The 114,798-nt window shown below is 61.6% G+C and carries 100 protein-coding genes, 2 tRNA genes, 3 rRNA genes and 4 pseudogenes (2 of these 109 running past the window's edge); 64 read left to right on the top strand and 45 right to left on the bottom strand.

What is annotated here, in order from left to right:
• The 3 genes from hemB to PSH81_RS09640 all read right to left on the bottom strand — a co-directional run.
• Positions 1–416, bottom strand: the 5' end (the start) of a protein-coding gene (gene hemB / locus PSH81_RS09650) for a porphobilinogen synthase (protein ID WP_192300349.1). Its footprint begins 559 nt before the window's first position; 416 of the gene's 975 nt are visible here — the first part of the coding sequence; the start codon lies at positions 414–416; its stop codon lies off the left edge, out of view.
• Between the two features lie 115 nt (positions 417–531).
• Entirely contained in the window at positions 532–1,374 is an 843-nt protein-coding gene (locus PSH81_RS09645; RefSeq protein WP_305392388.1) for a PhzF family phenazine biosynthesis protein, read from the bottom strand.
• A 3-nt stretch (positions 1,375–1,377) separates the two neighbouring features.
• Positions 1,378–2,076 carry a glutathione S-transferase N-terminal domain-containing protein gene (locus tag PSH81_RS09640; protein ID WP_226456075.1) on the bottom strand — a complete coding sequence of 233 codons (699 nt, stop codon included), beginning with the start codon at positions 2,074–2,076 and terminating at the stop codon, positions 1,378–1,380.
• Positions 2,077–2,327: 251 nt separating this feature from the next.
• On the opposite strand from PSH81_RS09640, the gene PSH81_RS09635 reads away from it, so the two are divergent.
• On the top strand, positions 2,328–3,029 hold the full coding sequence (locus PSH81_RS09635; protein ID WP_192300346.1) for a histidine phosphatase family protein: 702 nt from the start codon (positions 2,328–2,330) through the stop codon (positions 3,027–3,029).
• Between the two features lie 131 nt (positions 3,030–3,160).
• Here PSH81_RS09635 and PSH81_RS09630 read toward each other — a convergent pair whose 3' ends face one another.
• Together PSH81_RS09630 and PSH81_RS09625 are read right to left on the bottom strand one after the other, a co-directional pair.
• Positions 3,161–3,910 (bottom strand): TerC family protein, encoded by a 750-nt coding sequence (locus tag PSH81_RS09630; protein ID WP_192300342.1) that lies wholly within the window; start codon positions 3,908–3,910, stop codon positions 3,161–3,163.
• 28 nt (positions 3,911–3,938) lie between these two features.
• The gene (locus PSH81_RS09625) at positions 3,939–4,184 is read right to left on the bottom strand and encodes a hypothetical protein (protein WP_192300341.1); all 246 of its coding nucleotides are present in this window, start codon (positions 4,182–4,184) and stop codon (positions 3,939–3,941) included.
• A 134-nt stretch (positions 4,185–4,318) separates the two neighbouring features.
• Here PSH81_RS09625 and nhaR point away from each other — a divergent pair, with 134 nt between their 5' ends.
• Positions 4,319–5,221: a transcriptional activator NhaR gene (nhaR, locus tag PSH81_RS09620; protein WP_192300340.1), complete on the top strand. Its 903-nt coding sequence runs from the start codon at positions 4,319–4,321 to the stop codon at positions 5,219–5,221.
• A 55-nt stretch (positions 5,222–5,276) separates the two neighbouring features.
• On the opposite strand, the gene PSH81_RS09615 is transcribed toward nhaR, so the two are convergent.
• On the bottom strand, positions 5,277–6,431 hold the full coding sequence (locus PSH81_RS09615; RefSeq protein ID WP_226456076.1) for an MFS transporter: 1,155 nt from the start codon (positions 6,429–6,431) through the stop codon (positions 5,277–5,279).
• Between the two features lie 241 nt (positions 6,432–6,672).
• On the opposite strand from PSH81_RS09615, the gene sstT reads away from it, so the two are divergent.
• Positions 6,673–7,893 (top strand): serine/threonine transporter SstT, encoded by a 1,221-nt coding sequence (sstT, locus tag PSH81_RS09610; RefSeq protein ID WP_305392387.1) that lies wholly within the window; start codon positions 6,673–6,675, stop codon positions 7,891–7,893.
• A gap of 63 nt (positions 7,894–7,956) precedes the next feature.
• On the opposite strand, the gene PSH81_RS09605 is transcribed toward sstT, so the two are convergent.
• Positions 7,957–8,466: a DUF1993 family protein gene (locus tag PSH81_RS09605; RefSeq protein WP_226456078.1), complete on the bottom strand. Its 510-nt coding sequence runs from the start codon at positions 8,464–8,466 to the stop codon at positions 7,957–7,959.
• 116 nt (positions 8,467–8,582) lie between these two features.
• Between PSH81_RS09605 and PSH81_RS09600 the strand changes: the two genes are divergently transcribed.
• Positions 8,583–9,230, top strand: a complete 648-nt coding sequence (locus PSH81_RS09600; RefSeq protein WP_192300336.1) for a YceH family protein — start codon at positions 8,583–8,585, stop codon at positions 9,228–9,230.
• Positions 9,231–9,365: 135 nt separating this feature from the next.
• On the opposite strand, the gene PSH81_RS09595 is transcribed toward PSH81_RS09600, so the two are convergent.
• On the bottom strand, positions 9,366–10,184 hold the full coding sequence (locus tag PSH81_RS09595) for a shikimate 5-dehydrogenase (protein WP_305392386.1): 819 nt from the start codon (positions 10,182–10,184) through the stop codon (positions 9,366–9,368).
• A gap of 156 nt (positions 10,185–10,340) precedes the next feature.
• Between PSH81_RS09595 and PSH81_RS09590 the strand changes: the two genes are divergently transcribed.
• From PSH81_RS09590 to PSH81_RS09580, 3 genes are all read left to right on the top strand, one after another.
• On the top strand, positions 10,341–10,700 hold the full coding sequence (locus tag PSH81_RS09590; protein WP_122490077.1) for a hypothetical protein: 360 nt from the start codon (positions 10,341–10,343) through the stop codon (positions 10,698–10,700).
• Between the two features lie 229 nt (positions 10,701–10,929).
• The gene (locus PSH81_RS09585) at positions 10,930–11,124 is read left to right on the top strand and encodes a hypothetical protein (RefSeq protein WP_192300334.1); all 195 of its coding nucleotides are present in this window, start codon (positions 10,930–10,932) and stop codon (positions 11,122–11,124) included.
• Between the two features lie 91 nt (positions 11,125–11,215).
• Entirely contained in the window at positions 11,216–11,398 is a 183-nt protein-coding gene (locus tag PSH81_RS09580) for a hypothetical protein (RefSeq protein WP_305392385.1), read from the top strand.
• Positions 11,399–11,401: 3 nt separating this feature from the next.
• Here PSH81_RS09580 and PSH81_RS09575 read toward each other — a convergent pair whose 3' ends face one another.
• Complete coding sequence (locus PSH81_RS09575; RefSeq protein ID WP_226456081.1) at positions 11,402–12,469, bottom strand: AI-2E family transporter; 1,068 nt, start codon at positions 12,467–12,469, stop codon at positions 11,402–11,404.
• A gap of 163 nt (positions 12,470–12,632) precedes the next feature.
• Here PSH81_RS09575 and yegQ point away from each other — a divergent pair, with 163 nt between their 5' ends.
• The gene (gene yegQ, locus PSH81_RS09570; protein WP_305392384.1) at positions 12,633–13,946 is read left to right on the top strand and encodes a tRNA 5-hydroxyuridine modification protein YegQ; all 1,314 of its coding nucleotides are present in this window, start codon (positions 12,633–12,635) and stop codon (positions 13,944–13,946) included.
• A 28-nt stretch (positions 13,947–13,974) separates the two neighbouring features.
• On the opposite strand, the pseudogene PSH81_RS27495 reads toward yegQ, so the two are convergent.
• From PSH81_RS27495 to PSH81_RS09560, 3 genes and pseudogenes are all read right to left on the bottom strand, one after another.
• Positions 13,975–14,565, bottom strand: a pseudogene (locus tag PSH81_RS27495) (methyl-accepting chemotaxis protein); the annotation flags it as partial.
• Between the two features lie 315 nt (positions 14,566–14,880).
• Positions 14,881–15,654 (bottom strand): annotated as a pseudogene (locus PSH81_RS27490) (cache domain-containing protein); the annotation flags it as partial.
• 200 nt (positions 15,655–15,854) lie between these two features.
• Positions 15,855–17,174, bottom strand: coding sequence for a Na+/H+ antiporter family protein (locus PSH81_RS09560; RefSeq protein WP_305392759.1), 1,320 nt, complete (start codon positions 17,172–17,174; stop codon positions 15,855–15,857).
• Between the two features lie 338 nt (positions 17,175–17,512).
• Between PSH81_RS09560 and PSH81_RS27485 the strand changes: the two are divergent.
• Together PSH81_RS27485 and PSH81_RS27480 are read left to right on the top strand one after the other, a co-directional pair.
• A pseudogene (locus PSH81_RS27485) lies at positions 17,513–18,754 on the top strand (chemotaxis protein); the annotation flags it as partial.
• 396 nt (positions 18,755–19,150) lie between these two features.
• Positions 19,151–19,660 (top strand): annotated as a pseudogene (locus PSH81_RS27480) (methyl-accepting chemotaxis protein); the annotation flags it as partial.
• 159 nt (positions 19,661–19,819) lie between these two features.
• Here PSH81_RS27480 and PSH81_RS09550 read toward each other — a convergent pair.
• Genes PSH81_RS09550 through PSH81_RS09535 form a run of 4 tightly spaced genes read right to left on the bottom strand, consistent with a single transcriptional unit; the run spans position 19,820 to position 22,414 of the window.
• Positions 19,820–21,139 (bottom strand): sensor histidine kinase, encoded by a 1,320-nt coding sequence (locus PSH81_RS09550; RefSeq protein ID WP_305392382.1) that lies wholly within the window; start codon positions 21,137–21,139, stop codon positions 19,820–19,822.
• Positions 21,136–21,804, bottom strand: a complete 669-nt coding sequence (locus PSH81_RS09545; protein WP_305392381.1) for a response regulator transcription factor — start codon at positions 21,802–21,804, stop codon at positions 21,136–21,138. The genes PSH81_RS09550 and PSH81_RS09545 overlap by 4 nt, the downstream gene beginning before the upstream one ends.
• Entirely contained in the window at positions 21,804–22,115 is a 312-nt protein-coding gene (locus PSH81_RS09540; protein WP_192300326.1) for a PepSY domain-containing protein, read from the bottom strand. Before PSH81_RS09540 ends, PSH81_RS09545 begins: the two co-directional genes overlap by 1 nt.
• Positions 22,115–22,414, bottom strand: a complete 300-nt coding sequence (locus PSH81_RS09535; protein ID WP_226456086.1) for a PepSY domain-containing protein — start codon at positions 22,412–22,414, stop codon at positions 22,115–22,117. The genes PSH81_RS09540 and PSH81_RS09535 overlap by 1 nt, the downstream gene beginning before the upstream one ends.
• Before the next feature lie 159 nt (positions 22,415–22,573).
• Between PSH81_RS09535 and PSH81_RS09530 the strand changes: the two genes are divergently transcribed.
• From PSH81_RS09530 to codA, 3 genes are all read left to right on the top strand, one after another.
• Positions 22,574–23,653: a patatin-like phospholipase family protein gene (locus PSH81_RS09530; protein WP_305392380.1), complete on the top strand. Its 1,080-nt coding sequence runs from the start codon at positions 22,574–22,576 to the stop codon at positions 23,651–23,653.
• A 76-nt stretch (positions 23,654–23,729) separates the two neighbouring features.
• Positions 23,730–24,086 carry a 6-carboxytetrahydropterin synthase QueD gene (gene queD, locus PSH81_RS09525; RefSeq protein ID WP_003173033.1) on the top strand — a complete coding sequence of 119 codons (357 nt, stop codon included), beginning with the start codon at positions 23,730–23,732 and terminating at the stop codon, positions 24,084–24,086.
• Positions 24,087–24,178: 92 nt separating this feature from the next.
• Positions 24,179–25,420 (top strand): cytosine deaminase, encoded by a 1,242-nt coding sequence (gene codA, locus PSH81_RS09520; RefSeq protein ID WP_305392379.1) that lies wholly within the window; start codon positions 24,179–24,181, stop codon positions 25,418–25,420.
• Here the strand turns inward: codA and PSH81_RS09515 are convergent.
• On the bottom strand, positions 25,413–26,387 hold the full coding sequence (locus PSH81_RS09515) for a diaminopimelate epimerase (RefSeq protein ID WP_305392378.1): 975 nt from the start codon (positions 26,385–26,387) through the stop codon (positions 25,413–25,415). The genes codA and PSH81_RS09515 overlap by 8 nt on opposite strands.
• A 142-nt stretch (positions 26,388–26,529) precedes the next feature.
• Between PSH81_RS09515 and PSH81_RS09510 the strand changes: the two genes are divergently transcribed.
• Entirely contained in the window at positions 26,530–27,681 is a 1,152-nt protein-coding gene (locus tag PSH81_RS09510; protein ID WP_226456152.1) for an MFS transporter, read from the top strand.
• Between the two features lie 48 nt (positions 27,682–27,729).
• Here PSH81_RS09510 and PSH81_RS09505 read toward each other — a convergent pair whose 3' ends face one another.
• From PSH81_RS09505 to bglX, 6 genes are all read right to left on the bottom strand, one after another.
• Positions 27,730–28,653, bottom strand: coding sequence for a hypothetical protein (locus tag PSH81_RS09505; protein ID WP_305392377.1), 924 nt, complete (start codon positions 28,651–28,653; stop codon positions 27,730–27,732).
• Between the two features lie 561 nt (positions 28,654–29,214).
• Positions 29,215–30,048 (bottom strand): hypothetical protein, encoded by an 834-nt coding sequence (locus PSH81_RS09500; RefSeq protein WP_305392376.1) that lies wholly within the window; start codon positions 30,046–30,048, stop codon positions 29,215–29,217.
• 239 nt (positions 30,049–30,287) lie between these two features.
• Positions 30,288–32,684 (bottom strand): TonB-dependent receptor, encoded by a 2,397-nt coding sequence (locus tag PSH81_RS09495; RefSeq protein WP_305392375.1) that lies wholly within the window; start codon positions 32,682–32,684, stop codon positions 30,288–30,290.
• Positions 32,685–32,781: 97 nt separating this feature from the next.
• A complete protein-coding gene (locus tag PSH81_RS09490; RefSeq protein WP_305392374.1) occupies positions 32,782–33,732 on the bottom strand; it encodes a FecR family protein in 951 nt (316 codons plus the stop codon).
• Between the two features lie 14 nt (positions 33,733–33,746).
• Entirely contained in the window at positions 33,747–34,247 is a 501-nt protein-coding gene (locus tag PSH81_RS09485) for a sigma-70 family RNA polymerase sigma factor (RefSeq protein ID WP_226456157.1), read from the bottom strand.
• A 73-nt stretch (positions 34,248–34,320) separates the two neighbouring features.
• Positions 34,321–36,576 carry a beta-glucosidase BglX gene (gene bglX, locus PSH81_RS09480; RefSeq protein WP_305392758.1) on the bottom strand — a complete coding sequence of 752 codons (2,256 nt, stop codon included), beginning with the start codon at positions 36,574–36,576 and terminating at the stop codon, positions 34,321–34,323.
• 184 nt (positions 36,577–36,760) lie between these two features.
• On the opposite strand from bglX, the gene PSH81_RS09475 reads away from it, so the two are divergent.
• From PSH81_RS09475 to PSH81_RS09460, 4 genes are read left to right on the top strand one after another with little or no spacing between them, the layout of a single operon-like run.
• Positions 36,761–37,561, top strand: coding sequence for a glucose 1-dehydrogenase (locus PSH81_RS09475; protein WP_226456159.1), 801 nt, complete (start codon positions 36,761–36,763; stop codon positions 37,559–37,561).
• A complete protein-coding gene (locus PSH81_RS09470; RefSeq protein ID WP_226456160.1) occupies positions 37,554–39,380 on the top strand; it encodes a glycoside hydrolase family 15 protein in 1,827 nt (608 codons plus the stop codon). Before PSH81_RS09475 ends, PSH81_RS09470 begins: the two co-directional genes overlap by 8 nt.
• 41 nt (positions 39,381–39,421) lie before the next feature.
• Complete coding sequence (locus tag PSH81_RS09465) at positions 39,422–39,901, top strand: isochorismatase family protein (RefSeq protein ID WP_226456161.1); 480 nt, start codon at positions 39,422–39,424, stop codon at positions 39,899–39,901.
• On the top strand, positions 39,898–40,458 hold the full coding sequence (locus tag PSH81_RS09460) for a GNAT family N-acetyltransferase (protein WP_305392373.1): 561 nt from the start codon (positions 39,898–39,900) through the stop codon (positions 40,456–40,458). Before PSH81_RS09465 ends, PSH81_RS09460 begins: the two co-directional genes overlap by 4 nt.
• Positions 40,459–40,659: 201 nt before the next feature.
• On the opposite strand, the gene PSH81_RS09455 is transcribed toward PSH81_RS09460, so the two are convergent.
• Entirely contained in the window at positions 40,660–41,667 is a 1,008-nt protein-coding gene (locus tag PSH81_RS09455; RefSeq protein WP_226456163.1) for a GlxA family transcriptional regulator, read from the bottom strand.
• 90 nt (positions 41,668–41,757) lie between these two features.
• On the opposite strand from PSH81_RS09455, the gene inhA reads away from it, so the two are divergent.
• The gene (gene inhA / locus PSH81_RS09450; protein ID WP_192300311.1) at positions 41,758–42,438 is read left to right on the top strand and encodes an isonitrile hydratase; all 681 of its coding nucleotides are present in this window, start codon (positions 41,758–41,760) and stop codon (positions 42,436–42,438) included.
• Positions 42,439–42,587: 149 nt separating this feature from the next.
• Here inhA and PSH81_RS09445 read toward each other — a convergent pair whose 3' ends face one another.
• A complete protein-coding gene (locus tag PSH81_RS09445) occupies positions 42,588–43,217 on the bottom strand; it encodes a LysE family translocator (RefSeq protein WP_305392372.1) in 630 nt (209 codons plus the stop codon).
• A gap of 160 nt (positions 43,218–43,377) precedes the next feature.
• Between PSH81_RS09445 and PSH81_RS09440 the strand changes: the two genes are divergently transcribed.
• From PSH81_RS09440 to PSH81_RS09370, 15 genes are all read left to right on the top strand, one after another.
• A complete protein-coding gene (locus PSH81_RS09440) occupies positions 43,378–43,893 on the top strand; it encodes a sigma-70 family RNA polymerase sigma factor (protein ID WP_192300309.1) in 516 nt (171 codons plus the stop codon).
• Entirely contained in the window at positions 43,880–44,830 is a 951-nt protein-coding gene (locus tag PSH81_RS09435; protein WP_305392371.1) for a FecR domain-containing protein, read from the top strand. The genes PSH81_RS09440 and PSH81_RS09435 overlap by 14 nt, the downstream gene beginning before the upstream one ends.
• A 107-nt stretch (positions 44,831–44,937) precedes the next feature.
• A complete protein-coding gene (locus tag PSH81_RS09430) occupies positions 44,938–47,424 on the top strand; it encodes a TonB-dependent receptor (RefSeq protein ID WP_226456166.1) in 2,487 nt (828 codons plus the stop codon).
• A 430-nt stretch (positions 47,425–47,854) separates the two neighbouring features.
• The gene (locus PSH81_RS09425) at positions 47,855–49,294 is read left to right on the top strand and encodes an undecaprenyl-phosphate glucose phosphotransferase (protein WP_305392370.1); all 1,440 of its coding nucleotides are present in this window, start codon (positions 47,855–47,857) and stop codon (positions 49,292–49,294) included.
• A complete protein-coding gene (locus PSH81_RS09420) occupies positions 49,294–50,754 on the top strand; it encodes a mannose-1-phosphate guanylyltransferase/mannose-6-phosphate isomerase (protein ID WP_192300305.1) in 1,461 nt (486 codons plus the stop codon). The genes PSH81_RS09425 and PSH81_RS09420 overlap by 1 nt, the downstream gene beginning before the upstream one ends.
• A gap of 1 nt (position 50,755) precedes the next feature.
• Entirely contained in the window at positions 50,756–51,667 is a 912-nt protein-coding gene (locus PSH81_RS09415; protein ID WP_305392369.1) for a glycosyltransferase family 2 protein, read from the top strand.
• A gap of 29 nt (positions 51,668–51,696) precedes the next feature.
• Positions 51,697–52,473 carry a polysaccharide biosynthesis/export family protein gene (locus PSH81_RS09410; protein WP_192300422.1) on the top strand — a complete coding sequence of 259 codons (777 nt, stop codon included), beginning with the start codon at positions 51,697–51,699 and terminating at the stop codon, positions 52,471–52,473.
• 14 nt (positions 52,474–52,487) lie between these two features.
• Positions 52,488–54,479, top strand: coding sequence for an exopolysaccharide transport family protein (locus PSH81_RS09405; protein ID WP_226456168.1), 1,992 nt, complete (start codon positions 52,488–52,490; stop codon positions 54,477–54,479).
• Entirely contained in the window at positions 54,479–55,669 is a 1,191-nt protein-coding gene (locus PSH81_RS09400; protein WP_226456169.1) for a glycosyltransferase, read from the top strand. Before PSH81_RS09405 ends, PSH81_RS09400 begins: the two co-directional genes overlap by 1 nt.
• A complete protein-coding gene (locus tag PSH81_RS09395) occupies positions 55,659–56,987 on the top strand; it encodes a cellulase family glycosylhydrolase (RefSeq protein WP_305392368.1) in 1,329 nt (442 codons plus the stop codon). Before PSH81_RS09400 ends, PSH81_RS09395 begins: the two co-directional genes overlap by 11 nt.
• A 6-nt stretch (positions 56,988–56,993) precedes the next feature.
• Positions 56,994–58,211 (top strand): glycosyltransferase family 4 protein, encoded by a 1,218-nt coding sequence (locus PSH81_RS09390; protein WP_305392367.1) that lies wholly within the window; start codon positions 56,994–56,996, stop codon positions 58,209–58,211.
• Positions 58,202–59,305 (top strand): glycosyltransferase family 1 protein, encoded by a 1,104-nt coding sequence (locus tag PSH81_RS09385; protein WP_305392366.1) that lies wholly within the window; start codon positions 58,202–58,204, stop codon positions 59,303–59,305. The genes PSH81_RS09390 and PSH81_RS09385 overlap by 10 nt, the downstream gene beginning before the upstream one ends.
• Positions 59,302–60,735, top strand: a complete 1,434-nt coding sequence (locus tag PSH81_RS09380; RefSeq protein WP_192300298.1) for an O-antigen ligase — start codon at positions 59,302–59,304, stop codon at positions 60,733–60,735. The genes PSH81_RS09385 and PSH81_RS09380 overlap by 4 nt, the downstream gene beginning before the upstream one ends.
• Positions 60,735–62,144: a lipid II flippase MurJ gene (locus PSH81_RS09375; RefSeq protein ID WP_305392365.1), complete on the top strand. Its 1,410-nt coding sequence runs from the start codon at positions 60,735–60,737 to the stop codon at positions 62,142–62,144. The genes PSH81_RS09380 and PSH81_RS09375 overlap by 1 nt, the downstream gene beginning before the upstream one ends.
• 43 nt (positions 62,145–62,187) lie before the next feature.
• Entirely contained in the window at positions 62,188–63,222 is a 1,035-nt protein-coding gene (locus PSH81_RS09370; RefSeq protein WP_305392364.1) for an acyltransferase family protein, read from the top strand.
• Between the two features lie 57 nt (positions 63,223–63,279).
• Here PSH81_RS09370 and PSH81_RS09365 read toward each other — a convergent pair whose 3' ends face one another.
• The 3 genes from PSH81_RS09365 to PSH81_RS09355 all read right to left on the bottom strand — a co-directional run bounded on the left by PSH81_RS09365 (position 63,280) and on the right by PSH81_RS09355 (position 67,076).
• Positions 63,280–63,855, bottom strand: a complete 576-nt coding sequence (locus PSH81_RS09365) for a DUF4174 domain-containing protein (protein ID WP_226456175.1) — start codon at positions 63,853–63,855, stop codon at positions 63,280–63,282.
• 165 nt (positions 63,856–64,020) lie between these two features.
• Positions 64,021–64,653, bottom strand: coding sequence for a glutathione S-transferase N-terminal domain-containing protein (locus PSH81_RS09360; RefSeq protein WP_192300294.1), 633 nt, complete (start codon positions 64,651–64,653; stop codon positions 64,021–64,023).
• A gap of 65 nt (positions 64,654–64,718) precedes the next feature.
• The gene (locus tag PSH81_RS09355) at positions 64,719–67,076 is read right to left on the bottom strand and encodes a DNA polymerase II (RefSeq protein WP_305392363.1); all 2,358 of its coding nucleotides are present in this window, start codon (positions 67,074–67,076) and stop codon (positions 64,719–64,721) included.
• 181 nt (positions 67,077–67,257) lie between these two features.
• Here PSH81_RS09355 and PSH81_RS09350 point away from each other — a divergent pair, with 181 nt between their 5' ends.
• Positions 67,258–69,483, top strand: a complete 2,226-nt coding sequence (locus PSH81_RS09350) for a TonB-dependent siderophore receptor (protein WP_305392362.1) — start codon at positions 67,258–67,260, stop codon at positions 69,481–69,483.
• 139 nt (positions 69,484–69,622) lie between these two features.
• Here PSH81_RS09350 and PSH81_RS09345 read toward each other — a convergent pair whose 3' ends face one another.
• Positions 69,623–70,081: an SRPBCC family protein gene (locus PSH81_RS09345; RefSeq protein ID WP_192300291.1), complete on the bottom strand. Its 459-nt coding sequence runs from the start codon at positions 70,079–70,081 to the stop codon at positions 69,623–69,625.
• Between the two features lie 295 nt (positions 70,082–70,376).
• Here PSH81_RS09345 and PSH81_RS09340 point away from each other — a divergent pair, with 295 nt between their 5' ends.
• A complete protein-coding gene (locus tag PSH81_RS09340) occupies positions 70,377–70,778 on the top strand; it encodes a GFA family protein (RefSeq protein ID WP_192300290.1) in 402 nt (133 codons plus the stop codon).
• Position 70,779: 1 nt separating this feature from the next.
• Here the strand turns inward: PSH81_RS09340 and mrdA are convergent, their stop codons facing one another.
• From mrdA to PSH81_RS09310, 6 genes are all read right to left on the bottom strand, one after another.
• On the bottom strand, positions 70,780–72,672 hold the full coding sequence (gene mrdA / locus PSH81_RS09335; protein ID WP_192300289.1) for a penicillin-binding protein 2: 1,893 nt from the start codon (positions 72,670–72,672) through the stop codon (positions 70,780–70,782).
• A 226-nt stretch (positions 72,673–72,898) separates the two neighbouring features.
• A 5S ribosomal RNA gene (gene rrf, locus PSH81_RS09330) occupies positions 72,899–73,014 on the bottom strand.
• Positions 73,015–73,163: 149 nt separating this feature from the next.
• Positions 73,164–76,055 (bottom strand): 23S ribosomal RNA (locus PSH81_RS09325).
• 247 nt (positions 76,056–76,302) lie between these two features.
• A tRNA-Ala gene (locus tag PSH81_RS09320) sits at positions 76,303–76,378 on the bottom strand.
• 30 nt (positions 76,379–76,408) lie between these two features.
• A tRNA-Ile gene (locus PSH81_RS09315) sits at positions 76,409–76,485 on the bottom strand.
• A gap of 83 nt (positions 76,486–76,568) precedes the next feature.
• Positions 76,569–78,105: ribosomal RNA gene (locus tag PSH81_RS09310) — 16S ribosomal RNA — on the bottom strand.
• The 16S, 23S and 5S rRNA genes sit together here with 2 tRNA genes alongside, the layout of an rRNA operon.
• A 643-nt stretch (positions 78,106–78,748) precedes the next feature.
• Here PSH81_RS09310 and rhtA point away from each other — a divergent pair.
• The 4 genes from rhtA to PSH81_RS09290 all read left to right on the top strand — a co-directional run bounded on the left by rhtA (position 78,749) and on the right by PSH81_RS09290 (position 81,554).
• On the top strand, positions 78,749–79,636 hold the full coding sequence (gene rhtA / locus PSH81_RS09305) for a threonine/homoserine exporter RhtA (RefSeq protein WP_305392361.1): 888 nt from the start codon (positions 78,749–78,751) through the stop codon (positions 79,634–79,636).
• 164 nt (positions 79,637–79,800) lie between these two features.
• Entirely contained in the window at positions 79,801–80,082 is a 282-nt protein-coding gene (locus PSH81_RS09300; protein ID WP_192301238.1) for a hypothetical protein, read from the top strand.
• A 111-nt stretch (positions 80,083–80,193) separates the two neighbouring features.
• Positions 80,194–80,925 carry an SDR family oxidoreductase gene (locus tag PSH81_RS09295; RefSeq protein WP_226455511.1) on the top strand — a complete coding sequence of 244 codons (732 nt, stop codon included), beginning with the start codon at positions 80,194–80,196 and terminating at the stop codon, positions 80,923–80,925.
• A gap of 35 nt (positions 80,926–80,960) precedes the next feature.
• Positions 80,961–81,554, top strand: coding sequence for a 2-hydroxychromene-2-carboxylate isomerase (locus PSH81_RS09290; protein ID WP_226455510.1), 594 nt, complete (start codon positions 80,961–80,963; stop codon positions 81,552–81,554).
• Here the strand turns inward: PSH81_RS09290 and PSH81_RS09285 are convergent.
• The 3 genes from PSH81_RS09285 to PSH81_RS09275 all read right to left on the bottom strand — a co-directional run bounded on the left by PSH81_RS09285 (position 81,547) and on the right by PSH81_RS09275 (position 85,067).
• Positions 81,547–83,355, bottom strand: coding sequence for an aminopeptidase P family protein (locus PSH81_RS09285; RefSeq protein ID WP_305392360.1), 1,809 nt, complete (start codon positions 83,353–83,355; stop codon positions 81,547–81,549). The two genes, PSH81_RS09290 and PSH81_RS09285, sit on opposite strands and share 8 nt — an antisense overlap.
• A gap of 49 nt (positions 83,356–83,404) precedes the next feature.
• Entirely contained in the window at positions 83,405–84,565 is a 1,161-nt protein-coding gene (locus PSH81_RS09280; RefSeq protein ID WP_305392359.1) for a cysteine desulfurase family protein, read from the bottom strand.
• A 232-nt stretch (positions 84,566–84,797) separates the two neighbouring features.
• Complete coding sequence (locus tag PSH81_RS09275) at positions 84,798–85,067, bottom strand: hypothetical protein (protein ID WP_192301233.1); 270 nt, start codon at positions 85,065–85,067, stop codon at positions 84,798–84,800.
• Between the two features lie 398 nt (positions 85,068–85,465).
• Between PSH81_RS09275 and msuE the strand changes: the two genes are divergently transcribed.
• The 4 genes from msuE to PSH81_RS09255 all read left to right on the top strand — a co-directional run bounded on the left by msuE (position 85,466) and on the right by PSH81_RS09255 (position 89,647).
• Positions 85,466–86,029, top strand: a complete 564-nt coding sequence (msuE, locus tag PSH81_RS09270) for an FMN reductase (RefSeq protein ID WP_192301232.1) — start codon at positions 85,466–85,468, stop codon at positions 86,027–86,029.
• Between the two features lie 9 nt (positions 86,030–86,038).
• Complete coding sequence (ssuD, locus tag PSH81_RS09265) at positions 86,039–87,181, top strand: FMNH2-dependent alkanesulfonate monooxygenase (protein ID WP_226455506.1); 1,143 nt, start codon at positions 86,039–86,041, stop codon at positions 87,179–87,181.
• 162 nt (positions 87,182–87,343) lie between these two features.
• Positions 87,344–88,531, top strand: a complete 1,188-nt coding sequence (locus PSH81_RS09260; protein ID WP_305392358.1) for an acyl-CoA dehydrogenase family protein — start codon at positions 87,344–87,346, stop codon at positions 88,529–88,531.
• A gap of 12 nt (positions 88,532–88,543) precedes the next feature.
• Complete coding sequence (locus PSH81_RS09255; RefSeq protein WP_305392357.1) at positions 88,544–89,647, top strand: sigma-54-dependent Fis family transcriptional regulator; 1,104 nt, start codon at positions 88,544–88,546, stop codon at positions 89,645–89,647.
• On the opposite strand, the gene PSH81_RS09250 is transcribed toward PSH81_RS09255, so the two are convergent.
• Positions 89,636–90,001 (bottom strand): antibiotic biosynthesis monooxygenase, encoded by a 366-nt coding sequence (locus PSH81_RS09250; protein WP_192301228.1) that lies wholly within the window; start codon positions 89,999–90,001, stop codon positions 89,636–89,638. The genes PSH81_RS09255 and PSH81_RS09250 overlap by 12 nt on opposite strands.
• 101 nt (positions 90,002–90,102) lie before the next feature.
• Between PSH81_RS09250 and soxR the strand changes: the two genes are divergently transcribed.
• From soxR to PSH81_RS09200, 10 genes are all read left to right on the top strand, one after another.
• The gene (soxR, locus tag PSH81_RS09245) at positions 90,103–90,543 is read left to right on the top strand and encodes a redox-sensitive transcriptional activator SoxR (protein ID WP_192301227.1); all 441 of its coding nucleotides are present in this window, start codon (positions 90,103–90,105) and stop codon (positions 90,541–90,543) included.
• 84 nt (positions 90,544–90,627) lie between these two features.
• Complete coding sequence (locus PSH81_RS09240; RefSeq protein WP_226455503.1) at positions 90,628–91,089, top strand: VOC family protein; 462 nt, start codon at positions 90,628–90,630, stop codon at positions 91,087–91,089.
• A gap of 343 nt (positions 91,090–91,432) precedes the next feature.
• Positions 91,433–92,635: a PepSY domain-containing protein gene (locus PSH81_RS09235; protein WP_226455502.1), complete on the top strand. Its 1,203-nt coding sequence runs from the start codon at positions 91,433–91,435 to the stop codon at positions 92,633–92,635.
• A complete protein-coding gene (locus PSH81_RS09230; protein WP_192301224.1) occupies positions 92,632–93,168 on the top strand; it encodes a thiamine pyrophosphate-binding protein in 537 nt (178 codons plus the stop codon). The genes PSH81_RS09235 and PSH81_RS09230 overlap by 4 nt, the downstream gene beginning before the upstream one ends.
• Positions 93,165–93,494: a hypothetical protein gene (locus PSH81_RS09225; RefSeq protein ID WP_192301223.1), complete on the top strand. Its 330-nt coding sequence runs from the start codon at positions 93,165–93,167 to the stop codon at positions 93,492–93,494. Before PSH81_RS09230 ends, PSH81_RS09225 begins: the two co-directional genes overlap by 4 nt.
• Positions 93,491–94,051, top strand: a complete 561-nt coding sequence (locus tag PSH81_RS09220; RefSeq protein WP_305392356.1) for a DUF6162 family protein — start codon at positions 93,491–93,493, stop codon at positions 94,049–94,051. Before PSH81_RS09225 ends, PSH81_RS09220 begins: the two co-directional genes overlap by 4 nt.
• Before the next feature lie 19 nt (positions 94,052–94,070).
• Positions 94,071–94,991, top strand: a complete 921-nt coding sequence (locus PSH81_RS09215) for a metal ABC transporter substrate-binding protein (RefSeq protein WP_192301221.1) — start codon at positions 94,071–94,073, stop codon at positions 94,989–94,991.
• On the top strand, positions 94,988–95,734 hold the full coding sequence (locus tag PSH81_RS09210) for a metal ABC transporter ATP-binding protein (protein WP_192301220.1): 747 nt from the start codon (positions 94,988–94,990) through the stop codon (positions 95,732–95,734). Before PSH81_RS09215 ends, PSH81_RS09210 begins: the two co-directional genes overlap by 4 nt.
• On the top strand, positions 95,731–96,630 hold the full coding sequence (locus PSH81_RS09205; protein ID WP_192301219.1) for a metal ABC transporter permease: 900 nt from the start codon (positions 95,731–95,733) through the stop codon (positions 96,628–96,630). The genes PSH81_RS09210 and PSH81_RS09205 overlap by 4 nt, the downstream gene beginning before the upstream one ends.
• Complete coding sequence (locus tag PSH81_RS09200; protein WP_305392355.1) at positions 96,630–97,589, top strand: metal ABC transporter solute-binding protein, Zn/Mn family; 960 nt, start codon at positions 96,630–96,632, stop codon at positions 97,587–97,589. Before PSH81_RS09205 ends, PSH81_RS09200 begins: the two co-directional genes overlap by 1 nt.
• A gap of 18 nt (positions 97,590–97,607) precedes the next feature.
• Here the strand turns inward: PSH81_RS09200 and PSH81_RS09195 are convergent, their stop codons facing one another.
• Positions 97,608–98,321 carry a UTRA domain-containing protein gene (locus tag PSH81_RS09195; RefSeq protein WP_017734819.1) on the bottom strand — a complete coding sequence of 238 codons (714 nt, stop codon included), beginning with the start codon at positions 98,319–98,321 and terminating at the stop codon, positions 97,608–97,610.
• 408 nt (positions 98,322–98,729) lie between these two features.
• Between PSH81_RS09195 and PSH81_RS09190 the strand changes: the two genes are divergently transcribed.
• From PSH81_RS09190 to PSH81_RS09165, 6 genes are all read left to right on the top strand, one after another.
• The gene (locus tag PSH81_RS09190) at positions 98,730–99,806 is read left to right on the top strand and encodes an ABC transporter substrate-binding protein (protein ID WP_226455497.1); all 1,077 of its coding nucleotides are present in this window, start codon (positions 98,730–98,732) and stop codon (positions 99,804–99,806) included.
• 109 nt (positions 99,807–99,915) lie between these two features.
• Positions 99,916–100,722, top strand: coding sequence for an alkaline phosphatase family protein (locus PSH81_RS09185; RefSeq protein ID WP_226455496.1), 807 nt, complete (start codon positions 99,916–99,918; stop codon positions 100,720–100,722).
• Positions 100,719–101,555, top strand: coding sequence for an ABC transporter permease subunit (locus PSH81_RS09180; protein ID WP_192301215.1), 837 nt, complete (start codon positions 100,719–100,721; stop codon positions 101,553–101,555). The genes PSH81_RS09185 and PSH81_RS09180 overlap by 4 nt, the downstream gene beginning before the upstream one ends.
• Positions 101,542–102,342, top strand: a complete 801-nt coding sequence (locus tag PSH81_RS09175) for an ABC transporter permease (RefSeq protein WP_192301214.1) — start codon at positions 101,542–101,544, stop codon at positions 102,340–102,342. Before PSH81_RS09180 ends, PSH81_RS09175 begins: the two co-directional genes overlap by 14 nt.
• Positions 102,339–103,328: an ABC transporter ATP-binding protein gene (locus tag PSH81_RS09170; protein WP_192301213.1), complete on the top strand. Its 990-nt coding sequence runs from the start codon at positions 102,339–102,341 to the stop codon at positions 103,326–103,328. Before PSH81_RS09175 ends, PSH81_RS09170 begins: the two co-directional genes overlap by 4 nt.
• 29 nt (positions 103,329–103,357) lie before the next feature.
• On the top strand, positions 103,358–104,011 hold the full coding sequence (locus tag PSH81_RS09165) for an HAD family phosphatase (protein ID WP_226455495.1): 654 nt from the start codon (positions 103,358–103,360) through the stop codon (positions 104,009–104,011).
• A 144-nt stretch (positions 104,012–104,155) separates the two neighbouring features.
• Here PSH81_RS09165 and PSH81_RS09160 read toward each other — a convergent pair whose 3' ends face one another.
• On the bottom strand, positions 104,156–105,118 hold the full coding sequence (locus tag PSH81_RS09160; protein WP_226455494.1) for a zinc-binding dehydrogenase: 963 nt from the start codon (positions 105,116–105,118) through the stop codon (positions 104,156–104,158).
• A 138-nt stretch (positions 105,119–105,256) separates the two neighbouring features.
• Between PSH81_RS09160 and PSH81_RS09155 the strand changes: the two genes are divergently transcribed.
• Positions 105,257–107,338, top strand: a complete 2,082-nt coding sequence (locus PSH81_RS09155; RefSeq protein ID WP_226455493.1) for a carboxy terminal-processing peptidase — start codon at positions 105,257–105,259, stop codon at positions 107,336–107,338.
• 118 nt (positions 107,339–107,456) lie between these two features.
• Positions 107,457–109,226 carry a bifunctional diguanylate cyclase/phosphodiesterase gene (locus PSH81_RS09150; protein WP_226455492.1) on the top strand — a complete coding sequence of 590 codons (1,770 nt, stop codon included), beginning with the start codon at positions 107,457–107,459 and terminating at the stop codon, positions 109,224–109,226.
• Here PSH81_RS09150 and PSH81_RS09145 read toward each other — a convergent pair.
• The 4 genes from PSH81_RS09145 to PSH81_RS09130 all read right to left on the bottom strand — a co-directional run bounded on the left by PSH81_RS09145 (position 109,223) and on the right by PSH81_RS09130 (position 111,641).
• Positions 109,223–109,594 (bottom strand): hypothetical protein, encoded by a 372-nt coding sequence (locus PSH81_RS09145; protein ID WP_005786715.1) that lies wholly within the window; start codon positions 109,592–109,594, stop codon positions 109,223–109,225. The genes PSH81_RS09150 and PSH81_RS09145 overlap by 4 nt on opposite strands.
• Positions 109,591–109,929, bottom strand: coding sequence for a helix-turn-helix transcriptional regulator (locus tag PSH81_RS09140; RefSeq protein ID WP_192301208.1), 339 nt, complete (start codon positions 109,927–109,929; stop codon positions 109,591–109,593). The genes PSH81_RS09145 and PSH81_RS09140 overlap by 4 nt, the downstream gene beginning before the upstream one ends.
• Positions 109,930–110,024: 95 nt before the next feature.
• Complete coding sequence (locus PSH81_RS09135; protein WP_226455491.1) at positions 110,025–110,480, bottom strand: YkvA family protein; 456 nt, start codon at positions 110,478–110,480, stop codon at positions 110,025–110,027.
• Between the two features lie 420 nt (positions 110,481–110,900).
• A complete protein-coding gene (locus tag PSH81_RS09130; RefSeq protein ID WP_192298880.1) occupies positions 110,901–111,641 on the bottom strand; it encodes an FKBP-type peptidyl-prolyl cis-trans isomerase in 741 nt (246 codons plus the stop codon).
• Positions 111,642–111,888: 247 nt separating this feature from the next.
• Here PSH81_RS09130 and PSH81_RS09125 point away from each other — a divergent pair, with 247 nt between their 5' ends.
• Together PSH81_RS09125 and PSH81_RS09120 are read left to right on the top strand one after the other, a co-directional pair.
• Positions 111,889–113,697 (top strand): di-heme-cytochrome C peroxidase, encoded by a 1,809-nt coding sequence (locus PSH81_RS09125; RefSeq protein WP_226455490.1) that lies wholly within the window; start codon positions 111,889–111,891, stop codon positions 113,695–113,697.
• Positions 113,694–114,798 carry the 5' portion of a catalase family protein gene (locus PSH81_RS09120; protein WP_226455489.1) on the top strand. Its footprint extends 62 nt past the window's final position, so only the first 1,105 of its 1,167 coding nucleotides appear in the window; its start codon is at positions 113,694–113,696; its stop codon lies off the right edge, out of view. The genes PSH81_RS09125 and PSH81_RS09120 overlap by 4 nt, the downstream gene beginning before the upstream one ends.

Below are 114,798 nucleotides of genomic sequence, written 5' to 3'. Positions count from 1 at the left end.
TGGGCGCCGTGCATCACGCCGCAGTGGCCGTGGTCGGTGTATTCGCAGAAACAGGTGTCGGACATCACGATCATTTCCGGCACGGCGTCCTTGATGATCGAGGACATGCGCGAGACCAGGCCGCGCTCCTTCCACGTATCGCTGCCGCTGGCGTCCAGGTGGTGGGACACGCCAAAGGTCATCACCGACTTGATGCCGGCGCGGGCGTAGCGCTCGATCTCGGCGGCCAGTTTCTTCTCAGGGATACGCTGCACGCCGGGCATGCTGGTGATCGGCACGAAGTCGTCGATTTCTTCTTCGACGAAAATCGGCAGCACCAGATCGTTGAGGGTGAACTCGGTTTCCTGGAACAAGCCACGCAGCTCCGGGGAGCGGCGCAGGCGGCGTGGGCGGGCTTGGGGGAACTGGCTGGTCATGGCGGTCCTGAAATAGGGTGAAGGCTTTGGGGCGAAAGCTTATGCCCACCGGCATAGGCAACACAAACGCCGAGAGCCCAACAGTGTATTGCGAGGCCCGCAACAATTCATTGATCTAGAGCTGTAGACGCCCTTCAATGCACACCGCGACCGCACCGCCGACCCAGATGTCATCGCCCTGGCGTTCGACACGAATCCGCCCTGCACGCCCGAGGGCCGTGCCCTGACTGACCACATAACGCTCTGGCGCCAAGCCTTCGCCCAGCAGCCATTGAGCGATACCGGCATTCAAGCTGCCGGTGGCCGGGTCTTCCGGGGCGCCGTCTCCAGCGATAAAGCCGCGCACTTCAAACTGCGTGTCCACGTCGTCGCGCACCGGGTCGCAGGGGGCGATCACCCCCACCGCCAGACCGAGCAACTGCGAATAGTCCGGCTGCAAACTCAGCACTTGATCGCGATCAGCCAACATCAACGCCAGCCACCCAGCACCATTGTCGACCCACTGGCTGCGCACAACGGCTTCGGGACTCAAGCCCAACCCCAGGCACACTCGCTCCAGCACAGGCGATTGCACTGGACCGCAACGCAATAACGGCGGAGCAATAAACGCCAGCTCATCACCTTGGCGACGCACACGCACCAAGCCGATCTCGCACTCCTGGACGATGTCCTCGCCCTTGGGCACACCACCTGCTTGCAGCCACGCATGGCATGAGCCCAGCGTCGGGTGTCCGGCGAACGGCAGTTCCTGCACGGTGGTGAAAATTCGCACCCGGTAGTCGGCGAGAGGATCACGCGGTGTCAGCAAAAACGTGGTTTCACTGAGGTTGGTCCAATTGGCGAAATCGGCCATCTGCTGGTCCGTCAGGCTGTCAGCGCCAAGCACCACAGCCAGCGGGTTGCCCTTGAGGGGCACGTGGCTGAATACATCCAGTTGTTTGAAATCGAAAATCGGCATGCTTCAGCTCGGAATATTCAGGCCACGGATCACCGCCGGGCGGGCCACAAAGCCGTCCAGCGCGCGCAGTACGTTAGGGAAGTCGGCGATACCCACCAGGTCGCCTGATTCGTAGAAGCCGATCAGGTTGCGGATCCATGGGAAGGTCGCGATGTCGGCGATGCTGTAGTCGTCGCCCATGATCCAGGTGCGGCCCAGCAGGCGCTGCTCCAGCACCGCCAGCAAGCGTCGGGACTCGGCGGCGTAGCGGTCGCGCGGGCGTTTGTCCTCGTAGGCCTTGCCGGCAAACTTGTTGAAGAAGCCCAACTGGCCAAACATCGGCCCGATGCCGCCCATCTGGAACATCAGCCATTGCAGGGTTTCATAGCGGGTGGCCGGGTCCTCGGAGAGCAACTGGCTGGTTTTTTCCGCCAGGTAGATCAGGATCGCGCCGGACTCGAACAGCGCCAATGGCTGGCCGCCGGGGCCGTCGGGGTCGATGATCGCGGGGATCTTGTTGTTGGGGTTCAGGGACAGGAACTCGGGGGACAACTGGTCCTGGGTCTCGAAGCTGACCTTGTGCGCCTCATAGGGCAGGCCCAACTCCTCAAGCATGATCGAGACTTTTACCCCGTTGGGCGTAGGCAGCGAGTACAGTTGCAGGCGTTCGGGGTGTTGAGCGGGCCATTTGCTATTAATCGGGAAGCTGGCAAGCGAGTTCATCGGGAAATCCCCTGGCGCAAAGCCCCCATGATAGTCATCTTCCCGGTGTCCTGCTTGGGTCATCAATGCGCAACATGCGCTGGCTATTATCCCGCGCAGGCGAACCAATGCGCCCTTGCGCACTCTTACCTGCGCTTGAACGGTGAATGGAGGCACCTTGCTGTAACGACAGGAAATACCGCAGGACGCCCTTGGCGTCACTGGGGCCGGGCTTGTCCGCCCTCACTCGATGCACTGAAGACTCCAGACCAATGACAATCAAGCCTCCGTGCCTTGCGTTACGCCTGAAACGCTATTCATACATCATGTTGCCGCTGTTGCTGGTCGGCGGCGCCATCGGCCTGACCCTGGAATCGCGCACCAGCCGCGCCGAGCAGGTAGACGGCGTGCAAACCCTGGTCTTCCTGCGCCACGGCGAAAAACCCGCCGGCGGCTTGGGCCAACTTAATTGCCAAGGCCTGAACCGGGCGATGAACCTCGCCACGGTACTGCCGGAAAAATTCGGCAAGGCCAACTTTGTGTTCGCCGCCAACCCGACGCGCAATGTCGAGGAAGGTGAGTTCGATAATTCCTACAGCTACATTCGCCCCCTGATGACCATCAGCCCCAGTGCCATCAAACTCGGCCTGCCGGTGAACATCAAATTTTCGGCAAACGACACCAGTGCCCTCGCCGATGAACTGGTGGAAGACAAGTACCACAACGCCACCATCTACACCGCCTGGTCCCACGGCTACCTGCCGGAGTTGATCAACAAGGTGGCGAGTGAAGCGTCGGGCGAAAAACACACCATCACCGACGACTGGTCCGGCAGCGACTACGACACCCTGTACGTGCTGACCTTGACCTGGCACAACGGCAAAGCGTCACTGCTGAGCCGCAACTACAAGCAAGGCTTGAACAACGGCGAAGAATCCTGCCCGGAACCGACGCAGGTGAGCGCTGACTCCTGACAATCGGGCCTTGTAGCGAGCGTGCTTGCCCGCGCCTGGCTGCGAAGCGGCCCCAATAAAAACGCCGCATTCTGTCTGACAGAATGCGGCGTCGGGTTTCAGGGCCGCTTCGCAGCCCAGCGCGGTAAACGTTACTGACGGGCTGCAAGTAAGCGCTTGTGGCGATTGCGTCGAGCGATGTTCAGGCACTCGATCACTGCCGAGAACGCCATCGCTGCGTACACGTAGCCTTTTGGCACATGGGCGCCGAAGCCTTCGGCGATCAGCGTCATGCCGATCATGATCAGGAAGCCCAGGGCCAGCATTACCACGGTGGGGTTGTCGTTGATGAACTTGGCCAGCGGTTCAGCCGCCACCAGCATCACGATCACCGAGGTCACCACGGCGATGATCATGATCGGCAAGTGCTCGGTCATGCCCACGGCGGTAATGATGCTGTCGATGGAAAACACCAGGTCCAGCAACAGGATCTGGCCGATGGCCGCCGCGAAACCGATGGTCACCGTATTGCCGACGCTGACCTTCTCCTCGGGCTCCGGGTCCATGCTGTGATGGATCTCGGTGGTAGCCTTCCACACCAGGAACAGGCCGCCGGCGATCAGGATCATGTCCTTCCACGAGAACGCCTGGCCGAACACTTCGAACACCGGCGCCGTCAGTTGCACGATGAACGCGATGGTGCTCAACAGGCCCAGGCGCAATACCAGCGCCATGCTGATGCCGATGCGCCGCGCCTTGGCCCGGTGCTGCTCAGGCAGTTTGTTGGTGAGGATCGAGATAAAGATCAGGTTATCGATGCCCAGCACGATTTCCATGACGATCAACGTCGCCAATGCCACCCAGGCGGTGGGGCTGGCGGCCAGCTGTAAAAGGTAATCCATAGGTCAGTCCTGAGGTTGTGCCGGGGAATTAGGTTTCTTGGGTGTCGGAAGCGTCTTCAGCTTCTTTTTCCTGCTTCTCAGGCTTGATCAAGCCTTGTGTCGCTTCACTCAACGCCTGCTCGGCGGCCTTGTGGGTGTCATCGATCGCTTGCTTGGCCGACTCGGTGGCCTTGCCCAACACCTGCTGGGCGCTTTTTTCGACCTGATCGCAGCCGCTGATCACCACCAATGAAAGCGCAAGCAACGATGCCGCGCCCAGGGAATTGAGTTTCATGATGTATTCCTCGTTAGAACCATTGGGTCCAAATAGTGGCCCCGCGATAGCGAGGCATTCTATGCAGGTGAACAGTTCAGAAAAATTCGTATTTTTCTCACGTATACTTCGGTTTTCACGAAGTGATAGCCAGCATGCTCAATTACCGCCAATTGCATTACTTCTGGGTCGTGGCCAAGACGGGCAGCATCGTGCGCGCCTGCGAGCAACTGAACCTCACGCCCCAGACCATCAGCGGGCAGATCAGCCTGCTTGAGCAAACCTTTGGCATCGCGTTGTTTCAGCGGGTCGGCCGCCAGCTGGAGCTGACCGAAGCCGGGCGCCAGGCCCTGCCCTACGCCGAGCAGATGTTCCAGACCGGCAATGAATTGGAGGCGATGCTGCGCGCGCAGCCCAATGAGCAGCAGATCCTGTTCCGCGTCGGCGTGGCGGATGTGGTGCCCAAATCCATCGTCTACCGCCTGATTGCGCCGACCATGGAGCTGAGCGAACCGATCCGCATCACCTGCCGCGAAGACAAACTCGAACGGTTATTGGCTGACCTGGCGATCCAGCGCCTGGACCTGGTGATTTCCGACAGCCCGATGCCAACGCACCTGGACATCAAGGGCTACAGCCAGAAATTGGGCGAGTGCGGGATCAGCTTTTTCGCCACCCAGGCGTTGGCTGACGCCTACAGCGGCACCTTCCCACAGTGCTTGCAGGGGGCGCCGCTGTTGATTCCGGGTGCAGAAACGGTCGTACGCAGCCGTTTGCAGCGTTGGTTCGCCGAACAGCAGATCCAACCCAGGATCATCGGCGAGTTCGACGACAGCGCCTTGATGCAGGCCTTCGGCCAATCCGGCAGCGGGATTTTCATCGCCCCCAGCGTGATTGCCGATGAAGTGGTGCGCCAATACGGCGTGGCGTTGATTGGCCAGACCACGGCGGTCACCGAGTCGTTCTACGCGATCTCGGTCGAGCGCAAGGTCAAGCATCCCGGCATCGTGGCGATTACCGAAGGTGCCAGGCGGGAGTTGTTCACCGCCCTGCCCTGATGCCTATGTGGCGATGAAGCTTGCGCCCTCGCCACAGCAGGCCAACAGCCATGAATCAGGCATAGTTCGGCGCCGATTTGACACTCATCAGCCACAGGGCCAGCAGGATCGACACGAGGATAAACCCGGACGCAGCAAAACCCAGGCTGCCAAGGCCCAGGGTGTCGATCACATGCCCGCCCACCAGCGCGCCCAAGCCGATGCCCAGGTTGGCCCCGGCGATGTTCAGCGAAGCGGCGAACGCCGGCGCATGGGGCGCGGCCTTCATCAAGCGCACATGGCTGACCAGGAACATTGCCGCCTGGGTCACGCCCCACACCGCCATCGCGGCCGCCAGGCCGATGGTGGAATGAATCGCCGGCACCAACGCAACCATGCCAGCGATCATGAAACCGCAGAACACCATGGACGCAATCAGCGGGTGACGATCCACCGCACGCCCGCCCAACGAGTTGCCGATCAACCCGACCGCGCCAAAGCCCATCAAGCACCAGCCCACCAGCGTGCCGTCGAACCCGGCCAGGCGTTCAAGGATGTCCGCCAGGTAGGTATAAGCGGTGAACATGCCGCAAAACACCAGGATCGATAGCAGGATATGCCCCTGCATCAACGGGTTGCGCAGGATCTTGAACTGCGAGCGCAGCGTCACTTCGGCGTTTTTCGGCGCAGTCACCGGCAGGTAGATAAACAGCAGCAACGCCTTGGCCAGCGCCACCACCGCGAGGATGGCAAACGCGCTGCGCCAGCCGAACATATCGGAAATCAGCGTGCCCACCGGGATGCCGAACACGGTGGCGCAGACAATGCCGAAGCCGATCTTCTCGATGGCACGCCCGGCGTACTCCGGGCCGACGATGTCCACTGCGGTTTCACTGGCCAGGGCCCAAAACACTGGCAAGCCCAGCGCCGGAATCAACCGCGCCAGGGCCATCACCCAGATGTTCGGCGCCAGCGCAGCCACGGTATTGGCCACTCCGAACAGGATCAGGATGCTGATAAACAGGCGCTTGCGTGGGAAGCGCGCGCAGTAGGCCGTGAGAAACGGCCCGAATGCCGCGACGGTAAACGCGAACAAGGTCACCAGCAGCCCGGCTTGGGACACGCTGACATGCAGGTCCCGGGCGATGGACGGCAGCAGGCCGACGATGACGAATTCCGTGGTCAGCACGGTAAAACCGGCGGCCGACAGCAGCAGGATGGGGAACAACATGAAAACTCCAGAAACGACGACAGCAACGACAGCCCGAAGGGCCCGCTGACAGATGGGAAAGGTGAGAGGCGAGAATCTTAACAGAGTATGTCCGGCTTTGCCGAAGCGCCGCCGGTGCGGGTGACGGAATGCCGCAGCAGCGAGGACATTTCCTACGACATGCTAGACTCCGCGGCTGCTTCCTACAGCCCTTTCTGCCTGCAATGCTGCGCCCTACTAAAAAAATCAGAGACAACTGTTTATGACTGCTGCCCCTTCCCTGCTCCAGCGCCTGACACGTGTCAGCCTGGTTACACAAATTGTCATCGGTTTGATCGCCGGCATTCTGCTCGCGCTGTTGGCGCCCCAAGCGGCACAAGCCACCGGGTTTATCGGCAAAGTGTTTGTCACCGCGCTAAAGGCCGTGGCGCCAATCCTGGTGTTTGTGCTGGTAATGGCGTCGATCGCCAACCATAAACACGGCCAGGAAACCCATATCAAACCGATTCTGTTCCTGTACCTGCTTGGCACCTTTGCCGCCGCCGTGGTGGCGGTGATTGCCAGCATGTGGTTCCCGTCGCCCCTGGTGCTGATCACCCATGACACCTCCGTCAGCGCCCCCGGCGGTATCGGCGAAGTGTTGCAAAGCCTGCTGTTGAGCGTGGTGGACAACCCGGTCAGCGCGCTGATGAACGCCAACTTTATCGGCATCCTAGCGTGGGCCATCGGTATGGGCATCGCCATTCGCCATGCCGGTGAAACCACGCGCACCGTGCTGGACGACCTGTCCAACGGCGTGACGTTGATCGTACGCGTGGTGATCCGCTTCGCGCCCCTGGGCATCTTCGGCCTGGTCGCCTCGACCCTGGCCACCTCCGGTTTCGGCGCCCTGCTCGGTTACGCGCACCTGCTGGTGGTGCTGATCGGTTGCATGCTCTTCGTGGCGCTGGTGATCAACCCGGCCATCGTGTTCTGGAAACTGCGCCGCAACCCCTACCCACTGGTGCTGATGTGCCTGCGCGAAAGCGGCATCACCGCTTTCTTCACCCGCAGTTCGGCGGCGAATATCCCGGTCAACCTGGCACTGAGCAAGCGCCTGGGCCTGCATGAAGACACCTACTCGGTGTCGATCCCGCTCGGTGCCACCATCAACATGGCCGGCGCCGCCATCACCATCACCGTGCTGACCCTGGCCGCCGTACATACCCTGGGCATCGCCGTCGACCTGCCCACCGCCGTGCTGCTCAGCGTGGTCGCCGCGATCTGCGCCTGCGGTGCTTCGGGCGTGGCCGGAGGCTCGCTGCTGCTGATCCCGCTGGCGTGCAGCCTGTTTGGCATCCCCAGCGAGATCGCGATGCAGGTAGTTGCGGTCGGTTTCATCATCGGCGTGTTGCAGGATTCGGCGGAGACCGCGCTGAATTCGTCCACCGATGTACTGTTTACCGCTGCGGCGTGCCTGGGCAAGGAAGAACAACCGGCCTGACCTGCGCGCACAAAAAAGCCGGGGCGGTTCTTGAGTGAACCGCCCCGGCTTTTTTTTGGCCGCTTAGAACGCGCCCATGTAATCGCGCTTGCCCACTTCCACACCGTTATGACGCAGCAGCGCGTACGCGGTGGTGACGTGGAAGAAGAACTGCGGCAGGCCGTAGGTCAGCAGGTAGGACTGGCCGCTGAAGCGCTTCTCTTTCGGCGTGCCAGGGCGGGTGATGATCTCGATGCCTTCCTTGCCGTCGATTTGCTCAGGCTTGAAGGTGTCGAGGAAGGCCAGCACCTTGGCGATCAGGGCTTGCAGGTCGGCGAAAGTCACTTCGTTGTCTTCGTATTTCGGCACTTCGACCTCGGCCAGGCGTGCGGAAACGCCCTTGGCGAAGTCCACGGCGATCTGCACCTGGCGCACCAGTGGGAACATGTCCGGGAACAGGCGCGCTTGCAGCAAGGCGTTCGGCTCGATGTTCTTGGCTGCAGCGTGGGCTTCGGCCTTGGTCAACACACCGCTCAGGGCGGTGAGCATTTGCTTGAAGACTGGGATGGAAGCGGCGTACAGGGAAATAGTCATGGCAGTCTCATGGGTGATGATGCGGTTTGAACAGGCGACGATTATAGACCGGCCGGTCGCTTGTCTTTTATTTTTTCCGGCTTACGCTAGGCACTTCACTGCATAGGGAAAGCGCGATGACCGCCGAGCACGACACCGACACCCCTGAGCCGCGCCTGAACAGCACGGAAATCCGCATCCTGGGCTGCCTGATCGAAAAACAGGCGACCAACCCGGAAACCTACCCCCTGACCCTCAACGCCCTGGTGCTGGCCTGCAACCAGAAGACCAGCCGCGAGCCGGTGATGAACCTCAGCCAAGGCCAGGTCGGCCAAAGCCTGCGCGCACTGGAGGGCCAGGGTTTTACCCGCCTGGTGATGGGCAGCCGCGCCGACCGCTGGGAACACCGCGTGGACAAGGCGCTGGAACTGGTGCCGGCCCAGGTGATCCTGACCGGGCTGCTGTTTTTGCGCGGCCCGCAAACCGTCAATGAACTGCTGACCCGCAGCGGGCGCATGCACGACTTTGAAGATGCCGAGCAGGTCGTGCATCAGCTGGAACGCCTGATAGCCCGCGGGTTGGCGCTGTTGGTGCCGCGTCAGGCGGGGCAGCGGGAAGATCGCTATACCCATGCGCTGGGGGACCCGGCAGATATTGAGGTGATTATCGCGGCGCGAGGCAATCCGGTGGAGCGTGGGAGCACGGTTTCAGCCGATCGCATTGAAGAGCTGGAAGCACGGATTGCCGCACTGGAAGAACGCCTGACCCAGCTGGAACAGGCATAACCCCCCCTAAATGTGGGAGCGGGCTTGCTCGCGAATGCAGTGTGTCAGTCACCGGAGATGGTGGCTGAACCACTGCATTCGCGAGCAAGCCCGCTCCCACACAAGCCCACTCCAACATTAGAGCTTCGGGGGGCCTTAGGTTCGGGCGAAGGCGACCGCCGCCTGGAACTGCTCGTCTGTAGGCCGCACCCCGGTGTACAGCACAAACTGCTCCAACGCCTGGATCGCAATCACTTCCAGCCCGGTAATCACGCGCTTACCCTGGGCACGTCCACGCACGATCAGCGGCGTTTCAGCGGGGATCGCCACCACATCGAACACAGTGTCCGCCACATCGATTGCCTCGGCGTCAAACGCCAACCCATCCGCCTGCGCCCCGCCGGTCATGCCGATGGGTGTCACGTTGATCAGCATCTGCGGGCGTGCGTCGCCCAGGTCCGCCTGCCATTCGTACCCGAGGTTGCGTGCCAACGCCCGGCCCGCCGCTTCGTTGCGCGCCACGATCAGGCCATTACTGTAGCCACCGTCACGCAGGGCGCTGGCCACGGCCTTGGCCATGCCGCCGCTGCCGCGCAGGGCGAAGGTCGAGTCTGTGGGTACCGCATGCTTTTTCAGCAGTTGTTCGATGGCGATGTAGTCGGTGTTGTAGGCCTTGAGATGGCCATCGGTGTTGACGATGGTGTTGAGCGAGTCGATGGCTTGAACCGAATCGTCGAGTTCATCCACTAAGGCAATGGCAGCCTCCTTGAACGGCATCGACACCCCGCAACCGCGAATGCCCAGCGCCCGGATACCACCGATCGCGCCGGGCAAATCCCGGCTGCTGAAGGCTTTATAGTAGAAGTTCAGACCCAGCTGTTCGTACAGGTGGTTATGAAAACGCAGGCCAAAATTCCCGGGACGCGCCGATAGCGACATACACAGTTGGGTGTCCTTGTTGGGGTGCATTTGCATGGAAAACTCCTCTGAGTAAGCAAATCGGTACAGACCTTACACAACCTTTACCTAGCGGCCGTGCTGTTTTCTTGAAATACGTTGTCTTAAAAGTATCCCCGCGACAATCCTTGAGTCTATTGATTGCAGACCACAAGCGCAGGGGCTAACCGAGGAATGACCATGATTCGTACAATCCCCAAGATCGCCTTGCTGGTTGGCGCACTCGCGATGGCAGGCCAAGCCTCCGCCCACGGTGGTGGTGGATGGGGTGGCCCGGCCGTATTGGGTGCTTTAGTCGGCGCCGCCGTCGTAGGCTCCGTGGTCGCCAGCCAGCCGCGTGAAGTCTATGTGCAGCAGCAACCGGTGTACGTCCAGCCGCAGCCGGTGTATGCAGCTCCGCCGCCGGTCTACTACGCACCGCCACCGCCGGTGTACGTGCAACAACAGGTCTACTACCGCCCGGCGCCGGTCTATTACGGTCCTCCGCGTGGCTACTACGGCCCTCCGCACGGCTACTACGGTCGCGGCTGGTAAGCGCCAATTGTCTGAAACAGGCCTAGCCCACCCCGCGGGGCCTTTTTTTTGCATGGAAAGTCTGGATTCATCGCGCCAAGGTCGCTGTGAGGACAATGGTCGAGGCGCAATCGCACATCATCAACACCATTGTCTACTTGCTCGAACGGGGCTCGCGCTGTCATGTTTGTGTCACGACACACTCTCACCATCGAGCCTGTCCACCCAAAAACAACAAGGACGACTGACCATGCCCACACAAAACCCGCACCATACCGCTGGCCTCTGTACGTCCAGCAAGGTCTATAGCGCGCTTACCGAACTCAAGCACCTGGAAGGCCACCGCAGCGCCAAATTCCTTGCGTTGCTCGCAGAAAGCCTGGTGCGCAAGGGCTTGCTCAGCGAGCAGGAAGTGGTGGTGATGCTCGATCAAGTGGTGGACTGACGCGTCCCGTCAATGTCCACTATCGAGACAGGTGATTTTTCCCCGGTCCCTGCGCCGCGTAAGGTGACGTCCATAGCGATTGGAGGTTCTTATGCCCACTGTTCAAATCATGTCCGTCATCGGCAGCGCCGTCCCCGCCCCCCTGCGTGAGCTGGGCTTGCTGGCCTGCTGGTATGTGGTGCGCGATGGCGAGGCCATCAGCGGTCCGCTCACCTCGCTGTCCGCCGCCGAAAAACAACTGCAACGTGCCTCGAACTTCAAACTTCACGCCTGAACCTCACGGCAATGGCAATTTGACCCGCGGCTTGCTCTCCACAAACAGCGCCCAGCTGGACATGAACAACGCCGCCACCAGCGGCCCGATCACAAAGCCGTTCAGGCCAAACACCGACAGCCCGCCCAAGGTGGAAATCAGGATCAAGTAATCCGGCATCTTGGTGTCCTTGCCCACCAGGATCGGCCGCAGCACGTTGTCCACCAGCCCGATCACAAACACCCCGAACAAGGCCAGCACCACCCCCTGCCAGATCGAACCGCTCAACAGGAAGTAGGCGGCCACCGGTCCCCACACAATCCCCGCGCCCACCGCTGGCAACAGCGACAGAAACGCCATCAGCACCGCCCAGAGCAAAGCGCTGGGAATGTCCAGGAACCAGAAGATCAACCCGCCCAGCGCACCTTGGGTCACGGCCACCAACACGTTGCCCTTGACCGTGGCACGCACCACCCGATTGAACTTGAGCTGCAACCGACGCTTCTGTGGCTCGGCCAACGGCACCGCCGTGCGCACTTTGCGCACCAAATCAGGGCCGTCGCGCAACAGGAAAAACAGCAGATACAGCATGATGAAAAAGCTCACCAGGAAATCAAACGTGCCCTGGCCAAAGCTGAACGCCTGGGACGCAAAAAACTGACTGCCCTGCATCGCGCTCTTGACGATCTTCTCGCGCAGCCCTTCCAGGTTGCCCATGCCGAAGCGGTCCAGCAGGTGCTGGAAGTACGGCGGCAGGAAGTTCTTGAACTGCTCGATATACCCGGCCACGTCCAGTTTGCCGCTTTCGATGTTTTTATAGAGCGTCGCCCCCTCTTGCACCAGCAAGGCACTGGTGATGATCACCGGCAAGATCGCGATCACCAGGCACACCGTCAAGGTACTCAGGGACGTCAGATTGCGGTTCCAGCCAAAGCGCTGCTGCAGACGGCGCTGCATCGGCGCAAAGATGATGCCGAGGATCACTGCCCAGAACACCGCGCCGTAGAACGGCAGCAAGATCCAGATAAACGCGATGGTCACCAGGCCCAGCAGTAGCAGCAAGGTCTTGAATTGCAGGTTGGTTTGATTCATGTCCGGTCCATGTCAGAAAAACAGAGGACCTGTGTAGGCCCCTGCTGCTTAGTCCACGCCCAGTGCCACGAGTGCCCTCTTTGTTGCAAGGCTAGACCCAGATCAATAAACCACAGACCGACTTGCTCTACCCTGCCGCACTTTTTTGACTCAAGTGCTCACCATGCCCCCTGTTATCGCCCCCGAATTGCTCGCCCCTGCCGGCACCCTGAAGAACATGCGCTACGCCTTCGCCTACGGGGCCGATGCGGTCTACGCCGGCCAGCCGCGCTACAGCCTGCGGGTGCGCAACAACGAGTTCGACCATGCCAACCTGGCCCTCGGCATCGACGAAGCCCATGCGCTGGGCAAGCGCTTCTACGTGGTGGTCAACATCGCACCGCACAACGCCAAGCTGAAGACCTTCCTCAAGGACTTGGCCCCCGTGATCGCCATGGGCCCGGACGCGCTGATCATGTCCGATCCCGGGCTGATCATGCTGGTGCGCCGACATTTCCCACAGATGCCGATCCACCTGTCGGTGCAGGCCAATACGGTGAACTGGGCCAGCGTGGAGTTCTGGCAACAACAAGGGATCTGCCGGGTGATCCTGTCGCGGGAATTGTCCCTGGAAGAGATCGGCGAAATCCGCCAACAGGTGCCAGCCATGGAGCTGGAAGTGTTTGTGCACGGGGCGTTGTGCATGGCCTATTCCGGGCGCTGCCTGCTCTCTGGCTATATGAACAAGCGCGACGCCAACCAAGGCACCTGCACCAATGCCTGCCGCTGGAAATACCAGGCCACGCCGGCGGTGGAAAACACCACGGGGGACATCGTCCAGCAATTCCAGCCGACCCTGGGGATCGGCGCACCGACCGACCAGGTGTTCCTGCTCCAGGAAGCCAACCGTCCCGACGAGCAGATGCCCGCCTTTGAAGACGAGCACGGCACCTACATCATGAACGCCAAGGACCTGCGCGCGGTGCAGCACGTGGAGCGCCTGACCCACATGGGCGTGCACTCGCTGAAAATCGAAGGCCGTACCAAGTCCCACTTCTACTGCGCACGCACCACCCAGGTGTACCGCCGGGCGATAGACGACGCGGTGGCCGGGCGTGAATTTGACCGCAACCTGATGACCGACCTGGAGTCCCTGGCGCAACGCGGCTACACCGAAGGCTTCCTGCGTCGGCATGTGCACGACGAATACCAGAATTACCAGAACGGCAGTTCAGTTTCGGAGCGCCAGCAGTTTGTCGGGGAATTCACCGGCGAGCGTCGGGGCGAGCTGGCCGAGGTGAAGGTGAAGAACCGTTTTGCCGTAGGCAATCATTTGGAATTGATGACGCCTGCGGGCAATTTCCACTTCGACCTGGAGATGATGCACAACGCCAAAGGCGAAGCCGTCGAGGTGGCGCCGGGGGACGGGCACACGGTGTATGTGCCGGTCCCGGCGCAGATGGATCTGCGTTTTGGTCTGTTGATGCGCGATGTCTGAACAGGCCTAGGCTGTGTGCTGCCCGGGCTCAGATCCGGAACTGCCCGACCAACTGCCCCAAGCGCTGGCCCAGGTCCGCCAGGCTGCGCGAGGTCTGGGCGCCCAGTTGGGTCTCGTCGGCCACGCTGTCCACCGCCACGGCGATCTGATGCACGCTGCGGTTGATCTCTTCGGCTACGGCCGTCTGTTCTTCGGCGGCGCTGGCGATCTGCGCGTTCATCGAATTGATGGTACCGATCAACTGCGCCATGGTGTCCAGGGACGCGCCGGCCTGGTTGGCCTGTGCCGAGGTGCCGTCGCCGGCATCGCTGGAGCGGCGCATCGCATCCACGGCGGCTTCCGTGCCCTTTTGCAGGCGGTCGATCATGCCCTGGATTTCCTGGGTGCTGGTCTGGGTGCGGCTGGCCAGGGCGCGTACTTCGTCGGCGACCACCGCAAAACCACGCCCGGCCTCCCCCGCCCGTGCGGCTTCGATCGCGGCGTTGAGTGCCAGCAGGTTGGTCTGTTCGGCGATAGAGCGAATCACGCCAAGCACGCTGACAATCGATGACACGTCCTGTTGCAGGCTGTCGAGGGACACGCCACTGCTGCGAATATCGCTGACCAGCGCGTGGATCTGCGCGATGCTGCCGTCCACCACGCGCTTGGCAGCCTGGCCTTCGGCGTCGGTCTGTTGCGCGGCGACGGCAGCGCCCTGGGCACTGCGCGCCACTTCATGGGCGGCCGACGACATCTGATTGATCGCCGTCGCCACCTGATCGGTTTCGTGGCGTTGGCGCTCCATGGCCTGCTCGGAACGCTGGGCCTGGTCGGAAACCTGGCTGACCAGCCCGGTGAGCTGCGCCGTCATTTCAGTGATCTGGCGCACCAGGCCATGGATCTTGTCGACAAAACGGTTGAACGCCCCGGCCAGATCGCCCAATTCGTCCTGGCTGGTGATGGCCAGGCGGCGGGTCAAATCGCCTTCGCCGGCGGCGATGTCATCGAGGTTGGCTTTCATCAGGTGCAACGGCCGCAGGATGGTATTGGCCACCACCAGGCCCACGGCAGCAATGACCAGCAGCACCACCACCGCCACGCCGAGGATGCTCAACAACACGCCTTCCATGCGCGTCTTCACCTTGGCTTCGACCACCGCCACCTGGGCTTCGATGCCGTCCAGGTTCACCGATGTACCGATGACCATGTCCCATTTGGGCAGGTATTCGGTGTAGCCCATCTTGGGCACCAGTTCGGTTTGCCCCGGCTGGGTCGAGCTGTATTGCAGGTAATGGGTGCCGTCCTTGCCGACCTTGACCAGGTCGCGGTTGACGTACACGCCGTTGGGGTCGCGGTTGTCCTTGAAGCTCTTGCCCACGCCGTCGGGGCTGTTGCCCTTGAACAGGCGGATGGTCTCGGAGTCGTAGCCGAAGAAGTAGCCGTCCTTGCCATAGCTGGTGTTGGACAACAGCTTGACCACCTCGGCGCGTGCGCCGGTATCACCTGGGGCGGCTGCGTCGTAGAGCGGCTTGATGGTGGTCATGGCCACTTCGACATAGCTTTGCAGGGTGGCCTTGGCGTCGTTGAGCAGGCGCTGGCGGGTTTCATCCACCTCGTTGCGCGCCTGGCCCTGGAGAATCCACACCGTGGTCAGGCTGATGACCACGGCAAACAGCAACACCGGCACGACAGCTAGGCACAAGACTTTGGCCTTCAGGCTCAGACGCATGGTTTTTCTCTCTTATTAGGGGCGACTTGAGAGGTTAACGGCTGCGCAGGAAATAACTGTAGTGAGCGGGCTTGCCCCGCGCTGGGGGGCGAAGCCGCCCTAAATCCAGCCACCGCGGTCCTCCTGAAACACCGAGGCGGACCGGATGGGGCGGCTTCGCAGCCCGGCGCGAGCAAGCTCGCTCACTACAATCAGCGGTGTTAGAGGGTCATTGCGGCCAACCAGCCGAAGGCCAGCAGCGGAATGTTGTAGTGCAGGAAGGTCGGCACCACGGTGTCCCAGATGTGGTGGTGTTGGCCGTCGATGTTCAGGCCGGAGGTCGGGCCCAGAGTTGAGTCCGACGCTGGCGAACCAGCATCGCCCAACGCGCCAGCGGTGCCGACGATGCAGACGATGGCCATCGGGCTGAAGCCCAACTGCACACACAACGGCACAAAAATCGCCGCCAGGATCGGCACCGTGGAGAACGACGAACCGATGCCCATGGTCACCAACAACCCCACCAACAGCATCAACAACGCACCGACGCCACGACTATGGCCGATGAACGCCGCCGAGGCTTGCACCAGCGAGCGCACATCGCCGGTGGCCTTGAGCACTTCGGCAAAGCCCGAGGCGGCGATCATGATGAAGCCGATCATCGCCATCATCTTCATGCCTTCGGTGAACAGGTCGTCGGTGTCGCTCCAGCGCACGATGCCCGACACCGAAAAGATCAGGAAACCCACCAGCGCGCCGATGATCATCGAGTCCAGCCACAGCTGGATGATGAACGCCGAGGCGATCGCCAGGCCGGCCACCAGCAGGGTCAGCGGGTTGTACTGCACCGCCACTTGTTCGACCCGTTCGATTTTCTCCAGGTCGTACACGCGCTTTTTGCGATAACTGACAAACACCGCCACCAGCAGGCCTACAACCATGCCCAGTGCAGGCAGGCCCATGGCGTGGGTGACGTTGACCTGGCTGATGTCCACGCCGCTCTTGGCCACGTTGGCCAGCAGGATCTGGTTGAGGAAGATGTTGCCAAAACCCACCGGCAGGAACATGTACGGCGTGATCAGGCCGAACGTCATCACACAGGCGATCAGGCGGCGGTCCAATTGCAGCTTGGTCAGCACGTACAGCAGCGGCGGCACCAGCAACGGGATAAACGCGATGTGAATCGGCAGGATGTTCTGCGAAGCAATTGCCACCACCCACAGCAGGCCGATCAGCAGCCATTTGACGTGGCTGCCGCCGCTGGCTTCCTGGCGGTCCACCAGCATCAGCGCCTTGTCGGCCAAGGCGTGGGCCAAACCGGATTTGGCAATGGCCACGGCGAACGCGCCGAGCAAGGCGTAGGACAACGCCACGGTGGCGCCGCCGCCCAACCCGCCATTGAAGGCCTTGAGCGTGGCGTCGATGCCCAACCCGCCGGTGAGACCACCGACCAGCGCGCCGACGATGATGGCGATGACCACATGCACGCGGGACAGGCTGAGCACCAGCATGGTGCCGACCGCGGCAATGACTGCGTTAATCATGGATACCTCAAGCAGAAACATAAAAAACAGGCATGCCCGCGCCAAGACAGGCCAAGGGTGGCTGCCAGCGTGCAGGCTTGAAGGAGGTCTTATTAGAGGGCGCGCACTTTGCCGCAGGTGGGGCTGCATGTCAAAAAACCAGCTTTGTAGCGGGCGAGTTTGCTCGCGCTGGAGTGCGCAGCGCTCCCAGCCTTTTTTGGGGCCGCTACGCAGCCCGGCGCGAGCAAGCTCGCTCACTACAGGGCAAAATTCAATTGAACGTTTAAATAATAAAGATCGAGAAAGATCGGCCGATAGCCTGATTCACTGTGTTTTAAGGTTAAGGATGCTCCTCGATGTCCCTCAGACAGCTGTCCATTCAATGGAAAATCACCCTGCTCGCCGGCCTTTGCCTGCTGGGAATCGTGACCCTGCTGGTGGGTCTGTCGCTGTATCGCATGGAGCAGAGTTCGCAGCAGGTCAAGGCGTCCAGCATGCAGATGCTCGACGAAGCGGCCCAGGCGCGTATCGAGGCCCAGGGTGAAGGGCAGGCACTGGGCATCCGTCGCCAGTTCATGGACGCCTATCAATACGGCCACGGCTTTTCGCGCCAGGTGCTGTTCTTGCGTGAACAGGCAGAAAAGCGCTTCCTCGACGCCTTCGACACCCGCGAAGACCTGACCCGCCAGGTCAAGGCCGCATTGCAGGCCAACCCGGACCTGCTCGGCCTGTCCCTGGTGTTCGAAGCCAACGCGCTGGATGGCAAGGACGAACTGTTCGCCAACCAGGCCGAGCTGGGCAGTAACGACAAGGGCCGCTTCGCCTTGTACTGGTCGCAGCCAACCCCCGGCAAACTGGAGTCGATGGCCCTGCCGGAAAGCGATATGACCGACACCAGCATCGGCCCCAGCGGCGAAAAAGCCAACGCCTGGTTCACCTGCCCGCGCACCACCCTCAAACCGTGTGTGATCGAGCCCTACTTCTATGTGATCAACGGACAAAACGTGCTGATGACCAGCATCGTTTTCCCGCTGATGGTCAACGGTAAAGTCGTCGCCTCGCTGTCGGTGGACATCAACCTCAACAGCCTGCAGGCCGTGAGCCAGCAGGCCAGCCGCAAGCTGTATGACGGCCAGACCCAGGTCAGCATCCTCAGCGCCACCGGCCTGCTCGCCGGCTACAGCCCGGATGCGAGCAAGCTCAGCCAGCGCCTGGATCAGGTCGATAGCGCCAGCGGTGCGCAACTGATCGGTTTCTTGGCCAGCGGCACGCAGATCCGTAGCCTGCGCACCGACCACCAACTCAAGGTGCTGGCACCCTTCGCACCGATCCCCGATGGCAAATCGTGGGGGGTGTTGCTGGATGTGCCGGAAAAAGTCCTGGTCGCTCCCGCCGAAGCACTGAAAACGCAGCTGGATGCCGACAATGCCAGGGGCACCTTGCTGGAGCTGGGCCTGGGCTTGTTGGCAGCGGTCGTCGGCCTGATCCTGGTGTGGCTGATGGCCCGCAGCGTGACCCGGCCGATCCTCGGCGTGGCGCACATGCTTGAAGACATCGCCAGCGGCGAAGGCGACCTGACCCGTCGTCTGGCCTACGACAAACAGGACGAACTCGGCCAACTGGCCGGCTGGTTCAACCGTTTCCTCGACAAACTGCAACCGATCATCGCCGAGGTGAAGCGCTCGGTGCAGGACGCCCGTGGCACCGCCGACCAATCCGCCGCGATTGCAACGCAAACCAGCGCCGGCATGGAGCAGCAGTATCGCCAGGTCGACCAAGTGGCCACCGCTTCCCACGAAATGAGCGCCACCGCCCAGGACGTCGCCCGCAGCGCGGCCCAAGCGGCGCAAGCAGCCCGCGATGCCGACCAGGCCACCCGCGAAGGGCTGACCGTGATCGACCGCACCACCACCAACATTGGCAACCTGGCGGCCGACATGAGCACCGCCATGGCCCAGGTCGAAGGCTTGGCCGCCAACAGCGAGAAAATCGGTTCGGTGCTCGAAGTGATTCGCGGTATTGCCGAGCAGACCAACCTGCTCGCACTCAACGCCGCCATCGAAGCCGCCCGCGCCGGTGAGGCCGGCCGTGGTTTTGCGGTGGTGGCCGACGAAGTGCGCAACCTGGCACGCCGTACCCAGGAATCGGTGGAAGAAACCCGCCTGGTGATCGAACACCTGCAAAGCGGCACCGAGGAGGTGGTGGGGTCCATGGGCAACAGCTATCGCCAGGCCCAGGGCAGCGTCGAACAGGTCGGCCAGGCCGTCACCGCCCTGCGCCAGATCGGCGAGGCGGTCACGGTGATCAGCGACATGAACCTGCAAATCGCCAGCGCCGCCGAAGAGCAAAGCGCGGTGGCCGAAGAGATCAACAGCAACGTCGCGACGATTCGCGATGTGACCGAGTCGCTGTCGGAACAGGCCAACGAATCGGCGCGGGTCAGCCAGGCATTGAACAGCCTGGCGAATCAGCAGCAGGGCTTGATGGATCAGTTCCGGGTCTGAATGAGCGGCACCGGCCCTGATCCTTAAACAAATCTAATGTTGGAGCGGGCTTGTGTGGGAGCGGGCTTGCTCGCGAAGGCGGTGGGTCAGTAACAGATGCAGTGTCTGACCCACCGCCTTCGCGAGCAAGCCCGCTCCCACATTTTGATCGGTGCTGTGTCAGCCCTGCCGCTTGGGCAATTCGATCAAAGCCTTCAGACCGCCCAACTCGCTTTCCTGCAACTGCAACATCCCGCCCCATACCTCGACGATATCCCGCACGATCCCCAACCCAAGGCCATGCCCATCAATTTGTTCGTCCAGGCGCGTGCCACGGCTGAACACTTGGTCGCGCTGGGCTTCGGGAATGCCGGGGCCGTCGTCTTCCACTACCAGCAAGTAACAGCGCTCGGTTTCGCTGACGGTCAAACGCACATCGGCATCTGCCCATTTGCAGGCGTTGTCCAGCAGGTTGCCCAACAGCTCCAGCAAGTCGGCACGGTCCCACGGCAGGTGCAGGCCGGGCGCTGCGTGGTAGCTCAGGTCCAGGTGGTCGCCGTGGATCATGGTCAAGGTGGCCAGCAGGTTCGGCAATTCCTGATCACAGTCGAACAAAGCGCCAGGCAGGGTTTCACCGGCCAGGCGCGCACGATTGAGTTCGCGGTTGAGGCGCTGCTGCACCTGTTCCAACTGCTCGCGCAGGAGTTTGCCGAGTTCAGGGTGATCCTTGAGCGCCTCGCTGGAAGCCGCACTCAGCAACACCGCCAGCGGGGTTTTCAGGGCATGGCCAAGGTTGCCCAGGGCATTGCGCGAACGTTTGAGACTGTCCTCGGTGTGCGCCAGCAAGTGGTTGATCTGCGCCACCAGCGGCTCCAGCTCCTGTGGCACCTGGGTGTCGAGCTGCGAGCGCTGGCCCTGTTGCAACTGGGCGATCTGGTTGCGCGCGGTTTCCAGCGGGCGTAAGGCGCGACGCACCGTGACCCGTTGCAGGATCAGCACCAACAGCAAGGCGGCCAGGCCCAGTACCAGACCGATCTGACGCATCAGGCGAAAGCTTTCGCGCACCGGCGTGTAGTCCTGGGCCACGCTGATGGAAATCGACTGGCCGAAGCGCTTGTAGTCCTCACGCAGCACCAGCAGTTGCTGGCCTTCCGGTCCCAGTTGCAGGTTGCCCTTGAGCCCGGCCTCGGGCAGGTGCGGCAGGTCCTGGTCCCACAAAGAGCGCGAGCGCCAGTGTTTGTCGGCAAAATCAATGCGGAAATAGTGCCCGGAAAACGGCCGCTGATAGGCCGGCGACACGCGCTTCTCATGCAACTCCAAACCGTCCGGGCCACGCACCAGCGCGACCAGCAGGCTTTCACTGTCGTTACGCAGCCCCGATTCCAGATAGCGCTGCAGACCCGCTTCGAACAGCCACAGACTGGTTTGCGCCAACGCGATGCCGACGATCACCATCACACTGACCAACCCCAGGCTCAGGCGCCGCTGGATCGACCTCATGCAGGGCTGGCGCCAAAGCGGTAACCCTGGCCGCGCCGGGTTTCGATCACGCTGCGGCCCAACTTGCGGCGCAGGTGGTTGACGTGGACTTCGAGCACATTCGAGTCGCGCTCGGTTTCGCCGTCATAGAGATGCTCGGCCAGGTGGCTTTTCGACAGGATCTGCTCGGGGTGCAACATGAAGTAGCGCAGCAGGCGGAATTCGGCGGCGGTCAGTTGAATCTCCGCGCCATCGCGCAGCACGCACTGGCGCCCTTCATCCAGGTGCAAGCCGGCGGCTTGCAAGGTGGGTTGGTTGGCGTGGCCGTGGGCACGGCGCAACAGCGCCTGGATGCGCAAGTACAGTTCTTCCGGGTGAAAGGGTTTGCTCAGGTAGTCGTCGGCACCGGCCTTGAGCCCTTCGATGCGATCGGCCCAGGAATCGCGGGCGGTAAGGATCAGCACCGGGATGGACAAGGCGGCTGCACGCCATTGTGCCAGCACCTCGAGCCCCGGCAGGCCAGGCAGACCGAGGTCGAGGATAATCAGGTCATAGGGCTCGCTGCGGCCTTGATACGCTGCGTCGCGGCCATCAGCCAGCCAGTCGACGGCATACCCCTGGCGCTGCAGGCCAGCCAGTAACTCGTCGGCCAGCGGGACGTTGTCTTCCACCAGAAGCAGGCGCATCAGTCTTCCTCGTCTTTGATCAGCACACCCGTGCTGGCGTCCAGCTTGATCTCGCGCACCACGCCCGCCGCGGTGACCAGTTCCACTTCATAGGCGTACTGGCCGTGCTTTTTCTCAAGCTCGGCCTCCAGCAAACGTGAGCCGGGGTGACGCGCCATGGCTTGTTGCAGCAACTGCTCCAGCGGCAGGATCACCCCTTGCTGGCGCAGTGCCAAGGCTTCGTCCTGATCCAGGTCGCGGGCCGTCAGGCTTGAGCAAAAAACCAGCAGGGCCAGCGCAACTGCACTGCCGGCGCGTCGATATACCTTCATTACGTTTCCTGATGATTCTTGAGGACATGCCCGGTCAGCGCGTCCAATTCAACGTCCCATTCAATGCCGTTGGGGTCTTGCAGCTCGACCTGGTAGAGGTACCTGCCGTATTCCTCGTCCAGGTCGGTGTCGAGCACGGTTGAACCGGGATGCAGCGCCAAGGCCGTGGCCTCCAACTGGTCGAAGGCGACAATAGTAACAGTGCCGGGCAATTTCAGCGTTTTGTCGGGGTCCACTGCACCCGCCTGTGCCGCCACGACGGCGGTGATAGCGGCGACCAGCACTGTGAGGCGCTTCATAGGGAGTCTCCGTTTCAAGGTGTTTTCCTACGCCGGCCACCCTACCTGCAGCAACTTAACTGAAACTGAATTGCCACCATGGCAATTGCCGACAAGCCTCTTTACCCATCATCGTGCGAGATTTCCTATACTGCCCCGCTCGCTTCAACAGAGACCGGTATGACAGCCATCCACATCAAGTTTCCCGCCCTGACCCTCAAGGCCGGTAAGCGGGCCTTTACGCGTATTCGTGAACAAGGCCTCAAGCCGGCCGACGTCGGCATCCTGCCTGGCGCAGCCGGTGGGCCCAAGGCGCTGGGTATCCAGGGCATGGACCTGGCGCTGTTTGGCGATTGGCTGGCGCGTGCGCCCCGCGAACGAGCGCTGATCGGCGCGTCGATCGGCTCCTGGCGGTTTGCCAGCGCCTGCCTGCCCGACCCGGTGCAAGGCCTGCTCGACCTCGGCCGCTTGTACAACGAGCAGCGTTTCGCCAAGGGCGTGACCATGGCCGAAGTCAGCCAGAGCTGCCAACGCATGCTCGACGACCTGCTGGCCGGACGCGATGCACGGGTGCTGGACAACCCGGACTACCGCCTGAACATCATGGTGGTCAAGAGCCACGGCCTGCTCGCCGATGACCACCGCGGGCGCCTCGGGCTGGGCCTGTCGTCGGTGATCGCCGATAACCTGCGCGGCCGTGCGCGGTTGTCGCGGCATTTCGAGCGGTTGATCATCCATGACCCGCGCCAGGCGCCACCCGTGCATCCACTGCAGGATTTCCCGTCGCGCTTCCTGGCCCTGGAACTCGGCAACCTGCGCCAGGCCCTGCTTGCCTCCGGCTCGATCCCCATGGTCATGCAAGGCGTGCGCGACCTGCCCGGTGCCGGCGCCGGCACCTACCGCGACGGCGGCCTGCTGGACTACCACCTCGACCTGCCCTACCACGGCGACGACATCGTGCTGTACCCGCACTTCACCGACCGGGTCATCCCCGGCTGGTTCGACAAAGGCCTGCCATGGCGGCGCAGCAACCCAGCCGGCTTGCAGGACGTGTTGCTGCTCGCCCCGTCCAGGGACTACCTGGCCCGCCTGCCCCACGGCAAGCTGCCGGACCGCAGCGACTTCAAGCGCTTCATGGGCGATGACGCGAGCCGCAACAAATACTGGCAAACCGCGATGAGCGAGAGCCGGCGGCTGGGGGATGAATTTCTGACACTGGCCGATAACGACCAATTGGGCGAGCACCTGCACGCCCTTTGACCCAGCGGTATGCGCGGCGGCGGGTCAAGCTGTTAAACTCGCCGCCTGCCAGATACCTGACCGAGCTGAAAATACTGTGGAAATCTTCAAAGAGTTTACCTTCGAATCCGCCCACCGCCTGCCGCACGTACCGGACGGCCACAAATGCGGGCGCCTGCACGGGCACTCGTTCAAGGTGGCGATCCACCTGAGCGGCGACCTGGACCCCCATACCGGCTGGATTCGCGACTTCTCGGAGATCAAGGCGATTTTCAAGCCGCTCTACGAACGCCTCGACCACAACTACCTCAACGACATCCCCGGCCTGGAAAACCCGACCAGCGAAGTGCTGGCCAAGTGGATCTGGAATGAACTCAAACCCCTGCTGCCGGAACTCAGTGCAATTCGCATCCACGAGACGTGCACCAGCGGGTGCATCTATCGCGGCGAATAAACCGCCCGTACGAAAAACCACCCCAGCGGTGGTTTTTTTATGCCCGGCTCCCTTACAGTCGTGGCTTCCCGCCGCTCAAAAGGAACTTGCCCATGCACATCATCAACGCCCGCCTGCGCAACCGTGAAGGCCTGCATGATCTGCACCTGGAACAGGGCCGGATTGCCAGCATCACCCCACAGACCACGCCACCGCCGTTGCAGGCCGACGACCTGGATGCCGCCGGCAACCTGGTGATCCCGCCCTTCGTCGAGCCGCACATCCACCTCGACGCCACCCTCACCGCCGGCGAACCGCGCTGGAACATGAGCGGCACGCTGTTCGAGGGCATCGAGTGCTGGGGCGAGCGCAAAGCCAGCATCACCTTTGAAGACACCAAGACCCGCGCCAAGCAAACCATCCAGGCCCTCGCCGCCCACGGCATCCAGCATGTGCGTACCCACGTCGACGTCACCGACCCGGACCTCACCGCGCTCAAGGCCATGCTCGAGGTACGCGCGCAAAGTACGCACCTGATCGACCTGCAAATCGTCGCGTTTCCCCAGGAAGGCATCGAGTCCTACCGCAACGGCCGCGAACTGATGGAAGAAGCCATCCGCCTGGGCGCCGATGTGGTTGGCGGCATCCCGCACTTTGAATACACCCGCGACCAGGGCGTGAGCTCGGTCAAATTCCTGATGGACCTGGCTGAGCGCAGCGGTTGCCTGGTGGACGTGCATTGCGACGAAACCGACGACCCGCACTCGCGTTTTCTCGAAGTGCTCGCCGAAGAGGCCCGCAGCCGTGGCATGGGTGCTCGCGTCACGGCTAGCCACACCACCGCCATGGGCTCCTACGACAACGCCTACTGCGCCAAGCTGTTTCGCTTGCTGGGGCACTCCGGGATCAACTTCGTCTCCTGTCCGACCGAGAGCATCCACTTGCAAGGCCGCTTCGACAGTTTCCCCAAACGCCGGGGCGTCACCCGCGTCAACGAGTTGCTCGAAGCCGGCATGAACGTGTGTTTCGGCCAGGACTCCATCGTCGACCCCTGGTATCCGCTGGGCAACGGCAACATCCTGCGCGTGCTGGAGGCCGGGTTGCATATCTGCCACATGCTCGGCTACAGCAACCTGCAAAGCGCCCTCGACCTGGTGACCGACAACAGCGCCAAGGCCATGGCCCTGGGCGACCGCTACGGCCTGGAGCCGGGTCGCCCGGCCAACCTGTTGGTGCTCTCGGCGGACAGCGACTATGAAGTGATTCGCAGCCAGGGACTGCCGCTGTATTCAATCCGCCACGGCAAGGTGTTGATGAAACGTCAGCCGGCGCAGGTGGAGTTTTTGCTCAGCTGATTTGCCGCCGGGCGGTGCCGAACAAGCTGACACTGCGCAGCGTCTCGGCCTGCACCTGCAAGCGCACCGGCGCCGTACCGCCCGGCATCACCACCGCGACCTCCCCCGCCGCGACCCAACCCGCCCGCCACGCCGCGCAGGCCACTGCGCTGGCGCTGGTGCCGGACGACGCCGTAGGGCCTTCTCCACGTTCAAACACCCGCGCGAGCACACGGTTGGCGCTGTCCCGCGCAGCCCATTGCAAATTGACTCCGGCCGCACAGGGCTGGCCGCGGCCAACCGGCGGCGCAAAGGCAATTGCCTGCAGCGCTTCAAACAACCCGGGCTGCTGCATCTGTGCGTTGTCGGGCAACGCCGAAGGGTGTTCGACCAGCGTCACGCAATGGGGGTTGCCCACCCGCACAAACTGACTGTGCGCCCACTGCGGGTTGATCGCCGCCAGTGCGCTCACGTGGCTGGGTTCAGCAGCGCCGACGCCCGTCGCACCCACGGCCGACGGCCCGAACGCCGGCTGGCCCAATGCGAGCCAGAACCCGCTCACCTGGGCATACACCGCCGGTTCCACCCAGGTACTCAACGGCGAGGCGCCAGCCGGTTGATCGTGATGCACACGTAACTCGCTGGCCTCGGTCATCATGCCTTGGTCTGTCAGGGCCTGGGCAAAGATGGTCAGCCCGTTGCCGCTACGCTCGGCCAGGGTGCCGTCGGTGTTGACGATCAACAGGTCAAACGGCGGCGCAGCCTGGAACGGCCCCACCAACAGGCCATCGCAGCGGTGGGCCTTGGCCTGCGGCGGGCGTGGGGTTGATCCCCAGCCGCATTCGGCCGCGACCGCCGCCGGCGCCCAGGTCTGGCGGTGATGCGCCGCCACGACGGCAGTGTCGGGAACCGCTATCCCCTGGCGGCGCAAGGCAGCCGGGCTGACCACCCCATAAATATTGCCCCGCGCATCGTAGAACTGAGTCATACCCACGCCCGCCAGGATTGTTTCATTGATTCATCCGTCCGCTTGCCCACACACAGGGTCGGCAGCGTATTACAGAACCTTCCATCTGTGGGAGGATGTCGCGCCGGACACCGTTCGTTGAACGCAAAACCAAGGATTTTTCATGACTGCCATCCCCACCTCAGCGCCCGTGGTTCCCGGGCGACTGGAGCAAATGTCGACCCGCATCGCGTTTTTCATCGCCGGTTTCGGCATCGCCGCCTGGGCACCGCTGGTGCCGTATGCCAAGGCCCGTGCTGGACTCGATGAAGGCACGCTCGGCCTGTTGCTGTTGTGCCTGGGAGTGGGCTCGATCATCGCCATGCCAGTGGCCGGCCTGCTCGCCTCGCGTTTCGGCTGTCGGCGCGTGCTCTGCGCCGGCACGCTGCTGATCTGCCTGGCCCTGCCGATGCTGGCGACGGTCAGTTCGATTCCCTTGTTGATCGCCGCGCTGTTTCTGTTCGGTGCCGGGTTGGGCACGGTGGACTCCACGGTCAACCTGCAAGCGGTGATCGTTGAGCGCGCCAGCGGCAAAACCATGATGTCGGGATTTCACGGCTTGTTCAGTCTGGGTGGGATTGTCGGCGCGGCAGGTGTTTCGGGGTTGCTCGGGCTGGGCTTGTCGCCGTTGCAGGCAATCTTGGTGGTGGTCGTGATCACGTTGGCGGCGCTGCTCAAGGCCGCCCCACACTTGCTGCCTTACGGCAGTGAAAGTTCAGGCCCGGCGTTTGCGATTCCCCATGGCGTGGTGCTGTTTATCGGCTGCCTGTGTTTTGTCGTGTTTCTTGCCGAGGGCGCGGTGCTGGACTGGAGCGCTGTGTTCCTGAGCGGCGAACGCGGCCTCGACGAAGCCTATGCGGGTCTTGGTTACGCGGCATTTGCCCTGACCATGACGGCCGGGCGTTTGACCGGTGATGCGATCGTGCGTCGACTGGGGCCTACCCGGGTGATCGTGGCCGGTGGTTCGCTAGCGGCCGCCGGTATGTTCCTCGCCACCTTATCGACGGCCTGGGAAGTGTCACTGCTGGGTTATGCCCTTATCGGCGCCGGCTGTTCCAACATCGTGCCGGTCCTCTACACCGCGGTGGGTAAACAAAAGGTGATGCCCGAACACATTGCCGTGCCCGCCATTACCACGCTGGGGTATGCCGGGATACTCGCCGGACCTGCTGTGATTGGCTTCATCGCCCATGGCAGCAGCCTGGCGATCGCCTTCCTGCTGATCGGCGGGTTGCTGGCAGCAGTCGCGGCCAGCGGCAAGATATTGCGGGTGTAGCCATGAGCTTTTTGTGCCAGACAAAGAGCTCATAGGCCCGTCAGGGCATCATTTGCCCTTCTCTTTCTTGTCGTTTTCCAGCCAGCGATCAAGGCTGTAGTTTTTCAGCCAACCATCATTGTTATGACTGCCGAAAATGCTGGTGCCGTTGGCTTTATTGCTGTCCAGGGACGCCAGCAAGCCTGGCCGATCGACCAGGTTCTTGGCGAGGTACACCTGCTGCGGACTGTATTTTTTCATCGGAAACCCGGTGACCGGATCCCGCACCAATGCGCCTTTCTTGTCGGTCAAGTTGGGGTCCTTGCTCATTTCAATGATTTTGTCGGTCTTCACGTAGCGGTGTTTTTCGAAGAAGAACGTGCGGTCTTCCGAGCGATCGCGCAGCTCGTCAAACATGCCCCTGAACGCCTCGACCACCTGCGCATCGGTTTTCGCATGGAACGGATCGGCACTTTGCGTATTGTTGGGGTTGGTGTTGCCAAGCAGGGCGCTGGCCGCCTTGGAGAGGCTTGAAGGTGTGATTTTTCCGCCTTTGCCCAGGATCGTATCGTTCAGGCGCGGACGGTTGATGATCTCCCTGGCCAGCATGATCGTGCGTTCGGCAACAGTGCTTATGTTCGGGTCCTCATCAGCGATTTTCTGCAGTCCCGCCTGGTTCAAGCTCCCGTCCTTGGTGAATTTTTCGAGCAATGAAAAGCTGTTGCTCAACGCCGTGGCCAGCAGGTGGTCATCTGAACTGACATACGGGTTACCCGCCTTCATGCCGCCGTAAAGATTCTGAGCATCGAAATGCGGGTTGTTTAAGCCCATCAGCGGACTACTGGGAAAACCCGACATTACCGGACGCTGCCCCACGCCCTGAGGAGCGTAACCCGAGCCTGACGCCTGTGCGTTCGCACCCGGCGTGTTGGAATTCAGCTGGTCTAACGAAGGTGGCAGCTTGAAGCCAAGTTGATTGATCCCGTTACTCATATTTCACTCCACACGATTTGGACGACGTCGCCCGCGCCCCGAATCCTCAATCAGCAAAATGCTCCGATTGAGGATGCAGGTCTGGCGCAAGGTGTGTGGCGTTGCAAAACCAATGGTTCCGGCAAAGCGCAACTCTGCACCCGGACAACCTTGAACATTTGTAACCGCCTGGGCTTCAGTCCTCCTGAAGCGATGATTACCCTCGAAGGGACAACTTGCTCCAGAAGCTCGAAAGTCTTGAGAACAATGGATCGCCGACCGGCGTATCGCCGAGCATGTGAGCGCCTCTGTCAAAGTCTGCAGCCGTCGGCGCCTTGAAGCTGCATTTGGGTGAAGAGGTAAGGTTGAGACTCGGCTGCTGCGCGTTTTGGCAGGGTGCCTCAGGCAACGCAGTCATCAGCGCGGTGACTGAGCTTGGGCAGTGACGAGAGGCAGAGGATGTCGAGTTCATGGGTCCGGTCCTGATCCAGTAGATAAAGACTCCCACAGGCCGTCAACCACCAGTGGGTGTCTTCTTCGTGGCAAATCTGCGTAAACGGTTCCCCATATGCAGTGCCGGATTTAACCGAGCAAAGCCAACAGCCTGTGCAGTTCTTTGCGCGAAATCTTGCCATCGCGCTGCGAGCCAAACACGTTGTCCATCAAGTCCTTGACGTCCGAACGGCCCATCACGGCATTGGCCAACTGGATGAGATGGTCTTTTCGGGGGATGCCCGTCAGGTTTTTATTAGCGAGTGCCTGCAGATCGCTGATATTGATGTCGCGGTTCCAGAAGCCACCTTTCAACGCATCGAAATTCCGGAGCATCTCCTCAACGAGTTGTTTGTTGTCCAAGCGCTTCAACGGGTTATCGGAATGCACGAAACTTCTGATGTCGGCCTTGGAAAAGCGATTGTTTGTCGCCCCGGTGGAGCGGTCCCGATCCAGGGCTTCCATCAGTCCAGAACGACGCTGCAACTCCCTGGCCAGTTTGATATTGGCGTCGGTCCGGGGATTGCCGGTCAGCTCCTGCCTGGCAATTTCCCCCAGGCTCTGGCGCGTGACTTCACGTGAAGGCCAGGGGCCCTTGAACGCATTGAAGTTATCCAGAAGCATCTGCGCCAGTTGTTCATCGCTACGCCTGGAATAGTGAGGGTCCGGTAGCGTAGGGTTTGGGCGCGCAGGCGGGCCAGGTTGCGCAATTGGCCGGTGGGGAGGACGGTGATAGTGGCCAGCAACTTTTCCCTGTGGCGTATCACCAAACATCGGGCCGGACTGATATTGCGGTTGCGCAAAGCCCACACTCGCCGAGTACTGTGGAGGTAGCGACCTGGCAGGGAATGCCGCCTGTGGGTCAGCATGGGTGGGATTCGGCAAGATGGGCACGGTGGTCGAGGTGGACGCGGATGTTGACATTGGGATCTCCAGTTCGTTTCCAAGCAGCTCGCCTGACTGCGCCAGGCTCAATAGTGGAATCAGCGCGAGCGAGCCTCACCTATGTGGCTGGACACCTGAGGTCAGTTCCGCCTAGAAACCGAAAACTGCTCGCTACTGGTAGGAAGATCCTCTGGGGGAAACAGGAAAATACAGAATGAAACGTAAATCGCCGTGCCTCCCCAGATAGGAAACACGGCGAAAGTGGTCGTTATACCGGATCAGAATCCAACACTGGCCTGCACAAAAAACGTACGCGGTTCGCCCAGGTACAGCCCGGCGTTGTTGTCGCTGGAGCGCGTGTAGTGCAGCTGGTCGAAGAGGTTTTTCACACCCACGCCCAGTTTCAGGTTCGACAGTTGCGCGCCGAAGTCATAACCACTGCGCACGTTGACCGAGACATAGCCGGGAATATCGCCGTACTGGCCGTCGGCAGTGCCCTGGGTGATGTAGGTGGTGCCGGTGCCCGGCGCACGTTGGCCGGACTGGGCGTAGACGTCCAGATTGTGGGTCCAGTGGTTGACGTCATAACGCAGGCCCAGGGTCGCCACTTCACGGGAGTACAACGGCAGGTCACGGCCTTTGAAGGCAACGTCGCCTTGCGCTGTAGCCTTGGTGTAGGTGAAGCCGGCGTTGGCGGTCAGGCCATCCAGACGCGCATCCAGGTTCGACAGGTCGTAGTGGGCCGAAGCTTCGATGCCGCTGTGTTTGGTTGCGCCGAGGTTGGTCCAGCCCACGGCATTGCTGACGTATTGCAGCTCATCCGAGAAATCGATGTAGAACAGCGTCACTTCGCCGCCCCACACGCTGTCGTTGTAGCGCGTGCCCACTTCGTAGGTCTTGGCCTTCTCCGGGTTCAGGCCACTGGCGGTCTGATCGCCCGTACCGCCCTGGCCTAGCTGGAAATACTGCAGGCTGCCGAAGGACGTTTCGTAGTTGGCGAACAGTTTCCACGCATCGGACACGTGGTACATCACGCTCAACGCCGGCAACGGTTCGTTGTTGTGGACCTCACGGCGTTTTTCCAGGGTGCGCGCGCCGGTCAACGGGATCACCGGGCGGTCGTGCCATTCGGTGCGGATGTCTTCGAAGCGGATACCGGGGGTAATGGTCCACTTGCCGATGTCGATCTTGTTATCGACGTAGAAGGCGTTGGCCTCGGTGCCGCCAGTGCGGTCCTGGTAGACGTGACCGTCGCTGCGCCCGCCGGGGGTGGGCACGTTGTTGACCAGATTGAGGCTGGTGGCCTGCTCGTGCATGCCTTCCTTGAGGTAGCGATAACCGACGCTGACTTCCTGGGTGCTCGGGCCCACGTCAAACACATGGCTCACACGGGGCTCGATGCCAAAGGTGTAATAGGTGCGCGGGTACGAGCCGAGGGTGAGCAAGTCGCGGTTGGCGATGTTGCTGCCACGGAAGCTGTCGGAGTAGTAGGTCAGCACTTCGGCCTGGGTGCGGTCGTCGATCTGTCGGATGTACTTGAAGGACACATCCTTGCGACGCCCGGTGAAATTGTCCCAGTCGCGTACCGACTGATACGGGTTGGCGTCGAATTGCTTCTGGGTCAAGCCGCCGGGCATGTCGGCCGTGGCGTCGTAGTAGTGGAAGTTGAGTGAGAAGTCGTCGCTATCGGTCGGCGCCCAGTGGGTCTTGAGGATCACGTCGTTGATGTCATTGCCGTTGTTGCTGCTGCGATAGCCGTCCCCTTTGACCCCGGAATACAGCAGCGCCGCACCGATGCCGTTGTCTGCGGTGCCGCCGACAAAGGCGTTTTCCAGATGTTTCCAGCCGCCGTGGGCCGAGGTTTGCAGGGTGGTGCCGACTTCACCGGAGAATTTCTCCGGGATGGCGCGGGTGACAAAGTTGATCACGCCACCGACGTTTTGCGGCCCATAACGCACGGAACCGGCGCCGCGTACCACGTCGATGCTGTCCAGGTTACCGGCGGAGATCGGCGCCATCGACAGTTGCGGCTGGCCATACGGGGCGAAGGCGGCCGGTACGCCGTCGATCAACACCGTGGAGCGTGGCGACAGGCGCGAAGTCAGACCCCGTACGCCGACGTTGAGGGAAATATCGCTGCCGCCGGTGCCGTTGGACTCCTGCACCTGCACGCCCGGGACCCGGCGCAACACGTCACCGACGTTCATCGCGCCCTGCTCCACCATGGCCTCGCGGCGAATCACGGTGCGTGCGCCGGGGTGGTTCTGCACCACTTCGGCGTTGGCGTCGCCCAGCCAGTCGCCGACCACCTTGATGTCGGTGGTACCCAGTTCCAGGGGCGAACCGGCTTCACCGGCACCGCTGCCCAGCGGACGCAAGGTCACGGAACCGGCGTCGATCTGATAGTCCAGGCCACTGCCTTGCAGCAATCGACGCAGGGCTTGTTCCGGCGAAAGGTTGCCATCCACCGCCGGGGCTTGCTTGCCGGCGACCATGTCGGGGCTGAAGAACACTTGCAGGGAGGTCTGCTGGCCCAACTGGCTCAGCGCTGCACCCAGCGGTTGGGCCTGGATATGGAGGGTGTCGGCAGCATACGCCGAGGTGCTGACAGCCATGGCCAGGGCCAGTGGCGCCCAGCGGGAGATTTTATTGTGGTGGCAGGCAAGTTTTTTCACGTCAAATCGGGTCCTGTGATCGCAAGCGAGTGCGGCCGTTAATGCAAACCAGTTGCAGTTGCAGGAGGAGACGACGAACGCGAAAAAAACCTGACTGTCAGCGCGAAATAATTTCCTGGCTGCCGTCCGGCAAGGCGCGCACGGCCACCGGCAGAATGTGCGGCAGGGCCTTGAGCAAGGCGTCGGTGTCGTTGGCGTTGAACACGCTGGTCAGGCGCAGGTCGCTCACCGCCGCCGAACCGACCCGCACTGGCTGCTCGCGATAACGCGACACTTCCCGTGCCACGTCACCCAAGCTGGCGTTGTTGAACACCAGTTTGCCGCGGCGCCATGCGGTCAGTTCTGCGGCGTTCACCGCGTAGGCCGGCACCACGTTGCCCTGGCTGTCGATGTGCGTGCCACGGCCCGCCGTCAGCGTGACGCTTGCATCCACGGCCCGCCCTTGCACCTTGACCGTCCCGGCCTCGACCACCACGCGGGTGCTGTCGTCATCGCGGCGCACATCAAAGCGCGTGCCGGTCACCGTGACCTGCCCGGCCCCGGCGGCGACCACAAACGGGCGAGTGGTGTCGTGCTCGACATTGAACATCGCCTCGCCCCGCTTGAGCACCACGCCGCGCCTGCCCTTTTCGAACTGCACCGCGACCACGCTGCGGCTGTTCAACTCCATCACCGAACCGTCGGGCAGCGTCACCTGGCGCTGTTCACCGAGCCGCGTGCTGAACTCGGCGCTGTAGGGTTTTGGTTGAAGGATGCTGAACACGCCCAGGCCAACGGCAACCGCCACCACACTGGCCGCGACCGCGTAACGCAACACGGCGCGCCGCTTGGGGCGCTCAGCCGGTGCATCGCACAACGCACGCAAACGCGCCGCCGGCAACAGGTCCGTGGCGCTCCACAGGCCTTGCAGCACATCAAATTCGTATTGGTGGTCGGGATGCTCATGGCGCCACGTCTCAAACTGCTGGCGCTCGGCGGCCCCCAGTTCGGCGTCTTGCAGGCGCACAAACCATTGCGCAGCCTCGTCTCGGGCACGGTTATCCATCATGGAAGATCCTTGGTTCATGGGGCCAGCACGTCCAAGCGGTCACGCAGATGCCGCAGGGTGCGGATCATATACTTTTCCACCATGTTCTTGGACAACCCCAGGCGTTCGGCGATTTCCTGCTGGGTGAGGCCTTCGATTTTCTGCCAGATGAAAATCCTGCGGCAGTTGAGTGGCAACTCGGCCAGCGCCCGCTCGATGGAATCCGCCAACTGGATCGCGTGCATGACGTGCTCCGGGTCGCCACTGTGCGGCGAACGCAGGTCGAAGGTCTCCAGCGCCAGCGCCTCGCGCCGGTCTTCACGGCGATGGGCGTCCACCGCAATGTTGCGTGCGGTTTGGTGCAGATAGGCGCGCGGCTGCTCAACCTCGGTGGACCGTGCCTCAAGCACCCGCACAAACGTGTCATGGGCCAGGTCTTCGGCCTGCTGGCGGTTTCTCAGGCGGCGCGTCCAGGTGCCGATCAACTCTTCGTAATACTCGAAAAAGCCTGTTCTGCGGGGCGGCTGGGGCATCATCGCGGAGGCACTGGGGAGGCGGGGCGTGAATAGTAATGCTTCCTATTAAGTCGGGCAATTGCTTCCCGTCGTGTCAGCGCAGTTCGAAGCGTTGTTCAATGACCTCCCGAGAATCCAAGCCTATCTGCAGCCTGAACTCGCCAGGCTCGGCGACGTGTCGCAAGTGAACGTCGTAGAATTTCAGGTCATCTTCACCCACGGTGAACTCGATTCGTCGACGCTCACCGGCCTTGAGCATGACCTTCTGGAAACCCTTGAGCTCCTTGACCGGACGGCTGACGGATGCCACCGGGTCACGGATATACAACTGGACCACGGTTTCGCCATCGCGCTCACCCGCATTGGCCAGCGTGACACCCACCCGCAGAGACTGACCTCGGTGCAACACTGCGCTGGACAACTGCAAGTCTGACAGTGCGAAACGGGTGTAGCTCAAGCCGAAGCCGAAGGGAAACAGCGGCCCCTCCTGCTCATCAATATATTGGCTCATGTACTTGTTCGGCTGATCGGGGATGAAGGGGTGGCCCGTGTTGAGGTGGTTGTAGTAAATCGGGACCTGGCCCACCGAACGGGGAAACGTCATGGGCAGCTTTCCCGAAGGGTTGTAACCGCCAAACAAGACATCAGCGACAGCGTTACCGCCTTCCATCCCGCTGAACCAGGTTTCCAGCAGCGCATCGGCCTGCCCTTGCACTTGGGTCAATGTCAAAGGCCGACCGTTCACCAACACCACCACCAGCGTTTTACCCAAGGTTCTCAATGCTCTGAGCAGGCGCTGCTGGCTATCCTCAAGGTCAAGGCGCGTTCGGCTGATGGCCTCATCGCTGAAATTCCACGCCTCCCCCACCACTGCCACGATGACATCGGCTTGGCGTGCCACCGCCATCGCCTCTTCCAGCAGCGCTTCAGGCGATCGGGGATCAAGGTCCAAGGGCGAGCTATAACGTGCCAAGCGATCAGACAACGCCCTGTCGTCTGTGACATTGGCGCCCTTGGCATACAGCAGCGTGGCCTTGCCTTCCACCGCACGCGTCATGCCCTCACGGATGCTCACAACTCTTTGTGCTGCGCAATCGCCACAATAGCTCCCGAGCAAATCACGGCGGCTGTTGGCGAGTGGGCCTACCAGCGCGATACGACCGTGCTTGCTCAACGGCAGAGTGTGCTGGCGATTCTTCAACAACACCAGGGTCCTGCGCGCCACATCCCGCGCCGCCGCCCTTTGCAACCGGCGCTCCATGGGTTCCGGAGGCAATCGGGAGAGGTTGCGATAGGGGTCTTCGAACAGCCCCATCTCGTACTTCATCCCGAGCACGCGACGAACCGCCTCGTCCAGGACCGCAACACTCACTGCTCCCGATTTGACGAGGGCGGGCAACTGGCGAACATAGGCATCGTCACTCAACTCCATGTCGAGGCCCGAGAGAATCGCCAATGAAGCCGCGTGGCGCTGATCAATCGCCACACCGTGCGTAATCAGGCCAGTCACGGCATTGGAGTCACTCAGGGTGACGCCGGCAAACCCCCACTCATGGCGCAGCACATCCTTGATAAGCCAGGGGTTGGCGGTTGAAGGAACGCCGTTGATTGTGTTGAACGCAAGCATCGCGACCTGCGCGCCGGCCTCGACAGCCGCGCGGTATGGCGGGAAATAGTACTGATACATCTGTGCCCGGCTCATATCGACACTGTTGTAGTCCTTGCCGCCCTCCACAGCCCCATACAGGGCCACATGCTTGACGCCGGCCATGATGCTGCCCGCCGCGCGATAGTTGCCGCCCTGATACGCGTTGATCATGACCCGAGCAATGCGCGACACCAAATAGGGGTCCTCGCCGTACCCCTCCGACACCCTGCCCCAGCGAGGATCGCGGGAGATGTCCAGCATTGGGCCGTAGGTCAGGTGCACACCATCGGCGCTCGCTTCCTGCGCGCTGATCCGCCCCACCAGCGCCAATGCCTGCATGTCCCAACTGGCCGCCAACGCCAGGCTGACCGGAAATACGGTGTGCAAGCCATGGATAACATCCATGCTGAAAAACAGCGGGATTTTCAATCGGCTGCGCTCAACGGCCATTTGCTGCAACGCGTGCCCATAGGGCGCAGGCGGAACTACGGCCACCCCGCCAATCAGTCCGCCGGCCAGATGTTCCCGGACGCGCGTATCCGGCGCCACAGGGTCGAGATAGACGATGTCGAGTTGCCCGACCTTCTCGGCAACCGTCATTTTGCCCATCAGCTGATTGATGAACGCGGCTTTATCCAAGGGTGCCTGCGCCACAGCAACCGCGCTACCAAGACTCGCCAGCAACCCGACAACCCAGTGCATGTTCACGCGCTCATCCCCTGACCACCTGCAAGCCGGTAGCCTCACCTCGGAAGCGAAAGACGTCTACTGTCAGAAATGACAGTTCCCCCTGCCTGCCCCGCTGCGCCCCGTCGAATCCCACGCTGAACTTACACGTGGCCCCGCCAGTCAGCTGACTGAACCCTCTGACAGTGGTGGTTGGCCCATGCACCTCTCGCTCCAGCAACAAGTCGCCCTCATCACCGGCGCCAGTTCCGGCATCGGTGCAGGCGCCGCCAAGGCCCTGGCCGACGCCGGCGCGGCCGTGGTGCTCAATTACAACGCCCAGGCCGCCCCTGCTGAAGCGCTCGCCGCACAGATCAACGCCAACGGCGGCCGTGCGCTTGCCATCGGCGGGGACGTGTCAAAAGAGGCCGATGTGGAACGCCTGTTCGCCCAGACGCTCGACGCCTTCGGCCACTTGGACATTCTTGTCGCCAACTCCGGCCTGCAAAAAGACGCCAACCTGGTCGATATGAGCCTTGATGACTGGAACACAGTGATCGGCGTCAACCTCACCGGCCAGTTCCTCTGTGCCCGCGCGGCCGTGCGTATCTTCAATCGCCAGGGCGTGCGCGAAGGCGTGTCGCGGGCGGCGGGAAAAATCATTCATATGAGCTCGGTACACCAGTTGATCCCTTGGGCCGGCCATGTGAATTACGCCGCCTCCAAAGGCGGTGTCGAGATGTTGATGCGCACCCTCGCCCAGGAAGTCAGCGCGCAGCGCATCCGTATCAACGGCATTGCGCCGGGGGCGATCCGCACGCCGATCAACCGGGCGGCCACCGAAGGCGCGGCAGAAAAGGAACTGCTGAAACTGATTCCCTACGGCCGGGTCGGCGACGTCGAAGACGTGGCCAACGCCGTGGTCTGGCTGGCCAGCGATGCCTCCGACTATGTAGTCGGCAGCACCCTGTTCATCGACGGCGGCATGAGCCTTTATCCGGAGTTTCGTGGCAATGGTTGAGCTAAAGAACGAACCCCAAAGCGCCATCGACGCCCACGGCATCATTGGCGACATGCGCAGCGCGGCACTGGTCAACGACACGGGCAGCGTAGACTTCTTCTGCTGGCCGGAATTCGACAGCCCGTCGATCTTCTGCGCCCTGCTCGACAGCCCCGAAGCGGGCATTTTCCAGCTCACTCCGGACCTGCCAGACGCGCGCCGCGAACAGATCTACCTGCCCGACACCAACGTGCTGCAAACCCGCTGGCTCAGCGACGAAGCCGTGGTGGAGATCACCGACCTGCTGGCGATCAGTGATGACCTCGATGACCTGCCGCTGCTGATCCGTCGGGTGCGGGTGATCAGCGGCACGGCCGACATCCACCTGCGCTGTGCAGTGCGCCACGACTACGCGCGCGCGCCGACCCGCGCCAGCCTCGACAACCGCAGTGTGTACTTCAACGCCGATGGCCAGCCCGGCCTGCGTTTGTCCAGCAGCCAAGCCTTGCACATCAAGGATGGCGCGGCGGTTGCACGCTTCACCTTGAACCAGGACGAAGGCGCCGAATTCGTCCTCGGTGGCCAGGATGATGAGCGGGTGGACAGCGCTTGCACCGACCTCGCCCTTGCCCACACCCTGACGTTCTGGCGCAGCTGGATCGCCCAGTCGAACTACCGTGGACGCTGGCGCGAAATGGTCAATCGCTCGGCCCTGGCCTTGAAGCTTCTGACCTCGCGCAAACACGGCGCGATCATCGCCGCCGCCACCTTCGGCCTGCCGGAAAGCCCCGGCGGCGAGCGCAACTGGGACTATCGCTACACCTGGATCCGCGACGCTTCATTCACCGTCTATGCCTTCATGCGCCTGGGTTTTGTCGAGGAAGCCAACGCCTACATGCGCTGGCTCAAGGGGCGGGTCAGTGACTGCTGCGGGCAGCCAACCAAACTCAACATCCTCTACGGCATCGACGGGCGCCAGGAGCTGCCGGAAACCGCACTGCCCCACTTCAAAGGCCACGGCGGCGCCACGCCGGTGCGCATCGGCAACGGCGCGGTCGGGCAGATCCAGTTGGACATCTATGGCGAACTGATGGACGCGGTGTACCTGGTCAACAAATACGGCGAAGCCATCTCCCATGACGGCTGGAAACACACGGTGGAAGTCGCCGACCAGGTCTGCGATATCTGGAACACCAAAGATGTGGGCATCTGGGAAATGCGCGGCGAGCAGCATCACTTCCTGCACTCGCGGCTGATGTGCTGGGTGGCGCTGGACCGCGCAATCCGTCTCGCCTCCAAGCGCTCGCTGCCAGCACCGTTCGCCCGTTGGGACCAGACACGCCAGGCGATCTACGCCGACATCTGGAGCAACTTCTGGAACGAGGAGCGTGGGCATTTTGTGCAGCATATCGGCAGCACGGCGCTCGACGGCTCGATGCTGCTGATGCCGCTGGTGCGTTTCGTCGCGGCCACCGACCCACGCTGGCTGTCGACGCTGGAAGCGATCCAGAAAAGCCTGGTACGCGACGGCATGGTCTATCGCTATCGCAACGACGACAACCCAATCGACGGCCTGCAAGGCACCGAAGGTGCATTTACCGCGTGCTCGTTCTGGTACGTCGAATGCCTGGCCCGCGCCGGGCAAGTGGAAAAGGCCCACCTGGAGTTCGAACAACTGCTGCGCTATGCCAACCCACTGGGTCTGTACGCCGAAGAGTTCGACAACCAGGCCCGCCACCTGGGCAACACGCCCCAGGCCTTGAGCCACCTGGCGTTGATCAGCGCGGCGTCGTTCCTGGACCGCAAGCTCAGCGGGGAGAAGACGACCTGGCAGCCCTGAGGCACAATGACCGCCCCACCCCGGCTACGGACTGCAACCCCATGCGCCAGGTACTGCTGATCATCGACGTGCAACCCTGCTTCAACCCGCCGGCATGGCTTGTGGACGGCATCCATGCCCTGCTCGGCCGCCTGCCCAGCGTCGCCACCGTCGAGCGCCACGACGAAAGCATCACCCCCTTCACCCGCCAACTCGGCTGGCAACCGGCGCCGGATGACGACAGCCTGGTGGCGGCGGATCGCATCTTCGTCAAGCACGGTTATGCGCCGACGCCCGAGACGATTGCCTACCTCAAAAGCCTGGAGCCGCAGCGTGTGTTGGTGTGTGGCATACAAACCGACACCTGCGTCCTGGCGGCGGGGTTTGCCCTGTTCGATGCAGGGTTGCAGCCGACGTTGATCAGCGATTTGACCGTGGGCTCGTCGCTGGATCGGTCAGGGCAGCTGGGGGTGGATTTGTGGCGACATCACTTTGGCAAGGTGGTGGATCGGGAGCAGATTTTTGCGGCAACCGCGCCATGAGCCCTTTCCCTACCCTACACACCCAACGCCTGTGCCTGCGTGAGCTTGTAGCAAACGACGCACCGGCGCTGTTCGACATCCACAGCGATGCCGACAGCATGCGCTGGTTCGGCGCCGACGCGATGACCGAGCTTGCCCAGGCCCAAGCCCTGATCGAAACCTTCGGGCACTGGCGCACCCAGCCCAACCCCGGAACACGCTGGGGAATCGAATGGGAGGGTGAACTGATCGGCAGTTGTGGTCTGTTCAAGTGGAACCAGAAGTGGAACAGTTGCGCACTCGCCTGTGAGCTGGCGCCCGACGCGCGTGGCCAGGGACTGATGAGTGAAGCTATGCAGGCAATGCTCGACTGGGGCTTTGAACAGATGCAATTGCATCGAGTGGAAGCCTGGGTGCATCCGCAAAATACCGCGTCGCTCAAGCTGTTGGAGCGACTGGGTTTCAAAGCCGAAGGAACGTTGCGCGACGCGGGGTTCTGGAATGGCCAACGACACGATCTGGGTGTATTGGGGTTGTTGAGCCACGAGTGGCTGAACAGGAAAACCACAGGTATTTAACGAACCCTACTTTACACATTGCGCCTGATATTCCAGGTGAGAATATGACCTCACGCCTCCTACAAGACATCAGCACCCCCCTCGCCCGCCGTTGAGCTGGAGTGAGACATGGGAGAATCACGACCAAGGTTTGATCAAGTGCTGGGAAGTTGGTCGAGAGCTCGCAATCAAACGACCTGATCTGGTGAGCCGTGCCAGTTGCTATGGGCGCTGTGCGGTGCAGACGACGGGGTGACTGCTGGAATTGCTCGGCGAAAACCGCTCGCGGTAGGCCTGGGGCGTCACCGACAAGACGCGCAGAAAACTGCGGCGCAGGGTTTCTTCACTGCCAAAACCACATTGCACGGCGATGCGTTTGATTGATGCCGTGCTGTCGGCCAACTGCCTGCGTGCGGTTTCAACGCGGATCAGTTCCACGGCGCGCGCCGGGGTCTGGCCGGTTTCGTTGCGGTAGTGGCGCACAAAGCTGCGTTCGCTCATGCCAGCCTGGGCGGCGAGGGTCGGGATGTTCAGGTCGAGGGTGAGGTTTTCCGCCATCCAGGCGTGGAGTTCGGTGAAGCGGCTGTCGGCCTTTTGCAGGGACAGGGTCACACTGAATTGCGATTGCCCGCCCGGGCGCTTGAGGAACACCACCAAGTGGCGTGCCACTTCCAGGGCTACTTCGCGGCCCAGGTCTTCTTCAACCAGCGCCAGGCACAGGTCGATGCCGGCGGTGACGCCGGCGGAGGTCCACACCGCGCCCTGGCGGATGAAGATCGGGTTGGACTCCACCGTCAACGAAGGAAATTTGCGCGCCAGTTCTTCGCAACGCGTCCAGTGGGTGGCCACGCGGCAGCCATCGAGCATGCCGCTGGCGGCCAGCAAAAACGCGCCGGTGCACACCGAGGTCATGCGCCGCGTATGCCTGGCTTTTTCGCGCACCCAGTCCACTAGCGCCGGGTCTTCGGCGGCGCCGTAGACGCCCCAGCCACCGGCGATCACCAGGGTGTCGCACGGCGCGTCGATGGCCGGCAACGGCTCGGCCACCAGCGCCAGGCCAGCGGAGGTCATCACCGGGTCCGCCTGCGCAGCGACTACCGAAACCGCGTAGGGCAACGGCAGACCGCGCTGGCGCGCCAAGTCATTGGTGGAAGCGAACACCTGCAACGGCCCGGTCACGTCGAGCACCTGGGCGTTGTCAAAAGCGAGGACATGGACGATTCGAGGCATGATTGGCGTGATCTGTGGGCTGAATGGCGTATCCGCCAAAGCCTAGGCCCCTAGAGTGGAGTCGTCCACCCCTTTCTCGGAGCGCTGTCCATGACCTTGCAAATCGGCTTTGTGTTGTTCCCCGGCATCCAGCAACTGGACCTGACCGGCCCCTATGACGTTCTCGGTTCGCTGCCAGACGTGAAGTTGCACCTGGTGTGGAAAGACCTCGCGCCGGTCACCTCCAGCACCGGCCTGGTGTTCACCCCGACCGTGACCTACGCCGATTGCCCAACGCTGGATGTGATCTGCGTGCCCGGCGGTTCCGGGGTGGGCGCGTTGATGGAAGACCCACAGACCCTGGACTTCCTCAGCACCCAGGCGCAGACCGCGCGCTACGTGACCTCGGTGTGTACCGGCGCGCTGGTGCTCGGCGCGGCGGGCCTGCTGCGCGGGCGCAAGGCCACCACCCACTGGGCCTACCACGACATGCTCGCCCCGCTCGGCGCGATCCCGGTGCAGGATCGTGTGGTGCGTGACGGCAACCTGCTGACGGGTGGCGGCATCACCGCCGGCATCGACTTTGCGCTGACATTGGCGGCGGAGTTGTACAGCGAAGCGGCGGCGCAACTGGTGCAGTTGCAGATCGAATACGCGCCGGCGCCGCCCTACCACTCAGGCAGCCCGGACACCGCGCCCCGGCATGTGCTGGAAGAAGCACACAAACGCACGGCGCAATCGCGCCGGGTGCGCGGCGAAATCGTCGCACGCGCCGCCGCACGACTCGGCTGACTCTCCCTTGATCCCACCAACTTGCCCGCGCTGGGGGGCGAAGCCGCCCTAAACCCCGGCTGCTCGGTGTTTCAGGAAGACCGAGGTGTCTGGTTTTGGGGCGGCTTCGCCACCCAGCGCGGGGCAAGCCCGCTCACTACAGGGGCGAGTCAGGTGGGGCGCGACATCACTGCCAGGCGCACGGCCAGCAGCGTGAGCACCGTCGCCAGTCCCCATTTCTGCAGCCAGGCGCTTTTCGAGCGTTTGGCAAAGAACCGGCTCAACACCCCGCCAAACGCCCCCAGCAAGCCGTGAAACACTGCAGCGATCAACGTCAACACGCCGCCCAGCAGCATCAACTGCACGGCAATCGAGCCTGCTTCGGGCCGGACGAACTGCGGCAAGAACACCACAAAAAACAGCAACGCCTTGGGATTGAGCAAACTGTTGAACATCGCTTGCAGAAACACCCGTCCCAGGGGTACGCGGTTGGCCGGGGCCGCCTCCAGCCCCGGGCTTTTCTGCAAGGTCTTGAACACCAGCCACAGCAGGTATACCACCCCGGCATAGCGGATCAGGTCAAAGGACGGCGGCCAACTGGCCACCACCGCCGTCACCCCGGTGGCGGTCAACGCGGTCAGCAGCAGGTCGGCCACACCGATGCCCAGGGCCGAGGCCATGCCACCGCGCCAGCCGTGGGTCACGCCGTGGCTGATGACAAACGCCATGTTCGGCCCCGGCGATAACAGCAACAACAACACCGCACCGCAAAAAACCGCCAGGGTCGCCAGGTCGATCATGCTCAAGCCCTCCACCGGGAAAAGCCTGCAGACTAATCCGCCTACCGCATGCCGACAAAAAATTGTGCTGGATACATTGCCCAGCGGTGATTGCTCATTGCCATAGCCAACGTCTAGAATGCGAAACATTATCAATTAAGACTGTTGCGCCGGGATGCCCATGTCGAGCGATCACCCACTGGACCCTGCCGCCATCGGCCAGCTTTACCAGGCGCATCATTCCTGGCTGAACGGCTGGTTGAAGCGGCGCACCGGCTGCCGCGAGCATGCCGCCGACCTGGCGCAAGAAACCTTTGTGCGCCTGCTCAACGCGCGCAAGCAGCAAACCTTGCTGCAACCGCGTGCGTACCTGAGCAGCATCGCCCGCAGCCTGATGATCGACGGGTACCGCCGCCGCGAGCTGGAACGTGCCTACCTCGAAAGCCTCGCGCATTTCCCACAGGTCGAGGTGCCGTCGGAAGAAACCCGCCTGTTGATCCTCGACAGCCTGGAACGCATCGATCGCTTGCTTGATCAACTTAAACCCCGCGTACGCGAAGCCTTCCTGCTCGCGCAACTGGACGGCCTGACCTGCGCGCAGATCGCCCAACGCCTGGACGTATCCAAGGCCACCGTGGAACGCGACCTGTCCAAGGCGCTGCACGCCTGCTATCGGTTACGTTATGCCGAACGCTGACCAGCGCCTGGTAGACCAGGCCATCCAATGGATGATCACCCTGCGCTTCAACGTCGCCGACGACGCCAGCACCGCCGCGTTTGAACGCTGGCTGCACAGCAGCCCCGAACACCAGCGGGTGTGGCACCGGGTCGCGACGATGAATGACGACTTCAACCATCTGCCCGCCCAGGTCGGGCGCCGCACCCTCAGCGGTGCGCGGCAACGCATCAGCCGCCGCGAAAGCCTCAAGCTGCTGGGCCTGGTGGCCGGTGCGGCCGGCTTGAGCTGGTTCGGTCGCGACTACACACCACTGCCAGCGATGATGGCCGACTACCGCACCGCCACCGGCGAGCGGCGCTGGGTCGCGCTGAGCGATGGCAGCAAGCTGCAACTCAACAGCGCCACGGCGATTGATGCGACGCTCACCCCAGAGCGACGCAAGGTCCAACTGCGCCAGGGCGAGATACTGGTGAATCCCAGTGTCGATACCCGCCCCTTCTGGGTGCTGACCCGCCACGGCGATTTGCGCGTCGAAGGCTCGCGCTTGCTGGTTCGCGAAGAGGCCCAAGGCACCTCTCTTGCGGTGCAACAGGGCACGGTGGCGATATTTGCCGACCGCCATGACCCCAGCGCCCGGCAGGTGATCCAGCCCGGCGCGTCGGTGTTGATCGACCGCACAGGCATCCGCACACCCATCGCCAACGGCCTCGACCCGTGGGCCTGGAGCGACGGCGTGATCAGCGCCCACAACATGCGCCTCGACGCCTTCCTCAGCGAGCTGGCCCGCTACCGCCACGGGCTGCTGCGTTGCAGCGAAGCGGTGGCCGGACTGCGGGTGTCAGGGACTTATCAGTTGAGCGATACCGATCAAGTGCTGGCGCTGGTCGCGCAATCACTCAACGTCGATGTCACCTACCGCAGCCGCTATTGGGTGACGGTAACGCCCCGGGTTTAATCGTCCGAAAAAATAAATGAGGTGAATTCCCATTGCCGCTCGACCTGTAAGGAAAGGCCGATCAACAGGCCAGTACTTTTCACTTCCTTCAGGAGCATCCCGCGGTCATGCAAGCGTTCCCCTCCCCCCGTTCCCCTCTCAAGCGCGCAGTGCAGGCCGCCTTGCTCGGCGTCTGCCTGAGCGGCGGCGCCCTGCCCCTGGCCGTGCTGGCCGATACGCCGGCCAGTGACAACCAGGCCCAGGACTGGAACATCGCCGCCGGCCCCCTGGCCCACGCCCTTGACCAGTTCGCCCGCCAGGGCGGTATCAGCCTGTCGTATGACGCGACAGGCGTCGCCGGCAAGACCAGCCCGGGCCTGAGTGGCCGTTTCGACCGCGAGCAGGCGCTCGGCCAATTGCTCAGTGGCCAGGGCCTGCAAGCCCAGCGCCAGGGCAACAGCACCTGGCTGCTATTGCCGCAAGTGGCCGACAGCGGCGCGCTGAACCTGGGTGCAACCACGATCACGGGCGACCGCCTGGGCGCCACCACCGAGGGCACCGGTTCCTACACCACCGGCGCGGTGACCATCGGCAAAGGCCAACACAGCCTGCGGGAAACACCACAGTCGGTCAGCGTGATGACCCGCCAACTGATGGACGACCAGAACGTCACCACCATCGACGACGTGATGGAACGCACACCCGGCATCACCAGCTACGAATCGCCCATGGGCGGCAAGTATTTCTATTCCCGTGGTTTCAAGATGCTCGGCCAGTACCAGTACGACGGCGTACCGCTGGACATGGGCAAGGACTACGCCCAGGCCGACAGTTTCAGCGCCAACATGGCGATTTATGACCGCGTGGAAGTGCTCAAAGGTGCCGCCGGCATGCTCAAGGGCGCCGGCACCGCCAGCGGCGCGGTGAACTTCGTACGCAAGCGGCCCCAGGCCAAGCCCACTACCAGCCTGTCGCTGTCCGCCGGCACGTGGGACAACTATCGCGCCGACGTCGACGCCGGTGGCCCGCTCAATGACAGCGGCACCGTGCGTGGCCGCGCAGCGATCAGCCAGCAGGATCGCGGTTCCTACATGGACATTGCCAAGCGCAAGGACCAGGCATTCTACGGCGCACTCGACGTTGACCTCAGCCCCGACACCACCCTGGGCATCGGCGCCAGCTATGAAGATGTCGACGCCACGCCATGCTGGGGCGGCCTGCCGCGCTACGCCGACGGCAAGAGCGCCAACCTCAGCCGTTCGACGTGCCTGGGCCAATCCTGGAACGACTGGCAAAGCCGGCGCGCCACGTACTTTGTCGACCTCACCCACGCGCTCAACGATGACTGGAAACTCAAGGTCGCGGCCGTGCACAGTCGCAACCTGCAAGACACCAAGTACGCTGCCAGCGAAGGCACCATCAACTACGGCGACCCAGCGCCCACTGCCCTCTCCTACGCCGCGTTGATGGACTACGATCACCGCGACTACGGCCTCGACGCCTACCTGGACGGCAAGTTCGAAGCGTTCGGCCTGGAACACGAACTGATCCTCGGCGCCAACGGCAGCCGTGGTACCCAGGACGATGTGTACGCGATCCAGAACCTGCCCACGCGCCAGGGCATCTACACGCCCAACCACCACTTGCCGGAGCCGGCCGACAACACCTTCTGGCCGAACATGTACCGCGGCAGCACGATCAAGGAAACCGCCACCCAATACGGCGCCTACGCGACCTTGCGCCTGCGCCTGGCCGAACCGTTGATGTTCATTGCCGGCAGCCGCGTGAGCTGGTACGACAACCGTCGCCAGTCCTACAGCCTGGGCTGGGGCGAGTGGTCGCTGCAGGATGCGCGCTCCAGGGAAACCGGCGAAGTCACGCCGTTCGCCGCGCTGATCTATGACCTCAACGAGCACCTGTCGGTGTACGCCAGCTACGCCGACATCTTCCAGCCGCAAAGCGCCTATGCCACCGCCGATGGCGCCGCGCTCAAGCCGAAGATCGGCGATAACTATGAGCTGGGCATCAAGGGCGAATGGTTCGACGGCCGCCTCAACAGTTCCCTGGCACTGTTCCGCGCCATCGAGAAAAACGGCGCCGAAACCGATTACGCCAGCTTCTGTGCAACCTCTGCCGATGGCTTTTGCTACACCGACACCGCCAGGGTGCGTGCCCAGGGCGTGGAGGCCGAAGTCAGCGGTGAATTGCTCGAGCGCTTGCAGGTATCTGGCGGTTACACCTACACCCAGACCAAGTCCCTGAAAAACATCGACAGCGCCCTCGAAGGCGGCTCATCCAACACCTACGTGCCCAGGCATATGCTGCGGGTCTGGGGTGACTACCAGCTCGACGGCGCGCTGTCGAAATGGAGCGTGGGCAGCGGCGTCAACGCCCAGAGCAGCAACTACCGCATGCAGACTATCAAGCTGGAGCAGGCCGGTTACGCGACTTGGGACGCCCGCGTGGCGTACCGCATCGATGACACCTGGACCGTGGCACTCAACGGCAAGAACCTATTTGATAAAACTTATTACAACACCGTCGGTACCGCCTCCTGGGGCAACTTCTACGGTGAACCACGTAATTTCACCGTTAGTTTGAAAGGTAACTTCTGATTCCGCGAAAGTCCCGGTGGCCGGGCACTTAACGTGCCCTGCCCCTCCCTTATTGCCCCCCCTTCCTACGTCTGTTCGAAAAAGGTTTTACCGGCTGGCAGGAAAATTCCTGCATTTGTTCCTACACTCAAAATCACACACCCAAACCGAGTGCACGGACAAGGACTGTCAACAAAATGCCGCTAAAAAAACCATTAAGACCGCCTAAAAAGCCAATCCGCACCATCGTCAATTCGTTGACAAGGCTTACCAAGGAAACACTCCTTTAATTACGACCCTGCAAGTTCCATTCAAACGGATAGTGCTGTTTGAATTGAACAGTTGCGTATTACCCAGAGTAGCCGTCGTTCGACTTGGCTCTATAAGCAGCATGCTGCCTTATTGATCCAACAACCGAGCAGGAAGTCTGGAGTGCAATGAGGGATGTTTTATGCGAAAGAAGTCGCGCGTCGACAGTTTGTTTTTAACACGTGCAGGTTTTGTTGAATTTTTTGTTGTTTTCGTCAAATTCATCCATGGCCTGAGTGCCATCCTTCCGCCGTTGGTCCTGGTGCTGTTCCTCGACCCGATGGACCCCCAATTGCGCCCACACTTCATCGGCCTGCTGGTATTTTTCGCGGTCCTGACGATCATCCTGTTCCAGGCCCTGGGCATCTATTCCGAAGAATTGTTCAGCAACCGCCTGCGCCTGAAAACCAAGATCAAAGCCTGGTCGGCCGCGTTCTGCATCCTGCTGTTCATGTACCAGATCCTGCAGATGTTCCCCCAATTGACCCCACGCAATCTGCTGGCGTGGTACATCATCAGCCTGGGCCTGTTCTGCCTGGAACGCCTGATGATGCTGCGCCTGTATCGCAACCTGATGCGCAAGGGCAAATACCTGCAACGCACGGTGATCCTGGGCTTTACCGACACTGCCGTGCACGTCGCCGACCACCTGCAACGCAACGGCGACATCCGATCTGGCCTGATCGGTTTTATCGACGACCGCACCGAGCGCATCCCCAAGGAGCTGAGCAACCTGCCTTTGCTGGGCAACACCCGTGACCTGGAAAACCTGATCCGTGCCGAGCAGGTCAACCAAGTCATGATCTGCCTGCCGTGGGCCGCCGAGCAGCGTATCCACGGGCTGGTCAACCGCCTGCGGCAGATGTCGGTGAACGTGATGCTGGTGCCGGACATGGCCGCCCTGCGCTACGGGCACAGCAAGATTACCGACGTGGGCGGCATCCTGATGTTCAACACCTCGCAGTTGCCACTGCGCGGCTGGTCGCCTGTCATCAAGCGCCTGGAAGACCTGCTGCTGGCCAGCCTGGCGCTGGTGTGCCTGTCGCCGGTGATGGTCGCGACGGCGATTGCAATCAAGCTCGACTCCAAGGGCCCGGTGCTGTTCCGCCAGAACCGCTATGGCTATAACGACAACGAGATCCGCGTGTTCAAGTTCCGCTCGATGTTCACCGACCAGAGCGACTTCACCGCCGAACGCCAGACCACCCGCGAAGACCCGCGCATCACGCGCGTCGGCCGGATCATCCGCAAGACCAGCATCGACGAGCTGCCGCAGCTGTTCAACGTGCTGCTGGGCAACATGTCGATGGTCGGCCCGCGTCCCCACGCCACCGCCACCAAAGCCGCCGGGGTGCCGTTCGAAGTGGCGGTGAGCGAATACAGTTCACGCCACCGGGTCAAGCCGGGGATCACCGGCTGGGCGCAGATCAACGGCTACCGGGGTGAAACCGATACCCTCTTCAAGATCCAGAAACGTGTCGAATATGACCTGGAGTACATCTCCAAATGGTCGGTGTGGTTTGACCTGTACATCGTCTTCATGACGGTCCCGGCCGTTCTTTCCACCAAGGAAGTCTATTGATGAATGCCCTCAACGGATTAATCCCCTGCATCATTTCCGGTGGTTCGGGTACGCGGCTGTGGCCAGTGTCGCGGCAGAACATGCCCAAGCCCTTCATGCGCATGCGTGACGGCCAGAGCCTGTTGCAAAAGACCTTCCAGCGCGCCGCCAAACTGCCCGGCGTGGAAAGCGTATTGACGGTGACCAACCGCGACCTGCTGTTTCGCACCCTCGACGACTACCGTGGGGTGAACAAGGCCCACCTGCCCCTGGACCTGTTGCTTGAGCCGTTCGGGCGCAATACGGCTGCGGCCATCGCGGTGGCGGCGCTGCATGTGCAGGAGCATTTTGGCGATGCCGCGCAGTTGCTGGTAATGCCCGCCGACCACTTGATCCTCAACGAAGTGGCGTTTGCCGCTGCCGTGACCCAGGCCCGCGACCTGGCCGAAGCCGGCTACCTGGTGACCTTCGGCATCCAGCCCGACCACCCGGAAACCGGCTTCGGCTACATCGAACAAGGCGACGCGCTGGACACCGGCTTCCGGGTCAAGCGCTTCGTCGAAAAGCCCGACCTGGCCACCGCCCAAGGCTACCTCGACGGCGGCAAGCACCTGTGGAACGCCGGCATGTTCTGCTTCAAGGCCAGCACCCTGGTGGACGAACTCAGCACCCACGCGCCGGACGTGCTCAGCGCCGCCAGCGCTGCGCTGGAACACAGCCAGAGCCTGCAAAACAAAACCTCGCGCCAACGCGAACTGGAGGCACAGGCATTCGGCAGCGCGCCGGACATTTCCATCGACGTGGCCCTGATGGAGAAATCCCGCAAAGTCGCGGTGGTGCCCTGCGACATCGGCTGGAGCGACATCGGCTCGTGGGAAGCCCTGCGCCAGCTCACCCCCAGCGATGCCCATGGCAACCAGGTCAATGGCGAAGCGATCTTGCACGACGTGCATAACTGCTACATCGACTCGCCCAAGCGCGTGCTCGGCGCGGTCGGCGTGCGTGACCTGATCATCGTCGACACCCCCGATGCGTTGCTGATCGCCGACGCCCACCGCAGCCAGGACGTGCGCTACATCGTCGCCGAGCTCAAGCGCCAGAACCATCCGGCATACAGCCTGCACCGCACCGTCACCCGGCCGTGGGGCACCTACACCGTGCTGGAGGAAAGCAGCCGCTTCAAGATCAAGCGCATCGTGGTCAAGCCCCAGGCGTCGCTGTCGTTGCAGATGCACCACCACCGCAGCGAACACTGGGTGGTGGTCAGCGGCGCGGCGCAGATCACCAATGGCGAGCGTGAATTCCTGATCAACGCCAACGAGTCCACCTACATCCCTGCCGGGCACAAACACCGACTGACCAACCCCGGCATCATCGACCTGGTGATGATCGAGGTGCAGAGCGGCGAGTACCTGGGCGAGGACGACATCGTGCGTTTCGACGACATCTACGGGCGCGCACCGGCCGAGGTGAAAAAATGATATGCGCACGTCACTGATCATCCCGACCCGCAACGCCTCCAGCCACCTGACGCGGCTGCTGCCGGCGCTGGCCATGCAAACCCTGCAACCGGACGAGATGCTGGTGGTGGACAGCGCCTCCAGCGATGACACCGTGGCACGCTTTCGTGCGTTCGGCGCACGGGTCGAAGTGATCGACGCCCGCGACTTCAACCACGGCGGCACGCGGCGCTGGGCCAGCGCGCAAGTGGACGGCGACGCCTTGATCATGATGACCCAGGACGCCATCCCCGCCGCCCCTGAAACCTTCGCCAACCTGCTCGACGAGCTGCAACAAGACCCGCTCAACGGCGTGGCCTACGGTCGCCAGTTGCCACACCCCGACGCCGGGGTGCTGGGCGCACAGTCACGGCACTTCAACTACCCCGCGCAGAGCCGCAGCAAAAGCCTGGCCGATGCGCCGGAGTTGGGGATCAAGACCTGCTTCAGCTCCGACTCGTTTTCCGTGTACCGGCGCAGTGCGCTGGAGGCGGTGGGTGGTTTTCCCAGGGACGTGATCGGCAGCGAAGACGCCTTCGTCGCCGCCCGCATGCTGCTCGACGGCTACAAGGTGCGCTACGCCGCCACGGCGCTGGTGCATCACTCCCACGATTACAAACTCATGGATGAGTTTCATCGCTACTTCGACATTGGTGTGTTCTACGGCCGCGAGCCATGGATCAAGCAAGCCTTTGGCGACGCCGGGGGCGAAGGCAAGCGCTACGTGCTCGCCGAGCTTGCCGCGTTGCGCAAGGCAGGCGCCTTGCACCGCGTCCCCGAAGTTCTGGTGCGCAGCGCCTTCAAGTTGCTCGGCTACCGCCTGGGCCACCTGGAACGCCGTCTGCCCCTCGCCCTCAAGCGGCGCATCAGCATGTTTCCCGGTTATTGGAGGTGAGCAGCATGACCCAGAGGAAGTCCCCCGTGATGAAACGAACCGTGCTCGCCCTGGCCATGCTGGCCCTGGCCGCCTGCAATACACCGGCACGCATCGTCGCGCCAGACAGCAAGGCGGTCGAGGACGGCAAACGCGCCCTCGAACAGCTTGCGCAATTACCGCCGGCGGTGGAGCGCATCCGCGTCGGCGATCAGTTGCGCATCGTCCGCGATGCCGGCGAGATGCCGACGCTGTCGGCGTTCAACGTCAGCACCATCTATGAGCTGACGCTGTACACGGTGCAGACCGACGGCAAGATCAACTACCCGTTCCTGGGGCCGATCCATGTCGCCGGGCGCCAGCCTTCGGAACTCGCCACCGAACTGACCGGCAAGCTCGCGCAGACCTATCGCGAGCCACGGGTGACGGTGAACATCAACCAGGCACCGGGCAACTCGGTGATCGTCGGCGGTGCGGTGAACAACCCGACGGCGGTGCAGATCGCCACGGCCAACACCCTCGAACAGGCCATCCTCGGCGCCGGCGGGGTCAGCCCGGCGGGCAATGCGAGCATGGTCGCGTTGCTGCGCGAAGACGCCCAGGGCGCCTATCGCGCGTACTTCCTGGACTTCAGCCAGTTGCTCAACACCGGCCCCAACGGGCGCAAACCCGTGCACCTGCAACGCGGTGATGTGGTGTTCGTGCCCAAATCCAACGTGGGCGAGCGCATCCAAGGGGTGGATACCTACATGAACCAACTGATCCCGTTCACCAAGTCGATCGGGGTTGGCTACAACTACACCCGAACCAGCGGCGGCAATAACTAAAGGAGCGACATCCCATGATCGAGATCCGTTCTTTTCGTGATCTTCTGCGCCTGTTCTTCATCTTCCGTCGCGAGTTCAAGCTGGCGGCGATTGCCGCGCTGGTGATCATCCTGCTCGGCGCGTTCCTGTTGCCGGCCAAGTACGAATCCACCGCGCGTCTGCTGGTCAAGCCGGGGCGCGATTCAACCTTGCCGATCGAGATCAGCAACCGTCAGGCGCTGGTGATGCCCAGCACCCAGCGCGACCCGATTGTCGACGAAGAGCGCCTGCTCACCGGGCGGCCCATCGTGCGCGCAGTCGCCGAGCACTACCTGGAAGTGATCGATAACGCGCCGCCGCCGGAAGGCTTCTTGAAAGTCACCAAGCACTACGTCAAGAAAGGCATCGGCGCAGTGTTCGACGGCATCCGCGTGGTGCTGGAAACCATCGGCATCATCGAAAAAACCACCCCGGTGGAACGCTTGGCCGCCAGCCTGGAAAAGAGCTTCGATGTCAGCCACGCCGCCGGCTCCACGGTGATGGACATCAGCTTTACCTGGGGTGATCCGGAGATCGCCCAGGCGGTGGTCAAGGACTGGGTCGAAACCTACATCAACGAACGCACCGAGGCCTTGGGCCGCAAGAGCCTCTACGTGTTCTACGAAGGCCAGGTGAGTAACAGCGCCAGCGAGATCAAGAGCTACAAGGAGCAGATCCTCAAGCACCTCAACGAGATCGGTGCGGCGAGCATCACCGACCGCCTTGAAGACTTGTCCGAGCGCATCAACGTATTGCGCGGCGAGACCTTCAACACCACGCGCTTGATCGCCTCTTCCGACAGCGCCATCGAGAGCACGCGCACCCAGCTCAAGAGCCAGCCCAAGGAAGTCACCACCGTTCGCCAGATCGCCCTGAACCCGCAGCAGCAGGACTTGCGTCGCCTGCTCAACCAGAAGCTGCTGGAGAAGGCCGACATGATGCGCACCTACACCGACAACGCGCCGCCGGTCAAAGCCCTGGACGCCTCGATCCAGGCGATGCGGGTCCAGGTCGCCAGCGAAAGCAACACGGTGCAAGCCTCGGAAAACCGCGCGCCGAACACCTTGGAAATCCACTTGCAGCGCGTGCTGCTGGATGAAACCAGCAACAACAAAGCACTGCGCACGCAGCTGGTGCAACAGCAGAAGCAATTGCTGAACCTGGAGACGCAACGCACCCAAGCCCTGGAGGTTGAACCGGAGCTGGCGCGCCTGTCCCGCGAGCTGAACGCCACCGAGCGCAACTACGCGCTGTACGTGGACAACCTGGAAAAATCGCGCATCGACCGAGAGCTGGACAACAGCCAGATCAGCAACATCGCGGTGATCGAAGAAGCCACTCTGAACCCTGGGCGAATCTTCCCCAAAACCCTGGTGATGCTGGTGTTGGCGGTTCCGTTTGCCATCGTCGTCGGCCTGCTGGTGATCTACCTGTGCTACCTGCTTGACCAGCGTATCCACGATGGCGGCCTGGTGGAGCGCAAGTTCGGCCTGCGGCTGTGGACCACCTTGCCGGAGCTGGATACCAGCACTGTGCAAAGTACCAACGCATTCCACGCCAGCATCTACCGGCTGTACAGCCAGCTCAAACCCGATCGCATTGCGCAGAACGGCCTGACCCTGGGGCTGACCTCGGCGCGGCACGGCGAAGGCGTGACCTTTGTGGTCGAGCAACTGCGCCATCTGCTGCTGGAAAACGGCGTGAACGTACGGGTCGGCGGCCTCGCCCCGGCGGAGCCTGGCGAAGTGGTGCTGCTGGATGCCTCGGGCCTGCTGGATAACCGCGACGCGTTTGTCACCCTGCGCCGCGCCGACCTGATCGCACTGGTGGTGGAAGCGCATAAAAGCACGGTGCCGGTGGTGGAGCACGCGTTGTCGATCCTCAACACCGCGTTCGGCAAGGTCGATGGCATCATCATCAACCGGCGTAAATTCGAAGTACCGGCCAAGGTCCTGCGAACCATCGCCAAGTACCGGGGGGCGTTCTGATGCGCATTGCCCTGCTGGCTCCTTTGCCGCCGGAAAAAAACGGCATCGCCGACTATGCGAACCATTTCAAGACGGCGCTGGAGCAGTTGGGCGTGACGGTGGCGACACCGTTGAGCGGCGCGCAGGGAAGTACCCAGGCGATCCAGCAGGCCATCGCCGCGTTCAATTGGCAGAGCGTCGACCTGGTCCACGCCGAATTGGGCGGCGGGCGGCTCGGCGAGTTCCTGGCCCTGCGCGAATTGCGCAAGGCTCATCCGACCCTACCGTTGACCGCCACGGTGCATGACCCCGAGCGTATCGTCTGGCGGCGCGAGCGGCTGCCCTTCCCGCTGAACCTGCTGGAACGCCTGCCCAGCCCGTTGCCGCAAGCAGCGGTGGTGCTGGCCGACCCACTGACCTTGCGCGAAGAACGCCAAGTCGCCAGAGGCCTGACCCGCCTGATCACCCTCACCCGCCTCGGCGCCGATTGCCTGACCCAGCGCATGCAATTGCCACCCGGCAAAGTCGCGGTGATCAACCACGCCAACCTGGCGACCCCACCCGCGCCGCTGCCGGCGTTGGACACCCTGCACCTGCTGTACTTCGGCTTTATCTACCGCGGCAAAGGCATTGAAGACCTGCTGCAAGCCCTGGCCGACATGTTCAAACAAGCCCCCGAATTACGCGGCCGCGTGCGCCTGACCCTGGCCGGTGGCACCGCCGCTGAGATGGCGTTCGGCGCAGGCGGTAATTACCTGGAGCAGTTGAACAGCCAGATCGCCGCACTGGGCCTCACCGACACCCTCGACTGGCGGCTGAACCTGCCGGCGGCCGAGATTGCGCAGACGATCCAGGCGCACCATGTGATGGTGTTGCCGTATCGCGAATCGAAAAAACTCGGCTTGCTCGGGCGCCAACGCGGCACCAGTGGCGCCCTGTCCTGGGCCGCCGCGTGCGGGCGCGGGGCGATCACCTCGGATGCGCGGGCGTTTGCCGAAGAGGTCGCCAGCGGCAACGGCGCGATCTATCCACAAGGTGACGTCGCGGCCCTCACCGCGCAATTGCTGCGCCTGGCACGCACGCCGTCGTTGGTCCGGGACTGGGCCGAACGTGCCGGGGAAATCGGCCGCGAACGCCTGTGGCCGCTGACCGCGCAGCGCTTCAAGCAGCTGTTTGAACAGGCGATTGCGGGGGCCCCGTATGGCACGTAGATACACCTACCTGGCGAGCCTTGCGTTGATCGCCGCCCTTGGCCTCGGCGCGTTTATGTGGGGGCGCCCAGCCGACGCCGAGAACCATGTGCTCAAGGGCAGCAAGGAGGTGGTGTGGAAGGATTTCCTGGGGGTGAACGCGCAGTTCCTGTGGTTCAGCCCCGCGCGCTACCAGTTGCAGATCGACCGCCTCAAGGCCCTGGGCCTGCAATGGGTGCGCCTGGATCTGCACTGGGATCAACTGGAACCCGTGGAAAACCAGTACCAGATCGCGACCCTCGATCAGTTGGTCGGCAAGCTGCAAGACAACCAGCTCAAGTCGCTGTTCTACCTGGTCGGTTCGGCCCCTTTCGCCACCACTGCGCCCGCTGGCGCGCCGTATCAGGACCAGTACCCGCCGGCCGATCCGAACATGTTCGCCACACGCATGGCGCTGCTGTCCCAGCGCTACCCCAGCGTTGACGCCTGGCAGGTGTGGAACGAGCCCAACCTGCTCGGCTTCTGGCGGCCGGCGGCCGACCCGGCGGGTTATGCCAGCCTGTTGACCGCCACGGCGAGCGCCTTGCGCGGGGTGAATCCGGCGAAACCCGTGGTGGCCGCCGGCATGGCGTTTTTCAGCGAAATGCCCAACGGCCAGACCATGTTCAACGCCCTCGGCGCCCTCGGCGTGGCCAGCCTGAACACGGTGGTGTCCTATCACCCCTACACCCAGTTGCCCGAAGGCAACGACCCGTCCAACCTGGATTTGATTGCCAAGACCAGCGCGCTCAACCAGGCCCTGCGCAACGGCGGCGTGCAGGCGCTGTGGAGCACCGAGTGGGGCTGGTCGACCTACCCGGGGCCGAAAGACGCGCAAGACCTGATCACCCCGCAACAACAGGCCGATTACGTGGTGCGGCGCGTGGCGCTGATGAGCGCGATGGATTTCGACAGGATCTTTCTGTTCACCCTCAGCGACCTGGACCAACGCGCCAGCGTGCGCGACAGGTTCTACGGCTTGCTCGACATCGACGCCAACCCCAAGCCGGTCTACACCGCGCTGAAGTATTTCCTGGATGTCAGCGGCCCCAGCCTGAGCCCAGCCGACCCACCGGCCGCCGACCAATTGCCCGACGGCCTGTTCAGCATCGGCTGGACCCGCGCCGACGGCCACAAGCTATGGTTCTTCTGGGCGGCCGAGGGCGGCAACGCGCACTTGCCCGGGCTGACCAGTGCGACCCTGTACGACCCGCTACGCGGCACGCAAACCCCGGTAAGCGGCACCAACGGCCTGACCGTGACGGTCAAGCCGAACCTGCAAATTCTGTTATGGGATTAAGTGACCATGCGTATTTTATGGATCCTGCCCTACTCGCCCTGGCCCGCCACCAGCGGTGGCAAGACGCGCCAGTTCCACCTGCTGCGCAGCCTCGCGGCGCGTGGGCACCAGATCACGCTGTTGCTGCATGACAAGCACCCGGTGGCAGCGGCCGATCGCGCGGTGCTCGAAGCCTTCCTGGAACAGCTGATCGTGCTGCCGCGTCGCCCGCTGCGCAGCGTCAAGACCCTGGTCGCCGGGCTGCTCGCGCCCTATCCGCTGCTGGCCAGCGTGAATGGTCTGTCGGGGCAATTGCAGGACACTTTCGAGTGGCTGCTGGGCGAACAGTGGGACGTGGTGCAGATCGAACACAGCTACACCTTCCAGCCCTACGAAAGCGCACTGGCGCGCAAGGCCCAGCCGTTCGTGCTGACCGAGCACAACGTCGAATCCGCCCTTGGCGCCGCCACCTACGACCGCCTGCCGCGTTGGGCGCTGCCGTTCATTCGCTATGATCAGTGGCGCTATGCGCGCTGGGAATGCCGGGTGATGCGCCAGGCCACTCAAGTGATCGCCGTGACCGACAGCGATGCACAGGTCCTCGAAACCATCGCCGGCAAACCGGTGCCGGTGGTGGTCAATGGCGTGGATTGCGACCACTTCGCCCGGGCCCATCCCGACCCGTCGGCGCGCCGTGTGCTGTTCCTCGGCAACTATGAATACGCACCGAATGTGGACGCCATCGAGTGGGCCCTGGATGAAATCCTGCCCAAGGTCTGGGCGCGTTGCCCCGATGTGCGCATGAGCGTGTGCGGCTTTGGCATGCCCGGCAGTTGGCGCACGCGCTGGCCGGACCCGCGCATCGAATGGCAAGGCTTCGTGCCGGACCTGCTGGCGTTGCAATCGAGCAGTTCGGTGTTCCTCGCGCCGTTGCGCCATGGCGGCGGTTCCAAGCTCAAGGTGCTCGAAGCCCTGGCCGCCGGCCTGCCGTTGGCAAGCACCGCGCAAGGTGTGTCGGGCCTGGACCTGGTGGAGGGCCTGGACTACCTCGGCGGCCAAAGCGCGTCCGCCCTGGCGGATGCCGTGGTGCGCCTGCTGCAATTTCCCGAAGCGGCCGCGCCCATGGGGGAATCCGGACGTGCGTATGTGCGCCGGGCCCATGACTGGAGCGTCGCCGCCAGCCAATTGGAGCAGGTGTACGCCAGCCTCGTGCCGCTCAAACGCAAGGAGCCCACATGCGTATAGGCCTGGACTACCGCACCGTCGGCACCTCGCCGCAATCGGGGATCAGCCGCCAGGTGTATGCCTTGGAAACCGCCCTGCGCGCCTTGCCGCAGATCGAACTGGAGCGCTTCACCGTGGCGCCCCTGGGTGACGCCAGCCGCTTGCAGGCCCACTGCCCAAGCTGGGGCTGCGCGAAAACCGCGATGCACCAACCGCACAATCGCCTGCGCTTCGAGGCCGGTTTTTTGCCGCGTGCACTGCGCGAGCAACACATCGACCTGTACATCAGCACCTTCAACATGGGCCTGCCGCTGCCGCCCAAACCCAAGGGCCTGCGCACGGTGGTGCTGTTGCACGACTTGTTCCAGATCACTTTGGACAACTACCACGCCAACCGCCTGAAGGCGCTGATCTACAAGACCAGCGATCGGTTGTCGATTGCCTGGGCAGTGCGCAGTGCCGACCGGGTGTGGACACCGTCGCAGTACAGCGCCGATGAGACCGCGCGTTTGTTTCCCGAGGCAAAGGCCAAGATTCGTGTGCTGCCCAATCAGGTCGATGGGTTCACCGGGCTGCCCGCAGACCTCAGCGCACGCCAACTGCCCAAGGATTACTGGTTGCTGGTGGGCACTCGGGAGTTGCGCAAAAACGTGCCGTTTTGGGTCGACGCCTGGCAACGGGCGCGACGCCAATCCCCAGCCGTGCCGGAGTTGGTGCTGGTCGGCAGCCTCGAGCATTTGCCCGCGTCCCAACGCAGCTTGCCGGGGATTCGCGCACTGAGTGGCGTGTCGGATGCCGAATTGCACGCGCTGTACCGCCAGGCCTCGCGCTTGTGGCAACCGTCGTATGCCGAAGGCTTCGGCTTGCCGGTGATCGAGGCCCTGAGCGTCGGCACGCCGGTGGCCGTGGCCAGCGGTACGTCGCTGGATGAAATCACCCCGCCGTCGGCGCCGCGTTTTTCGCCCACCGATGGCCCGGCGTTGGTGCAATTGATGCTGGACCTGGCGCAGCGCCCCGCCGAAGACGCGCCGGAGCAATGCCGCCAATGGGCCGAACGCTATAACCCCGGCGCCTATCGTCGGCGCCTGGCTGAATTGATCGAGGAGCTTCAATGAGAGTAAGCCTGCCAAGCCTCGTCCCGGTGTTCTTTGGTGCGCTGTTCGGCGCCCTGGCGTTGTTGCTGTCCCCGGCCAAGGCATTTGTCGCGGTGCTGGGCCTGGCGGGCGCATTGACGATCCTGCGCTTTCCGCTCTGGGGTCTGTTGCTGTTTGCGGTGGCGGCGACGTTCATGCCGTACTCAACGGTCAACCTGGGCATCCGCACCACCGTCAGCGAAGCGATCCTGGCGCTGACCTGGGGCGCGGTGCTGTGGCAACGCTTTCTGTCGCGGCTGCCCGACTCGCCGCGTTTCTCGCAGCGCCCCACCGACCAGATGCTGCTGTGGCTGATGCTGTTCAGCGTATTGCCGTTTATCGTAGGCCAGGTCATCACCCACGCCGAGAGCAGCGGCCTGGCCAACTGGCTGCGCTGGTTGCTGAACCTGTCGGGGGTGTTTCTCGCGGCCAAGTTGCTGGTGGAACAAAAGCACCGCGAATCCCTGGTGATCGCCCTGCTGCTGGGCACCTTGGCGATGCTGTTGCTGTCGATCGGAGTATTCGTGCGCACCCGCTCGGGGGCCGGGATTGCGCCGATCCTGGGGCTGTTCAACTACGCCAACTTCGACACGCTGAAGTTCGGCCTGGAGGCCATGTCCTCGCGCATGGGCTCGCCGTGGACGCACCCGAATGCCATCGGCGGGATCATGGCGCTGCTGCTGCCGCTGGCGTTCTGCTACGGCATGACCGAACAAGGCTGGAAGCGCGGCCTGGGCCTGAGCGTGGCGTGCCTGGGCGCGGCAGCGCTGTTGTTGGCCAGCAGCCGTGGCGCGATGGTCAGCCTGGCGCTGGTGCTGCTGTGGATGGCCACGCGTCGCGTGCCGTACACCGGGCGTTTGCTGATGATCGGCGCGGCCTTGACCGTGGCGCTGGTGATCGCGTACCCACCGTTGCAGGACCGCCTGGCGACGATTTTCTCGTCGAGCAACGCCAGTACCGAAGTACGCGTGGATGAATATCGCCTGTTCCCGCAGGCGGTGGCCGCGTATCCCCTGGGCATTGGCTTCAAGGTCGACCCGCCGGTGCCGGGCACACATCTGTTGGGGATCTCCAACCTGTGGCTGAACTACATCTACAAGGTCGGCATTGTCGGCATGCTGCTGTTTGTCGCGGTGACCGTGCGCTGGTGGCGTGAAGCGCGCCCGGAAAAAGGCCCGATCCGCCTGACCAAGGACAACGCCCTGTGGCTGGGCACCACGGCGGGGATTCTGTCGGCGCTGGTCAGCGGCTTGTTTGACCACTACTTCAGCTTTGCGGTGGTGATGGTGGCGTTGTTCTGGCTGATGGTGGGGATCAACGTGCTGGAGGCGCGGCGGCTGTTTCCGGCGCGGCTGCCGCAGGTCAAACGCGTGGCGGCACACGCGCCTTTGCTCAACGGCGTACGTCCCTGATGTTCGGCTCCGCCGCCTGGCTGACCGTGGCGACGTTGCTCGGCTTGTGCCTGGGCTTTGCGCGCGAATGGCTGCTGGTGGCGGCCTGGGGCGCGGGCGAGCGCAGTGATGCGTTTCTGATTGCGTTGTTCTTGCCCGAAGCATTGCGCATGTCGCTGGCCGGTGGCGTGCTGAGCGCCGCCGCGCTGCCGCTGTACTTGCAACGAGACGACCGCGGGCGGCTGGACTGGCTGGCAGTGATGTTTGCAGCCTTGCTGCTGATCGCACTGGTGACCAGCCTGTTGCTGACCTTGTTGGCGCCGTGGCTGGTGCAACTGCTCGGCCCCGGGTTGGCGGCAAGTGCCACGGCGTTGGCGGGTAGCAACCTGCAGGTCGTCGCGTGGTGCGTGCCGGGTTTACTGCTGCATGCGCTGTTCAGCATTCCATTGCAGGCGGGCGAGCGCTTTGTGCTGGCGGGCTTGGGCTCGCTGCTGTTCAACCTGCCGCCGGTAACCTACCTCGCCCTGGCAGGCACCGCCACGCAACCGCACACCCTGGCCCTGGCCTGCCTCGCTGGCAGCCTGTTGATGCCGCTGGCGCTGCTGCCGTCGATCTGGCGCCAGGGCTGGCGGCCGTGGCGCTGGCAGCTGGCGCTGGCGCCGTTGCGCGAGTTGGGCCAGCGCATCGGCCCGCTGCTGTTGAGCAATGCTGCCAGCCAGGGCTTGGCGTTGATCGAACGGTTGGTGGCGTCGCTGCTGGGCGAAGGCGCGGTGACCTGGGTCAACCTCGCACGCAAACTGATGAACCTGCCGCTGATTGCGCTGATGAGCCTCAACCAGGTGCTGTTGGGCATGATGAGCCGCCGTCAGGGCGATGCGCGCCTGGCGCTGCTCAAGCGCGGCCTGGAAACCGCCAGCGTGCTGACCCTGCCCGCCGGTGTCGGGCTGGTGGCCGCCGCGCCGAGCCTGGTGGCGTTGCTGCTGCCCAAGCAATCGGCGGATTCGCCGTTGCCGTTGTTGTTGGCCTGGTTTGCCGTGCCCTTGGTGTTCGGCGCCTGGAACGCCTTGCTGGCGCGTTACGCCTACGCCGCCGGTGACACGCGCCAGCCGTTGCGTTGCGAGTTGCTCGGCAGCCTGGTCAACGTACTGTTGCTCGGCGCGCTGCCGTTTGTCTTCGGCCTGGCGGGCATTGCGCTGGCCGCACTGGCCGGGGTGATCTGCACTGCGTTGCTGCTGATGCAACGCCAGTCCTTGCTCACTGCCCTGCCCTGGGCACGGCAATGGCTGTTGAGCGCGCTGTTGATGGGGCTGGCGGCGCTGTGGCTGTTTGGCATTGAAGACGTCTGGCGGCAACTGGCGCTGAGCACCCTGGCCGGCGCGCTGGTGTTGCTGGGAATGGGGCTGTGGCTGAAGCCGTGGCGCAAGGCATGAACGATTGTTCAGGAGTGATCAGGTGAAACATCGCTGGATTCAAATGGATATTGCCAAAGGCATCGGCATCCTGGTGATCGTGTATGCCCACAGCTGGTTTGTGGCCACGTCCCTGGACCTGATGTACCCGATCCTGGCGTCGTTCATTCTGCCGCTGTTCTTCTTTTTGTCTGGCGTGCTGTTCAAGCCGGAACAGCCCTTTGTCGAGATGGCCGTGCGCAAGGCCGACGGCCTGCTCAAGCCGTTTTTCTTCACCATGCTGGTGTACGTGGTCGTGCGCGATGTGCTGCGCGGGCAACCGCTACTGGCGGATGTCGGCGGCGTGCTATACGCCTCGGTGGACACCATCCCGTGGCAGGCGCTGTGGTTTTTGCCGCATTTCTGGGTGGTGATTCTGTTCAGTTGGTGCGTGCTGCGTTTGATCCAACGCCTGCCGTTGGCGCTGAGTTGCGTGCTGACCGGACTGATTTTGGTGGTGGGCACCTGGATACTGCCGTGGTTCTGGCAACTGCCGGTGACCGTCGGCGGACACACCTGGGTGCTGCCGGGTTTGCCCTTCAGCCTGGACGTCACGCTGATCAGCAGCGCGTGTTTCATCCTCGGCTACCTGCTGCGGGACTGGCTGCGCCGGCATGAGGGGTCACTGCTGACCCTGGTGATATCGGCGGCGCTATTTGCGGCGGTGTTTCTCTGGCGCGGCGACACCATGGACCTGGCGCAACGGCGCTATGACCACTGGTTGTGGACCAGCCTGCTGGCATTGATCGGGGTTTACCTGTGCTGGGCGCTGGCGCGAGTGCTCATGGTGTCGAGCGTGTTGACGCGGGCGATGACCTACATTGGTCAGTCCACGTTGATCCTGTTGATCTTCCATGGCGAGATCCAGCACAAGACCGTCGACTTGATGGAACGCCTGGGGCTGCATGCGTTTGTGGCGGCGAGTATCGGGTTGGTGGTGGCGGTGGTGGCGCCGTTGTTGATCGGGGAAGTGATCAAGCGGGTGGCGTTTCTGCGGTTTTTCTACTTTCCGTTGCCGGTGCGCAAGAAAATTGAAACGCCAACTCCAGCACGCAGTTGAACCCAAATGTGGGAGCGGGCTTGTGTGGGAGCCGGTGGGTCCGGCTCCTGGCGTGGGTCAATCGTCCAGTTGTTGCGGGGCGGGCTTGCTGCCGGCTTTGGTCGGTTTGGCGCCCTTGGCCGGCGCCGGTGCAGCCGGTTCGGGTTCTGCGGCGGCGGCGGCTTCTTTTTCGGCCATGGGCATCTGGTCGATGGTGCTGAAGAATTCCTTGAGGTCGAGGGTATCCGGTGGCACGGTCTTCTCGAGTTTTTTCTCGCCGTCCTTGCCCACCAGGATCACCTTGGTGCCGCTGCCAGCGCCGAGCTTGAGGGCACGGATCAATGCGTTGGTTTCCGGTGGCGTGAGCTTCTTGTTGTCTTTGGCGTCCTTGGCGAACTTTTCCCCTTCGGCGCCGATGCTGCCGAATTTCACGGTGTAGAGCACCATGCTGCGCTCTTCAAACGCCTGCTTGGTGGCCGCTTCGTCGAGTTGTTTCTTGAGCGTCGCCAGGGTGGCATTACCCGAATCCAGCTCTACCACCACCAGCGGGCGGGCTTTGCCCAAATCCTGCTTGAGTGGGTTGGTATCATCAGCGGCCAACAGCGGCCCCGTAAAAGCCATCAAGGTAGCCAGGGTCAGCGACCGGATGAGCATGCGCACCTCCTTCTAGTTCCATGCAGGGTTCTTGAGTTTCATGTCTGCGACAGTCAAATTCAAGGATGATTCCTACACCGCTGCAAGAAAGCGTAGGTCAGCACGCCCGCTACGCAAGGGGTTGAGACGCTTTTGCGGTGATTGTTTCCACTGATTGCGGAAACATCATGAGACCTTCCAATCCGGCCAATGCCGCGCAAATACGGGGGCGACGATAGGGTCGGCGTCCACCTGCACCAGGCTTTGGGCAAAACCCGGGGCCAGGCCGTGCAATGCCTCCCGCGACTCATCCCAGCGCGACACCGCCGCCGCCATCAGGCCCAGTGCATTCGGCGTGTCGTTGGGGGCAAACAACTGCCCGGCAAACTGATCGGCAAACACCACCCAGGCCTGATGCAGGTAGCGCCGGGTGCCGGTGACCAATTGCGCCTGCACGGTTTCATTGACATTGCCGAGCCAGCGTTGCGGGTAGTCGATGATGCCGATGGCCGAGTAGCAGTTGGCGGCGATGTACACCAGCCCGCGGATGATCTGCGCGCGGTTGCCGGCCAACAGTTCGGACGCGGGAAATTCCAGGCCGAGGTGGATCAGGATCGCCGCGCTTTCGGTCAGCACCTGGCCATCGGGGGTGAGCAACGTGGGCACCTGCTTGAGCGGGTTGATGCGCGCCAGCTCATCGCTGCCCTCACCGATGGCCCATGAGGCCGCATCGATCCGTCGCCACGGCACCGCGCACCGCTGCAGGGCGATTTCGATCATGCAGGAGCCGGACTCGTCGATGCCGTAGAGCGTGTACATGGGCTTGCTTCCTATTGCCAAACTGAGCCCAAGATTGCGGGCCTTCGCCGTATCGAATCAAGCGTTTAAAACAGGCCCATCTGCCCACCGACCAGGGTGCTGAAATCGTCGTTGACGAACGGCAGGATCGCATCGGCCACCGGCTGCAATTGACGGGTGACGTAGTGGTCGTAGTCGATGGGCGCCTGGCTGACTTCCAAAGGCTGCGGACCGTTGACGCTGATTACGTAGCTGATCCAGCCACCGCGCTGGTACTGGCGCGGGCGGCCGAGGCGGTCGTTGTAGTCGTCAGCCAGGCGCGCAGCGCGTACGTGGGGTGGCACGTTGCGTTCGTAGTCGTCGAGCGGGCGACGCAGGCGCTTGCGGTAGATCAGCAGCTCGTCGAATTCGCCGCTGAGGGTGCGCTGCACGTAGTCGCGGATGTAATCCTGGTGCGGCAGGCGGTGGAAGATGCGCTGATAGAGTTCCTGCTGGAACTGGCGGGCCAGGGGCGACCAGTCGCTGCGCACGGTTTCCAGGCCTTTGTAGACCATTTCCTCGCTGCCGTCGCTGCGCGTCACCAGGCCGGCGTAACGTTTTTTGCTGCCCTCCTCCGCACCGCGAATGGTCGGCATGAGGAAGCGGCTGAAGTGGGTTTCGTACTGCAGTTCCAGCGCACTTTGCAGACCGAATTCGCTGCGCAGGTGCTCGCGCCACCAGTCGTTGACGTGCTGCACCAACGCCTGGCCGATGCGGCTGGCGTCGTCCTGGGAATGGGCGCTGCCGAGCCAGACGAAGGTGGAGTCTGTGTCGCCGTAGATCACCTCATAACCCTGGGCTTCGACCAGGGCGCGGGTCTGGCGCATGATCTGGTGGCCGCGCATCGTGATGGAGGACGCCAGCCGTGTGTCGAAGAAGCGGCAACCACTGGAGCCGAGCACGCCGTAGAAGGCGTTCATGATGATTTTCAGGGCCTGGGACAGCGGCGCGTTGTGTTCGCGCTTGGCCTCTTCGCGGCCCTCGGACACCCGCGCGACGATGGCCGGCAAGCAGTGCCGGGTACGCGAGAAGCGGGCGCCGCGAAAGCCTTCCACGGACAGGTTGTCGTCGGGGTACTTGAGGCCTTCGATCAGGCCCACCGGGTCGATCAGGAAGCTGCGGATGATCGATGGGTAGAGGCTTTTGTAGTCGAGCACCAGCACCGATTCGTAAAGACCGGGACGCGAGTCCATCACGAAACCGCCGGGGCTGGCCTGGGGCGGTTTGTCGCCCAGGTTCGGCGCGACGAAGCCCTGGCGGTGCATCAGCGGCATGTACAGGTGGGTGAACGCGGCGACCGAGCCGCCGTTGCGATCCGCCGGCAGGCCGGTGACGCTGGCGCGTTCGAGCAGGAACGTGAGCAGTTCGGTCTTGGCGAAGATCCGCGTGACCAACTCGCAGTCCTTGAGGTTGTAGCGCGCCAGGGCGGGCTTGTCCTCGGCGAACATACGGTTGATTTCGTCCATGCGCTGGTACGGCGTGGAGATGTCCTTGCCTTCGCCGAGCAGGGTTTGCGCGACGTTTTCCAGGCTGAAGGATTCGAAACTCCAAGTGGCCGAACGCAGGCCTTCGATACCGTCAATGATCAAGCGCCCTGCCGCTGCCGCGAAGTAGTGGTTGCGGCTGCCGTGTTCGCGCCAGGTCATGGCTTCGCCGCCACGACCGAGCAGCAGCGGTACGTTGAGGCGTTGGGCGTGTTCTTGGAGCACGCGCAGGTCGAACTGCACCACATTCCAGCCGATGATCGCGTCGGGGTCATGGATGGCGATCCATTGGTTGAGACGTTCGAGCAGTTGGGCGCGGGTGTCGCAGTAGTCGAGCTTGAAGTCCACCGCGGTGGTTTTGTTCGGCGGGCCGAGCATGTACACCTGGCGCTCGCCGCAGCCTTCGAGGGCGATGGAGTAGAGATCGCCCTTGGCGGTGGTCTCGATGTCGAGTGACACCAGTTTCAGCGGCGGGCGGTAGTCGGGCGCAGGTTTCATCTGCGCATCGGATAGCACGCCGGTGGCGTCGGGCGTACCGCCGAACCACACCGGCGCGGTGATGAAGCGCTCCATCATGTAGCGCTCGGGCGGGCGAACGTCGCCTTCGTAGACGTCGACACCGGCGGCGCGCAGGCGTTTTTCCAGGTCCATCGCCTGGCGGTGCTGGCGGGTGTAGAGGCCCAGCACCGGGCGGTGATGGAAATCGCACAGTTGCAGTGGGCGCAGTTCGATCTCGCGCTCGCCCTTGAGCAGCCAGTCGAGCGGCTTGCGATGGGCTTCGGGGATGAACATCACCGAGGTCTGCACAGGGAGGCGGACGAGCCTGGGGCCCTGGTCGGTGGCCAGCCAGAAGCTGACCTCCGTACCCGCCGGGGTGTCGCGCCAATGCCGGGTCAGGACAAAACCCTGCTGTAAGTCCACCGTACCGCACCTCAGGAATCGCTTTCAGGGCCTGATTCTACTCGGCATCTCGCGCACGCAGACCGCGGAAGTAAATATTTGTTGCGTGGCGCTAATAACAATTACTATCATTTGCGTTGGAGTCGTATCCGCGCAGTGAGGACGCGCAACGTTTGTTGCCCTTTTCCTCACTGGATCGACCATGCCCTTCCCTATTCCGTTTCGCCCGACCCTGCTCGCCCTGTGCTGTTCCCTGAGCGTCACCGCTCACGCTGCCACCCCCATCCCCCCGCAGGATGCAAACAACCGTCAGGACGGCGACACGCTGGAATTGGGCGCCACCAACATCAACGCTGACGCGCCGACGCCAGGCGCCCTGCCTCCGGTGTATGCCGGCGGCCAAGTGGCGCGTGGCGGCCAGTTGGGGGTGCTGGGCAACCAGGACATCATGGATGTGCCGTTCAGCATGTCCTCTTACACCGAGAAACTGATCCGCGACCAGCAGGCCGAAACCGTCGGCGATGTGCTGCTCAACGACTCGTCCGTGCGCCAGGCGTCGGGCTATGCGAACCAGGCGCAGACGTTCATGATTCGTGGCCTGCCCCTGAACGGTGACGATATTTCCTATAACGGCCTCTACGGCATCCTGCCACGCCAGATCATCTCCACCGACGCCCTGGAACGGGTTGAAGTGTTCAAGGGCCCGAACGCCTTCATCAACGGCGTGAGCCCCACCGGCTCGGGGATCGGTGGCGGCGTGAACCTGCAACCCAAACGCGCCGATGATCTGCCGTTGCGTCGTTTCAGCACCGATGTCAGCAGCGACGGCCGGGTGGGCGAGCACTTGGATATTGGCCAGCGCTTTGGTGAAGACCATCAGTTTGGCGCACGGGTGAACCTGTCCCAGCGTGAAGGCGACACCGGCATCGATGATGAAAACCAGCGCTCGAAACTGTTTGCGGTCGGCCTGGACTACCGTGGCGATGCATTGCGGTTGTCCGGTGACTTTGTGTATCAGAAACAGCACATCAATGGTGGTCGCAATTCGGTCTTCACGGGCACCGCCACCCACATCCCGGATGCGCCTTCGGCACACACCAATTACGCACCGAGCTGGAGCAGTACCAACCTTGAAGACACCCTGGGCATGCTGCGCGCCGAGTACGACCTGAACGACAACTGGACCGCGTACGCGGCGGGCGGGGTCAAGCACAGCCGTGAAATGGGGCGCTACTCATCGGTGACCCTGACCGACAACCTCGGCAATGCCACTGCCAGCGGTTCGACCATCGCCCACGAAGAAGACAACAGTAGCCTGATGAGCGGCCTGAACGGCAAGTTCCAGACCGGCGCGGTCAGCCATCGCCTCAACTTCGGCCTGGCCGGGATCTGGACCCAGGTGCGCAACGCCTATGTGTTCGCCAGCGGCAAGACCGCGACCAATATCTACAACCCGGTGACCGGCGCACCACCGGCCCTGAACAACCCACGCAACACGCCAGGCACCGACTTCAGCGACCCGCAAATCACCGCCAAGACCTTCGTGCGCAGCGCGGCCGTTTCCGACACCGTTGGCTTCTTCGATGACCGCCTGCTGGTGACCGTCGGCGCACGTCGCCAGCAGATGGTGGTGCAGGGCTACAACTACATGAGCGGTAGCCGCACGGCCAACTATGACGAGTCGATCACCACGCCGGTCTACGGCCTGGTGTTCAAGCCGTGGGAGCATGTGTCGGTGTACGCCAACCGCATCGAGGGCCTCGCACAGGGCCCGACGTCACCGCTCAAGGTCGGTCCCCGGACGGTCATCGGCGGCGGGCAGGCCTATGCGCCGGCGCGTTCCAAGCAGATCGAAGCGGGCGTCAAGGTGGACATGGGCAGCTATGGTGCGACGCTGGGTGTGTACCGTATCGAACAACCTGGGGCCGGTTACTCCGAAATCGTCGATGCCGACACTGCGCGCTACGTGCGCGAGGGCCTGCAAATCAACAAGGGCGTGGAACTCAATGTGTTCGGCGAACCGCTTAGCGGCTTGCGTCTGCTCGGCGGCGTGACGCTGATGAAGACCGAGCTCAAGGACACGGAAAAAGGCGCCAACGATGGCAACCGTGCGATCGGCGTGCCTTCGTTCCAATTCAACGCCGGGGTGGACTGGGACGTACCGGGCCTGCAAGGCGTGAGCCTCAACGGGCGCATGCTGCGTACTGGTGGGCAGTACGCCGACGCGGCCAACACCTTGAGCCTGCCGGCGTGGAACCGCTTTGATGTGGGCGCGCGCTACAACTTCAAGGTGGCGCAACGTGACGTGACGCTCGGTGCGACCGTGGAGAATGTTGCCAACGCGAAGTACTGGGAGTCGGCGCAGGGTGGTTTCCTGAGTCAGGGCGATCCGCGTGTGGCCAAGTTATCTGCTTCGGTGGATTTCTAGTTCATTTGTGTAGTGAGCGGGCTTGCCCCGCGCCGGGGGGGGGTGAAGCCGCCCCGAATCCGGATATCTCGGTTTACTTGAAACACCGCGGTGTCCCGTTTGGGGTGGCTTCGCCACCCAGCGCGGGCAAGCCCGCTCACTACAGAGCAGTGGTGTAGGTTTCGATGTTGGCCATTTGTTCGTCCCAGCCACGGGAGTTCATCTTGAAGGCTTTCTGGCGGCGGGATTCGGGGATGGCGTCGAAACCGGATTCAACTACCCGCAGCAGGATGCCAGGGGCGCGGTCTTCGAGGGTGAACTCCACGAGGGTTGGGGTTTCCTGGTCATAGTCGACCCCCTCCTCTACCGCGAATGGATGCCACCGGAACGAGAACAGGGTTTGCGGCAGAATGCGTTCGATCCTGGCCTTCCACACCACGTGTTCATAACCGGGGTAGGTAATCGGTGCTTCGATGGTTTGCCCGGCCACAAAGGTTTTGCCCTTGAGGGCGATGCCAAACCAGCTGCCGAATTGCTCGGCGTCGGTCAATGCGTCCCAGACCTGTTTGCGTGATGCGTTGAGCAGGACTTTTCGTTCAATTCGATCTAACACGTGCATAAGTCACCTCCTGCATTGACAGTAGGCGACATCAACCAATGCGCAACCCTTTCGGTCGCGCAGTGGTGTTGCTACTTATCTCAGGATTTCCATTTGGCATTGATCGTTCCATGGTGCGGCTCCCGTGGCGCCCGTCCCACAGACGGATACTCGTCCACCAGATAACTGCCCAACGGGTTCGCAAGGTGGACGGAGCAAAACTGATCCAGGCCTAAGGGCAATGATGTGTATCTACGTGATGCGCCGGGTAGCTGTGAACGGTAGATTGTCCCTCTTCTCCCTGAGGTGACGCTCTATGACTCAACAACTCCATGGAAGTTGTTTCTGCAAGGCCGTGCGGTATGAACTGGACAGCCTGGATATGCCCATCAGCCACTGCCATTGCCAAAGCTGTCGCAAGGTCCACGCTGCGGCGTTCGTTTCGACAGCGGGCGTGATGCGCGAGCACTTTCGTTGGACCCAGGGCGAAGCGCTGTTATCGTCGTATGAATCTTCGCCGGGGAAGCTCAGGCATTTCTGCTCGCGCTGCGGCTCACATCTGATCGCAGAACGTCCGCATCAACCCCACGTGATTGTGCGTGTGGCAACGCTGGATGATGATCCGGGGGTCACGCCGAGCTCACACATCTGGACCGCCCACGATGTGCCGTGGCTGGCACATGAGGGCGTCGAGCAGTGGGCCGAATGGAAGGCGTGATTTAAACGTGCGGGTCACCTGGGGCTTTGGCCGGCGTCGCATATTGCGGCTTGAGGTGGCCTTCCTGGTCGAGTAACCAGGCATCCATGATCTGGCGCACCACAGGACCGGCAACCCGTCCGCCGGCCTCACCGTTTTCGATCATCACCGAGATCACGATTTTCGGGTGTTCGGCCGGCGCAAAGCCGACGAACAAGGCGTTGTCGCGGTGACGCTCCAAGGTCTTGTTGCGGTCGTAGCGTTCGCCCTGCTTGATCGCGACCACCTGCGCCGTACCACTCTTGCCAGCAATCCGGTATTGCGCGCCTTGCGCTGCGGCGCGAGCGATGCCGCGCGGGTCGTGCATCACCAATTGCATGCCGTGGTTGACTTGTTCCCAGTCACGCGGGTCCTTGAGCACCACATTAGGCATAGGATTTTCGTCCACCGGCGGCACGCCGTTGATGGTTTTGGCCAGGTGTGGACGGTTCCACACACCTTTGTTGGCGATCAACGCGGTGGCTTGGGCCAGTTGCAGCGGGGTGACCTGCATGTAGCCCTGGCCGATGCCGAGGATCACGGTCTCGCCGGGGAACCAGGGTTGGCGGCGTGTTGCGCGCTTCCAGGCCTGGGATGGCATCAGCCCGGCTGACTCTTCAAACATGTCGAGGGAGACTTTCTGGCCGAGGCCGAACTCGGCCAGGTAATCATGCAGCCGGTCGATGCCGAGCTTGTGGGCCAGGTCATAGAAGTAGGTGTCGTTGGAACGCATGATGGCCGCGTCCATGTCTACCCAGCCATCGCCGCTGTGGTTCCAGTTGCGATATTTGTGGTCGAAGTCGGGCAGTTGGTAGTAGCCGGGGTCAAACACGCGGGTCTGGGCGGTAACTACGCCGCTGTCGAGACCGGCGATGGCGACTTCGGGCTTGATGGTCGAGCCTGGCGCGTAGAGGCCGCGCAGTACGCGGTTGAACAGCGGACGGTCGATGGAGTCGTGCAGCGCCGCGTATTCCTTGAAGCTGATGCCGGTGACGAACATGTTCGGGTCAAAGCTCGGCTTGCTGACCATGGCCAGCACCTCGCCGGTCTGCGGGTCGAGAGCCACCACCGAACCGCGACGGTCGCCCAGGGCTTCCTCGGCAGCTTCCTGGAGGTGGACGTCGAGGCTGAGGACGATGTTTTTGCCGGGGACCGGATCGGTATGCTTGAGCACGCGCAGTACGCGGCCTTGAGCGTTGGTCTCGACCTCTTCGTAACCTACGTGACCATGCAATTCGGATTCGTAGAAGCGCTCGATGCCGGTCTTGCCAATGGACTGGGTGCCGCGGTACTCAACCGAATCGAGGGCCTTGGACTCCTTTTCGTTGATCCGACCGACGTAGCCAATGGAATGGGCGAAATGTGCACCCAACGGGTAGTGACGCACGAACTGTGGCTCGACATCCACGCCAGGCAGGCGGAACTCGTTTACGGCCAGCACGGCGATTTGCTCTTCGGTCAACTCGTAGAACAATGTCACGGGAACGAACGGGTGCCGGGCTTGCTTGAGCGCCTTATCGAACACGGCACGGTCTTCGGCAGGCAGGTGCAGCAGGTTCACGATCGCGTCCAACTCGCCCTTGAGATCAGCGGTGCGTTCGCGGGTGATCGTCAGGTTATAGCTGGGCCGGTTGTCGGCCAGTACCACGCCGTTGCGGTCATAGATCAAGCCACGGGTTGGAGTGATCGGCAGGACGTGAACGCGGTTGTTTTCAGAAATCGTGGAGTGGTAGTCGAACTGCACGACTTGCAGGAAGTACATGCGGCCCACCAGGGCGCACGTGATGCCAATCACCAACAGCGCGCAGGCAAGCAGGCGCTTGTTGACCAAGCGGTTCTCGTTTTCGTGATCTTTGATGGGTATCGGTTCAGGCATTTCTACAGCATCTCGTTGAAGAAGGTCGACGCCGCGTCCTGCGGGTGAAAGATCAGTCCTTGTGAAAATGTGCTGCACCATACCAAAAATGCGGAAACACTTTGCATCGATTTCCCCAACGGCATGTTATTTGGCGCCTGGGGAGGCGAGATTGTTTCTTCGCACTTTTCGACCGCCCAAAACAAAACCCCTGTTTGCGTTAGCAAACAGGGGTTTTGGAATTTAATCTTGACGATGACCTACTCTCACATGGGGAAACCCCACACTACCATCGGCGATGCATCGTTTCACTGCTGAGTTCGGGATGGGATCAGGTGGTTCCAATGCTCTATGGTCGTCAAGAAATTCGGGTACTGAGTCGTGGCTTATGCCCCGCTTCAGCAAATTGGGTATGTGATAGCTTTCGGTGTTTTGTGAACGTCGAACTTTCGGTTCATTTCGTCTTCACACACCGCAATCTGGCCTTTCGACGCAAATTGCTTGGGTGTTATATGGTCAAGCCTCACGGGCAATTAGTATTGGTTAGCTCAACGCCTCACAGCGCTTACACACCCAACCTATCAACGTCGTAGTCTTCGACGGCCCTTCAGGGAACTCAAGGTTCCAGTGAGATCTCATCTTGAGGCTAGTTTCCCGCTTAGATGCTTTCAGCGGTTATCTATTCCGAACATAGCTACCCGGCAATGCCACTGGCGTGACAACCGGAACACCAGAGTTTCGTCCCCTCCGGTCCTCTCGTACTAGGAGCAGCCCCTCTCAAATCTCAAACGTCCACGGCAGATAGGGACCGAACTGTCTCACGACGTTCTAAACCCAGCTCGCGTACCACTTTAAATGGCGAACAGCCATACCCTTGGGACCGGCTTCAGCCCCAGGATGTGATGAGCCGACATCGAGGTGCCAAACACCGCCGTCGATATGAACTCTTGGGCGGTATCAGCCTGTTATCCCCGGAGTACCTTTTATCCGTTGAGCGATGGCCCTTCCATACAGAACCACCGGATCACTAAGACCTACTTTCGTACCTGCTCGACGTGTCTGTCTCGCAGTCAAGCGCGCTTTTGCCTTTATACTCTACGACCGATTTCCGACCGGTCTGAGCGCACCTTCGTACTCCTCCGTTACTCTTTAGGAGGAGACCGCCCCAGTCAAACTACCCACCATACACTGTCCTCGATCCGGATAACGGACCTGAGTTAGAACCTCAAAGTTGCCAGGGTGGTATTTCAAGGATGGCTCCACGCGAACTGGCGTCCACGCTTCAAAGCCTCCCACCTATCCTACACAAGCAAATTCAAAGTCCAGTGCAAAGCTATAGTAAAGGTTCACGGGGTCTTTCCGTCTAGCCGCGGATACACTGCATCTTCACAGCGATTTCAATTTCACTGAGTCTCGGGTGGAGACAGCGCCGCCATCGTTACGCCATTCGTGCAGGTCGGAACTTACCCGACAAGGAATTTCGCTACCTTAGGACCGTTATAGTTACGGCCGCCGTTTACCGGGGCTTCGATCAAGAGCTTCGCGTTAGCTAACCCCATCAATTAACCTTCCGGCACCGGGCAGGCGTCACACCCTATACGTCCACTTTCGTGTTTGCAGAGTGCTGTGTTTTTAATAAACAGTCGCAGCGGCCTGGTATCTTCGACCGGCATGAGCTTACGGAGCAAGTCCTTCACCCTCACCGGCGCACCTTCTCCCGAAGTTACGGTGCCATTTTGCCTAGTTCCTTCACCCGAGTTCTCTCAAGCGCCTTGGTATTCTCTACCCAACCACCTGTGTCGGTTTGGGGTACGGTTCCTGGTTACCTGAAGCTTAGAAGCTTTTCTTGGAAGCATGGCATCAACCACTTCGTTACCTAAAAGGTAACTCGTCATCAGCTCTCGGCCTTAAGATCCCGGATTTACCTAAGATCTCAGCCTACCACCTTAAACTTGGACAACCAACGCCAAGCTGGCCTAGCCTTCTCCGTCCCTCCATCGCAATAACCAGAAGTACAGGAATATTAACCTGTTTTCCATCGACTACGCTTTTCAGCCTCGCCTTAGGGACCGACTAACCCTGCGTCGATTAACGTTGCGCAGGAAACCTTGGTCTTTCGGCGTGGGTGTTTTTCACACCCATTGTCGTTACTCATGTCAGCATTCGCACTTCTGATACCTCCAGCAAGCTTCTCAACTCACCTTCACAGGCTTACAGAACGCTCCTCTACCGCATCACTTACGTGATACCCGTAGCTTCGGTGTATGGTTTGAGCCCCGTTACATCTTCCGCGCAGGCCGACTCGACTAGTGAGCTATTACGCTTTCTTTAAAGGGTGGCTGCTTCTAAGCCAACCTCCTAGCTGTCTAAGCCTTCCCACATCGTTTCCCACTTAACCATAACTTTGGGACCTTAGCTGACGGTCTGGGTTGTTTCCCTTTTCACGACGGACGTTAGCACCCGCCGTGTGTCTCCCATGCTCGGCACTTGTAGGTATTCGGAGTTTGCATCGGTTTGGTAAGTCGGGATGACCCCCTAGCCGAAACAGTGCTCTACCCCCTACAGTGATACATGAGGCGCTACCTAAATAGCTTTCGAGGAGAACCAGCTATCTCCGAGCTTGATTAGCCTTTCACTCCGATCCACAGGTCATCCGCTAACTTTTCAACGGTAGTCGGTTCGGTCCTCCAGTTAGTGTTACCCAACCTTCAACCTGCCCATGGATAGATCGCCCGGTTTCGGGTCTATTCCCAGCGACTAGACGCCCTATTAAGACTCGCTTTCGCTACGCCTCCCCTATTCGGTTAAGCTCGCCACTGAAAATAAGTCGCTGACCCATTATACAAAAGGTACGCAGTCACAGAACAAAGTCTGCTCCCACTGCTTGTACGCATACGGTTTCAGGATCTATTTCACTCCCCTCTCCGGGGTTCTTTTCGCCTTTCCCTCACGGTACTAGTTCACTATCGGTCAGTCAGTAGTATTTAGCCTTGGAGGATGGTCCCCCCATATTCAGACAAAGTTTCTCGTGCTCCGTCCTACTCGATTTCATGACTAAGAGATTTTCGCGTACAGGGCTATCACCCACTATGGCCGCACTTTCCAGAGCGTTCCGCTAATCTCAAAGCCACTTAAGGGCTAGTCCCCGTTCGCTCGCCACTACTAAGGGAATCTCGGTTGATTTCTTTTCCTCAGGGTACTTAGATGTTTCAGTTCCCCTGGTTCGCTTCTTGCACCTATGTATTCAGTACAAGATAACCATCTTATGATGGCTGGGTTCCCCCATTCAGACATCTCCGGATCAAAGTCTGTTTGCCGACTCCCCGAAGCTTTTCGCAGGCTACCACGTCTTTCATCGCCTCTGACTGCCAAGGCATCCACCGTATGCGCTTCTTCACTTGACCATATAACCCCAAGCAATCTGGTTATACTGTGAAGACAACATTCGCCGAAAATTCGAATTTCTCAACTAAGAGAACTCACAAATTTTACCTTAGCCTGATCCGTTACCAGTGAAAGTAACGTTCAGTCTATCTTTCTATCACATACCCAAATTTTTAAAGAACGATCTAATCAAAGACTAGAAATCAACATTCACCATCGTCACGATGGAATGCTCATTTCTAAGCTTTCAACAAACAGAAGCAGTAGTGGTGGAGCCAAACGGGATCGAACCGTTGACCTCCTGCGTGCAAGGCAGGCGCTCTCCCAGCTGAGCTATGGCCCCGTATTTCTACAGGCGTTTCCCACACAAAATTGGTGGGTCTGGGCAGATTCGAACTGCCGACCTCACCCTTATCAGGGGTGCGCTCTAACCAACTGAGCTACAGACCCAATTTCGGGCTGCTTCTTTATCGTCTTCTTCAATGAATCAAGCAATTCGTGTGGGAACTTATGGAGCAGCTGATGTCGTCGATTAAGGAGGTGATCCAGCCGCAGGTTCCCCTACGGCTACCTTGTTACGACTTCACCCCAGTCATGAATCACACCGTGGTAACCGTCCTCCCGAAGGTTAGACTAGCTACTTCTGGTGCAACCCACTCCCATGGTGTGACGGGCGGTGTGTACAAGGCCCGGGAACGTATTCACCGCGACATTCTGATTCGCGATTACTAGCGATTCCGACTTCACGCAGTCGAGTTGCAGACTGCGATCCGGACTACGATCGGTTTTATGGGATTAGCTCCACCTCGCGGCTTGGCAACCCTCTGTACCGACCATTGTAGCACGTGTGTAGCCCAGGCCGTAAGGGCCATGATGACTTGACGTCATCCCCACCTTCCTCCGGTTTGTCACCGGCAGTCTCCTTAGAGTGCCCACCATTACGTGCTGGTAACTAAGGACAAGGGTTGCGCTCGTTACGGGACTTAACCCAACATCTCACGACACGAGCTGACGACAGCCATGCAGCACCTGTCTCAATGTTCCCGAAGGCACCAATCCATCTCTGGAAAGTTCATTGGATGTCAAGGCCTGGTAAGGTTCTTCGCGTTGCTTCGAATTAAACCACATGCTCCACCGCTTGTGCGGGCCCCCGTCAATTCATTTGAGTTTTAACCTTGCGGCCGTACTCCCCAGGCGGTCAACTTAATGCGTTAGCTGCGCCACTAAAAGCTCAAGGCTTCCAACGGCTAGTTGACATCGTTTACGGCGTGGACTACCAGGGTATCTAATCCTGTTTGCTCCCCACGCTTTCGCACCTCAGTGTCAGTATTAGTCCAGGTGGTCGCCTTCGCCACTGGTGTTCCTTCCTATATCTACGCATTTCACCGCTACACAGGAAATTCCACCACCCTCTACCATACTCTAGTCAGTCAGTTTTGAATGCAGTTCCCAGGTTGAGCCCGGGGATTTCACATCCAACTTAACAAACCACCTACGCGCGCTTTACGCCCAGTAATTCCGATTAACGCTTGCACCCTCTGTATTACCGCGGCTGCTGGCACAGAGTTAGCCGGTGCTTATTCTGTCGGTAACGTCAAAACAGATACGTATTAGGTAACTGCCCTTCCTCCCAACTTAAAGTGCTTTACAATCCGAAGACCTTCTTCACACACGCGGCATGGCTGGATCAGGCTTTCGCCCATTGTCCAATATTCCCCACTGCTGCCTCCCGTAGGAGTCTGGACCGTGTCTCAGTTCCAGTGTGACTGATCATCCTCTCAGACCAGTTACGGATCGTCGCCTTGGTGAGCCATTACCCCACCAACTAGCTAATCCGACCTAGGCTCATCTGATAGCGCAAGGCCCGAAGGTCCCCTGCTTTCTCCCGTAGGACGTATGCGGTATTAGCGTCCGTTTCCGAACGTTATCCCCCACTACCAGGCAGATTCCTAGGCATTACTCACCCGTCCGCCGCTCTCAAGAGAAGCAAGCTTCTCTCTACCGCTCGACTTGCATGTGTTAGGCCTGCCGCCAGCGTTCAATCTGAGCCATGATCAAACTCTTCAGTTCAAACATCTTTGGGTTTTTAAGAAACCCTAAACTTGGCTCAGCAATCGTTGGTTACATCTTTGATTTCTCGCGGAGTAACTTGTGATGCTGATAATCTTGTTGACTATCAGTCTGACTCCACAAGCACCCACACGAATTGCTTGATTCAGTTGTTAAAGAGCGGTTGGTTAAGATCTTTCGTCTCAACCGAGGCGCGCATTCTACAGCAGCCTCATTTGCTGTCAAGTGATTATTTTCAGAAGCTTTCGAAGATTTCTTCAACAACTTCAACCACTTGCGCTTACGATCTCTCGTTAGCGGGAGGCGAATTCTACAGCGTTACACGCTGCTGTCAACACCTCTTTTTCAACTTCCTGAGCGCTTCGATGAACTGAAGCAACCTGCTGCCGAAAACTGCGTAACTCATTGTTTACCAAAGAGTTTTCCGTTTCGACTGCGCCGGAAGTGGGGCGAATTATAGACATCCAGAATCTGCCGTCAACCATTAATTTGTTTTTACTATCAATTAGCCTGAAAACCGCCAAAACCACTCTATATAGAAAGGACAACGCCAATGACTGAGCAATATATTGCTCAACGCTAAACAGTTGAGCATCATAGCGCCCTACGCCACTCTTAAAATGATCTCGGACACCCCCTCTCAATGACCATCTCTTCTCGCAGCCTGGCCTCGACATTATTCCCTGTCGGCCTGCTGTTGATCGCCATGGCTTCCGTGCAGACCGGCGCTTCGCTCGCCAAAAGCATGTTCCCTATCGTCGGTGCACAAGGCACCACCGCCCTGCGCCTGATTTTTGCCAGCGTGATCATGCTGCTTCTATTACGCCCCTGGCGCGCCAAGCTGACAGCCAAATCCTTGCGTACCGTCGTCGTCTACGGCCTGGCATTGGGAGGCATGAACTTCCTCTTCTATATGTCCTTGCGCAGCGTGCCCTTGGGCATTGCGGTAGCACTCGAATTTACCGGCCCTCTCGCGGTAGCGATATATGCCTCACGGCGCGCGGTGGATTTCCTCTGGATCGGCCTTGCCATCATTGGCCTGCTGTTGTTGATCCCTACAGGAGAAACCAGCCACGGCATCGACCTGATCGGCGCCGCCTACGCACTCGGCGCAGGCGTCTGCTGGGCACTCTATATTCTGTTCGGCCAGAAAGCAGGTAACGACAACGGCGTCCAAACAGCTGCCCTCGGCGTGATGATTGCCGCGTTGTTCATTGCGCCAATCGGAATCGTCCACGCCGGCGCCGCATTGCTGACCCCTGCACTGATTCCGATCGCTATCGGCGTCGCCATCCTGTCCACTGCCCTGCCCTACACACTGGAGATGGTCGCGCTGACACGTCTCCCCGCCCGCACCTTTGGCACGCTCATGAGTATCGAACCGGCATTCGGCGCACTTTCAGGCCTGCTCTTCCTGCAAGAACACCTCTCCCTCGCGCAATGGCTGGCCATTACCTGCATCATCCTGGCGTCTGTCGGGGCGACGCTGACGATGGGCAGCGGCTCCAAACCGCTGGTTCCTGCCGATTGAGTCATATCGAAATGTAGCTCTGGTATTTGCCGCTTATTTAGGCCATGTTAAAGCCGCAAACGAATGTCATTCATGGAGACTTTCGACAAGGACAGCGCGAACGCTACACTCGAGAGCGAGTAGAGCCAGCTTCAAGTATTGCGAAGCGGCTATTAAGGATGGGAATGAAGCGAATTTTGATGCTGTTGATGATCGTGGCGATTGCCGGCTGTGCCGCGACCACCAAGACAGAAGTAAAACGGGGCAAAAAAGGGCTGCATATCAACTGTTCCGGCCTGTCGTCCTCCTGGGAGCAGTGCTACACCAGTGCAACCAACTCCTGCGGCGCCAAAGGCTACCGGGTTATCGCCAAGTCGGGTGACAACTCCGAAGAGCCAGGGGACTACCCCTTCGGCCTCAACCCCGCCGGCTATACCAGCCGCAGCATGATCGTCATCTGCAAGTAAACGACCGAGCAGTCAGCCTCCGACTGCTCATCTTAAATTCCTGATACATACCCAGTCCCTCGCGGTGTTGCGTCTAGACTCCTGCTCGACAATCGAGCCAACGGAGTTCCCATGACACACAACAAGAAAATCGTATTGGTAGTGGGCGCCGGTGATGCCACCGGCGGCGCCATCGCCAGGCGCTTCGCCCAGGAAGGGTATGTGGCCTGTGTCACCCGTCGTAGCGCCGACAAATTACAACCTCTGGTCGACAGCATTCACTCGGCCGGCGGCGAAGCCCATGGCTTTGCCTGCGACGCACGTAAAGAAGAAGACGTGATCGCGCTGATCGAGAAAATCGAAACCGAGCTCGGCCCCATTGAAGCGTTCGTCTTCAATATCGGCGCCAACGTGCCCTGCAGCATCCTTGACGAAACGGCGCGCAAGTATTTCAAGATCTGGGAAATGGCCTGTTTCTCAGGCTTCTTGAACGCCCGTGAAGTCGCCAAACGCATGGTCACCCGTAACCGAGGCACTATCCTGTTCACTGGCGCTACCGCCGGTTTACGCGGCGCAGCAGGTTTCGCCGCGTTCGCCGGGGCCAAGCACGGGATCCGCGCTCTGGCACAAAGCATGGCGCGAGAACTGGGCCCGAGAAATATCCACGTCGCCCACGTGGTGGTCGATGGCGCCATCGATACCGACTTCATTCGCGACAACTTTCCACAAAAGTATGCGCTCAAGGACCAGGACGGCATCCTCAACCCCGAACACATTGCCGAAAACTATTGGTACCTGCATAGCCAACCCAGAGACGCCTGGACCTTCGAGCTGGACCTGCGCCCCTGGAATGAACCTTGGTAAGCACGCCCCATAACCATAAGCAGCGAGCATCGATCATGAGCAAAACCCTGGAGTTCTTTTTCGACCTCGGCAGCCCGGCCACCTATCTCGCCTATACCCAACTACCGGCACTGTGCGCTGAAACCGCGGCGCAACTGGTGTACCAGCCCATGTTGTTGGGTGGCGTATTCAAGGCCACCGGCAACGCATCGCCGATTATGGTCCCCGCCAAAGGTCGCTACATGCTGGATGACCTGGCGCGATACGCCCAACGCTACGGCGTGACGCTCAAGTTCAACCCGCACTTCCCGATCAACACCCTGGTGCTGATGCGTGCCGTCACCGGCATGCAGATGCGCCAACCCGAGCGCTTCGACGATTTTGTCGATTGCCTGTTCCGTGCCCTCTGGGTCGAAGGTCTGCACCTGGGCGATCCAGCCGTCGTGGCCAGTGTCCTTGCCGGGCATGGTTTTGATCCAGAGCAGGTCCTGGCCCTGGCCAACGATGACGATGTAAAAACCGCCCTCAAGGACAAAACCGAACAAGCCGTTCAACGCGGCGTGTTCGGTGCGCCCAGCTTCTTTGTAGGCAACCAGCTGTTCTTCGGTCAGGACCGTCTGGAGTTTGTGCGCGAAGCCCTGATCAAATAGCCGCCGTACGCACCTGCAACCACTCCAGCGCGGCGCCACTGAGCAACGGGCTGAGGCGCTCGCGCACTTCGGCGTGGTAGGCGTTGAACCACTCACGCTCATCCGCCGTCAGCAGCGAAAGCTCCAGGCAACGGGTGTCGATCGGGCACAGGGTCAGGGTTTCAAACTTGAGGAACTCGCCGAATTCGGTCTTGCCCGCTTCCCGGTTCAACACCAGGTTCTCGATACGCACGCCCCAGCGTCCCGGACGGTAAGTGCCCGGCTCGATGGAGGTGATCATGCCCGCCTGCATCGCCGTTTGCGGCGCAGCGGCCGCCTGATAGGCGATCACCTGCGGGCCTTCATGCACGTTGAGGAAATAACCTACACCGTGCCCTGTACCATGGCCGTAGTCCACGCCTTCAGCCCAGATCGGCGCACGTGCGATGGCATCCAGCAGCGGCGACAGGATGCCCTTGGGAAAATGAGCGCGAGACAAGGCGATCACGCCCTTGAGCACACGAGTGCAGTCACGCTTCTGCTCCTCGCTCGGCGAACCGATTGGCACCATCCGCGTGATGTCGGTTGTACCGCCCAGGTACTGGCCGCCCGAATCGATGAGCAACAAACCGTCGCCTTCGATCAGCGCGTGCTCTTCCTCGGTTGCGTGGTAATGCGGCATCGCGCCATTGGCGTTGAATGCAGCGATGGTATTGAAGCTCAGCGACACATACCCAGGACGACGCGTACGCGCAGCGGTGAGGTGTTCGTCGATGGTCAGCTCGGTGATGCGCTCGCGCCCCAGCGCACTGTCCAACCAGGCAAAGAACTCACACAGCGCGGCCCCATCCTGCTCCATCGCCTGGCGGATGTGTTGCGCATCCGCCAGGCTCTTGCGGGACTTGGCCAGTGTGGTCGGGTTAATGCCTTCCACCAGCTTGACGCCAGCATCGAGGTTCTCCAACAGCCCAGCCGTCACGCGCGCAGGATCAACCTGCAAAGTGGCACCCGATGGCACCGCACGCAACGCATCCGCCACTTCGCTGTAGTCGCGCAAGGTTACGCCGTCCTGCTCCAACACCGCGCGCAACGCAGTGTCGACCTTACTAAGCGCCACAAACAAAGTGGCCTGTTGTTGATTGATCAACGCAAAGGACACAAACACCGGGTTAAACGAAACATCCGCGCCACGCAGGTTGAACAGCCACGCGATGTCATCCAGGGTGGCGATGAAGTGCCACTCAGCACCCTTCTCTTTCAGACTGGCACGCAGCGCCGTGAGCTTTTCGCCACGGCTGACGGTGGCCTGCGGCGGCAAGTGCTGATAGATCGGTTGGTCCGGCAGCGGCGGGCGATCTTGCCAGACGTCGTTCAGCAGGTCGATGTCGGTGCGCAGGCGTGCGCCGCGTTCTGCCAGTTTTCCCCCCAGGGTCCGCGCCGAAGCCACGGCCATTACCGCACCATCAACCGCCACTACCGCACCTTCCGGAGTTTGCTCGGCCAACCACTCCAGCGGCCCTGGTTGGCCCGGTTGCAGTTTCACCAACTCGATACCGCTGCCCTTGAGTTCCTTGCTTGCCTGTTCCCAGTAGCGGCTATCGGCCCACACACCGGCGAAATCCGCAGTGACAATCAACGTCCCCACCGAACCATGGAACCCCGACAACCATTGCCGTCCCTGCCAATAACCTGGCAAGTACTCGGACAGGTGCGGGTCGGCCGACGGCACCAGCAGGGCGTGGATGCCCTCGCGGCGCATCAGTTCGCGGGTCTGCGCCAGGCGCTGGGGAACCGTTCCATGGGTCAAGGGCTGCGTACTCATTGTGTCTCCTGCTAACCACGAATAATTATTATGTGTTGCGAAAAATGGCTCAGACCGCCCAGAACGCCGGTGCACTGGCGAGTGCCGCCTTGATCAACTGCACGGCCTGATCAATATCCTGCTCGGTGGTAAACCGTCCGAGGCTCAAGCGAATGGTACGCCCGGCGCTGCGCGCATCATGCCCCAGCGCCAGAAGTACGTGGGACGGTGCATTGCTTGCCGAATTACAGGCCGAGGTCGCAGAAAACGCGATGCCCGCGCTCAAGGCCGCAGCGTTGAATTCACCTTCGCCAAATGTGAGGCTGAGGGTATGGGGAATACGCTGGGTGGCGCTGCCATTGAGGCGCACACCGCCAACCGACTCCAACTGCTCCAGCAGACGTTGGCGCAACCCCACGATCACAGCCTTCTCTTCGACAAAAGACGCCGCTGCCAGCGCGAATGCCATGCCCATGCCAGCAATCTGATGGGTCGCCAGGGTGCCGGAGCGCAAGCCGCCTTCGTGGCCGCCGCCGTGAATCTGCGCCAACACCTTCTGCTGCGCCCGCGGCCCCACATACAACGCGCCGATGCCCTTGGGGCCATACAGTTTGTGCGCGGAAAACGACATCAAGTCCACCGGCCACTCACCCAGGTCAATCGCCACCTTGCCCGCGCCCTGCGCAGCATCCACGTGCAACAACGCACCGTGTTCACGCACCCGCGCGCCAATGCCCGGAATATCGTTGAGTGTGCCCAGTTCGTTGTTCACCAGCATCAGCGATACCAGGAAGGTGTCTTCACGCAACGCTTCGCTGACCGCATCGGCGCTGATCAGCCCATCGGCGTCCGGCACCAGATAGGTCACGGCCACGCCGGCTTCCTGCAGTTGCCGCGCGGTATCCAGGGTGGCCTTGTGCTCGATCTGGCTGGTGATGATATGCCCGCCCGCCACGCCCCGTGCCTGGGCCACGCCCTTGATCGCGAGGTTGTTCGATTCCGTCGCGCCGGAAGTCCAGACGATTTGCTCAGGCGCGGCACCGACCAGTTCGGCAACCTGGCGACGTGCCTGCTCGACCGTTTGCCGGGCGGCTTGGCCGAACGCGTGGGAACTGGACGCAGGGTTGCCGAAATTGGCGTTGAAACCCAGGCAGTCAACCATGACCTGGATGACCCGCTCATCCACCGGCGTGGTGGCGGCGTAGTCGAAATACAACGGACGTTTATTCATGAGGTTAAAGACTCGCAGAGCAGGTTCCCGAGAGCAGCGTCTCAGGTGCATCGACCGGGACAGAGGTCGTCAGGTTTAACCGATCGGATGCCATTAAAAAAGGACCACTTTAGGCAAATGTGCGTAGGAACGCTCCTGAAATTCAGCTTAACAGGCTGAAGTCGCCCCATGGAAAACAAAAACCCGAGGGTCCTTAAGGGAAACCTCGGGTTCTTCGCTGCCAATGCCCCACTCAACTGGGACGACCATGCAGGGTTACGCTGCGTTCGGCGTTCATTTCACCCTGGCGATCGAAGCTGTAGGACTTTTGTGGCTGCCCCAACAGTGCCGCACGCTGCTGTTGGTATTCATCAAACGACAAGCCGCGACGGCTCAGCGCTTCAAGGGCCAACTGCCTGCTTTCTTCCACCGAATAGGGACGCAACTCAGGCGCAGGATGAGTCGCACACCCGGCGACGACGGAAGTGACAAGCAATAAGGCAACAGCAAGCAATCGGTTCATGGTGGCGGCTCTGCGAAGTGGGTTTCGAGTCAATGAACACAGGCTACTCCCGCCCCTGGGCAGGGAAAAATCACCTGCCGTGATAGTCGCTATCAGCCGCCGAGGCACCTTCGATAGCTACGCCTTTTATATTCTTTATTGATCTATAAATATTGAAATACGTTCATTTACGGAATATCTCTAACCCTCTATAAATGGCAACACACCCAACGGGCACTGTTCGCCACGCAACTGTTGCCCAGGCAACAGCCATTCAACAAATCAGCAGGCCGACAACACCAGGAGTTTCCAGCACTGAGCCCACAGCCCACGCCACTCAAGGCCCGCAGCCTTTGGTACAGCTCTTGCTCAACACGCTGCACACCTGCTGTGAACCACTGTTGAAAAAGGAACTGTTCATGACCCGTCCCCTGAATGTCGTTGCCCTCTCCGGCGGAACCTGGCGCCCGTCCCGTACCCTCGTATTGACCCAGGCCGTGCTGGCGGAACTCGCCACCCTGCTGCCCATCCAGACCACCTTGATCGAGTTGGGCGACATTGCCCGGCCATTGGGCGGTGCGCTGTCCCGCGACGAATTGCCGGCCGAGGTCGAAAGCCAACTGTTGGCCATCGAGCAGGCCGACCTGCTGATCGTCGCTGCGCCGGTGTATCGCGGCTCCTACCCGGGCCTGCTCAAACACCTCTTCGACCTGGTCGGCCTCAACGCGCTGATCAACACCCCGGTGCTGCTGGCCGCCACCGGCGGCAGCGAACGCCACGCATTGGTCCTCGATCACCAGTTGCGTCCGCTGTTCAGCTTCTTCCAGGCATTGACCTTGCCGATTGGTGTGTACGCCACCGAAGCCGACTTCACCGACTACCAAATAACCAGTGAGCCCTTGAAGGGCCGTATCCGTCTTGCGGCAGAACGCGCTGCACCGTTGTTTGCAGCGCACTCCCCCTCCCTGCTGAAAATCGCTTAAGGATTTGTCATGGATGTTTTCTGGTTTCTGCCGACTCACGGCGACGGTCATTACCTGGGCACTACCCAAGGTGCACGGCCAGTCACCCTCAATTATCTGAAGCAAGTCGCGCAAGCGGCTGACAGCCTGGGTTACCACGGCGTGCTGATTCCTACCGGGCGCTCGTGCGAAGACTCCTGGGTCATCGCTTCCGCGTTGGTGCCATTGACCGAGCGCCTGCGCTATCTGGTAGCGATCCGCCCCGGGATTATTTCTCCGACCGTTTCAGCACGCATGGCCGCAACCCTGGATCGCCTGTCCAACGGCCGCCTGCTGATCAACGTGGTCACGGGCGGCGACCCCGACGAGAACCGCGGCGACGGCAGTTTCCTCGACCACAGCGAACGCTACGAAGTCTCCGACGAGTTCCTCAAGATCTGGCGTCGCGTGTTGCAGGGCGAATCGGTGGATTTCGAAGGTAAACACCTGCGCGTGCAGAACGCCAAGGCCCTTTACCCACCCGTGCAGAAGCCCTACCCACCGCTGTATTTCGGTGGGTCCTCCGACGCGGCCCACGACCTCGCCGCCGAGCAGGTCGACGTGTACCTGACCTGGGGCGAGCCGCCCGCTGCCGTCGCGGAGAAACTCGCGGATGTGCGTGAGCGCGCCGCCCGTCACGGCCGCACCGTCAAGTTCGGCATTCGCTTGCACGTGATCGTGCGCGAAACCGAAGAAGACGCCTGGAAAGCCGCCGACAAACTGATCGAGCACATCAGCGATGAAACCATCGCCGCTGCGCAAAAATCCTTCTCGCGCTTTGATTCCGAAGGCCAGCGTCGCATGGCCGCCCTGCACGACGGGCGCCGCGACAACCTGGAAATCGCCCCCAACCTGTGGGCCGGTGTCGGCCTGGTGCGCGGCGGTGCCGGCACGGCGCTGGTGGGCAACCCGCAACAGGTCGCGGCACGCATCAAGGAGTACGCCGACCTGGGCATCGAGAGCTTCATCTTCTCCGGCTATCCGCATCTGGAAGAGGCATATCGCTTTGCCGAACTGGTGTTCCCGCTGTTGCCGGAGCCATACGCCAGCCTCGCCGGGCGCGGTATCACCAACCTCACTGGTCCATTCGGCGAAATGATTGCCAACGATGTACTGCCCACGAAAAAGGCTTGAGGGCAGTGAGAGCGGCTTTATGTGGGAGCGGGCTTGCCCGCGATGCAGACACCTCGGTACGTCAGTTAGCCCGAGGTGATGCTATCGCAGGCAAGCCAGCTCCCACAAAAGCCCGCTCCCTCATTTGGCCTTCATTACCAAATCGATAGTGAGGAAACCCGCGTGACAGCCAAACCCCACAGCGTCCTGCCTTCCCCCTTGCAGACAGCCAAACTGCTGGCCGCCGAATTCGCCCTCAGCGCCGTCGAACGCGACGAGCGCGGCGGCACGCCCAAGGCCGAACGCGACGCGCTGCGCCACAGCGGCCTGCTGGCCCTGAGTATTCCCACCCAATACGGCGGCCTCGGCGCACGTTGGAGCGACACCCTGGGCGTCGTGCGTGAATTCGCCAAGGTCGACAGTTCCATCGCCCACGTCTTCGGCTTCCACCACCTGATGCTCGCCACCGTGCGCCTGTTTTCGCGCCCGGACCAATGGCAACCGTGGTTCGAACAGACCGCACGCAAAAACTGGTTCTGGGGCAACGCCCTCAACCCGCTGGACACTCGCACGGTGGTCAAGGACTTCGGTGGCTGGCGTGAGTTCTCCGGCAAGAAAAGCTTTTGCTCCGGCGCCAGCGATTCGGAAATGCTCATCGCCTCGGCGGTGGATGAAAACGCCGGCGGCAAACTGCTGATCGCCGCCATCCCGAGCGGGCGCAGCGGCATCACCCTGCACAACGACTGGAACAACATCGGCCAGCGCCAGACCGACAGCGGCAGCGCCAGCTTCGAGCGGGTCCGCGTCGAAGAGTCGGATCTGCTGCTCGATCCCGGCCCGCTGAGCACGCCCTTCGCCTGCCTGCGCCCACTGATCGCGCAGTTGACCTTCACGCACATGTTTCTCGGAATTGCCGAAGGCGCCTTCGAAGAAGCGCGCAACTACACCCTCACCGAAACCCGTGCCTGGCATAAATCCTCCGCCGCCGAGGTGCGCAACGACCCGTACGTGCTGCATCACTACGGCGAGTTCTGGGTGGCCTTGGAAGGCGTGCGCCTGTTAGTGGAACGTGCCGCCGATTTGCTCGACCAGGCCTGGGCCAAAGGCCCCAACCTCCGTGAACACGAACGTGGCCAACTGGCGATTGCCATCGCCACCGCCAAGGTCGCCGCCACCCGCCAGGGCCTGGAGTTGTGCAGCCGGCTGTTTGAAGTCACAGGTGCACGCTCCACCCACGCGTCGCTGCGCCTGGACCGCCACTGGCGCAACCTGCGCACCCAGACCCTGCACGATCCACTGGACTACAAACTCCATGAACTGGGGGACTGGGCGTTGAACCAATCCCTGCCGACTCCGACGTTCTACTCCTAAGAAGAGGTGCCCATGCAGCTTTTAACCTTACCGCCCTCGCCCGCCCTTGCGACCTCGATCCGCGCCACTGCCCAGGTCTTCGAAGACCCCAAATCCCAGGCGCTGCTCGACCACATCCAGCAAGTGGCGCCCAGCGAAGCCAGCGTGTTGATCATCGGCGAGACCGGCACCGGTAAAGAGCTGGTGGCACGGCATATCCACAACCTCAGCGCGCGGCGCAACCGGCCATTCGTGGCGGTGAACTGCGGGGCGTTCTCCGAATCCCTGGTGGAAGCCGAACTGTTCGGCCATGAAAAAGGCGCCTTCACCGGCGCCCTCAGTGCCAAGGCCGGCTGGTTCGAGGAGGCCGACGGCGGCACCTTGTTTCTCGACGAGATCGGCGATTTGCCGATGGCGATCCAGGTCAAGTTGCTGCGCGTCCTACAGGAGCGCGAAGTCGTACGCCTGGGTTCGCGCAAGAGCATTGCGATTGATGTGCGTGTATTGGCGGCGACCAACGTGCAACTGGAAAAGGCCATCAACGCCGGGCATTTCCGCGAAGACCTCTACTACCGCCTCGACGTGGTCAGCCTGGAACTCAGCCCACTGCGCGAACGCCCCGGCGACATCTTGCCGTTGACCCGGCATTTCATCGAAGCCTACAGCCAGCGCCTGGGCTACGGGCCGATCACGATCAGCCGCGAGGCCGAACACAAGCTTAAAAGCTACAGCTGGCCGGGCAATATCCGCGAGCTGGAAAACGTGATCCACCACACCTTGCTGATCTGCCGCAACGGCGTGATCGAACGCGACGACCTGCGCCTGTCGAACCTGCGCATCGAGCGCCAGGACGACAGCCAGCACGCCACCGACAACAGTGCCGAAGCGCTACTGGAGCGAGCCTTCCAGAAACTCTTCGAAGAACAGGCCGGTGCCCTGCACGAAAAGGTCGAGGATGCACTGTTGCGTGCCGCCTATCGTTTCAGCCACTACAACCAGGTGCACACCGCCAACCTGCTGGGCCTGAGCCGCAACGTCACACGTACACGCCTGATCAAGATCGGCGAGCTGGCGGTGAACAAACGTCGCCCGGGGGAAAACGTGCAAGGCGAACGGATGTTGCACTTATCCATTTAGGCGGCAGTGCAACGCATCGTCATGACTGCGCTCGAAACTGCGCAGCACCTGGAACGAACCAAAGGTCACGGCCGTGGCCTGGTGGGCGCGAATCAGCGTCCAGAAATCATCCTCGCCGTGCTCAAAGCGCTGGAACGCCGCCTCGCCATCCTCGCGGGACTGCCATTGCAGACAATTGAGCACCCGCCGCCCGTCATCGCTGACCTGCACGCTCGCACTCAAAAAACCGCCATGGTCCTGGGCCAGGCGTTCGCTTTGGATGGATAACGCCGCCACCAGGGCGACTTGCTGCCGGGGTTCGATGTGAAATTCGATCAGTTGAGTGAAACCGCGATTCTTCTCTGATACCTGCATGAACACTCCCCTTTCTCTGTAGGCAGAATCTTGCGATTCGATGCCACGCAGGGTAAAACCTCTAGTTAACTAGAGGTCAAGCGCTGTTTCGGAGTTTATACATGCTCAACAAGGAACTCACTGTTGGCCAACTGGCCGCCCGCAGCGGCGTGGCAGTCACGGCCCTGCACTTCTACGAGGCCAAGGGCCTGATCAAAAGCAATCGTAACGCGGGCAACCAAAGGCGTTATCCACGGGATGTGCTGCGACGGGTGGTGGTTATCAAGATCGCACAGCGTTTGGGGATTCCCCTGGCAACCATTGGCGAAGCGCTGCATGCCTTGCCGGATGGGCGCGCACCGACGGCCAAGGATTGGGAGCGGCTATCCGCGTTGTGGCGTGAAGACCTCGACGAACGGATCAACAAGTTATTGCTGCTGCGCGACAAGCTCAACGGCTGTATTGGCTGTGGGTGTTTGTCGTTGGAGGCATGCCCGTTGCGTAATCAGGGTGATCAACTGGGTGAGCGCGGGCCGGGGGCGCAGTTGCTGGAGCCCACGTGAAGGGCCAGTCAATGTGGTTGCCACGAAGGTGTGACCTATAGTGAAAAGGCCGTCCCTCCAAAACCACCACCTAAGGAGAACGAAATGAGCGTCAAACCTATCCCCGAGGGCTTTCAGAGCATTACCCCATACCTGGGCATCGAAAAAGCCGCCGAAGCGATCGAGTTCTACAAAAAAGCCTTCGATGCTATTGCGGTCATGCGCCTGGACATGCCCGACGGCAAGGTCGGCCATGCGGAACTGCGCATCGGCGGCTCGCCGATCATGCTGGGCTCGCCCTGTGATGAAAGTGCCTTTGGCAGCCCGCGCGATGGGCATACCAGCGTCGGCATCCACCTCTATGTGAACGACGTCGACAAGCAGTACAAACAAGCCATCACCGCCGGCGGCACCGTGATCTCTGAACCCAAGGATCAGTTCTACGGCGACCGCTGCGGCACGCTGAAAGATCCGTTCGGCCATGTGTGGTTTGTGGCCACCCACAAAGAAGACCTGACCGAAGCGCAGATCCGCCAACGCGCCATGGAAATGTTCCAGCAAGGCTGAGACTCCAGGAGCAACACCATCACAATGTGGAAGGGGGCCTGCCCCCTCCCACGCGTTCACCCTTGCCCCGTGTGATTCCAGGATGCAGGCACTCAGCATCAGGAGTCCCTGCATGTTCGCCGGCCTCAAAAACACAGCTGCCACCTCAAGGCAGGATAAAGCCCTGCTGCGGGGTGATCACGTGTTCGCTCACAGGCCACTGAAACATTTACTTTCATTTATCGGTTAGGGATTTCTCATTCTCATCCGTCTTAACTTAGATACAGCCCGTCGCGTCAGCAAAAGCTACGACCGGCCTTTCCCGGGCCTCCATCGCCCCCCTCCGATCAAGACCCGCATTCACATGTCGAAGAAGTCACGCTCAAAACTCTGGTTTCTCGTACATAGCTGGCTGGCATTGCCCATCTGGTTCTTTGTACTGATCGTCTGCGTCACCGGCACCCTGGCGGTGGTCAGCCAGGAGATCGTCTGGCTGGCAAACCCGGATATCCGCGCCAGCAAGCCATCGGACGATGCCGAACCGCTGAGTTATGATCAGGTGATCGCCGCCATCAAGCGCGATGAGCCCCAGGTGTTCGTCCAGTCGATCAGCCGTCCCGACGAATCGCATTTCGCCCTCAGCGTCGACCTCAGCTACCCGGATGGGCGCTCGGTGGAGGTCTACGTCAACCCGTATACCGGCAAGATCCAGGGCATCAGCCCGTCCTTCAACTTCCAGGCCTTTACCCGCGCCCTGCACGGCTGGTGGCTGGTGCCGTTCACCAATGGCTACAGCTGGGGCTGGTACCTGGTGTCGGCGCTCGGCATTCCGTTGCTGGCGTCGCTGGTAACCGGGTTGGTGGTATACAAGAAATTCTGGAAAGGCTTCCTGCGCCCGACCCTGCGGGTGCGCCACGGTGCGCGGATCTTCTGGGGTGACTTCCACCGCCTGAGCGGGATCTGGTCGATCTGGTTCATCCTGGTGATCGCCGTCACCGGCATCTGGTTCCTGATCCGCGCGATCCTGGGGGACAACCAGATTTCGATCTCCACGGAGCCTGTGATCCCGGTGATTGCCCGGGAAAAGGTGCCCATGTCGCAGCCCGGCGTGCCGGCACCGATGATTCCGGTGGACGAGGCAATCAAGATTGCCACCCAGCGCATCCCGGGCCTGGAGGCGAGTTTCGTCAGCCTGCCGCTCAACGCCTACAGCCACCTGCAGATTGGTGGCCGCGGCTGGTACCCGCTGATGTACCAGACCGCACAGATCAACCCCTACGACGGAGAGGTCGCCGCCGCGCACCTGCTTTCCGACCGTTCAAAGCTGGAGTTCGTCACCGAGTCCATGCGCCCGCTGCACACCGGCGACTTCGGTGGCCTGTGGATCAAGCTGATCTGGGCGTTCTTCGGCCTGATCATGAGCATGATGGTCTTGAGCGGCCTGCTGATCTGGACCAAACGCACCGCCCTGGCCACCCTCAATGCCCTCAAGCGCGAAGCCAAGACGCAACGCGCGCCGGCTGCTATCCCGGCCATGCAGGCTGAAACTTCGGAGGCCCGCCCATGAGCAAGGTCCTTGCCGCACCGCCTTCGCCCCTGCGGGCCTTTTGGCTGAAGTGGCGTTTTCACATCAATGTCCTGCTGTTGCTGATCCCTCTGGGCTTCATGCCCAAATACTTTGCCGACGCCGCGTTGTTCCGCGGTGACAGCGGTATCGGCGAACGCGTAGCCGGTGACGTGCAGGTCGGGCCCTGGAGCCTGACCCTCGCCGAGTTTCGCAATGAAGGCCCGAGCCCGGACCCGGCAGGCCCGATGAAGTTCTTCAACGCCGCCCTGTGCGACACCTGTGCCGAGCAGGTCAAGGCCACTTACCTGCGTATCGGCAAGCCTCGCAGCCTGCGGGCTGCCGGGGTGATCTTCTTTGGCACGCCGTACCGCATGGGTGCCGCCCTGCCGGTGCCGGAACGCACGCCGGTAGACGCCGAAGTGTGGATCACCATGGAAGGCTGGGACGGCAGCATGCACCAGGGTTCCATCCCGCTGAGCCAGGCCTCGCCTGCCACCATTGCCTGGCTGAACAAGCAAGGAGTTAAACCATGACTTTGATGCGCCTGACCCGCGCCTGCAGCGTCCTGCTGCTGTGCGCCGGTTTCAGTAACCTGGCCCTGGCCCACAACCCGATGTGCGAATGCAAGGAAATCCCCGGCGAACAGATCCAGTGCAAAGGCGGCTTCTCCGATGGCAGCGGCGCGCCCGGCGTGACCCTGGACGTGATTGGCTACGACGAAACCATCCTGGTGCCCGGTAAGCTCGGCCAGGATTCGACCCTGACCTTCAAGAAACCCTCCGCGGAGTTCTACGTGCTGTTTGATGCGGGCCCTGGCCACGTGGTGGAAATCGACCAAGCGGACATCCAGCCACAATGAGTACCACACAGGTTGTCCGCCCCGCCGGGGCCGGCCACGAAACCCTCTACGTCCTGCTGCTGTGCCTGATCATCCTGGCCGTGGCCGGTTCGGTCATCGCGCTGCATGGCGAAACCCAGGAAGTCACCGCCGTGCCCAGCCATCAGCTGGATGCGCGCCGCGACCTGAGCGCCGCCGAGCAAGGGATCTACGCCGACCTGCGGGTGACCCTGGATGAAATCCAGTTGTTGCAGCAGGAGCAAAGCAGCCTGCCGACACCGGCGCAACTGGCCGAAGAAGGCTTCGCGCCCTTCGCCCAGGACGCCAGTTCCGTCAGCCGTGGCGACCATCGCTGGCAGGTGCTGGAGCCTTCGTCCTACCTGGGCTTGAGCCAGGTTCCGAGCACCGCCGGGTCGCTGCTGATGCGCGTGCACGGTACCGAGCCGGATGTCTGGCTCAATCGCAGCGCCAACCTGGCCGCTCCTTCCGACCTCTCTGACCAGGCGCTGATCGCAGCCGGCTGGCAACAGGTGGTCACGCAATTCGATGCCGGCGTGACGCGCCAGCACCGCCACTGAACGAGAAGACCGATTGCCCATGTCTATTTCATCCCCCCTGTTGCGCCTGTTGCTGGTTGGCCTGCTCAGCCTGATGCTCGCCCCGCTGGCGAATGCCGAAGCGGCCAAGCGCCTGCGCATCGGCATCACCCTGCACCCGTACTACAGCTATGTGAGCAATATCGTCGGCGACAAGGCCGAGGTCGTGCCGTTGATTCCCGCTGGTTTCAATCCCCATGCCTACGAGCCGCGCGCCGATGACATCAAGCGCATCGGCAGCCTCGACGTGATCGTGCTCAATGGCGTCGGCCATGATGATTTCGCCGACCGCATGATCGCCACCAGCGAGCGCCCGGACATCCCGGTGATCGAAGCCAACGCCAACGTGCCGCTGCTGGCCGCCACCGGCAATGCCGCACGCGGTGCGGGCAAGGTGGTCAACCCGCACACCTTCCTGTCGATCAGCGCGTCGATTGCCCAGGTCAACAACATTGCCCGCGAGCTGGGCAAGCTCGACCCGGACAACGCCAAGACCTACACCCAGAATGCCCGCGCCTATGGCAAGCGCCTGCGCCAGATGCGCGCCGACGCCCTGGCCAAACTGACCAGCGCGCCCAACCCGGACCTGCGCGTGGCCACCGTGCACGCGGCCTACGACTACTTGCTGCGCGAATTCGGCCTGGAAGTCACCGCCGTGGTCGAACCGGCCCACGGCATCGAGCCGAGCCCGAGCCAGTTGAAGAAAACCATTGATGAACTGCGCGCGCTGGACGTGAAGGTGATCTTCTCGGAGATGGATTTCCCGTCGACCTACGTCGAGACCATCCAGCGTGAGTCCGGGGTCAAGCTGTACCCGCTGTCGCATATTTCCTACGGCGAATACACGCCTGAAAAGTACGAAAAGGAAATGACCGGCAACCTCAACACCGTGGTGCGGGCGATCCAGGAGTCGGGAGCATGACGGCGGCGGAGCAACTGAAAGTCGCCAGCGTCGGCCCGACCATCGAGTTCGACAAAATCTGCCTGACCCTGGGCCGCACCACGATCCTCGACGGCGTGAGCTTCCAGGTAGAGCCGGGCAGCATCCACGCGCTGGTCGGCCCCAACGGCGGCGGCAAAAGCTCGCTGATCAAGACCTTGCTGGGGCAAACGCCGCACCAGGGGCAATTGCGCCTGCACTGGCCGACAGCCGTGGGTACCGTCGGCTACGTCCCCCAGGCACTGGAATTTGACCGCGGCTTGCCGATGACCGTGGATGACTTCATGGCTGCCATGTGCCAGCGCCGCCCGGCATTTCTTGGCCTGTCCACACACTATGCCAGCGCGATTGGCGATGCCCTGGAGCGCGTTGGCATGCAGGACAAGCGCAAGCGCCGCATGGGCGCGCTGTCCGGCGGTGAACGTCAGCGCGTGTTGCTGGCCCAGGGGCTGATCCCGGCGCCGCAATTGCTGGTGTTGGATGAGCCGATGTCGGCCCTCGATGAAGCCGGCATCCAGGTGTTCGAACGCCTGCTCAATGACTGGCGCCTGGCCGGGATCACCGTGCTGTGGATCGAGCACGACCTCGAAGCCGTCGGCCGCCTGGCCGACCGCGTCACCGGCCTGAACCGCCGCGTGCTGTTCGACGCCACGCCCAAAGAAGCACTGACCCCGGATCGCCTGCTGACCCTGTTCTCCACCCACCCTCGGAGCCCGGCGCAATGAGTTATGAAGCTTTTCGCTTGATGGTCCAGGGCTGGGCCTCTTCCGGGTACCTGCCGGAAGCGCTGGCCTATGGTTTTGTGGTCAACGCGCTGCTCGCCGGCCTGCTGATCGGGCCGGTACTCGGTGGTTTGGGCACGCTGGTGGTGGTCAAGCGCTTTGCGTTTTTTTCCGAAGCGGTCGGCCATGCCGCACTGACCGGCGTGGCCGTGGGCATCCTGCTCGGCGAACCCTACACCGGGCCGTATGGCGCGTTGTTTGGCTACTGCCTGCTGTTCGGCATCCTGCTCAACTACCTGCGCAACCGTACGGGCCTGGCGCCGGACACCCTGATCGGCGTGTTCCTCTCGGTGTCGCTGGCATTGGGCGCGAGCCTGCTGCTGATCCTGGCGGGCAAGATCAACGTGCACATCCTAGAAAACGTGCTGTTCGGCTCGGTGTTGACCGTCAACGGCAATGACCTGCTGGTGCTGGCGATTGTCGGCGCGCTGGTGATGGCCCTGGCGTTGCCGCTGTACAACCGCATCATGCTCGCCAGCTTCAACCCGCAATTGGCGGCGGTGCGTGGCGTGGCAGTAAAGACCCTGGATTATCTGTTCGTGATCCTGGTGACGCTGATCACCGTGGCGGCGGTCAAGGTGATCGGCGCGATCCTGGTCGGTGCGTTGCTGGTGATCCCGGCCGCAGCGGCACGCCTGTTGAGCCAGTCACTCAAGGGCTTCTTCTGGATCTCGGTGGTGATCGCCACGGTCAGCACCCTGTGCGGCATCCTGCTGCCGATCATCTTCGACCTGCCGATCCCGTCCGGTGCCGCGATCATCCTGATGGCCGGCATCGCCTTCGCCCTCGCCGCCATCGCACGCGGCACCGTGCCCAGCCTCAAAGGGAATCTAGGATAATGCGCCCCGTCTTTCGCCCACTGGCCTTGGCCATCGCTTGCTTGATCAGTACCTCGGCACTGGCTGTCGACGGTTTCGAGCCCAACGGTTTCAAAACCAACCACGGCCTCGGCCATGCCGCGCTCAGCAAGGCCACCTCGATAAAGCCGGTCAAGGTGCTGGCTTCGCTGCCGGTCACCTACGGCTTGGCCGAGGTGTTGCTCAAAGGCACCGACGTGCAACTCGAACGCGCCGCGCCAGCCAACCTACCGGGTTCGCGACAGGTGTCCTACTTCACCGGCCGTGGCGCCCCGGCGCTGGGCAAGCTGGCCGCGGATGCCGACGCCGCCATCGGCCTGCGCTCGCTGTGGGCCGATGACCCGCTGTACCCGGTAGCGCGACGCAGCAACATCCGCATCGTCGAAATCGACGCCGCACGCCCGGTAGACGGCGGCCTGCCGGGCATCGCCGTGCAGCCCGGCGTGGCCGACGGCTTGAACAGCCAGCCATGGCAATCAAGCAACAACCTGGGGCGCATGGCCGATGTGCTGGCCGCCGACCTGAGCCGCCTGGCGCCGAGTGCCAAGCCAAAGATCGACGCCAACCTCGCCGCCCTCAAACAGCGCCTGCTCAAACTCACCGCCGACAGCGAAGCGCGGTTGGCCAAGGCAGACAACCTCAGCGTGGTCAGCCTGAGCGATCACTTTGCGTATCTGGTCAGCAGCTTGAACCTGGAAGTCATCAGCACCGATGCGCGGTCGGACGCCGAGTGGACACCGCAGGCCTTGCAGAAACTCAGTGCCGAGCTCAAAGACAACGACGTGGCCGTGGTGCTGCATCACCGGCAGCCAAGCGAAGCGGTAAAAGCGGCGGTTGCCGCTGGCGGTTCGCAACTGTTGGTCTTGAATGTGGATGGCGCAGACCCGGTGGCAGAGCTGGAAACCAATGTGGATCAGGTGCTCAAGGCACTCACACCCTAAATCCAACTGTGGCGAGGGTCACACCACATCCACGCCCACGTGGATCGCATCATGCCGCCAGAACTCCAGGTCACAATCGATCAACCGCTGGTGCTGGTCATAATTGACCCGGGCAATGCGCAAGCCGGGGCTGCCCACCGACACACGCAACGTCGCGGCAGCCTCCACCGGCAGTGACGTCGGCACGATTTCAAAGCGCACCCGCCCGTAGTGCAGGTCGTACTTGCGGGCATACAACTCGGTCATCGACTGATTCAAATCGCAGTCCAGAATCCCCGGAAAATACTGTGGGTTCAGGTAGTGCTCCACATACAGCACCAGGCGCCCGTCGATCCGCCGACCCCGGCAGATCTGGATCACACTCGATAACGCCGGCAACTGCAACCACGCACACACCGCTGCCGACGCCGGCTGCAAGCGCGCCGAGATCACTTCGGTGGACGCCACCCGCCCCTGGTCGCTGACCATCGCGTGAAAGTGGCTACGCTGCATCAGGTTGTAGGCCAGCCGTGGCGGCGAGACAAACCAGCCACGGCGTTCTTCGCGATAGATCTGGCCCTGGGCCTCCAGTTGTAACAAGGCTTCCCGCACCGTGATCCGGGTGGTACCAAACAACTCGCTGAGCTTGCGCTCGGCCGGGAGTTTGCTGGCGGGCGGCAACAGGCCGTGGTCGATCTGCTCTTGCAGCGCCAGGCCGATGGATGTCACCGCCTTGATTGCCTCATCACGCATCAACGTTACCTATCTGGACTAGACCAGCACCGTTCGGGTGCAGAAACCGCGCTGTATTTGGGCTGTTGCAGTTGCATGTCAGCCTAGGCATTGCAGATGACCGACAGATGACAGTCCGTGTCTGCCCCGCGCAGAACACCCTGCAATACATCGGCCAAGTCCAATCAATGCGGGCACATGGGCATGGTCTACGCTCACTCTGAGCGCAGCGACATCAGCGATTTAAAAACGACATCGACATGAAACTGTCATCCACCGGGCCTAAATTGGCTCAGGTATTGCTGACCTAGACCAACTGGGGCGATTCATCACTGATTTCTTGGGACGCGCCCCAAGAAATCAGTGATGAATCGCCCCCCGCAATCGTTCATAAAAACGCAGCGTTGATAACGCCCAAAGGAGCTTCGGATGAAACAGCTTTTCCTGGCATCACTGTTAGGCTCGACCATTGCCATGTGCACCGCCGCCATGGCCGCTGATACCGATCTAAAAACCCTTGAAGCCGCCGCGAAAGCGGAAGGCGCCGTCAACAGCGTCGGCATGCCCGATGACTGGGCCAACTGGAAAGGCACCTGGGAAGACCTGGCCAAGACCTACGGCCTCAAGCACATCGACACCGACATGAGCTCGGCCCAGGAAATCGCCAAGTTCAAGGCAGAGAAAGACAACGCCAGCGCCGACATCGGCGACGTCGGCGCGGCCTTCGGCCCGATTGCAGTGAAGCAGGACGTGACCCAGCCGTACAAACCGTCCACCTGGGCGCAGGTGCCGGATTGGGCCAAGGACAAAGACGGTCACTGGGCCCTGGCCTACACCGGCACCATCGCGTTTATCGTCAACAAGAAGCTGCTGCACGGCTCTGAAGTGCCTACCAGCTGGGCTGACCTGCTGACCGGCAAGTACAAGGTTTCCATCGGTGACGTAAGCACTGCGGCCCAAGCGGCCAATGGCGTGCTGGCGGCGGCCATCGCCAACAAAGGCGACGAAAAGAACATCGCCCCAGGCCTGCAGTTCTTCACCAAGATTGCCCAGCAAGGTCGCCTTGGCCTGTCCAACCCGACCATCGCCACCATGGAAAAAGGCGAAGTCGAAGTGGGCGTGGTCTGGGACTTCAACGGCCTCAGCTACAAGGCCAAGATGGCCAACCCGGATGACTACGTGGTGCTGATCCCATCCGACGGTTCGGTGAAATCCGGCTACACCACCATCATCAACAAATACGCCAAGCACCCGAACGCCGCCAAGCTGACCCGCGAATACATCTTCAGCGACGCCGGCCAGCTCAACCTGGCGAAGGGCAATGCGCGCCCGATCCGCGCTGAAACCGACCTGAAACTGCCGGCCGAAATCGCCAAGAACCTGATCCCGGGCGAGCAGTACACCAAGGCCAACCCGCAACCGATCAAGGATGCCGACGCCTGGGAAGCGACTGCCAAGAAGCTGCCACAACTGTGGAACGAGCAAGTCATCGTAGAGATGAAATAACAAACCTGAAATGCGGTCGGTGTGGGAGCTGGCTTGCCTGCTCCCACAATTTGGTCCGGTTGTGTCAGAGAAATTGAGTCAAGCCTACTGTTGCGGAGCGCCTCCCCCCATGAAGCACAATGTCATCCTTGTCGTGCTCGACGGCCTCAACTTCGAGGTTGCAAGGCACGCCATGGGGCACTTGCAGGCCTATGTCGGCGCAGGACGCGCAGCCCTCTACAAGCTGGAATGTGAACTGCCCGCCCTGTCCCGCCCGCTGTATGAATGCATACTCACCGGCGTGCCTCCGATCCAGAGCGGCATCGTCCACAACAACGTCTCGCGCCTGTCCAACCAGCGCAGCATTTTCCATTACGCCACCGATGCCGGTCTGTCCACCGCAGCGGCGGCTTACCACTGGGTCAGCGAGTTGTATAACCGCACCCCCTTCCTCGCCGCCCGCGACCGTCATACCGACGACAAGGCACTGGCGATCCAGCACGGGCATTTCTACTGGCATGACCACTACCCAGACTCCCACCTGTTTGCCGACGCCGAAAGCCTGCGCCGCAAACACGCACCGAACTTCCTGGTGGTGCACCCGATGAACATCGACGACGCCGGCCACAAGCACGGCCTTGACACCCCGCAATACCGCAACAGCGCACGCTCGGCTGACATTATCCTGGCCGATTACCTGCAAGCCTGGCTCGACGCCGGCTACCAAGTGCTGGTGACCGCCGACCACGGCATGAACAACGATCGTTCCCACAACGGCCTGCTGGCGCAGGAACGCGAAGTGCCGCTGTTTGTCTTCGGCGATGCCTTCAGCCTGGACCCCAACGCCACGCCGAAACAGACCGACCTGTGCGGCACCGTCTGTGAACTGCTGGGCGCGCCCCACGACAAACCTGTCTGCCGGGAGCTGTTGAAATGACCCGAGGCAAATGGTTGGCGCTGCTGTGTCTGGTGCCCTTCGCACTGTTCTTTATCGTGTTCGAAATCGCCCCGCTGGTATGGGTGCTGATCAACAGCCTGCAAACCGAAGAGGCCGGCTGGGGCATGGAAAACTTCGTGCGCATCTTCAGCTCGAAGTTCTACCTGCAAGCCATCCAGTTCAGCCTGGAAATCAGCTTCTACTCCAGCATATTCGGCATCATCATCGCCACGCTGGGCAGCTACTCGTTACGCCGGGTGGATTCGCCGCTGCGCAATTTCGTCACCGCTTTCGCCAACATGACCAGCAACTTTGCCGGTGTGCCCTTGGCGTTCGCGTTCATCATTTTGCTCGGTTTCAACGGCAGCATTACGATAATGCTCAAGCAGGCGGGGATCATTCAGGACTTCAACCTGTACTCCAAGACCGGCTTGATCATCCTCTATACCTACTTCCAGATTCCCCTGGGCGTGTTGCTGCTGTACCCGGCCTTCGATGCATTGCGCGAAGACTGGCGTGAGTCGGCTGCACTGCTCGGCGCGAATGGCTGGCAGTTCTGGCGGCATATCGGCCTGCCGGTGCTCACTCCGGCCCTGCTCGGTACGTTCGTGATTCTGCTGGCCAACGCCCTGGGCGCCTATGCAACGGTGTATGCCTTGACCACCGGCAACTTCAACGTGCTGCCGATCCGTATTGCCGGGCTGGTGTCCGGCGACGTGTCCCTCGACCCGAACATGGCCAGCGCCCTGGCCGTGGTACTGGTGGCGCTGATGACCGTGGTCACGGTGGTCCATCAACTGCTGCTCAAGAGGAGCTACCATGTCTCGCGCTGAAGCCGGCCCGGCCTCCCTCTACCACCGCGTGGTGGTGTATGTGTTGTTTGCGATCCTGGTGCTGCCGCTGGTGGGCACCTTTGTCTACTCCATCGCCAGCAGTTGGTCGGCGACCATCCTGCCTGCCGGTTTTACCCTGAAGTGGTACGTGCAGTTATGGAGCGACCCGCGCTTTCTGATGGCGTTCGGGCAGTCGCTGCTGGTGTGCGTCGGCGCGCTGATCCTGTCGGTGGTGCTGATACTGCCGCTGCTGTTCGTGGTGCATTACCACTTCCCGAAACTCGATGCGCTAATGAACATCCTGATCCTGCTGCCCTTCGCGGTGCCGCCGGTGGTGTCGTCCGTGGGCCTGCTGCAACTCTACGGCTCCGGGCCGCTGGCGATGGTCGGCACACCGTGGATCCTGATCGGTTGCTACTTCACCGTCGCCCTGCCGTTCATGTACCGCGCGATCACCAACAACCTGCAAGCGATCAACCTGCGCGACCTGATGGACGCCTCCCAACTGCTCGGCGCCAGCACCTGGCAGGCGGCGATCCTGGTGGTGCTGCCGAACCTGCGCAAAGGCCTGATGGTGGCGCTGCTGCTGTCATTCTCGTTCCTGTTCGGCGAGTTCGTGTTCGCCAACATCCTCGTCGGCACCCGCTACGAAACGTTGCAGGTGTACCTGAACAACATGCGTAACAGCAGCGGCCACTTCACCAGTGCCGTCGTGATCTCCTATTTCTTCTTTGTGCTGGTGCTGACCTGGGCCGCCAATATCTTGAACAAGGACAAAAGCCAATGAGCTTCGTCAGCGTCCAACACCTGCAAAAAGGCTACGCCGGCACCCCGGTATTCAGTGACATCAACTGCGAGATCGCCAAGGGTGAGTTCGTCACCCTGCTCGGCCCGTCCGGTTGCGGCAAGTCCACGCTGCTGCGCTGCATCGCCGGGCTGACGCCGGTGGACAGTGGCAAAATCCTGCTGGATGACCAGGACATCGTCCCGCTGAGCCCGCAGAAACGAAACATCGGCATGGTGTTCCAGAGCTATGCGCTGTTTCCCAACATGACCGTGGAACAGAACGTCGCCTTTGGCCTGCGCATGCAGAAGGTCAACGCCGACGACAGCCACAAGCGCGTGCAGGAAGTGCTGCAACTGGTGGAACTCAAGGACCTCGCCGGCCGCTACCCGCACCAGATGTCCGGCGGCCAGTGCCAGCGCGTGGCCCTCGCCCGCTCCCTGGTGACCCGCCCGCGCCTGCTGTTGCTGGATGAGCCGTTGTCGGCGCTGGATGCGCGGATTCGCAAGCACCTGCGCGAACAGATCCGCCAGATCCAGCGCGAACTGGGCCTGACCACGATCTTCGTGACCCATGACCAGGAAGAAGCCCTGACCATGTCCGACCGCATCTTCCTGATGAATCAGGGCAAGATCGTCCAGAGCGGCGACGCCGAGACCCTCTACACCGCGCCGGTCGACGTATTCGCCGCCGGATTCATCGGCAACTACAACCTGCTGGATGCCGACAAGGCGACCCAACTGCTTCAACGTCCGATCAACAGCCGCATCGCCATTCGCCCCGAGGCCATCGAGTTGAGCCGCAGCGGCGAACTCGACGCCCTGGTACGCAGCCACAGCCTGCTGGGCAATGTGATCCGCTATCGCATCGAGGCGCGCGGCGTGGAACTGGTGGTGGACGTGCTCAACCGCTCGGCCGACGATCTGCATCCGGACGGCCAGCGCCTGGCACTTTCCATCGACCCAAGCGCCCTGTGTGAAGTAGCCTGACGCAACGATTTACTGAGAGAGCACGACCGATGGCATTGGTAATTTTTGATCTGGACGACACCTTGATCCACGGCGACTGCGCCACCCTGTGGAGCGAGCAGATGGGCCGCCTGGGCTGGGTCGACCCGGCGTCGTTCATGCGCAAGAACAACGAACTGATGGACGCCTACAGCCAGGGCGAGCTGAAGATGGAAGACTACATGGACTTCAGCCTGGAGCCGATGATTGGCCGCACACCGGCGGAAATCGAGCACCTGGTAGAGCCGTGGGTCGAGGATGTGATCGAGCCGCTGATCTACAGCGACGCCACCAGGGCCATCGCCCGTCACCGCGCAAATGGCGACCGGATTCTGGTGATCTCCGCGTCGGGCACCCATCTGGTCCAGCCTATTGCAGCGCGGATCGGCATTGATGAAGTGCTGGGTATTGAACTGGAGGTCAGTCATGGCGTGTACAGCGGGCGAACCGTGGGCGTACTGACTTACCGCGAGGGCAAGATCACGCGTTTGCTGGAGTGGCTGGAGCAAGAGGGCGAGACGTTGGAGGGGGCGTATTTCTACTCGGATTCGCGTAATGATCTACCGTTGCTGTTGAAAGTGGATCATCCGCAAGTAGTGAACCCCGATCCAGTATTGCGCGCCCATGCGGAACAAGCTGGCTGGCCCATCCACCACTGGATCTGATCACACCCTGCCGAATTGAAAACCCAATCAACTGTGGGAGCTGGCTTGCCTGCGATAGCGGTATATCAGTGAAGAATTCTTCATCTGACACACCGCTATCGCAGGCAAGCCAGCTCCCACATTGGTTGCATTCCAAGTTAAAGATCAGGCCAGCGTCTCATCGATCACCAACACCAGCTTCCCGGAAATCTGGTTGGTCGCCAGCTCGGCAAACGCCGCCTCGGCATCCTTGATCGGGAACGTCTTGGCCAACTGCGGGCTCAGGCGCCCCTCGACAAACAACGGCCATACATGTTGGCTCAGGTCGCTGAACAGGCCAGCCTTGAACTGATCACTGCGACTACGCAGGGTCGAACCCAGCAATTGGATGCGCTTGCCAAGCACCTGGGCCAGGTCCAGCTTGGCCTCGCGACCGCCCATCAGGCCGATCAACACCCAGCGACCATCCAGGGCCAACAGCTTGAGGTCAAGGGCCGCATAGTCGCCGCCCACCGGGTCGAGAATCACATCGAACGGCCCGAAATCCCGCAGCCCTTCTATCCCATCCGTACGTACCACGCCGCCTTGGGCACCCAGAGCTTCGCAGTACGCCAGGCGCTCGGCCGAGCCCACGCTGACCCAGCACGGGCTGCCAAATGCCTTGCACAGCTGGATCGCCGCGGAGCCCACGCCACTGGCGCCTGCGTGCAGCAAGACTTTTTCACCGGGCTTGAGGCCCGCCAACTGGAACAGATTCAGCCACGCCGTGCTGTACACCTCAGGCAACGCTGCCGCCTCGATCAGCGACAGCCCCTCCGGCACCGGCAATACATGGCGCGCATCCACCACCACTTCTTCGGCCATGCCACCCCCGGCCAACAGCGCGCAGACGCGGTCACCGACCTGCCAGGACGAGCCCGCCCCCACTTCACTGATCACCCCGGAACACTCCAGGCCCAGCACTGCACTGGCACCCGGAGGGGGCGGATAAAGCCCCGCACGCTGTAATAAATCGGCGCGATTCAGGCCCGCTGCCGACACACGAATGCGAACTTGGCCTACATCGCAGGTAGGACTGGGTTCTTCCAACCACTCCACGTGACCGTCAACGCCTTGCAATGCTTTCACAGTGCCTCCATAGTGAGTCTGGACTGAGCCCGTAGCAGTAGCGCCGGGCTTTTTGCATTATGCGACCGGACCATATGGAACCGGCTCCCTCAAAGACGGCCTAATATGCGTTATCAATTGCCCCCGCGTCGAATCAGCATGAAGCATTTGTTCCCAAGCACCGCCCTCGCTCTTTTCATTGGTCTCGGCTTCGCGTCGATGTCGACCAATACGTTCGCAGCCAACAGCTGGGACAACCTTCAGCCGGATCGCGATGAGGTGATTGCCAGCCTTAACGTCGTCGAGTTGCTCAAGCGCCATCACTACAGCAAGCCGCCGCTCGACGACGCTCGCTCGGTGATCATCTATGACAGCTACCTCAAGCTGCTGGATCCGTCGCGCAGCTACTTCCTGGCCAGCGACATCGCTGAGTTCGACAAGTGGAAGACGCAGTTCGACGACTTCCTCAAGAGCGGCGACCTGCAGCCCGGCTTCACCATCTACAAGCGTTATCTGGACCGCGTCAAAGCGCGTCTGGACTTCGCCTTGGCTGAGCTGAACAAAGGCACCGACAAGCTCGACTTCACCGAGAAGGAAACCCTCCTGGTGGACCGCAAGGACGCCCCTTGGCTCAAGACCACCGCAGAACTGGATGACCTGTGGCGCAAACGCGTCAAGGACGAAGTGCTGCGCCTGAAGATCGCCGGCAAAGACCCCAAGGCGATCCAGGAACTGCTGACCAAGCGCTACAAGAACCAGCTGGCGCGCCTGGACCAGACCCGTGCCGAAGACATCTTCCAGGCCTACATCAACACCTTCGCGATGTCCTACGACCCGCACACCAATTATCTGTCGCCAGATAACGCGGAAAATTTCGACATCAATATGAGTCTGTCCCTGGAAGGCATCGGTGCCGTCCTGCAAAGCGACAACGACCAGGTGAAGATCGTGCGCCTGGTGCCGGCAGGCCCGGCGGACAAGACCAAGCAGGTCGCCCCGGCCGACAAGATCATCGGCGTGGCCCAGGCCGACAAAGAGATGGTCGACGTGGTCGGCTGGCGCCTGGACGAAGTGGTCAAGCTGATCCGTGGGCCGAAAGGCAGCGTGGTGCGCCTTGAAGTGATTCCACACACCAATGCGCCAAACGACCAGACCAGCAAGATCGTGTCCATCACCCGTGAAGCGGTGAAGCTCGAAGACCAGGCCGTGCAGAAGAAAGTCCTCAACCTCAAGCAGGATGGCAAGGACTACAAACTGGGCGTGATTGAGATCCCGGCGTTCTACCTGGACTTCAAGGCGTTCCGTGCTGGCGATCCGGACTACAAGAGCACCACTCGCGACGTTAAGAAAATCCTGACAGAGTTGCAGAAGGAAAAAGTCGACGGCGTGGTCATCGACCTGCGCAACAACGGCGGCGGTTCCCTGCAGGAGGCCACCGAGCTGACCAGCCTGTTCATCGACAAGGGCCCGACCGTGTTGGTACGCAACGCTGACGGCCGTGTCGACGTGCTCGAAGACGAGAACCCGGGCGCCTTCTACAAAGGCCCGATGGCGTTGCTGGTCAACCGCCTCTCGGCCTCGGCCTCGGAGATTTTCGCCGGCGCCATGCAGGACTACCACCGCGCGCTGATCATCGGCGGCCAGACCTTCGGCAAAGGCACCGTGCAGACCATCCAGCCGCTGAACCATGGCGAGCTGAAGCTGACGCTGGCCAAGTTCTACCGGGTTTCCGGGCAGAGCACCCAGCATCAGGGCGTACTGCCGGACATCGATTTCCCGTCGATCATCGACACTAAGGAAATCGGCGAAAGCGCCCTGCCGGAAGCCATGCCGTGGGATACCATCCGCCCTGCGATCAAGCCAGCGTCCGACCCGTTCAAGCCATTCTTGGTGCAGTTGAAGGCTGACCACGACACCCGCTCCGCCAAGGATGCCGAGTTCGTGTTCATCCGCGACAAGCTGGCCCTGGCCAAAAAGTTGATGGAAGAAAAATCCGTCAGCCTCAACGAAGTCGACCGCCGCAAGCAGCATGCCGACATCGAGAATCAGCAACTGGTGCTGGAAAACGTCCGCCGCAAGGCCAAAGGCGAAGACCCGCTCAAAGAGCTGAAGAAAGAAGATGAAGATGCGCTGCCGGCCGAGGCGGAAAAAACCAAGCCGGAAGACGACGCCTACCTGGCCGAGACTGGCCGGATCCTGCTGGACTACCTGAAGATCAGCAAGCAGGTGGCCAAGCAGTAAATGATGGCAATTTAATGTGATGGCGACCCGAGCTGTCATCATATAGACATCATTCTGTCGTGAAATGAAGGACCGTCGGCTCACCGCCCGCGGTCCTTTTTTTTCGATCGAGATCGCCATGACCATGACCGAACAGCTGAATGCATTGGGCTCAATCCTGGCTCAAGGCAGTTTGCACAGCCTGTTCCAACCGATCATCTGCCTGTCCGAACGACGCATCCTCGGCTATGAGGCCCTTAGCCGTGGCCCCTCCAACAGCCCGCTGCACTCCCCTGTCGCGCTGTTCTCGGTGGCTAGCCAGGCGGGGCGTCTGAGCGAATTGGAAATGGCCTGCCGCGAAAGCGCGTGCCGGCGCTTCAGCGAACAGAAACTGCCGGGCAAGCTGTTCCTCAATATCTCCCCGGAGTCCTTGATGGAGACGGCGCACCAACCCGGGCGCACCCTGCAATTGCTGCGCGACTATGGCATCCCACCGAGCCAGGTGGTGATCGAGCTCACCGAACAGACCCCCACCGACGATTTCGACCTGCTGCAAACCGCATTGCATCACTACCGCAACATGGGGTTCTCGATTGCCCTGGACGACCTCGGCGCCGGCTATTCCAGCCTGCGCTTGTGGTCGGAGTTGCGTCCGGATTACGTGAAGATCGACCGGCACTTTATCGACGGCATCCATCAGGATGCGCTCAAGCGCGAGTTTGTCGGCTCGATCCTGCAAATCGCCAAGGCCTCCCGCGCCCAGGTGATCGCCGAGGGCATCGAGTTGCCGGAAGAGCTGGCGGTGCTGACGGAGATGGGCGTGGACCTGGTGCAGGGCTATCTGCTCTGTCGTCCCCAGGAAAATCCACCGCAGGAACCACGCCAAATGCTGCCCAGGCCCGACAGCGCCAACGTGGCCCTGAGCGACGAAGGCAGCGACCTCAGCGCCCTGCTCAACGAACAACCTGCCGTGGACCAGGACACCGCCACCGCCCAGGTGCTTGAGGCATTTCGCCGCCAGGCCAACCTCAACTCCCTGGCGGTGCTTGATGGCCGCGGGCATCCGGTGGGTATCGTGCACCGGCATTCGCTGTCGGATGCGCTGCTCAAGCCGTTCGCCACCGACCTGTTTGCGCGCAAGCCCATCAGCCGCTTGATGAGCAGCGACTTTCTCGCGGTGGAGTTGAGCCAGTCGCTGCAACAGGTCAGCCGCCTGCTGACCAGCCGTGCACGGCAGCGTATCGAAGAAGATTTCATCATTACGCTCAACGGCGATTACCTGGGGCTGGGCCGCGTGATCGACGTACTCAAGCTGATCACCGAGCTGAAAATCCAACAGGCACGCTACGCCAACCCGCTGACGTTGCTACCCGGCAACGTACCGATCCAGCAATGCCTGACGCGGTTGTTGCAACAACAACGGGAGTCGGTGATCTGTTACGTGGATATCGACAGCTTCAAGCCGTTCAACGACATCTACGGCTATGGGCGTGGCGATGAAGTGTTGCTGTGCCTGGCCCAGTGCCTGAACGACCGGGTCGACGCCAGCCGCGACTTTGTCGGGCATATCGGCGGAGATGATTTCTTGCTGGTACTGGGGCCGCAGGATTGGCGCAAGCGGCTCAACCAACTGCTGGATGACTTCCACACCCAGTGCAGGCGCTTCTACCGTGCCGAGCACCTCGAGGCTGGCTGCTTCGTGGCGTTGAACCGCCAGGGCGTACGTCAGGAGTTCGCGTTACTGTCGCTGTCCATCGGCGTGGTGCATTTATATCCACAGGCCTGTGGACAACTCGATGCCAGCCAATTGGCGGAGTTGGCGTCGCAAGCCAAGCACCATGCCAAGGACGTGGCCGGCTACAGCATCCATGTGATCGACAGCATGGACGCGCTGCCCCAGGCGCTTTAGGCCTCGGCAGATTCCGGGTATTCGTACTCGAATACCCGCACCACTTCCGAGGCATGCCAGGATGCCGCGGCCACGCCATCGGACGGCCCGCTGAAACGCCCCAGGCGCTCCACACATTCAAAGAAGCCGGTACGCGGCAGGCGGCTCGCACCCTGGCTGATCACCAGGGAACTGCGCAACGGCTGCTCGGCCTTGGCGTCCAGCGCTGCCAGGTGTTCTAGGGCGGCGGCCAGGGTTTGCATGGCCGGCGTGGGGAATTGCAGGCGCTCCAGCAGCGCGCGGTACGTCAGCAGATGGCGCTGGCGGCGCGCCTGGTCCAGTTCGTTGAGTAACCCATCCCAATGTTGACGGCTGATACGTAGGCTCAAGATTCATCCCTCCAACCTGCAACGCCCAATTCCCAGGCCAGGCTGCGGCGGATCGCGGCATCCGGCTGGCGTTCACCACTTTCGATCAATCCAAGATACGACGGGCTGATGCCCACGGTACGGGCCAGGGCCTCGATTGCCAGGCCCTTGGCTTCGCGCAAGCCGCGCAGGTCTGCGAGCGGGCGCAGATCCGGGACGGCGGCTTGGGCAGTAGAAACGGGGGGAGGTGTAGCGGGTTGTTGCTGACCGGCAGCTTTCAGCAGCGCCTGGTATTGATCCCAAGGCAACACCGCGTATTCGGGTTCGCCATTGCGTGAAATTATCTGAATATCCATGACTGCCCCGTAGGATAACAACACTTACTAAGTAAGCTCTTTCCCTAGGAGTGTAATCCTAACAGCCACAAAGGTCGCAGAGGATAGCCGTATCGTCAGTTTTTTTGCGGGTTTTCCTTGGCCAGCAGTGCCGGCGTCGCAGGGAGCCGCTCAACCACCGCGAGCTTTTCAGGACGCTGTGCCTCACGCCAGGCACGAAAAGCGCTCAGCTCGTCGTCCAGGGTCTTCATGAGCCATGCCAGCACGGCGATGTCATCGAGCATGCCGAACAACGGGATAAAGTCCGGGATCGCATCGATCGGACTGAGAAAGTACATCAGCCCCGCCACCACCGAGACCAGTGCCTTGGGGCTGATCGCCCGATACTCGCCACGCCAGTACGCCAGGCACAGGGCCTGAAGCAATTTGAGATCATCCTTGAGCTTACCCAGGCGGTTGCCCTGGCTGGAGCCCTTGGCAGCGACCGCGAAGAGCAGCGTAGGCAAACGGCCACGGCCGAGCAAACGCGCCGCCATGGGCAGGAAACGGGTGAAATTGAAGGGTGGTTTCATTCGTCACTCCAGTTCCAGGCGAACACAAATGTTATCCACACAAATTGTGGATAACCTTGTGAACAGAGCCGGTTTTGCTGGCTGAAAGCCACGGTTTACAAGGCTTGCAGTCAGATCGGGCGTTTTTTGCGCACTTGAAAAAAACCCAATATTTCATTGACTTGGCGTTGCTGTGCGGCTAGCCGTGTTCGAGTGTTATATCAGACTGTCACCCGTCACAGACGTTCGCTTGAATCGCATGTAGTGAGCGGGCTTGCCCCGCGCCGGGGGGCGAAGCCGCCCCAAATCCGGCATCGCGGTCTTCCTGATACACCGCGGCGAACCGATTTAGGGCGGCTTCGCCCCCCAGCGCGGGGCAAGCCCGCTCACTACAAACGACAACGCCCCGTCGAGACGGGGCGTTGTGTGTTCAGGCGCCGATTACTTCTTGGCGGCGGGTGCAGCAGGTGCCTCAGGGGCTTCAGCCTTGGCTGGGTCCTTGATGGCCAACAGTTCCAGGTCGAATACCAGCACGGAGTTGGCTGGAATCGCCGGGCTCGGGCTCTGGTCGCCGTAGGCCAATGCGGAAGGAATGAACAGCTCGACCTTCTCGCCTACGTGCATCAGTTGCAGGCCTTCGACCCAACCCGGAATCACACCGCTGACCGGCAGGTCAATCGGGCTACCGCGATCCACGGAGCTGTCAAAGGTGGTGCCGTTGGTGAGCTTGCCGGTGTAGTGCACAGTCACCACGTCGGTCGGCTTGGGCTGGGCGCCGTCGGCTTTCTTGATGATCTTGTACTGCAGGCCGGAAGCCGTGGTCACGACGCCGTCTTTCTTGGCGTTGTCTTCGAGGAATTTCTTGCCGGCGGCTGCCGACTCTTCGCTCATTTTAGTCATGCGTTCTTCAGCACGCTTTTGCAGGGCGGCAAACGCTTCAACCAGTTCGTCGTCTTTGAGCTTCTGCTCTTTCTTGCCGACGGCATCTTCAATGCCTTGGGCTACTGCTTTGGAATCCAGGTCATCCATGCCTTCTTGGGCAAGGCTTTTGCCCATGTTCAGGCCGATGCCGTAGGAAGCTTTCTGCGCCGGGGTTTTCAGCTCTACGCTGGTCTGCGAATCACAACCCGCAAGTACCAGGCTAACCAGGGCCACCGCCGCCGCCAACCGATGCTGTTTCATGCTATTTCCTTGTTCATGCGCCTAAAGGGCATTCGAATAAAGTCGCGAGCTTATCAGGCGGCCACGACCAATGGCTACCGGCATGTGAGCCGAAAACTTCTGATAAGTTCACGTGTTTAAAAGCATTTTCATTCATGATGGAGGCCCGCGATGGATCGCGGGACCACCTCAAACGAGGCTCATGGCCACTTGCCGCACCTGTGGCGTAGTGGCATAACAGCGCTACCACTCGACAAGGATAGTTATCTTGCGCATTTTTTCCCGCGTTTTACTCCTGATCCTCGCGGCTCTGGGGCTGATCCTGGCCGTGGTGCTCTATTACGTCGTCAATCCCAAGCTGCCGGACTACGTGCCCGTGCAGCAGGTGCACTACGGGGACCAATGGAGTGCCGCCGACCGCCAGACCTATTACTTCACGCCCCAGGGCACCCAGGTAAAAGGCCTGCACTACGACTGGTTCACCGCCCTGGAACTGCCGTTCTCCGAGCAGCGCTTCGCCACGCCGGAATACCTGGCGCGCTTCGGTTTCCTGGTCGACCCCAAGCAAGTGCCCAGCGCTCAAAACCCCGGCAACCTGCCCGTGGGTTTCGCCCGGCACAAGAACGCCGACAGCACCGCCGAATACCTGGACATCACCTGCGCCGCCTGCCACACCGGCGAGCTGCATTTCAAAGGCCAGGCCCTGCGCATCGACGGCGGCTCGGCCCAGCATGTGCTGCCTTCCAGCGTACCGACCCTGCGCGGCGGCAGCTTTGGCCAGGCCCTTGTCGCCAGCCTTGCCGCCACCTACTACAACCCGTGGAAGTTCGAACGCTTTGCCCGCCAGGTACTAGGGGATCGCTACGACGCCGAACACAGCCAACTGCGCCAGGACTTCAAACAGTCGCTGAACACCTTCCTCAAAGTCGCCTGGAATGACACCCATCGCGGCCTCTACCCCACCGAAGAAGGCCCCGGCCGTACCGACGCATTTGGCCGTATCGCCAATGCCAGCTTCGGCGACGCGATTTCCCCAGAGAACTATCGCATCGCCAATGCACCAGTGGACTACCCGCAGCTGTGGGACATCTGGACTTTCGACTGGGTGCAATGGAACGGCTCGGCCCAGCAGCCCATGGCACGCAACATCGGCGAAGCCCTCGGCGTCGGCGCCACCCTGACCTTCTTCGACAACGCCGGCCAACCCCTGCAAGGCGCTGCGCGTTACCCCTCCAGCGTGCGCGTGCGCGACCTCAACAGGATCGAAGAAACCCTGCAACGCCTCAAGCCACCGACCTGGCCCGAGGACCTGTTCGGTGCCGTGGACAAACCCCTCGCCGCCAGAGGCCGCGCGCTGTTCGCCGAAAACTGCGCCGGCTGCCACGTACCCAGCGTCACCCAGGAAAACGGCCGCCCGGTGCAACAGCTGAAAATGCTGCCGGTGGACTACATCGGCACCGACCCTGGCACCGCCAATAACATCGCCGACCAACGCTACGACCTCAGCGCCCTGCAATGGGACCCGGCCGAGCTGGCCCAACTGAATGTGCAACTGCACCCCACGCCGACCGAACCCCTGGACCTGAAGAAGATGTCCGTGGCCAAGGGCCTGGCCTACGTCACCGCATTCGTCGAAGAGCACGCCTACCGCGCCGCCGGCGTGACCCCGGCCGAGCGTCCGCGCCTGGACGGCTACGGCCTGCCCATCGGCGTGCGTGAGTTGCGCGCCTACAAGGCGCGACCACTGGCCGGTGTGTGGGCCACGCCACCGTTCCTGCACAACGGCTCGGTGCCGACGATCTACCAGTTGCTCTCGCCCCAGGACGAACGCAGCACCACCTTCTATAAAGGCACCTTCGCCTACGACCCGCGTCACCTGGGCTTCGAAACCGCCGCGTTCAAGAACGCGTTCCTGTTCGATACCAAAATCACCGGCAACCACAACAGCGGCCACGAATTCCGTGCAGGCCAGCGTGGCAATGGCGTCATTGGCCGCGGCTTGCTGCCGCAGGAACGCTGGGCGCTGCTGGAATACCTCAAAGTGCTGGGCGGCCCGCTGGAGCAACAACTGCCATGATTATCCGTTCTCGATACGACCAACCCTCCCTGCTCGCCCGCCTCTGGCTACGCATCGGCGCGTTTCTCGGCAAGACCCTACTGTGGCTGGTGGGCCTTGGCCTGCTGGGATGGCTGGCCTCCAGCGCCTGGTTCGCCTGGCAACACAGCGGCCCGGTGTCACCGGAGGAGCAGATCCCGGCGGGTGAAGCCGCCATGACCCAAGGCATTATCCAGACTGCGGTGCGCATCGTTGACCAGCACCGCGAAGGCACGCGCTACCTGCGTGACGCCCATGCCAAGGCCCATGGTTGCGTGAAGGCCGAAGTCAGTGTACTCGCCGACCTCGACCCGGCGTTGCGCCAGGGCGTGTTTGCCCAACCGGGCAAGACCTGGCAGGCGATGATGCGGCTGTCCAACGGCAACGCGTACCCGCAGTTCGACAGCATCCGCGATGCACGCGGCATGGCGATCAAGCTGCTGGATGTACCGGGCAAGCAGCTGTTGGCCGACCAGCAAAGCCGCACCGAGCAGGACTTCGTGATGTTCAGTCACCCGAACTTTTTCGTCAGCGATGTGGCCGAGTACGCACAGAACATCGGCGCCCAGGCTGACGGCAAAAAGGTGCTGGCGTTCTTCCCCAAGGCCGACCCGCGCAGCTGGCAGGTACGCCATCTGTTTATCGCCCTGGCAACCCTGGCCCCCGCACCGGCGAGCCCGACGCAGACCACATACTTTTCCGTATCGCCCTACAAGTTCGGCGCGGCCAACGCCAAATTCCGTGTCGCGCCCGACCCGCAAAGCTGCCCCCAATACCAGTTGCCGAAGCAGAACCAGGACCTGCCGAACTTCCTGCGCAGTGCGTTGAACCAGCAGTTGTCGACCGACCGCGTAGCGGCGTGTTTCGTGTTGCAGATCCAGCGGCAGAACCCGCAGAAATTCATGCCGATCGAAGACACCAGCATCGAGTGGAAGGAAAGCGATGCGCCTTACGAAACCGTGGCGAAAGTGACGATCCCGGCGCAGGACTTCGACACCCCGGCATTGAACCTGGCGTGCGACAACCAGTCATTCAACCCATGGTTCGGCGTCGCCGAACACCGCCCCATCGGCGGCATCAACC

Source organism: Pseudomonas sp. FP2335 (genome assembly GCF_030687535.1).
Classification (GTDB): domain Bacteria; phylum Pseudomonadota; class Gammaproteobacteria; order Pseudomonadales; family Pseudomonadaceae; genus Aquipseudomonas.
Note: the sequence above shows the minus strand (reverse complement) of the source record. Positions and strands in the feature narration are given on the sequence as shown.

Bases quoted from the DNA above. Each gene is read 5' to 3' on its own strand.
- PSH81_RS09645 (WP_305392388.1), bottom strand. From the start codon at position 1,374: ATGCCGATTTTCGATTTCAAACAACTGGATGTATTCAGCCACGTGCCC.
- PSH81_RS09640 (WP_226456075.1), bottom strand. From the start codon at position 2,076: ATGAACTCGCTTGCCAGCTTCCCGATTAATAGCAAATGGCCCGCTCAA.
- PSH81_RS09635 (WP_192300346.1), top strand. From the start codon at position 2,328: ATGACAATCAAGCCTCCGTGCCTTGCGTTACGCCTGAAACGCTATTCA.
- PSH81_RS09630 (WP_192300342.1), bottom strand. From the start codon at position 3,910: ATGGATTACCTTTTACAGCTGGCCGCCAGCCCCACCGCCTGGGTGGCA.
- PSH81_RS09625 (WP_192300341.1), bottom strand. From the start codon at position 4,184: ATGAAACTCAATTCCCTGGGCGCGGCATCGTTGCTTGCGCTTTCATTG.
- nhaR (WP_192300340.1), top strand. From the start codon at position 4,319: ATGCTCAATTACCGCCAATTGCATTACTTCTGGGTCGTGGCCAAGACG.
- PSH81_RS09615 (WP_226456076.1), bottom strand. From the start codon at position 6,431: ATGTTGTTCCCCATCCTGCTGCTGTCGGCCGCCGGTTTTACCGTGCTG.
- sstT (WP_305392387.1), top strand. From the start codon at position 6,673: ATGACTGCTGCCCCTTCCCTGCTCCAGCGCCTGACACGTGTCAGCCTG.
- PSH81_RS09605 (WP_226456078.1), bottom strand. From the start codon at position 8,466: ATGACTATTTCCCTGTACGCCGCTTCCATCCCAGTCTTCAAGCAAATG.
- PSH81_RS09600 (WP_192300336.1), top strand. From the start codon at position 8,583: ATGACCGCCGAGCACGACACCGACACCCCTGAGCCGCGCCTGAACAGC.
- PSH81_RS09595 (WP_305392386.1), bottom strand. From the start codon at position 10,184: ATGCAAATGCACCCCAACAAGGACACCCAACTGTGTATGTCGCTATCG.
- PSH81_RS09590 (WP_122490077.1), top strand. From the start codon at position 10,341: ATGACCATGATTCGTACAATCCCCAAGATCGCCTTGCTGGTTGGCGCA.
- PSH81_RS09585 (WP_192300334.1), top strand. From the start codon at position 10,930: ATGCCCACACAAAACCCGCACCATACCGCTGGCCTCTGTACGTCCAGC.
- PSH81_RS09580 (WP_305392385.1), top strand. From the start codon at position 11,216: ATGCCCACTGTTCAAATCATGTCCGTCATCGGCAGCGCCGTCCCCGCC.
- PSH81_RS09575 (WP_226456081.1), bottom strand. From the start codon at position 12,469: ATGAATCAAACCAACCTGCAATTCAAGACCTTGCTGCTACTGCTGGGC.
- yegQ (WP_305392384.1), top strand. From the start codon at position 12,633: ATGCCCCCTGTTATCGCCCCCGAATTGCTCGCCCCTGCCGGCACCCTG.
- PSH81_RS09550 (WP_305392382.1), bottom strand. From the start codon at position 21,139: ATGAGGTCGATCCAGCGGCGCCTGAGCCTGGGGTTGGTCAGTGTGATG.
- PSH81_RS09545 (WP_305392381.1), bottom strand. From the start codon at position 21,804: ATGCGCCTGCTTCTGGTGGAAGACAACGTCCCGCTGGCCGACGAGTTA.
- PSH81_RS09540 (WP_192300326.1), bottom strand. From the start codon at position 22,115: ATGAAGGTATATCGACGCGCCGGCAGTGCAGTTGCGCTGGCCCTGCTG.
- PSH81_RS09535 (WP_226456086.1), bottom strand. From the start codon at position 22,414: ATGAAGCGCCTCACAGTGCTGGTCGCCGCTATCACCGCCGTCGTGGCG.
- PSH81_RS09530 (WP_305392380.1), top strand. From the start codon at position 22,574: ATGACAGCCATCCACATCAAGTTTCCCGCCCTGACCCTCAAGGCCGGT.
- codA (WP_305392379.1), top strand. From the start codon at position 24,179: ATGCACATCATCAACGCCCGCCTGCGCAACCGTGAAGGCCTGCATGAT.
- PSH81_RS09515 (WP_305392378.1), bottom strand. From the start codon at position 26,387: ATGACTCAGTTCTACGATGCGCGGGGCAATATTTATGGGGTGGTCAGC.
- PSH81_RS09510 (WP_226456152.1), top strand. From the start codon at position 26,530: ATGACTGCCATCCCCACCTCAGCGCCCGTGGTTCCCGGGCGACTGGAG.
- PSH81_RS09505 (WP_305392377.1), bottom strand. From the start codon at position 28,653: ATGAGTAACGGGATCAATCAACTTGGCTTCAAGCTGCCACCTTCGTTA.
- PSH81_RS09500 (WP_305392376.1), bottom strand. From the start codon at position 30,048: ATGTCAACATCCGCGTCCACCTCGACCACCGTGCCCATCTTGCCGAAT.
- PSH81_RS09490 (WP_305392374.1), bottom strand. From the start codon at position 33,732: ATGATGGATAACCGTGCCCGAGACGAGGCTGCGCAATGGTTTGTGCGC.
- PSH81_RS09485 (WP_226456157.1), bottom strand. From the start codon at position 34,247: ATGATGCCCCAGCCGCCCCGCAGAACAGGCTTTTTCGAGTATTACGAA.
- bglX (WP_305392758.1), bottom strand. From the start codon at position 36,576: ATGCACTGGGTTGTCGGGTTGCTGGCGAGTCTTGGTAGCGCGGTTGCT.
- PSH81_RS09475 (WP_226456159.1), top strand. From the start codon at position 36,761: ATGCACCTCTCGCTCCAGCAACAAGTCGCCCTCATCACCGGCGCCAGT.
- PSH81_RS09470 (WP_226456160.1), top strand. From the start codon at position 37,554: ATGGTTGAGCTAAAGAACGAACCCCAAAGCGCCATCGACGCCCACGGC.
- PSH81_RS09465 (WP_226456161.1), top strand. From the start codon at position 39,422: ATGCGCCAGGTACTGCTGATCATCGACGTGCAACCCTGCTTCAACCCG.
- PSH81_RS09460 (WP_305392373.1), top strand. From the start codon at position 39,898: ATGAGCCCTTTCCCTACCCTACACACCCAACGCCTGTGCCTGCGTGAG.
- PSH81_RS09455 (WP_226456163.1), bottom strand. From the start codon at position 41,667: ATGCCTCGAATCGTCCATGTCCTCGCTTTTGACAACGCCCAGGTGCTC.
- inhA (WP_192300311.1), top strand. From the start codon at position 41,758: ATGACCTTGCAAATCGGCTTTGTGTTGTTCCCCGGCATCCAGCAACTG.
- PSH81_RS09445 (WP_305392372.1), bottom strand. From the start codon at position 43,217: ATGATCGACCTGGCGACCCTGGCGGTTTTTTGCGGTGCGGTGTTGTTG.
- PSH81_RS09440 (WP_192300309.1), top strand. From the start codon at position 43,378: ATGTCGAGCGATCACCCACTGGACCCTGCCGCCATCGGCCAGCTTTAC.
- PSH81_RS09435 (WP_305392371.1), top strand. From the start codon at position 43,880: ATGCCGAACGCTGACCAGCGCCTGGTAGACCAGGCCATCCAATGGATG.
- PSH81_RS09430 (WP_226456166.1), top strand. From the start codon at position 44,938: ATGCAAGCGTTCCCCTCCCCCCGTTCCCCTCTCAAGCGCGCAGTGCAG.
- PSH81_RS09425 (WP_305392370.1), top strand. From the start codon at position 47,855: ATGCGAAAGAAGTCGCGCGTCGACAGTTTGTTTTTAACACGTGCAGGT.
- PSH81_RS09420 (WP_192300305.1), top strand. From the start codon at position 49,294: ATGAATGCCCTCAACGGATTAATCCCCTGCATCATTTCCGGTGGTTCG.
- PSH81_RS09415 (WP_305392369.1), top strand. From the start codon at position 50,756: ATGCGCACGTCACTGATCATCCCGACCCGCAACGCCTCCAGCCACCTG.
- PSH81_RS09410 (WP_192300422.1), top strand. From the start codon at position 51,697: ATGAAACGAACCGTGCTCGCCCTGGCCATGCTGGCCCTGGCCGCCTGC.
- PSH81_RS09405 (WP_226456168.1), top strand. From the start codon at position 52,488: ATGATCGAGATCCGTTCTTTTCGTGATCTTCTGCGCCTGTTCTTCATC.
- PSH81_RS09400 (WP_226456169.1), top strand. From the start codon at position 54,479: ATGCGCATTGCCCTGCTGGCTCCTTTGCCGCCGGAAAAAAACGGCATC.
- PSH81_RS09395 (WP_305392368.1), top strand. From the start codon at position 55,659: ATGGCACGTAGATACACCTACCTGGCGAGCCTTGCGTTGATCGCCGCC.
- PSH81_RS09390 (WP_305392367.1), top strand. From the start codon at position 56,994: ATGCGTATTTTATGGATCCTGCCCTACTCGCCCTGGCCCGCCACCAGC.
- PSH81_RS09385 (WP_305392366.1), top strand. From the start codon at position 58,202: ATGCGTATAGGCCTGGACTACCGCACCGTCGGCACCTCGCCGCAATCG.
- PSH81_RS09380 (WP_192300298.1), top strand. From the start codon at position 59,302: ATGAGAGTAAGCCTGCCAAGCCTCGTCCCGGTGTTCTTTGGTGCGCTG.
- PSH81_RS09375 (WP_305392365.1), top strand. From the start codon at position 60,735: ATGTTCGGCTCCGCCGCCTGGCTGACCGTGGCGACGTTGCTCGGCTTG.
- PSH81_RS09370 (WP_305392364.1), top strand. From the start codon at position 62,188: ATGGATATTGCCAAAGGCATCGGCATCCTGGTGATCGTGTATGCCCAC.
- PSH81_RS09365 (WP_226456175.1), bottom strand. From the start codon at position 63,855: ATGCTCATCCGGTCGCTGACCCTGGCTACCTTGATGGCTTTTACGGGG.
- PSH81_RS09360 (WP_192300294.1), bottom strand. From the start codon at position 64,653: ATGTACACGCTCTACGGCATCGACGAGTCCGGCTCCTGCATGATCGAA.
- PSH81_RS09350 (WP_305392362.1), top strand. From the start codon at position 67,258: ATGCCCTTCCCTATTCCGTTTCGCCCGACCCTGCTCGCCCTGTGCTGT.
- PSH81_RS09345 (WP_192300291.1), bottom strand. From the start codon at position 70,081: ATGCACGTGTTAGATCGAATTGAACGAAAAGTCCTGCTCAACGCATCA.
- PSH81_RS09340 (WP_192300290.1), top strand. From the start codon at position 70,377: ATGACTCAACAACTCCATGGAAGTTGTTTCTGCAAGGCCGTGCGGTAT.
- mrdA (WP_192300289.1), bottom strand. From the start codon at position 72,672: ATGCCTGAACCGATACCCATCAAAGATCACGAAAACGAGAACCGCTTG.
- rhtA (WP_305392361.1), top strand. From the start codon at position 78,749: ATGACCATCTCTTCTCGCAGCCTGGCCTCGACATTATTCCCTGTCGGC.
- PSH81_RS09300 (WP_192301238.1), top strand. From the start codon at position 79,801: ATGAAGCGAATTTTGATGCTGTTGATGATCGTGGCGATTGCCGGCTGT.
- PSH81_RS09295 (WP_226455511.1), top strand. From the start codon at position 80,194: ATGACACACAACAAGAAAATCGTATTGGTAGTGGGCGCCGGTGATGCC.
- PSH81_RS09290 (WP_226455510.1), top strand. From the start codon at position 80,961: ATGAGCAAAACCCTGGAGTTCTTTTTCGACCTCGGCAGCCCGGCCACC.
- PSH81_RS09285 (WP_305392360.1), bottom strand. From the start codon at position 83,355: ATGAGTACGCAGCCCTTGACCCATGGAACGGTTCCCCAGCGCCTGGCG.
- PSH81_RS09280 (WP_305392359.1), bottom strand. From the start codon at position 84,565: ATGAATAAACGTCCGTTGTATTTCGACTACGCCGCCACCACGCCGGTG.
- PSH81_RS09275 (WP_192301233.1), bottom strand. From the start codon at position 85,067: ATGAACCGATTGCTTGCTGTTGCCTTATTGCTTGTCACTTCCGTCGTC.
- msuE (WP_192301232.1), top strand. From the start codon at position 85,466: ATGACCCGTCCCCTGAATGTCGTTGCCCTCTCCGGCGGAACCTGGCGC.
- ssuD (WP_226455506.1), top strand. From the start codon at position 86,039: ATGGATGTTTTCTGGTTTCTGCCGACTCACGGCGACGGTCATTACCTG.
- PSH81_RS09255 (WP_305392357.1), top strand. From the start codon at position 88,544: ATGCAGCTTTTAACCTTACCGCCCTCGCCCGCCCTTGCGACCTCGATC.
- PSH81_RS09250 (WP_192301228.1), bottom strand. From the start codon at position 90,001: ATGCAGGTATCAGAGAAGAATCGCGGTTTCACTCAACTGATCGAATTT.
- soxR (WP_192301227.1), top strand. From the start codon at position 90,103: ATGCTCAACAAGGAACTCACTGTTGGCCAACTGGCCGCCCGCAGCGGC.
- PSH81_RS09240 (WP_226455503.1), top strand. From the start codon at position 90,628: ATGAGCGTCAAACCTATCCCCGAGGGCTTTCAGAGCATTACCCCATAC.
- PSH81_RS09235 (WP_226455502.1), top strand. From the start codon at position 91,433: ATGTCGAAGAAGTCACGCTCAAAACTCTGGTTTCTCGTACATAGCTGG.
- PSH81_RS09230 (WP_192301224.1), top strand. From the start codon at position 92,632: ATGAGCAAGGTCCTTGCCGCACCGCCTTCGCCCCTGCGGGCCTTTTGG.
- PSH81_RS09225 (WP_192301223.1), top strand. From the start codon at position 93,165: ATGACTTTGATGCGCCTGACCCGCGCCTGCAGCGTCCTGCTGCTGTGC.
- PSH81_RS09220 (WP_305392356.1), top strand. From the start codon at position 93,491: ATGAGTACCACACAGGTTGTCCGCCCCGCCGGGGCCGGCCACGAAACC.
- PSH81_RS09215 (WP_192301221.1), top strand. From the start codon at position 94,071: ATGTCTATTTCATCCCCCCTGTTGCGCCTGTTGCTGGTTGGCCTGCTC.
- PSH81_RS09210 (WP_192301220.1), top strand. From the start codon at position 94,988: ATGACGGCGGCGGAGCAACTGAAAGTCGCCAGCGTCGGCCCGACCATC.
- PSH81_RS09205 (WP_192301219.1), top strand. From the start codon at position 95,731: ATGAGTTATGAAGCTTTTCGCTTGATGGTCCAGGGCTGGGCCTCTTCC.
- PSH81_RS09200 (WP_305392355.1), top strand. From the start codon at position 96,630: ATGCGCCCCGTCTTTCGCCCACTGGCCTTGGCCATCGCTTGCTTGATC.
- PSH81_RS09195 (WP_017734819.1), bottom strand. From the start codon at position 98,321: ATGCGTGATGAGGCAATCAAGGCGGTGACATCCATCGGCCTGGCGCTG.
- PSH81_RS09190 (WP_226455497.1), top strand. From the start codon at position 98,730: ATGAAACAGCTTTTCCTGGCATCACTGTTAGGCTCGACCATTGCCATG.
- PSH81_RS09185 (WP_226455496.1), top strand. From the start codon at position 99,916: ATGAAGCACAATGTCATCCTTGTCGTGCTCGACGGCCTCAACTTCGAG.
- PSH81_RS09180 (WP_192301215.1), top strand. From the start codon at position 100,719: ATGACCCGAGGCAAATGGTTGGCGCTGCTGTGTCTGGTGCCCTTCGCA.
- PSH81_RS09175 (WP_192301214.1), top strand. From the start codon at position 101,542: ATGTCTCGCGCTGAAGCCGGCCCGGCCTCCCTCTACCACCGCGTGGTG.
- PSH81_RS09170 (WP_192301213.1), top strand. From the start codon at position 102,339: ATGAGCTTCGTCAGCGTCCAACACCTGCAAAAAGGCTACGCCGGCACC.
- PSH81_RS09165 (WP_226455495.1), top strand. From the start codon at position 103,358: ATGGCATTGGTAATTTTTGATCTGGACGACACCTTGATCCACGGCGAC.
- PSH81_RS09155 (WP_226455493.1), top strand. From the start codon at position 105,257: ATGAAGCATTTGTTCCCAAGCACCGCCCTCGCTCTTTTCATTGGTCTC.
- PSH81_RS09150 (WP_226455492.1), top strand. From the start codon at position 107,457: ATGACCATGACCGAACAGCTGAATGCATTGGGCTCAATCCTGGCTCAA.
- PSH81_RS09140 (WP_192301208.1), bottom strand. From the start codon at position 109,929: ATGGATATTCAGATAATTTCACGCAATGGCGAACCCGAATACGCGGTG.
- PSH81_RS09135 (WP_226455491.1), bottom strand. From the start codon at position 110,480: ATGAAACCACCCTTCAATTTCACCCGTTTCCTGCCCATGGCGGCGCGT.
- PSH81_RS09130 (WP_192298880.1), bottom strand. From the start codon at position 111,641: ATGAAACAGCATCGGTTGGCGGCGGCGGTGGCCCTGGTTAGCCTGGTA.